General features: G+C 72.0%; 114 protein-coding genes and 1 tRNA gene (2 of these 115 cut by a window edge). 68 read left to right on the top strand and 47 right to left on the bottom strand.

What is annotated here, in order from left to right; all coding sequences use genetic code 11:
• Positions 1-239, top strand: partial view of a class I SAM-dependent DNA methyltransferase gene (locus ABD785_RS26130; protein WP_344833179.1) — the 3' end only. Its footprint begins 409 nt before the window's first position; 239 of the gene's 648 nt are visible here — the last part of the coding sequence; its start codon lies off the left edge, out of view; the stop codon is at positions 237-239.
• 433 nt (positions 240-672) lie between these two features.
• On the opposite strand, the gene ABD785_RS26125 is transcribed toward ABD785_RS26130, so the two are convergent.
• Together ABD785_RS26125 and ABD785_RS26120 are read right to left on the bottom strand one after the other, a co-directional pair.
• On the bottom strand, positions 673-1170 hold the full coding sequence (locus ABD785_RS26125; RefSeq protein ID WP_344833177.1) for an SRPBCC family protein: 498 nt from the start codon (positions 1168-1170) through the stop codon (positions 673-675).
• Positions 1171-1306: 136 nt separating this feature from the next.
• On the bottom strand, positions 1307-2203 hold the full coding sequence (locus tag ABD785_RS26120; protein WP_344833176.1) for a S41 family peptidase: 897 nt from the start codon (positions 2201-2203) through the stop codon (positions 1307-1309).
• Between the two features lie 140 nt (positions 2204-2343).
• On the opposite strand from ABD785_RS26120, the gene ABD785_RS26115 reads away from it, so the two are divergent.
• The 3 genes from ABD785_RS26115 to ABD785_RS26105 all read left to right on the top strand — a co-directional run bounded on the left by ABD785_RS26115 (position 2344) and on the right by ABD785_RS26105 (position 3822).
• Positions 2344-2943 carry a superoxide dismutase gene (locus tag ABD785_RS26115; protein WP_344833174.1) on the top strand — a complete coding sequence of 200 codons (600 nt, stop codon included), beginning with the start codon at positions 2344-2346 and terminating at the stop codon, positions 2941-2943.
• A 95-nt stretch (positions 2944-3038) separates the two neighbouring features.
• Positions 3039-3401, top strand: coding sequence for a nuclear transport factor 2 family protein (locus tag ABD785_RS26110; RefSeq protein ID WP_344833172.1), 363 nt, complete (start codon positions 3039-3041; stop codon positions 3399-3401).
• A 19-nt stretch (positions 3402-3420) separates the two neighbouring features.
• Positions 3421-3822, top strand: a complete 402-nt coding sequence (locus tag ABD785_RS26105) for a VOC family protein (RefSeq protein ID WP_344833169.1) — start codon at positions 3421-3423, stop codon at positions 3820-3822.
• Between the two features lie 10 nt (positions 3823-3832).
• On the opposite strand, the gene ABD785_RS26100 is transcribed toward ABD785_RS26105, so the two are convergent.
• Genes ABD785_RS26100 through ABD785_RS26090 form a run of 3 tightly spaced genes read right to left on the bottom strand, consistent with a single transcriptional unit; the run spans position 3833 to position 5043 of the window.
• Positions 3833-4273 carry a DUF6069 family protein gene (locus tag ABD785_RS26100; RefSeq protein WP_344833167.1) on the bottom strand — a complete coding sequence of 147 codons (441 nt, stop codon included), beginning with the start codon at positions 4271-4273 and terminating at the stop codon, positions 3833-3835.
• Positions 4274-4288: 15 nt separating this feature from the next.
• Positions 4289-4741 carry an SRPBCC domain-containing protein gene (locus ABD785_RS26095; protein ID WP_344833165.1) on the bottom strand — a complete coding sequence of 151 codons (453 nt, stop codon included), beginning with the start codon at positions 4739-4741 and terminating at the stop codon, positions 4289-4291.
• Positions 4738-5043, bottom strand: coding sequence for an ArsR/SmtB family transcription factor (locus ABD785_RS26090; protein ID WP_344833163.1), 306 nt, complete (start codon positions 5041-5043; stop codon positions 4738-4740). Before ABD785_RS26090 ends, ABD785_RS26095 begins: the two co-directional genes overlap by 4 nt.
• Before the next feature lie 237 nt (positions 5044-5280).
• Between ABD785_RS26090 and ABD785_RS26085 the strand changes: the two genes are divergently transcribed.
• The 3 genes from ABD785_RS26085 (at position 5281) to ABD785_RS26075 (ending at position 9086) form a co-directional block, all read left to right on the top strand.
• On the top strand, positions 5281-6735 hold the full coding sequence (locus ABD785_RS26085) for an FAD-dependent monooxygenase (protein WP_344833160.1): 1455 nt from the start codon (positions 5281-5283) through the stop codon (positions 6733-6735).
• 193 nt (positions 6736-6928) lie between these two features.
• On the top strand, positions 6929-7483 hold the full coding sequence (locus tag ABD785_RS26080) for a hypothetical protein (protein WP_344833158.1): 555 nt from the start codon (positions 6929-6931) through the stop codon (positions 7481-7483).
• A 127-nt stretch (positions 7484-7610) separates the two neighbouring features.
• A complete protein-coding gene (locus ABD785_RS26075; protein WP_344833155.1) occupies positions 7611-9086 on the top strand; it encodes an outer membrane protein assembly factor BamB family protein in 1476 nt (491 codons plus the stop codon).
• 167 nt (positions 9087-9253) lie between these two features.
• Here the strand turns inward: ABD785_RS26075 and ABD785_RS26070 are convergent, their stop codons facing one another.
• From ABD785_RS26070 to ABD785_RS26050, 5 genes are read right to left on the bottom strand one after another with little or no spacing between them, the layout of a single operon-like run.
• Positions 9254-11206, bottom strand: a complete 1953-nt coding sequence (locus ABD785_RS26070; protein ID WP_344833152.1) for a GMC family oxidoreductase — start codon at positions 11204-11206, stop codon at positions 9254-9256.
• Positions 11203-11952: an ABC transporter ATP-binding protein gene (locus ABD785_RS26065; RefSeq protein ID WP_344833149.1), complete on the bottom strand. Its 750-nt coding sequence runs from the start codon at positions 11950-11952 to the stop codon at positions 11203-11205. The genes ABD785_RS26070 and ABD785_RS26065 overlap by 4 nt, the downstream gene beginning before the upstream one ends.
• On the bottom strand, positions 11949-12710 hold the full coding sequence (locus ABD785_RS26060; RefSeq protein WP_344833147.1) for an ABC transporter ATP-binding protein: 762 nt from the start codon (positions 12708-12710) through the stop codon (positions 11949-11951). Before ABD785_RS26060 ends, ABD785_RS26065 begins: the two co-directional genes overlap by 4 nt.
• A complete protein-coding gene (locus ABD785_RS26055) occupies positions 12700-14709 on the bottom strand; it encodes a branched-chain amino acid ABC transporter permease (RefSeq protein WP_344833145.1) in 2010 nt (669 codons plus the stop codon). The genes ABD785_RS26060 and ABD785_RS26055 overlap by 11 nt, the downstream gene beginning before the upstream one ends.
• Before the next feature lie 14 nt (positions 14710-14723).
• The gene (locus ABD785_RS26050) at positions 14724-15968 is read right to left on the bottom strand and encodes an ABC transporter substrate-binding protein (protein ID WP_344833143.1); all 1245 of its coding nucleotides are present in this window, start codon (positions 15966-15968) and stop codon (positions 14724-14726) included.
• A 227-nt stretch (positions 15969-16195) separates the two neighbouring features.
• On the opposite strand from ABD785_RS26050, the gene ABD785_RS26045 reads away from it, so the two are divergent.
• Complete coding sequence (locus ABD785_RS26045; RefSeq protein WP_344833141.1) at positions 16196-16855, top strand: TetR/AcrR family transcriptional regulator; 660 nt, start codon at positions 16196-16198, stop codon at positions 16853-16855.
• Between the two features lie 10 nt (positions 16856-16865).
• On the opposite strand, the gene ABD785_RS26040 is transcribed toward ABD785_RS26045, so the two are convergent.
• The 10 genes from ABD785_RS26040 to ABD785_RS25995 form a co-directional block, all read right to left on the bottom strand.
• Entirely contained in the window at positions 16866-18290 is a 1425-nt protein-coding gene (locus tag ABD785_RS26040; protein ID WP_344833140.1) for an amidohydrolase family protein, read from the bottom strand.
• Between the two features lie 27 nt (positions 18291-18317).
• Entirely contained in the window at positions 18318-19466 is a 1149-nt protein-coding gene (locus tag ABD785_RS26035; RefSeq protein WP_344833139.1) for an ABC transporter substrate-binding protein, read from the bottom strand.
• 39 nt (positions 19467-19505) lie between these two features.
• Entirely contained in the window at positions 19506-20318 is an 813-nt protein-coding gene (locus ABD785_RS26030; protein WP_344833137.1) for an ABC transporter permease, read from the bottom strand.
• Positions 20315-21052: an ABC transporter ATP-binding protein gene (locus ABD785_RS26025; protein WP_344833136.1), complete on the bottom strand. Its 738-nt coding sequence runs from the start codon at positions 21050-21052 to the stop codon at positions 20315-20317. Before ABD785_RS26025 ends, ABD785_RS26030 begins: the two co-directional genes overlap by 4 nt.
• A gap of 443 nt (positions 21053-21495) precedes the next feature.
• On the bottom strand, positions 21496-21942 hold the full coding sequence (locus ABD785_RS26020) for a hypothetical protein (protein ID WP_344833133.1): 447 nt from the start codon (positions 21940-21942) through the stop codon (positions 21496-21498).
• A 124-nt stretch (positions 21943-22066) separates the two neighbouring features.
• The gene (locus ABD785_RS26015; RefSeq protein ID WP_344833130.1) at positions 22067-23596 is read right to left on the bottom strand and encodes a hypothetical protein; all 1530 of its coding nucleotides are present in this window, start codon (positions 23594-23596) and stop codon (positions 22067-22069) included.
• Positions 23597-23658: 62 nt separating this feature from the next.
• A complete protein-coding gene (locus ABD785_RS26010) occupies positions 23659-24669 on the bottom strand; it encodes an ArsR/SmtB family transcription factor (RefSeq protein WP_344833127.1) in 1011 nt (336 codons plus the stop codon).
• Between the two features lie 47 nt (positions 24670-24716).
• Positions 24717-25538 (bottom strand): MBL fold metallo-hydrolase, encoded by an 822-nt coding sequence (locus ABD785_RS26005; RefSeq protein WP_344833124.1) that lies wholly within the window; start codon positions 25536-25538, stop codon positions 24717-24719.
• 22 nt (positions 25539-25560) lie between these two features.
• On the bottom strand, positions 25561-26418 hold the full coding sequence (locus ABD785_RS26000) for an SAM-dependent methyltransferase (RefSeq protein WP_344833121.1): 858 nt from the start codon (positions 26416-26418) through the stop codon (positions 25561-25563).
• A 49-nt stretch (positions 26419-26467) separates the two neighbouring features.
• Positions 26468-27781, bottom strand: a complete 1314-nt coding sequence (locus tag ABD785_RS25995) for a cytochrome P450 (protein ID WP_344833119.1) — start codon at positions 27779-27781, stop codon at positions 26468-26470.
• 107 nt (positions 27782-27888) lie between these two features.
• Between ABD785_RS25995 and ABD785_RS25990 the strand changes: the two genes are divergently transcribed.
• Positions 27889-29052: an acyl-CoA dehydrogenase family protein gene (locus tag ABD785_RS25990; protein ID WP_344833116.1), complete on the top strand. Its 1164-nt coding sequence runs from the start codon at positions 27889-27891 to the stop codon at positions 29050-29052.
• Between the two features lie 22 nt (positions 29053-29074).
• Positions 29075-29653: a TetR/AcrR family transcriptional regulator gene (locus ABD785_RS25985; RefSeq protein WP_344833113.1), complete on the top strand. Its 579-nt coding sequence runs from the start codon at positions 29075-29077 to the stop codon at positions 29651-29653.
• A 42-nt stretch (positions 29654-29695) separates the two neighbouring features.
• On the opposite strand, the gene ABD785_RS25980 is transcribed toward ABD785_RS25985, so the two are convergent.
• The gene (locus tag ABD785_RS25980) at positions 29696-30274 is read right to left on the bottom strand and encodes a hypothetical protein (protein WP_344833110.1); all 579 of its coding nucleotides are present in this window, start codon (positions 30272-30274) and stop codon (positions 29696-29698) included.
• 253 nt (positions 30275-30527) lie between these two features.
• Between ABD785_RS25980 and ABD785_RS25975 the strand changes: the two genes are divergently transcribed.
• A complete protein-coding gene (locus ABD785_RS25975) occupies positions 30528-32372 on the top strand; it encodes an ABC transporter ATP-binding protein (protein WP_344833107.1) in 1845 nt (614 codons plus the stop codon).
• Here the strand turns inward: ABD785_RS25975 and ABD785_RS25970 are convergent.
• A complete protein-coding gene (locus tag ABD785_RS25970; protein WP_344833104.1) occupies positions 32338-33087 on the bottom strand; it encodes an MHYT domain-containing protein in 750 nt (249 codons plus the stop codon). The genes ABD785_RS25975 and ABD785_RS25970 overlap by 35 nt on opposite strands.
• 160 nt (positions 33088-33247) lie before the next feature.
• Between ABD785_RS25970 and ABD785_RS25965 the strand changes: the two genes are divergently transcribed.
• The gene (locus ABD785_RS25965) at positions 33248-33748 is read left to right on the top strand and encodes a hypothetical protein (protein ID WP_344833102.1); all 501 of its coding nucleotides are present in this window, start codon (positions 33248-33250) and stop codon (positions 33746-33748) included.
• A gap of 81 nt (positions 33749-33829) precedes the next feature.
• On the opposite strand, the gene katG is transcribed toward ABD785_RS25965, so the two are convergent.
• The 3 genes from katG to ABD785_RS25950 all read right to left on the bottom strand — a co-directional run bounded on the left by katG (position 33830) and on the right by ABD785_RS25950 (position 37423).
• Positions 33830-36058 (bottom strand): catalase/peroxidase HPI, encoded by a 2229-nt coding sequence (katG, locus tag ABD785_RS25960; RefSeq protein WP_344833099.1) that lies wholly within the window; start codon positions 36056-36058, stop codon positions 33830-33832.
• 32 nt (positions 36059-36090) lie between these two features.
• Complete coding sequence (locus ABD785_RS25955) at positions 36091-36525, bottom strand: Fur family transcriptional regulator (RefSeq protein WP_344833096.1); 435 nt, start codon at positions 36523-36525, stop codon at positions 36091-36093.
• Between the two features lie 67 nt (positions 36526-36592).
• On the bottom strand, positions 36593-37423 hold the full coding sequence (locus ABD785_RS25950) for a dienelactone hydrolase family protein (protein WP_344833093.1): 831 nt from the start codon (positions 37421-37423) through the stop codon (positions 36593-36595).
• Positions 37424-37542: 119 nt separating this feature from the next.
• On the opposite strand from ABD785_RS25950, the gene ABD785_RS25945 reads away from it, so the two are divergent.
• From ABD785_RS25945 to ABD785_RS25935, 3 genes are all read left to right on the top strand, one after another.
• Positions 37543-38925 (top strand): TY-Chap domain-containing protein, encoded by a 1383-nt coding sequence (locus ABD785_RS25945; protein ID WP_344833090.1) that lies wholly within the window; start codon positions 37543-37545, stop codon positions 38923-38925.
• A 108-nt stretch (positions 38926-39033) separates the two neighbouring features.
• A complete protein-coding gene (locus ABD785_RS25940; protein ID WP_344833087.1) occupies positions 39034-39666 on the top strand; it encodes an ATP-dependent Clp protease proteolytic subunit in 633 nt (210 codons plus the stop codon).
• 1 nt (position 39667) lies between these two features.
• Positions 39668-40270, top strand: coding sequence for a ClpP family protease (locus ABD785_RS25935; RefSeq protein WP_344833084.1), 603 nt, complete (start codon positions 39668-39670; stop codon positions 40268-40270).
• A 6-nt stretch (positions 40271-40276) separates the two neighbouring features.
• On the opposite strand, the gene ABD785_RS25930 is transcribed toward ABD785_RS25935, so the two are convergent.
• Positions 40277-40636, bottom strand: a complete 360-nt coding sequence (locus ABD785_RS25930) for a helix-turn-helix domain-containing protein (RefSeq protein ID WP_344833082.1) — start codon at positions 40634-40636, stop codon at positions 40277-40279.
• Between the two features lie 200 nt (positions 40637-40836).
• Between ABD785_RS25930 and ABD785_RS25925 the strand changes: the two genes are divergently transcribed.
• Complete coding sequence (locus ABD785_RS25925; RefSeq protein ID WP_344833080.1) at positions 40837-41283, top strand: hypothetical protein; 447 nt, start codon at positions 40837-40839, stop codon at positions 41281-41283.
• A gap of 80 nt (positions 41284-41363) precedes the next feature.
• Here ABD785_RS25925 and ABD785_RS25920 read toward each other — a convergent pair whose 3' ends face one another.
• From ABD785_RS25920 to ABD785_RS25910, 3 genes are all read right to left on the bottom strand, one after another.
• Entirely contained in the window at positions 41364-42122 is a 759-nt protein-coding gene (locus tag ABD785_RS25920) for a hypothetical protein (RefSeq protein ID WP_344833077.1), read from the bottom strand.
• A gap of 72 nt (positions 42123-42194) precedes the next feature.
• Positions 42195-42836 (bottom strand): Crp/Fnr family transcriptional regulator, encoded by a 642-nt coding sequence (locus ABD785_RS25915; RefSeq protein WP_344833074.1) that lies wholly within the window; start codon positions 42834-42836, stop codon positions 42195-42197.
• 45 nt (positions 42837-42881) lie between these two features.
• Entirely contained in the window at positions 42882-43589 is a 708-nt protein-coding gene (locus ABD785_RS25910) for a hypothetical protein (protein ID WP_344833072.1), read from the bottom strand.
• 171 nt (positions 43590-43760) lie between these two features.
• On the opposite strand from ABD785_RS25910, the gene ABD785_RS25905 reads away from it, so the two are divergent.
• The 7 genes from ABD785_RS25905 to ABD785_RS25875 all read left to right on the top strand — a co-directional run bounded on the left by ABD785_RS25905 (position 43761) and on the right by ABD785_RS25875 (position 49681).
• Complete coding sequence (locus ABD785_RS25905; RefSeq protein WP_344833070.1) at positions 43761-44663, top strand: helix-turn-helix domain-containing protein; 903 nt, start codon at positions 43761-43763, stop codon at positions 44661-44663.
• Positions 44664-44770: 107 nt separating this feature from the next.
• Positions 44771-45133 (top strand): DUF397 domain-containing protein, encoded by a 363-nt coding sequence (locus ABD785_RS25900; RefSeq protein WP_344833067.1) that lies wholly within the window; start codon positions 44771-44773, stop codon positions 45131-45133.
• Positions 45045-45872 (top strand): DUF72 domain-containing protein, encoded by an 828-nt coding sequence (locus tag ABD785_RS25895; protein ID WP_344833064.1) that lies wholly within the window; start codon positions 45045-45047, stop codon positions 45870-45872. Before ABD785_RS25900 ends, ABD785_RS25895 begins: the two co-directional genes overlap by 89 nt.
• Before the next feature lie 78 nt (positions 45873-45950).
• Positions 45951-47645: a hypothetical protein gene (locus ABD785_RS25890; RefSeq protein ID WP_344833062.1), complete on the top strand. Its 1695-nt coding sequence runs from the start codon at positions 45951-45953 to the stop codon at positions 47643-47645.
• Between the two features lie 33 nt (positions 47646-47678).
• Complete coding sequence (locus ABD785_RS25885) at positions 47679-48641, top strand: isopenicillin N synthase family dioxygenase (protein ID WP_344833059.1); 963 nt, start codon at positions 47679-47681, stop codon at positions 48639-48641.
• Positions 48642-48650: 9 nt separating this feature from the next.
• Positions 48651-49280 carry a TIGR03085 family metal-binding protein gene (locus ABD785_RS25880; RefSeq protein WP_344833057.1) on the top strand — a complete coding sequence of 210 codons (630 nt, stop codon included), beginning with the start codon at positions 48651-48653 and terminating at the stop codon, positions 49278-49280.
• An 83-nt stretch (positions 49281-49363) separates the two neighbouring features.
• Complete coding sequence (locus ABD785_RS25875; protein ID WP_344833055.1) at positions 49364-49681, top strand: cytochrome P450; 318 nt, start codon at positions 49364-49366, stop codon at positions 49679-49681.
• A 24-nt stretch (positions 49682-49705) separates the two neighbouring features.
• Here the strand turns inward: ABD785_RS25875 and ABD785_RS25870 are convergent, their stop codons facing one another.
• Complete coding sequence (locus tag ABD785_RS25870; RefSeq protein WP_344833054.1) at positions 49706-49873, bottom strand: CstA-like transporter-associated (seleno)protein; 168 nt, start codon at positions 49871-49873, stop codon at positions 49706-49708.
• Positions 49870-51999 (bottom strand): carbon starvation CstA family protein, encoded by a 2130-nt coding sequence (locus tag ABD785_RS25865; protein ID WP_344833053.1) that lies wholly within the window; start codon positions 51997-51999, stop codon positions 49870-49872. The genes ABD785_RS25870 and ABD785_RS25865 overlap by 4 nt, the downstream gene beginning before the upstream one ends.
• A gap of 130 nt (positions 52000-52129) precedes the next feature.
• Here ABD785_RS25865 and ABD785_RS25860 point away from each other — a divergent pair, with 130 nt between their 5' ends.
• Entirely contained in the window at positions 52130-52771 is a 642-nt protein-coding gene (locus ABD785_RS25860; protein WP_344833047.1) for a nucleoside/nucleotide kinase family protein, read from the top strand.
• Between the two features lie 60 nt (positions 52772-52831).
• On the opposite strand, the gene ABD785_RS25855 is transcribed toward ABD785_RS25860, so the two are convergent.
• Both ABD785_RS25855 and ABD785_RS25850 read right to left on the bottom strand, forming a co-directional pair.
• Positions 52832-53656, bottom strand: a complete 825-nt coding sequence (locus ABD785_RS25855; protein ID WP_344833045.1) for a hypothetical protein — start codon at positions 53654-53656, stop codon at positions 52832-52834.
• On the bottom strand, positions 53653-54345 hold the full coding sequence (locus tag ABD785_RS25850) for a spermidine synthase (protein ID WP_344833043.1): 693 nt from the start codon (positions 54343-54345) through the stop codon (positions 53653-53655). The genes ABD785_RS25855 and ABD785_RS25850 overlap by 4 nt, the downstream gene beginning before the upstream one ends.
• Positions 54346-54411: 66 nt before the next feature.
• On the opposite strand from ABD785_RS25850, the gene ABD785_RS25845 reads away from it, so the two are divergent.
• A complete protein-coding gene (locus ABD785_RS25845; protein WP_344833041.1) occupies positions 54412-55194 on the top strand; it encodes an SAM-dependent methyltransferase in 783 nt (260 codons plus the stop codon).
• Positions 55195-55197: 3 nt separating this feature from the next.
• Here ABD785_RS25845 and ABD785_RS25840 read toward each other — a convergent pair whose 3' ends face one another.
• Positions 55198-55419, bottom strand: a complete 222-nt coding sequence (locus ABD785_RS25840; RefSeq protein ID WP_344833039.1) for a hypothetical protein — start codon at positions 55417-55419, stop codon at positions 55198-55200.
• 118 nt (positions 55420-55537) lie between these two features.
• Between ABD785_RS25840 and ABD785_RS25835 the strand changes: the two genes are divergently transcribed.
• The 7 genes from ABD785_RS25835 to ABD785_RS25805 all read left to right on the top strand — a co-directional run bounded on the left by ABD785_RS25835 (position 55538) and on the right by ABD785_RS25805 (position 61465).
• Positions 55538-56431 (top strand): ABC transporter ATP-binding protein, encoded by an 894-nt coding sequence (locus ABD785_RS25835; protein ID WP_344833036.1) that lies wholly within the window; start codon positions 55538-55540, stop codon positions 56429-56431.
• A gap of 1 nt (position 56432) precedes the next feature.
• Positions 56433-57221, top strand: a complete 789-nt coding sequence (locus ABD785_RS25830) for an ABC transporter permease (RefSeq protein ID WP_344833034.1) — start codon at positions 56433-56435, stop codon at positions 57219-57221.
• Positions 57222-57232: 11 nt separating this feature from the next.
• A complete protein-coding gene (locus ABD785_RS25825; protein ID WP_344833033.1) occupies positions 57233-58405 on the top strand; it encodes a sensor histidine kinase in 1173 nt (390 codons plus the stop codon).
• Complete coding sequence (locus ABD785_RS25820) at positions 58402-59007, top strand: response regulator (RefSeq protein WP_344833030.1); 606 nt, start codon at positions 58402-58404, stop codon at positions 59005-59007. Before ABD785_RS25825 ends, ABD785_RS25820 begins: the two co-directional genes overlap by 4 nt.
• A gap of 70 nt (positions 59008-59077) precedes the next feature.
• The gene (gene add / locus ABD785_RS25815; protein ID WP_344833028.1) at positions 59078-60127 is read left to right on the top strand and encodes an adenosine deaminase; all 1050 of its coding nucleotides are present in this window, start codon (positions 59078-59080) and stop codon (positions 60125-60127) included.
• On the top strand, positions 60124-61170 hold the full coding sequence (locus tag ABD785_RS25810) for an isopenicillin N synthase family dioxygenase (RefSeq protein ID WP_344833025.1): 1047 nt from the start codon (positions 60124-60126) through the stop codon (positions 61168-61170). Before add ends, ABD785_RS25810 begins: the two co-directional genes overlap by 4 nt.
• 49 nt (positions 61171-61219) lie before the next feature.
• Positions 61220-61465 carry a type B 50S ribosomal protein L31 gene (locus ABD785_RS25805; RefSeq protein WP_344833022.1) on the top strand — a complete coding sequence of 82 codons (246 nt, stop codon included), beginning with the start codon at positions 61220-61222 and terminating at the stop codon, positions 61463-61465.
• On the opposite strand, the gene ABD785_RS25800 is transcribed toward ABD785_RS25805, so the two are convergent.
• Genes ABD785_RS25800 through ABD785_RS25785 form a run of 4 tightly spaced genes read right to left on the bottom strand, consistent with a single transcriptional unit; the run spans position 61466 to position 63685 of the window.
• Complete coding sequence (locus tag ABD785_RS25800; RefSeq protein WP_344833019.1) at positions 61466-61750, bottom strand: DUF6510 family protein; 285 nt, start codon at positions 61748-61750, stop codon at positions 61466-61468. It lies immediately after the preceding gene.
• Between the two features lies 1 nt (position 61751).
• A complete protein-coding gene (locus tag ABD785_RS25795) occupies positions 61752-62462 on the bottom strand; it encodes a ferredoxin reductase (protein ID WP_344833016.1) in 711 nt (236 codons plus the stop codon).
• Entirely contained in the window at positions 62462-63061 is a 600-nt protein-coding gene (locus tag ABD785_RS25790; RefSeq protein ID WP_344833013.1) for a sulfite oxidase-like oxidoreductase, read from the bottom strand. The genes ABD785_RS25795 and ABD785_RS25790 overlap by 1 nt, the downstream gene beginning before the upstream one ends.
• 33 nt (positions 63062-63094) lie before the next feature.
• The gene (locus tag ABD785_RS25785; protein ID WP_344833010.1) at positions 63095-63685 is read right to left on the bottom strand and encodes a helix-turn-helix domain-containing protein; all 591 of its coding nucleotides are present in this window, start codon (positions 63683-63685) and stop codon (positions 63095-63097) included.
• A gap of 90 nt (positions 63686-63775) precedes the next feature.
• Here ABD785_RS25785 and ABD785_RS25780 point away from each other — a divergent pair, with 90 nt between their 5' ends.
• From ABD785_RS25780 to ABD785_RS25760, 5 genes are all read left to right on the top strand, one after another.
• Positions 63776-65140, top strand: a complete 1365-nt coding sequence (locus tag ABD785_RS25780) for a benzoate/H(+) symporter BenE family transporter (protein ID WP_344833007.1) — start codon at positions 63776-63778, stop codon at positions 65138-65140.
• A gap of 21 nt (positions 65141-65161) precedes the next feature.
• The gene (locus tag ABD785_RS25775; RefSeq protein ID WP_344833004.1) at positions 65162-65965 is read left to right on the top strand and encodes an enoyl-CoA hydratase; all 804 of its coding nucleotides are present in this window, start codon (positions 65162-65164) and stop codon (positions 65963-65965) included.
• 87 nt (positions 65966-66052) lie between these two features.
• Complete coding sequence (locus ABD785_RS25770; protein WP_425547819.1) at positions 66053-66478, top strand: TspO/MBR family protein; 426 nt, start codon at positions 66053-66055, stop codon at positions 66476-66478.
• A gap of 4 nt (positions 66479-66482) precedes the next feature.
• Complete coding sequence (locus ABD785_RS25765; protein WP_344833001.1) at positions 66483-67421, top strand: ATP-binding cassette domain-containing protein; 939 nt, start codon at positions 66483-66485, stop codon at positions 67419-67421.
• Positions 67418-68224, top strand: coding sequence for an ABC transporter permease (locus tag ABD785_RS25760; RefSeq protein WP_344832998.1), 807 nt, complete (start codon positions 67418-67420; stop codon positions 68222-68224). The genes ABD785_RS25765 and ABD785_RS25760 overlap by 4 nt, the downstream gene beginning before the upstream one ends.
• Before the next feature lie 53 nt (positions 68225-68277).
• Here ABD785_RS25760 and ABD785_RS25755 read toward each other — a convergent pair whose 3' ends face one another.
• Positions 68278-71394 carry an ATP-binding protein gene (locus ABD785_RS25755; protein ID WP_344832995.1) on the bottom strand — a complete coding sequence of 1039 codons (3117 nt, stop codon included), beginning with the start codon at positions 71392-71394 and terminating at the stop codon, positions 68278-68280.
• 43 nt (positions 71395-71437) lie between these two features.
• Positions 71438-72217, bottom strand: coding sequence for an EI24 domain-containing protein (locus ABD785_RS25750; protein ID WP_344832993.1), 780 nt, complete (start codon positions 72215-72217; stop codon positions 71438-71440).
• A 182-nt stretch (positions 72218-72399) separates the two neighbouring features.
• Between ABD785_RS25750 and ABD785_RS25745 the strand changes: the two genes are divergently transcribed.
• The 4 genes from ABD785_RS25745 to ABD785_RS25730 are packed head-to-tail and all read left to right on the top strand — an operon-like array spanning position 72400 to position 75806.
• Positions 72400-73464 (top strand): ABC transporter substrate-binding protein, encoded by a 1065-nt coding sequence (locus tag ABD785_RS25745; RefSeq protein ID WP_344832990.1) that lies wholly within the window; start codon positions 72400-72402, stop codon positions 73462-73464.
• The gene (locus ABD785_RS25740) at positions 73454-74239 is read left to right on the top strand and encodes an ABC transporter ATP-binding protein (protein ID WP_344832987.1); all 786 of its coding nucleotides are present in this window, start codon (positions 73454-73456) and stop codon (positions 74237-74239) included. Before ABD785_RS25745 ends, ABD785_RS25740 begins: the two co-directional genes overlap by 11 nt.
• On the top strand, positions 74236-75018 hold the full coding sequence (locus ABD785_RS25735; RefSeq protein WP_344832984.1) for an ABC transporter permease: 783 nt from the start codon (positions 74236-74238) through the stop codon (positions 75016-75018). The genes ABD785_RS25740 and ABD785_RS25735 overlap by 4 nt, the downstream gene beginning before the upstream one ends.
• The gene (locus ABD785_RS25730; RefSeq protein WP_344832981.1) at positions 75015-75806 is read left to right on the top strand and encodes an ABC transporter permease; all 792 of its coding nucleotides are present in this window, start codon (positions 75015-75017) and stop codon (positions 75804-75806) included. Before ABD785_RS25735 ends, ABD785_RS25730 begins: the two co-directional genes overlap by 4 nt.
• Before the next feature lie 24 nt (positions 75807-75830).
• On the opposite strand, the gene ABD785_RS25725 is transcribed toward ABD785_RS25730, so the two are convergent.
• Positions 75831-77237, bottom strand: coding sequence for a PucR family transcriptional regulator (locus tag ABD785_RS25725; RefSeq protein WP_344832978.1), 1407 nt, complete (start codon positions 77235-77237; stop codon positions 75831-75833).
• Positions 77238-77343: 106 nt separating this feature from the next.
• Between ABD785_RS25725 and uraD the strand changes: the two genes are divergently transcribed.
• The 14 genes from uraD to ABD785_RS25655 are packed head-to-tail and all read left to right on the top strand — an operon-like array spanning position 77344 to position 91196.
• Positions 77344-77832, top strand: a complete 489-nt coding sequence (gene uraD / locus ABD785_RS25720) for a 2-oxo-4-hydroxy-4-carboxy-5-ureidoimidazoline decarboxylase (RefSeq protein WP_344832975.1) — start codon at positions 77344-77346, stop codon at positions 77830-77832.
• Entirely contained in the window at positions 77829-78155 is a 327-nt protein-coding gene (gene uraH / locus ABD785_RS25715) for a hydroxyisourate hydrolase (protein WP_344832972.1), read from the top strand. Before uraD ends, uraH begins: the two co-directional genes overlap by 4 nt.
• Entirely contained in the window at positions 78155-78985 is an 831-nt protein-coding gene (pucL, locus tag ABD785_RS25710; protein ID WP_344833257.1) for a factor-independent urate hydroxylase, read from the top strand. The genes uraH and pucL overlap by 1 nt, the downstream gene beginning before the upstream one ends.
• Positions 78985-79833 carry an FAD binding domain-containing protein gene (locus tag ABD785_RS25705; RefSeq protein ID WP_344832969.1) on the top strand — a complete coding sequence of 283 codons (849 nt, stop codon included), beginning with the start codon at positions 78985-78987 and terminating at the stop codon, positions 79831-79833. Before pucL ends, ABD785_RS25705 begins: the two co-directional genes overlap by 1 nt.
• Positions 79824-80291 (top strand): (2Fe-2S)-binding protein, encoded by a 468-nt coding sequence (locus ABD785_RS25700; RefSeq protein WP_344832966.1) that lies wholly within the window; start codon positions 79824-79826, stop codon positions 80289-80291. Before ABD785_RS25705 ends, ABD785_RS25700 begins: the two co-directional genes overlap by 10 nt.
• On the top strand, positions 80288-81649 hold the full coding sequence (locus ABD785_RS25695; protein ID WP_344832964.1) for an 8-oxoguanine deaminase: 1362 nt from the start codon (positions 80288-80290) through the stop codon (positions 81647-81649). Before ABD785_RS25700 ends, ABD785_RS25695 begins: the two co-directional genes overlap by 4 nt.
• Positions 81646-83871 (top strand): molybdopterin cofactor-binding domain-containing protein, encoded by a 2226-nt coding sequence (locus ABD785_RS25690; protein WP_344832962.1) that lies wholly within the window; start codon positions 81646-81648, stop codon positions 83869-83871. The genes ABD785_RS25695 and ABD785_RS25690 overlap by 4 nt, the downstream gene beginning before the upstream one ends.
• A 4-nt stretch (positions 83872-83875) precedes the next feature.
• Positions 83876-85003, top strand: a complete 1128-nt coding sequence (locus tag ABD785_RS25685) for a DUF6986 family protein (RefSeq protein WP_344832960.1) — start codon at positions 83876-83878, stop codon at positions 85001-85003.
• On the top strand, positions 85000-86298 hold the full coding sequence (gene allB, locus ABD785_RS25680) for an allantoinase AllB (protein ID WP_344832958.1): 1299 nt from the start codon (positions 85000-85002) through the stop codon (positions 86296-86298). The genes ABD785_RS25685 and allB overlap by 4 nt, the downstream gene beginning before the upstream one ends.
• The gene (alc, locus tag ABD785_RS25675; RefSeq protein ID WP_344832956.1) at positions 86291-87298 is read left to right on the top strand and encodes an allantoicase; all 1008 of its coding nucleotides are present in this window, start codon (positions 86291-86293) and stop codon (positions 87296-87298) included. Before allB ends, alc begins: the two co-directional genes overlap by 8 nt.
• Positions 87295-87840, top strand: a complete 546-nt coding sequence (locus tag ABD785_RS25670) for a nucleotidyltransferase family protein (protein ID WP_344832953.1) — start codon at positions 87295-87297, stop codon at positions 87838-87840. The genes alc and ABD785_RS25670 overlap by 4 nt, the downstream gene beginning before the upstream one ends.
• Positions 87833-88960, top strand: coding sequence for an XdhC family protein (locus ABD785_RS25665; RefSeq protein ID WP_344832951.1), 1128 nt, complete (start codon positions 87833-87835; stop codon positions 88958-88960). Before ABD785_RS25670 ends, ABD785_RS25665 begins: the two co-directional genes overlap by 8 nt.
• 43 nt (positions 88961-89003) lie before the next feature.
• Positions 89004-90158: a hypothetical protein gene (locus ABD785_RS25660; RefSeq protein WP_344832948.1), complete on the top strand. Its 1155-nt coding sequence runs from the start codon at positions 89004-89006 to the stop codon at positions 90156-90158.
• Positions 90159-90203: 45 nt separating this feature from the next.
• Entirely contained in the window at positions 90204-91196 is a 993-nt protein-coding gene (locus ABD785_RS25655) for an aldo/keto reductase (protein ID WP_344832946.1), read from the top strand.
• An 18-nt stretch (positions 91197-91214) separates the two neighbouring features.
• Here ABD785_RS25655 and ABD785_RS25650 read toward each other — a convergent pair whose 3' ends face one another.
• A complete protein-coding gene (locus tag ABD785_RS25650; RefSeq protein ID WP_344832945.1) occupies positions 91215-93242 on the bottom strand; it encodes a molybdopterin-containing oxidoreductase family protein in 2028 nt (675 codons plus the stop codon).
• A 48-nt stretch (positions 93243-93290) separates the two neighbouring features.
• Here ABD785_RS25650 and ABD785_RS25645 point away from each other — a divergent pair, with 48 nt between their 5' ends.
• Positions 93291-94574 (top strand): TIGR04013 family B12-binding domain/radical SAM domain-containing protein, encoded by a 1284-nt coding sequence (locus ABD785_RS25645; protein ID WP_344832944.1) that lies wholly within the window; start codon positions 93291-93293, stop codon positions 94572-94574.
• A 20-nt stretch (positions 94575-94594) separates the two neighbouring features.
• Complete coding sequence (locus tag ABD785_RS25640) at positions 94595-95110, top strand: hypothetical protein (protein WP_344832941.1); 516 nt, start codon at positions 94595-94597, stop codon at positions 95108-95110.
• 4 nt (positions 95111-95114) lie between these two features.
• Here ABD785_RS25640 and ABD785_RS25635 read toward each other — a convergent pair whose 3' ends face one another.
• Complete coding sequence (locus ABD785_RS25635; protein WP_344832940.1) at positions 95115-96296, bottom strand: NAD(P)-binding domain-containing protein; 1182 nt, start codon at positions 96294-96296, stop codon at positions 95115-95117.
• A gap of 73 nt (positions 96297-96369) precedes the next feature.
• Here ABD785_RS25635 and ABD785_RS25630 point away from each other — a divergent pair, with 73 nt between their 5' ends.
• On the top strand, positions 96370-97245 hold the full coding sequence (locus ABD785_RS25630) for a LysR family transcriptional regulator (RefSeq protein WP_344832938.1): 876 nt from the start codon (positions 96370-96372) through the stop codon (positions 97243-97245).
• Positions 97246-97251: 6 nt separating this feature from the next.
• Here the strand turns inward: ABD785_RS25630 and ABD785_RS25625 are convergent, their stop codons facing one another.
• Entirely contained in the window at positions 97252-97998 is a 747-nt protein-coding gene (locus ABD785_RS25625; RefSeq protein WP_344832936.1) for an SDR family NAD(P)-dependent oxidoreductase, read from the bottom strand.
• 120 nt (positions 97999-98118) lie between these two features.
• On the opposite strand from ABD785_RS25625, the gene ABD785_RS25620 reads away from it, so the two are divergent.
• The 3 genes from ABD785_RS25620 (at position 98119) to ABD785_RS25610 (ending at position 100015) form a co-directional block, all read left to right on the top strand.
• A tRNA-Lys gene (locus tag ABD785_RS25620) sits at positions 98119-98192 on the top strand.
• A 343-nt stretch (positions 98193-98535) separates the two neighbouring features.
• On the top strand, positions 98536-99012 hold the full coding sequence (locus ABD785_RS25615) for an HNH endonuclease signature motif containing protein (protein WP_344832934.1): 477 nt from the start codon (positions 98536-98538) through the stop codon (positions 99010-99012).
• Positions 99013-99103: 91 nt separating this feature from the next.
• Complete coding sequence (locus ABD785_RS25610) at positions 99104-100015, top strand: Scr1 family TA system antitoxin-like transcriptional regulator (protein ID WP_344832932.1); 912 nt, start codon at positions 99104-99106, stop codon at positions 100013-100015.
• A gap of 160 nt (positions 100016-100175) precedes the next feature.
• Here the strand turns inward: ABD785_RS25610 and ABD785_RS25605 are convergent, their stop codons facing one another.
• The gene (locus ABD785_RS25605; protein WP_344832930.1) at positions 100176-100943 is read right to left on the bottom strand and encodes a DUF6879 family protein; all 768 of its coding nucleotides are present in this window, start codon (positions 100941-100943) and stop codon (positions 100176-100178) included.
• A gap of 183 nt (positions 100944-101126) precedes the next feature.
• Between ABD785_RS25605 and ABD785_RS25600 the strand changes: the two genes are divergently transcribed.
• The 4 genes from ABD785_RS25600 (at position 101127) to ABD785_RS25585 (ending at position 105723) form a co-directional block, all read left to right on the top strand.
• Complete coding sequence (locus ABD785_RS25600; RefSeq protein ID WP_344832929.1) at positions 101127-101567, top strand: glycine-rich domain-containing protein; 441 nt, start codon at positions 101127-101129, stop codon at positions 101565-101567.
• A 12-nt stretch (positions 101568-101579) separates the two neighbouring features.
• Complete coding sequence (locus tag ABD785_RS25595; protein ID WP_344832928.1) at positions 101580-102374, top strand: phosphotransferase family protein; 795 nt, start codon at positions 101580-101582, stop codon at positions 102372-102374.
• Between the two features lie 669 nt (positions 102375-103043).
• Entirely contained in the window at positions 103044-105401 is a 2358-nt protein-coding gene (locus ABD785_RS25590) for a poly(ethylene terephthalate) hydrolase family protein (RefSeq protein ID WP_344832925.1), read from the top strand.
• A gap of 91 nt (positions 105402-105492) precedes the next feature.
• Positions 105493-105723 carry a hypothetical protein gene (locus ABD785_RS25585; protein ID WP_344832923.1) on the top strand — a complete coding sequence of 77 codons (231 nt, stop codon included), beginning with the start codon at positions 105493-105495 and terminating at the stop codon, positions 105721-105723.
• 19 nt (positions 105724-105742) lie between these two features.
• Here the strand turns inward: ABD785_RS25585 and ABD785_RS25580 are convergent, their stop codons facing one another.
• Both ABD785_RS25580 and ABD785_RS25575 read right to left on the bottom strand, forming a co-directional pair.
• Positions 105743-106735 (bottom strand): hypothetical protein, encoded by a 993-nt coding sequence (locus ABD785_RS25580; protein ID WP_344832921.1) that lies wholly within the window; start codon positions 106733-106735, stop codon positions 105743-105745.
• Between the two features lie 75 nt (positions 106736-106810).
• Complete coding sequence (locus ABD785_RS25575) at positions 106811-107704, bottom strand: helix-turn-helix domain-containing protein (RefSeq protein ID WP_344832919.1); 894 nt, start codon at positions 107702-107704, stop codon at positions 106811-106813.
• Between the two features lie 87 nt (positions 107705-107791).
• On the opposite strand from ABD785_RS25575, the gene ABD785_RS25570 reads away from it, so the two are divergent.
• The 3 genes in view from ABD785_RS25570 to ABD785_RS25560 are tightly spaced (at most 19 nt apart) and all read left to right on the top strand, a layout consistent with a single transcriptional unit that may run on beyond the window.
• Positions 107792-108967 carry a hypothetical protein gene (locus tag ABD785_RS25570; protein WP_344832917.1) on the top strand — a complete coding sequence of 392 codons (1176 nt, stop codon included), beginning with the start codon at positions 107792-107794 and terminating at the stop codon, positions 108965-108967.
• Positions 108967-109752 (top strand): SDR family oxidoreductase, encoded by a 786-nt coding sequence (locus ABD785_RS25565; protein ID WP_344832915.1) that lies wholly within the window; start codon positions 108967-108969, stop codon positions 109750-109752. Before ABD785_RS25570 ends, ABD785_RS25565 begins: the two co-directional genes overlap by 1 nt.
• Positions 109753-109771: 19 nt before the next feature.
• Positions 109772-110529 carry the 5' portion of a sulfotransferase family protein gene (locus tag ABD785_RS25560; protein WP_344832912.1) on the top strand. It continues 379 nt past the right edge of the window, so 758 of the gene's 1137 nt are visible here — the first part of the coding sequence; the start codon lies at positions 109772-109774; its stop codon lies off the right edge, out of view.

The raw sequence follows: 110529 nt of genomic DNA, 5'->3' as shown, positions 1-110529 counted from the left end.
TCCGGCCCGGCGGGGTACTGGCCGTGGGCTTCCACGTGGGCGACGGGTCACGACCCGAGACACCCCCCGGCGACGACACGTCGACACCCACGTACGTCCACCACCGCCCACCGTCCCGCGTGGCCGGCTGGCTCCGCGAGGCGGGCTTCACCGTGGAAGCCCAGCACCTGCTCAATCCCGACGAGCCGAAGCCGGGCGCCATCCTGTTCGCCCGCCGACCCACGCCACCGTCCCGCTGATCTCCGCCCGCACCCTGGCCGATCGCGCCGTCCTGTGCGCCGTCTGACGCGCGAGCACCCGCATGATGTCCCGACGGTCGCCGGGCGACAGGGCGGCGAGATCCCCGGCCCGGGGCCTCGGAATTCCCCCGTACCCGGCTTCCCTGACCCAGCCGAGCCCCCGTCGCATCCTCAGCCACCCCTCACGAAGACGTCCGGCGGGGTGGGGCGGTCGGCCCTGGTTCCGCCGGTGGAAGCGTCCGCCGCTTCGAGCCGAGAACCGGAATCCGCAGACTCCCGCACCGCACGTGCCGTCACGACACCACAGTCCACCGGGGCCGCACGGGGCACCCATTCGTTCGCGGGCCAGAGTCCGGTCCGCGGCGCAGCACGGAGTCCTCGCCTCCGAGCGACTGGCGCGCCCGACAATTCGTCTCTCGTCCGCGAAGGACGGCTAGGAGGTGGGGCTTTCGAGGGTGGTCTTCAGGTTGGTGAGGGTGGTGGTGATGTTGTGGCGCTGGAAGTCGGCGAAGAGGTGGCCTCGGGTGACGATGCGGTCGAAGGCGTCGGCCAGGGGCTTGGGCCAGCGGCGGTCGTCGTGCCAGGTCTCGGTGACGCGGGTGCCGCCGGCGACGGGTTCGAAGGTGTACTCCCAGGTGGCGATGCGGGCACGGACGAAGCGGGGGCCCAGGCCCATCGCCTCGACCCGGAAGGCGAAGCGCACCGCGGGCTCGGCGGACAGGATGCGGCAGCGGGTCGTCCAGCGCACGGGGCCTCGCTTGTTGTGGCCCTCGAACACCACGCCTGCGGCGACGCCGCCGGCGGGAACGGTGGCGCCGAGGTTCTCCGGGCTCCAACGGCCCATCTGGGCCACATCGCTCACCTGGGCGTAGACCGCCGCCGGATCGAGAGCGACAACGATGCTGTCCGAAAGGGACATGACGCGCGACATGGGATGCTCCCGAAACCAGAGGACCGTCGTATTGGACCCGCTATCCATAACACGGCCACGCCGTGCGACGGCAGGCCCCCCTCCCCTCGGAGGGCTCCTTCGGCGCCGGCCGCCCCGAGACCCGGGCGGGTCCGTGTCAGTCCGCGAGGCGGGTGAGGGCCAGGGCGTGGGCCCGGTCCAGGGATTCCGCGGCCGGGCACGGGACGTCGGGCCGTACGCCGACGCCCTCCCAGTTCGTGCCGGAGACGGGGTTGACGGCGCGGCCGGTGGGGACGGTGGCCTCCAGGTGGGGGTGGACGGTCCAGCCCTTGCAGGGGTGGGCGCCGCCTCGGGTGGGTTCGCCGACGACGACGGCCCGGCCGAGCTGCTGGAGGTCGTAGGCCAGTTCCTCGGCGGCGGAGAAGGTGTTCTCGCCGGCCAGGACGTACAGGGGCTTGGTGCCGCCGAAACGGGCGCCGGGGACGTGCGGGAGGCTCCAGGACTGCTCGCTGCGGTCGCCGGCCCGCCAGTACATGGTGTTGAGGTGGGTGCGCTCGTCCAGAAGGTGGCTGCAGACGAAGGCGACGGTGTCGGGGTCGCCGCCGCGGTTGCCGCGGAGGTCGATGATCAGTGCTCGGGCCCGGGAGGCCAGGGTGAGGGCGGCCGTCAGGGGCTCGGCGGCCCAGTCCAGCGGGAAGAGCATCGGCGCCAGTTCCACGACGGCGACGCCTCCGTCGAGCAGCTCCACGCGGGGGGCGCCGCCCAGTGAGGCGTCGAAGTCGCGGCGGATGGAGGCGAGGGTGGCGTCCATCTCCTTGGGGGGCACCGGGTCGGTGTGGTGCTTGAGTCTCAGGTGCTTGTCGTCGTTGACGGACTGCAGGTCCGCGGTGACCAGGCGGGCCAGTTCCGCGGCGTCGGCGACGTCGTAGGCGCCCTCGGCGAGCCGTCGCCGGAGCAGGGCGGCGAGCCGCTCGGCCACTTCCGGGAAGACGTAGTGCTCGGTCAGCAGCCGAGTCGTCGCGTCGATGACGGGGGCGGACTGGAGATTCGTCATGGCAGGGAGTAGATCACCGTCCCAACAAAGGCGTCAAAGAGGACGATTCACACGTTTCGCGGCCCTCGCCTCACCGGGGCTCGCCGATCCGGATTCTTGCGAACTTGCGGTAGTTGCAAGTTATTCGCAATAGTGGAGCCATGGCTACCTACTCGCTTCCGGATCTGCCCTACGACTACGCGGCGCTGGAGCCCGCCATCACCGGGGAGATCCTGGAGCTCCACCACGCCAAGCACCACGCCGCCTACGTCAAGGGCGCCAACGACACCCTCGAGCAGCTCGAGGAGGCGCGGGACAAAGAGTGGTTCGGCGGGCTCGTGGGGCTGGAGAAGACGCTGGCCTTCAACCTGTCCGGGCACGTGCTGCACTCGATCTTCTGGGACAACCTCTCCCCCGACGGCGGCGACCGTCCCGGCGGAGAGCTGGCCGCCGCGATCGACGAGCACTTCGGCTCCTTCGAGGCGTTCGCCCGGCAGCTCACCACCGCCACCCAGACCGTCCAGGGCTCCGGGTGGGGCGTCCTCGGCTGGGAGCCCCTGGGCGGGAAGCTGATCGTCCAGCAGGTCTACGACCACCACGGCAACGTCGGCATCGGATCGGTGCCGCTGCTGGTCTTCGACGCCTGGGAGCACGCCTACTACCTGCAGTACAAGAACGTCCGCCCGGACTACGTCGCCAAGCTCTGGTCCCTGATCAACTGGAACGACGTGAACGCGCGCTTCACCGCCGCCAAGGGCTGACCCACCGACCGCGGCGCCGGCCGGGCGGACTCGGATCATGCTGAGTGAAGAGCCTCACGGCCGGCGCCGCTTCTCCCCCTGGTATCAAGGACGGCATGGATCTTGATGAAGCGGTGCGGTTCGCCGGGGAGTGGGCGGCGGACTGGAACTCCCACGACCTTGAACGGATCATCCGGCACTACGCCGAAGACGTGGTGTTCAGTTCGCCGGTGGCGGCACGGATCATCGAGGGGTCGGACGGTGTCGTGCGGGGCGTCGAGGCGCTGCGGGCGTACTGGGCCGAGGGGCTGCGGCGCGATCCCGGGCTGAGGTTCGAGGTCGTCGGGGTGTACGCCGGGATCGACACCGTGGTGATCAACTTTCGGCAGCGGACGGGGCAGCTGTCCGCCGAGGTCCTGACCTTCCGGGACGGCGTCGTCGTCTCCGGGAGGGGCACGCACGGCGCCCAGCCCGGCTGACCTGTGACAGGCTCTCGGGATGCTGCGACTCACCGACTTCATCATCGACTGCCCCGACACCATGGAGCTGGCGGCCTTCTACGCCGCGGTGACGGGGCGGCCCGTCAAGGACAGCAGCCACGGGGACTGGGCCGGGATCCGGTTCGGCGAGATCGAGCTGGCCTTCATCCGGGTCGACGGCTACCGCGCGCCGCGCTGGCCCGACGACGAGCACCCCAAGCAGTTCCACCTCGACTTCGAGGTGGACGACATCGAGGCCGAGCAGCGCCGCGTCCTCGACCTCGGCGCGACGCTGCGACAGGACTCCATCGGCCCCGAAGGCTACGGCTGGCGGGTCTACACCGACCCGGTCGGCCACCCCTTCTGCCTGTGCCGTAACAAGGGCGTCACCTGGACGGACGAGGGCCCGGTCTGGCCCTGAGCCGAGCCGGTCATCCGGTGGTCCGGGTGCGGAGGCCCCGGGTCAGGGCGGGGATCATCACCGCCGCGGGGATGAGATGCAGGATCAGCAGGGTGACGGTCGTGGCGGCGGCCGCCCCCGAGATCAGGGGCGGGACCAGCGAGACCGCGGTCAGCGCCAGGGCCGTCCGCAGGAAGTGGTCCGCGGGGCGGGGGCTCCAGCGCAGGAGGGCGGCGGCGATGGCGGTGCCCACGGCGGAGAAGAAGCCCGTCACCACGGCGAATCCGGGCAGCGGGATCGCCTCGCCGCCGTCCGGGAGCTCGAAGTCGATGCCGAGGGCGTGGGCCAGCGCGGCGGTGAGGGTCGTGGCCGCCATCGCGGCGAGGGCGGCGAGGAGGCCCGTCCGGGCCAGCCCGCGGAACCGGCCGGCCGTCGCCGCGGGGACCGCGACGTCCCCGTTCATGCTGCTCATGTCGTTCTCCTCCGGTCAGGTCTCGGTGCCGAGTTCGGTGGCGATGCCCTCGAGGCAGAGCGTCCAGCCGGTGCGGAGGTGTTCGGCGGTCTCGCCGTCCTCGATGCCCTCGACCGTGAGCTCCAGGCGGGTTCCGGTGCCCTCCGGCAGGAGGAGGACCGTGCAGCGGGTGGTCTCGGAGACCCCGTCCGCCGTGGTGAGGACGTCGAGCACGAGGCGCTCCACCGGTTCGAAGACGGCGAAGGTGGCGGCCTCGGTGTAGGCGTCGCCGGCCGGGCGGGGACCGAACAGAAGGCGGTAGCCGCCGCCCTCGCGGGGGTCGACCTCACAGGACGAGACGTACCAGGTGGGGTCGGGGCAGGCCCAGCGCCGCAGCAGATCGGCGTCGGTGAAGGCGGTCCAGACGCGCTCGGGCGGTGCGGGATAGGTGCGTTCGAGGTCGAACGACAGAAGCGGGGTGGCGGTCATGTCTCCTCCAGAAGGGTGCCGAGGGCGTCCAGCCGGGCCGACCAGAGCGCCTGTTGCCGTGCGGTCCACTCGGCCACGGCGACGAGCGCGTCGTCGCACAGCCGGCACTCGCGCACCCGGCCGCGCTTGACGGTCGTCACCAGGCCCGCGTCCTCGAGCACGCGGAGATGCTTGAGCACCGCGGGCAGCGAGAGCGTCGTCGGCGACGCGAGATCACCGGCCGACGCCGGACCCCGGGCGAGCCGCTCGACGATGGCCAGCCGGGTCGGATCGCCCAGGGCCGCGAACTGATGGTGAACCATATGGTTAAGTGTTGCCTCTCGGCGGGCCCCTGTCAATCCGTCCCGGGCGGTCACGGGGACCGGTGGAAAAGCGTTTTACGGGGAGGGACGCGCGCTGGTACCTTTCCCGAGGCCGTGCTGGAGGATGAGGAGGTGGTACCCGTGAACGTATCGACGTGGGTGCTTCCCTCCGGGGTCATGGTCGGGCGATAGGTCGTCCGGGAGCGCCGTCTTGAGCACTCCCGAAAGGCAGTACCGATGTCCTCTTCGCGTTTCACCGCCGAGCCGCCGTCGCACGATGTGATCATTTCCGGGTGCGGGCCCACCGGCGCCATGCTGGCCGCCGAGCTGCGGCTGCATGGGGTGCGGGTCCTCGTTCTGGAGCGGGAGACCGAGGCCGCCTCGTTCGTCCGCATCGTCAGCCTGCACGTGCGCAGCCTGGAGATCATGGCGATGCGCGGCCTGCTGGACCGGCTCCTCCCGCTGGGGAGGCGGCGGCCGGCCGCCGGGCTTTTCGCCGCCATCGCCAAGCCCGCGCCCCAGGGCTTGGACTCCGCGTACGGCTATCTGCTGGGCATTCCGCAGCCGGTCATCGAGCGTGTGCTGGAGGAGCACGCGGTCGCGCTGGGCGCGCAGGTCCTGCGCGGTCGCGCGGTGACCGGATGCGAGCAGGACGACGCGGGCGTCACCGTCGAGCTGGCCGGCGGGGAACGGCTGCGCGCCCGCTACCTCGTCGGCTGCGACGGGGCCCGCAGCACCGTGCGCAAGCTGCTCGGGGTCGGCTTTCCCGGCGAGCCATCGCGCAACGACACGCTGATGGGCGAGATGGAGGCGACGGCCGCGCCGGAGGAGATCGCCGCCAAGGTCGCCGAGGTCCAGCGGATCCACAAACGGTTCTGGCTCAGGCCCTTCGGTGCGGGGATCTACAGCGTCGTGGTCCCGGCCGCGGAGGTCGCCGACCGCGCGGAGCCGCCCGCCATCGAGGACTTCCGGCGGCAGCTGCGCGCCCTCGCGGGGACCGACTTCGGGGTGCGCTCCCCGCGCCGGCTCTCCCGCTTCGGCGACGCCACCCGCCTCGCCGACCGCTACCGGACCGGACGGGTGCTGCTCGCCGGGGACGCCGCGCACATCCATCCGCCCATCGGCGGGCAGGGCCTCAACCTGGGCCTCCAGGACGCGTTCAACCTCGGGTGGAAACTGGCCGCGCACCTGGGCGGCCGGGCTCCGGAGGGGCTTCTGGACACCTACGAGGCCGAACGGCGCCCGGTCGCCGCGGACGTCCTGGAGAACACCCGTGCCCAGACCGAGCTGCTGTCCGTCGCACCGGGAGCGCAGGCCGTCCGCAGGCTGCTCACCGAGCTGATGGACTTCGACGAGGTCAACCGGCACCTGATCGAGAAGATCACCGCGGTCGGCGTCCGCTACGACCTCGGCGACGGCCCCGACCTGCTCGGCCGCCGCCTGCCCGACGTCGGGCTGGAGAAGGGCACCCTGTACGGGCTGCTCCATCGCGGGCGCGGCCTGCTGCTGGACCGCACCGGAGGCCTGGCCACCGGCGGCTGGTCCGACCGGGTCGACCTGCTCGCCGATCCCGCCGCCGCACTGGAGTTTCCGAGCGTCCTGATGCGGCCCGACGGGCATGTCGCATGGATCGGCGACGATCAGGCCGACCTGGACCGGCACCTCGCCCGCTGGTTCGGCGAACCGTCCTGAGCGGGCGCCCGCCCGGTCCCGTCTTCTCGCGAGTGTTTCCTTCGGCTAACAAGCCGTTTCGAATCGGGAAACGGCTATCCCTTGACACGGGGGGCGCGAAACGGTCTTCTGTTCCTACGTTGCGAAACCATGTTTCCCCCAGCGAAACATGGGAGGGCTCACCGTGACCCGCGCGCGACGGAAGGAGCGGTTCATGTCGACCAGCCCGACGAAGACGAGGGGCCGCAGGGCACTCCACAGACTCACCATCGGCGCGACCGCGGTCGTGCTGGCCACCGCGGGGCTCGGCAGCGCCTCCGCCTCGGCCGGCACCGGAACCGTGGCCTACGACTGCCTCATCTTCTCCACCCACTTCACCTACAACGCCAAGGTCTCCATGAAGGGCTCGGCCAAGCGCCACGTGGGCGACACCGTGAAGATCACCGCTGATCTCTCGGCCCTGCCCGGGGTGTCGCCGGTCGCCGTCGACTCATGGAAGACCACCGGGAAGTTCACCGCCTCGGGAGCCCAGAAGACGTCCGTCAACGCGTCGGGGCCGAAGAAGACCGGCCCGGTCAAGCCCAAGGGCAAGATCGCGATCGGGAAGCTGACCGGCAAGCTGAAGCTGAAGAAGGCCGGGAAGGTCTCGGTGACCCTCGGCAAGCTCAAGATCACCGCAGTGGCGTTCGGCTCCGCCGTGACGATGACCTGCACCCCCAAGAAGAAGAAGCCGCTCCCCAAACTCCTGAAGATCACCGTCAAGCGTTAGGCACCCCGGCGGCGCGTTCCCCCTCACCGGGGGGCGCGCCGTCCGACTGTTCCGATTTGATCTCTCTCGCCCGGTAGAGCGGGTGGGGCGTGCGATACTCCGGTCGCTTCTAGAGAGGGGCGGGCGGATGCGTGGGACGGGCAATCTCAAGTGGCTGGTGATCGGGCTCCTGGCCGCGGTCGTCGTCGGGCTGGCCGTCACGCTTCAGGTGCGTGACTGGATGGCGCTGGGCGCCGAGACCGGCGGATCGTGCGGGACGTCGTCGCGGGGGACGAGCAGCGGGCCGTGCCCGCAGAACTGGGCCACGATCTTCGTGCTGTCGCTGTTCTCGCTCATGGTCTTCGTGCCGCTGTCGTTCTACGCGCTGTTCAAGGCCGGGACGGTCGGCAGGGTGGCGGGCCTGCTGGTCACGGCCGTCGGGATCTATCCGGGCGTCGTCCTGTTCGACGCCCTGCACGGCGAGTCCGTGGAGGTCGCCTGGTCGACGCCGTCCGACACCGTCTCCGACGCCGAGACCGAGGGCGTCTGGACCTCCGGTGACCTCGTCGTCAGGGCCAGGTTCGACGGGCTGACGGCCTTCGACTCCGGATCGGGCGCCAGGCGCTGGGAGTCCCCGCTGCCCGGACGCGACGTCCTGTGCGGGATGAGCAGGACCGCCGCCGCGGGGATCGGGATGATCGCCGAGCAGGAGACCAGCACCAAGTGCTCCCGGGTCTCGGCCGTCGACCTGGCCACCGGCAAGAACCTCTGGAGCGCGGCGATCCCGCCCGCGGAGGCGGCGACCGGACGCGACGAGGACCGGCTGGCCGTCGCGGGCGACAGCGCGGTGATCGGCACCGAGCGCACGCTCGAGGCGCGCGGCGCCCGCGACGGGAGGCTCCGCTGGAGGCGCGACCCGAAGAGCGAGCTGTGCCGCTACTCCTGGATCGCCGGAGCCGCGGACCGGGTCGTCGTCTCCGAGCGCTGCAACGCCCAGAACGGCACCTTCACCGAGAAGCTCCTCGCCCTCGACCCGGCGACCGGACGCGCTCGATGGTCGCTGCCGGTCCCGGCCGTCGGCAACGCCAACCTCACCCTGATCTCGGCGGATCCCCTCGTCGTGCACGTCCGGGAGACCGACCAGCGCGGCACGACCTCGCTGCTCGCCGTGGACGCCGAGGGCAGGATCACCGCGACGATCCCCGCCGAGGCCGTCGACGTCTCCGCGGTGCTGCCCAGCAGGTCGATCCCGGTCCACCGGATCGCCGTCACCGAGGACGCCGTCATCGCCGTCACCCGCACCCCGGACTCCCGCTACCAGGTCACGGCCTTCGCCCTGGCCGGCGGCCGCTCCCTGTGGACGACGAAGAAGGGCCGCGACTCCATCTCCGCCCTCGTCGCGGACGGCCCGGACGTCCTCCTCACGACCTCCCGCTTCAGCACGTTGAAGCTCCGCGTCCTCGATCCGGCCACCGGGGCGGAGCGCGGGTCGGCGACCGTCCCGCTGGACCGCGCCGACTCACGGTTCCAGCTCGTCCCGGCCCCGGGGGCCCTGGTCGTCGTCTCGGGCTCGGGCCGGAACCCCTACCACCCGCTCCAGGGCTTCCCCAGGCTCAAGAACTAGCCGCTAGGGGCTGTTTCAAAGTCAACTGCCCTACTGCGCGGCGCCCAGGCACGCACCTCGCGAGGTTGTCGTCGGTCGCCGACCCAACCAGGTCGACTCCCTCCTCCGCCCCCGCGAGGCACGCACCTGGACGCCGCTCGCCACGGGCGCCGACTTTGAAACAGCCCCTAGGCGAGGCGGGACGCCAGGCGGGTGGCGTTCATGTGGGCGATGGCCTCGATGGAGATCATCGGGTTGACGCCGGAGGAGGTCGGGAAGCAGGAGGCGTCCGCGACGACGATGTTGGGGACCTCCCAGGTGGCCCCGTCGGGGTCGGTGGCGCTCGTGGAGCGGGAGCCGCCCATCCGGGCGGTGCCCATGATGTGCAGGGCGGCGATCGCGCAGCGGCCCGGTTCGAGCCCGGCGGCGTCGCAGGAGGCGATGAACTCCTCGAGGGTGCCGCGCCGGTCCGGCTCGTAGGAAGGTCCCGCCTGGTGGGCGGAGGAGATGCGGCGGGCTCCGGCGGCGGCCAGGATCCTGGCCGCTCCCTTGATCCCGGCGCGCAGGTGCCCCGCGTCGTGGTCCGACAGCCGGTAGTGCGGCACGGGCTCGCCGTCGCGGCCGACCTTGACTTCGCCGGAGTCGCGGTCCCTGGTGATGATCCCGACCCCTGCCGTGTGGGCGAGATCCTTCATCGCGGCCAGGTGGGCGGCGCCGCCGCGCCAGTTCATGAACCCCTGCAGCGCGCCGGGGTTGCCGGGGCCCGTCTCGTAGATGACGCCGTAGCCGTCGCCGTCGAGGTCGCTGTCCTGGCGGGAGTAGCGGGTCTGCATTCCGCCCTCCCACGGGCGGATCTCCTCGTCGAAGACCCCCCACACGGCCGTGGCGGGGTGCAGCCGAAGATGGCGGCCGATGGCCGGGTCGGTCAGCCCGGAGCGGCGCAGCAGCGCCGGGGTCTGGATGGCTCCGGCCGCCACGACGACGGCCCGGGCGTGGACGGTCACCGTGTGCCCGCCGGAGGTGACGCCCCGGACCCCGACGGCGCGGCCCTGCTTCACCTCGATGGCGCGGACGTCGGTGTCGATGACCAGCCGTGCCCCGGCGGCCTCGGCGTCGGCGAGCCAGGTCTTGGTGACCGACTGCTTGGCGCCGAGCCGGCAGCCGTAGCCGCACCGGCCGCAGTCGGTGCCCATGTCGCAGCCCACGACGTTGCGGGGCATCGCGTCGACGTGCCAGCCGAGGGCGCGCAGCCCCTTCTCCATGACCGCGTCGCGGGCCGAGGCGACACTGTGGTCCTCGTTGACCGACAGGCGCTTCATGACGGCGTCGATGGAGCGGGTGTACTCCTCCTCCGCGAACTGCGCGGCCCCGATGGCGGCCCACTCGGCGCGGACGTCGCCGGGGGTGGGGAAGGACGTCGTCCAGTTGACGACCGTCCCGCCGCCCAGGCACGAGCCCGCCACGAGGGCGACCTGGCCCTCGGCGGTGGTCGCGGGTCCCGCCGCGTACAGCCGGCTCAGGCCGGAGAGCTCCTGCCCGTCGAAGTCGGCGTCGTCGTAGTAGCCGCCGCGCTCCAGGACGACCACGCTGAGGCCCGCGGCGGCGAGGACCGCGGCCGCGGTGCCGCCTCCGGCCCCGGATCCGACGACCACGACGTCGCAGTCGAGCGTGGTGTCGGCGTCGGGTGACAGCGGGGACAGCGGGGGACGCGGGGCGGAGGGCAGGGTCCCGAGCGGGCCGGGGTAGCCGATGGCCTCCCAGACCGGCGAGATCCCGGTCGGGCCGGGAGCCAGCAGGTAGGAGGACGTGGCCAGCCCGCGGAGCGCCTGGAACAGCACCCGCTTGGCCTCCGAGGAGGAGTCGCCCAGCTTCAGCAGCAGCCGTTCGCGGTCGGCGGCGGGCAGCCTGGAGAACCGGCGCCCGCCGGTGCCGAGGAACAGCCCCATCGCGCGCGTGTCCCACAGCGACAGCAGCCGCTCCAGCTGCTTGCGGTCCTGCGCCCTGGGCTGGCCTCCGGCGAGTTCCACGGCGAGGTCGACGGCGCCGAGCGCGCTCGCGGACGGGAGGGCCGCGCCATCGCCGGGGGCGAAGGTGTCGCAGATGGCGGTGAGCGCCGCCCGCTGGCGGGTGTCGAAGGTCATGTCTGCCCCTTGTCTCCGGAATCCGCACGGTCTCCGGAATCTGCACGGTCGCCGAAATAGGCGCGCTGGATCTGGTCCCGGTCCGCCCGGAGATCGGCGGCCGCACCGGTGAGCACCACCCGGCCATGGTGGAGCACGACGGCCTCGTCGGCCACCCCGAGCGCCTGGTCGACGTGCTGCTCGACGAGGACGATCGCGGTGCCGTCCTCGTCGGCGAGCCGCCGCAGCTCGGGCAGGATCCGCTGGACGGCGATCGGGGACAGCCCCATGCTCATCTCGTCGATGAGCAGGATCCGCGGGCGGAGCAGCAGGGTCTTGGCGATCGCGAGGAGCTGCTGCTCCCCGCCGGAGAGCAGGCCGCAACGCCGGTTCAGCAACGGCTTGAGCTGCGGGAACCTCTCCAGTGCGGGAGCGAGGCCGCCGCGCGCCTTGGCCAGGCGGAGGTTCTCGGCGACGGTCAGCCGGTGGAAGACGCCCCGGTTGTCGGGGATCAGGCAGAGCCCCGCCCGGGTGGCGCGCTCCACGCTCCCGGTCACCGGCGAGCCGACGGCGGTGACCGTCCCGGTGAGGGCCGGGAGCAGGCCGGCGGCCGCGCGCAGGGTGGTGCTCTTGCCCGCGCCGTTGGGTCCGAGGAGCGCCAGGATCGTCCCGGACGCGACCCGCAGGTCGATGTCCCGGATGGCCGGGACCCCCCGGTATCCGGCGCTGAGGCCGCGGATCTCCAGCGCGCCGTTCGTCTCTGTCACGGGATCACCGGGCTTCCCAGGTAGGCGGCGACGACCTCGGGGTCGGCGCTGACGTCGGCGGGGGTGCCGGAGGCGATGATCTTTCCGAAGTCCATGACGTAGACCCGGTGGCAGACCTCGAGCACCAGTGTCATGTCGTGGTCGATCAGCAGGACGCCGGGGCCCGACGCCGCGATCCGGCGCAGCTCGCGCCCGAACTCGGCGCTCTCCTCGGTGTCGAGCCCGGCGGCGGGCTCGTCGAGCAGGAGCACGCGGGTGGAGCCGACCAGGGCCCGCGCCACTCCGGCGAGCTTCTGCCGGCCCAGGGAGAGCTCGTCGGGCCTGCGCCCGGCCATCTCCTCCAGGCCCACCAGGCTCAGGGCCCGCTCGATCTCCTGGCCGGCCTCGCGCCGGCGTCTTCCGAGGTCGGAGAGCACACCGCGCAGCCCGGTCCGGTCGACCGAGACGGCGAGGTTCTCCGCCAGGGTGAGGTCGGCGAACAGCTCGCCGGACTGCCAGGTCCTGGCCAGCCCCAGGCGCCGCCGCCGGTGCGCGGGGACGGCGTCGAGCCGCACGCCGTCGAGCTCGATCGTCCCGGTGTGGGGCGCGAAGCCGGTGACGGCGTCGACGAAGGTCGTCTTCCCCGCGCCGTTGGGCCCGATCAGCCCGACGATCTCCGCGGGGCCGACCTCGACGCAGACCGCGTCGTTGGCCCTGACGCCCCCGTACTGCACGGACACGTCGCGGGTGAGCAGCAGCGGGCTCAGGTCATCGGGCATCGGTGGTCTCCGTTGCTTGGGCCGCGACGGGCGACGGGAGCGCGGGGGCCCGCCGGGCCCGCCGGACGATCAGCCATTCGGGGACATGGTCGCGGTGCGGTGCGAAGACGACCACGCGCAGCAGCATCGCGGCGGCCACGATCAGCGTGTAGTAGCGGCCCAGGTCGATCGTCTGGGTGAAGACCAGGTACAGCAGGCCCAGCGGCCCCGCGACGCCCGCGAAGATCGCCCCCGAGATGCGGGTGATGTCGCCGACGTAGGTCGTCGCCAGGACGGCCAGGCCGACCAGGACGGTGAACGAGGCCGCCGAGAGCTGGCCGCGGCTGTAGCCGATCAGGCAGCCGCCGACCCCGGCCAGGAACGAGGCCAGCGCGAAGCCGAGCAGCTTCACCGCGGGGACGTTCACGCCCGCCGCCGTCGCGGCGCGCTCGTTGGACCGCACCGCCAGGAACGCCCGCCCGGTCGCCCCGGACAGCAGGCGCGTCATGGCGATCAGCAGTACCGCGACGACGGCGAGGACCAGGTAGGAGAACCGGAGCGTGATGAGGTCGGTGCCCTGGCGGACGGCCAGGGAGAACCCGAACAGGGACGGGTCGGAGATGAGGTTGCCGGTGTAGGGCGTCATCGCCGGGTTGTTGAAGACGAAGCTCTCGATCGCGAGCGCGGCCGCGATGGTGGCGACCGCGAGCTGGGCCCCCCGGATGCGCAGCGCGGGCACCCCGACGACGATGCCCAGGGCCGTCGCGGTCAGGGCCGACAGCAGCAGCGCCAGGGGGAAGGGCAGGTGCGCGCTGGTCGTCAGTTTCGACAGCGCGAACCCGGCGGCCCCGGCGAAGGCCATGGTCGTCAGCGAGATCTGGCCGAGGTAGCCGGTGAGCAGGACGACCGACGCGGCGATCAGCGTCAGGATGACCGACATCACGAGGCTGAAGCGCCACTGGCCGCCGGTGAGGGCGATGGCGATCGCCGTCCCCCCGACCAGCGCGGCGGTCACCAGAGGCCGCAGCTTCGGCACCCGGACCGGCGGCAGCGAACGGGCCTCGCGGGCGCCGCGTTCGGGGATGCCGCGGCCGAGCAGGAACAGCGCCACCACGACGATCACGAACGGGATCGCGTCGCCGACACCGGCCTGCGCCCACGACGGCCACCAGCTCTTGGCGGTCAGGAACAGCAGGATCTGCTGGACCGAGCCGAGCGCCAGGCCGGCGCCGCAGGCGACCCCGATCGAGGCCAGACGGCCCACGAGCGCGACGGCCAGGGCCGGGACGACGTAGAGCATGTAACTGGTCGGGTCGAGCCCGCCGATCGCCGGGGCGGCCAGGATGACGACCAGCCCCGAGACGAAGCCCGTCGCGGCCCACATGAGCGCCGCGAGCCTGTCCGGCGAGTAGCCCATGAGGCGCAGCGCCTGCTCGTCCTCGGCGCCCGCCCGGGTCGCGATGCCCGTCCTGGTGAACCGGAAGTAGCCGGCCAGGGCGAGCGCGACCGTGATCGCGGCCGCGGCCAGGACCAGGTTGCTGACCGCGATCGTGGCCCCGCCGACGGAGAAGACCTCGGCGGTGAGCGCCGGGAGCGGGATGAGGCTGCCCGGATCGGTGCCGAGGGTCTCGGCGCTGAACCGGAGCGGCACCAGGGCCTGGATGAACAGCATCACCCCGACCGAGGCGACCACCTGGCCGAGCTCGGGGGCCCGGCGCAGCGGACGGAACACCAGGAGATGGGCCAGCAGGCTCCACACCAGGCCGCTCACCGCGCCGATGAGCACCGCCGGCCACACGTCCATCGGCCCCGAGCCGAGCTGGACGCTGCCGACCGGCAGGACCAGGGTGCCGTTCGTGCGGAGCCCCGCGGTCTGCCACACCGCCCACAGCGCCACCGACCCCTGAGCGAAGTTGATGACGCCGGTGGCGACGTAGATGCTGACCAGCGAGGCCCCGAGCACCGCGTAGACGGCTCCGGTGGAGAAGCCGATGACGGCGAACTGCAGAAGATCGTTCATGAAGGGTCGCGTGCTCAGCTGGCGCCGGGGATGTTCGCCATGATCGCCGGAACCGGGGTGATCCAGCTGCCGGTGACGGGCTTGAGCGTGAGGTCCTTCTGCACCGTGAACAGGAGCATCTGCGTGGTGCAGTTGGGCGTCGTCGCCTTGCCGCAGGTGATCTGGGGTCCGAGGAAGGTGGTGAAGTCCTTCAGGCCCTGGAGGGTCGACAGCACGGTCGCCCCGGTGAGCTCACCGGACGCGGGCGCCGCGGCGAGGGCCTTGGCGAAGTCCACGACGGTGGCGAACTGGGCGTAGCCGTAGAAGTCGGCGGGACCGGGGGTCTTCGCCAGGTAGCCGGTCGCGACCTTGAGGTTGTCGACCACGGGCTTGGGTGCGTACTGCTCGGTGCCGGGCAGCCAGACCGAGGAGTACAGCGTCGCGCCCGGAGCCGACGCCGGGTCGGACTTGATGAAGGAGGTGCACGCGGCGACGAAGATCGAGCCCGAGTAACCGGTCGACCTCAGGTTCTTGATCAGCTGGGTGCAGATCGAGGCGTTCGGCGAGGCGATCAGGCCGGCGACATCGGGCTTGGTCGAGGCGATCGTGGCCGCCAGGGCGCTGAAGTTCGGGTTCGTGGGCGAGAAGTACAGGCCGGTGGCCTTGATCCCGATCGCGCCCGCCAGCGGCTTGAGCTGGGTCTCGACGGTCTTGTGCGAGGCGGGGGTGTCCACGAGGGTGAGCGTCGCGGACGTCTTGCCCTCGGCCTTGAAGCCCTGGAGCGCTCCGACGAGGAACGAGGCCTGGGGGGCGCCGAAGTAGACGCGTCCGGAGGCGGCGCTCCCGGTGGTCTGGTCGAACGGGATCTGGCCGACCAGGGGGATCTTGGCGGCCTCGAGGATGCTGATCCCGGCGCTCGAGCTGAGGTTGAAGCCGTCGAAGGCCGCGACGACGCCGTTCTGGACGAACCTGTTGGCACAGCCGATGGTGGACTCGGGGGTGCCGTCGACCGAGCAGGCGTCGACCTCGATCGGCCGTCCGCCGACGCCCTTCAGCTCCTTGGCGATGTAGCTCACACCGGCGTCCATCCCGGACTTCACCGCCGGGACCATCACCGGCCCCTTGTCCGGGTTGAACAGGCCGACCTTGATCGGCTTGCCCGTGAGGCCCGGCTCGGAGGCGGTCTCGCCGGACCCGCCGGAGCAGGCGGTGGCGGCCGTCAGCAGCAGGCCGAGCCCACCGCCCAGCAGGACCCGTGTCCGCGTCGAACGCGTGTGCATACCCAGCTTCATCGATGCCCTCGCTTCACTGATTCGAATGCCCGGCGCGTGAGACCGCAGGCCCGCCTGCCAGGGGCGGTGTGAGGTGAGGCACGTCACGCGGGGCATGAAAGTACCCAGAAAGTGAGACTGACGTCAACCTCTACTTTGTGCCCCGCGCAGGCCCAGGTCCGGGGCACGGCTGCTAAGGTCGTCAGCTTCAGCGAACGTCGAGACGAGGTGGGACCGTGCCCGAAGCCGCTGCCGAGACCGGCGAGGCGAGCAGGGGGCGCACCCGGGTCGACCGTCGCCGCGAGACCACGCCGCAGCGTCTGCGCGACGCGGCGCGGATCGTCTTCGAGCGGGACGGCTTCCACAACGCCCGGCTCTCCGACATCAGCGCCGAGGCGAAGGTCGGGTCGGGGACGCTCTACAACTACTACCGGTCCAAGCACGACCTGCTGCACGCCCTGATGCGCGACGCCTCCGCCGACCTGCGGGCCATCGCGCCCACCCATGTGAGCTCCCAGCAGGACCCGGTGCACCGCATCGAGGAGGTCAACCGGGTCTACGTCGAGGCGTTCCGTCGCAACGCCCATGTCCTGCAGGCCGTCTACCAGGCACGCGACGAGGACGAGCGGCTCAAGGCCCAGTGGGCCGAGGTCGCCGACCACTTCCAGAGCAGGGCCACCCGCGCCATCGCCGGCTGGCAGGAGACCGGCGCCGCCTACGGCGACCTCGACCCGCGCCACACCGCGCACGCCCTCACCCTCATGGTCGAACGCGTGGTCATGGCCTGGTCCTACGAGGGCGTCGAGTACGACGCCGAGACCCTGATCGACACCATCAACAAGATCTGGATCCGTTCCCTCGGCCTCAACGCGGGCGCCGGTCCCCGCCGCGAGTGAGCGGGGACCGTCAGCCGGGGCCCAGGCGGGAGAAGCCCGCGGCGCGCAGGCCGGTCGCCACCGCCAGGCGGGCTGCCAGCGTCCGGCTCCGGCCGGTCTGCTCGGCCTCGTCGACGGTGGTGCAGGCGTGGTCGTCGACGAGGCGGCGGCCGTCCACCCAGACCGAGCGGACGGCGCGGGGCGAAGCTCCGTAGACGAGCTGGCCGCAGGGATCGTGCAGGACCGCGACGCACACGGAGTCCTGGAGGAGCACCAGGTCGGCGCGCTTGCCGGGTTCCAGCGAGCCGATGAGGTGGTCGAGGCCGAGGGCGCGGGCGCCGTCCAGGGTGGCCATCCGCAGGACCGCCGGGGCGTCGATGACCGAGGGGTCGAGGGCGTGGACCTTCTGGAGCAGGGCCGCGGTCTTCACGGCCTGGAGCATGTCCTGGCCGTCGTTGGAGGCGGCGCCGTCGGTGCCGATGCCGACCGCGATCCCGGCGGAGCGCAGCCGCGGCACCGGGCAGACGCCGGAACCGAGGATCATGTTGGCGACGGGGTTGTGCGCGATCGCGACGCCGTGGGCGGCGAGGATCTCGATGTCGGGCTCGGTCACCCACACGCCGTGCCCGGCGATGAGCGGCCGCTCGAACAGGCCGAGGGCGAGGGCGTGCGGGACGGTCCTGCGGCCCCAGCGCCCGGTCGCCGCCACGAGTTCCTCGCGGACCTCGGCGAGGTGGGTGTGCACGGCCCAGCCGCGGTCCCGGCAGGCGTCGGCGCCCGCCTCCAGCAGGGCGTCGCTCTGGCCGAGCAGGGTGCCGATCCCGTACCGGAAGGAGACGAGGTCGGCCGCCTCGCAGGCCTCGGCGAGCGCCTCATGTTCTGCCATGATCCGGCCGATACCGGCCCAGGGCGGGGCTCCGGGCCGCGCACCCGACATGTCGGCGTCCTCGGCGCCGAACGACACGACGCCGCGCAGGCCCGCCTCCTCCAGCCCCGCGACGACGCCGACGCTGGCGGCGTCGCCGGGGTTGCTGTGGACGAACATGTCGTTGACGGTCGTCACGCCGGACAGCAGCATCTCGATCGCGCGCAGCCGGGTGCCCTCGCGGGCGTCCTCGGTGGTCAGCGCGGTGCCGAGCGGCCCGACGATCCGCTCGCCCCACTCGAACAGGGTCAGCTCCGAGCCCATGCCGGTCGCCAGCGCCTCCGACAGGTGCGTGTGCGTGTTGACCAGGCCGGGGATGAGCAGGCCCGTGCCGTCGCCCTCGACGGCCGCGCCGGGCAGCCGTCCGCGCAGCTCACGGTAGGGGCCCACCTCGGCGATGCGGCCGTCGCGGACATGGACGGCGCCGTCCTCGATCTCGCCCGCGGGCCCCGACGTGAGGACCCAGGCGGCCCTGACCAGGACCTCCTCCTGCGGCGGACGGGAACCGGCGGGGATGCGGGCGTCGGGCACGGGCTGCTCCTCCGGGGGGGGGCGGGGTCAGGGCTTGAGGCCGATGGAGGGGTCGATGAACTCGTTGGTGACGAGGTCGGCGGGGGTGATGCCGGAGATGTCGGCGTCGGGCGCGTACTTGCCGATCAGGTCGATGAGGGTCTGCACGCGCTTGAGGTCGTAGTTCCCGAGGACGGCGTCGTCGCCGTTGCCGACGAGGCCCAGGTCGACCTGGGCCTTGGCCGCGGCATCGGCCTGGGCGGTGGTGTAGACCCAGCTCGTCTGGTACCTGTCGGCGAGGTCGGCGAGCAGCTTCCCGGTGGGCGCCGGATCGGCGATGTAGTCGGCCTCGGCCCGCTGGAGGATCGGGACCAGCTTGGTCAGGCAGTCCTTCTCCTTCGTCAGGTCCTCCCTGCGCACGACCACCGACTGGAAGTACTCGGGGAAGCCGGTGTCGTGGATGAGCTGGCCCTTCACGGGCTTGCCCCAGGCCTTGGTCTCGACCTCGTACATGTAGGGCTCGGCGGTGATGAAGCCCGCCTCGGCGACCTTGCCTCCGGCCGCGACGAACGTCGCCGGCTTGGGCGAGTCGCTCTGGTCGACCTGGGACTTGTCGACGATGCCGGAGCCGACGAGGTACTCCTGCCAGACGGTCGTCTCGGAGCCGAAGAGGATCTTGACCTTGTCCTTCTTGAGGTCGGCGATCGTCCGGGCGGCGGGGTAGGTGGCGGGGTCCCAGTAGATGGCGTAGGGGCTCTTCTCCATCTGGGCGAAGACGGAGACGACGGGCGTCTTCTTGTAGGTCGCGAGGTGCTCCGACACGCGTCCGTAGGCGAGCAGGATGTCCTTGTCCTGGTAGAGGACGGGCTCGGCGGTCTGGTAGCCGATGGAGGAGCCGCCGATGCGGATCTCGACGTCCACTCCGGTGTCCGTCCCGGCCGCCATGAGCGGGCCCTTGGCGGACTTGGCCTTGCCGTCGACGGTGTAGCCGTCGCCGAGGAGCCGGTAGAACGCCGAGTGCTCGGCCTCCGGATCCCAGTCGGTCTGGAGGACGACGGTCGCGGGGCACACGCCGGAGAGGACTCCGGAGCGGGCCTTGGTCTCGGCGGTCTTCTCTCCGCCGCACGCTGCGGACAGCGCCAGGCAGGCGGCGAGGGCCGTCGCGCCCAGGACGCCGCGGGTGAGGGGACTCGTCATGGCTCGTCCTTCGATCGGTCGGGATGGGGGTGGTGACGGTCAGGACCCATGGGCCGCCCGGTCGCCCGCGCCCCAGTCCTCCGACCAGCCGCCGGCGACCCTGCGTCCCAGGGCGCCGAAGATCCAGAAGACGACGACCCCGAGGAAGGCCGCGGCGAAGACGGTCGCCAGCATCTCGGCCGACTGGAGCCGTCCGCTGTAGCGCGACAGCAGGAGGCCGAGCCCGATGTCGCCCCGCCCGAAGAAGAAGTCGCCGACGACCGCTCCCACGATCGACAGGCCGGCGGCCGTCTGGAGCCCGACGAACACCTGCGGGAGCGCCGCCGGGATCTGGAGCTTCAGCAGGCGGGTCAGCCGGGACGCCCTGGCGAGGGTGAGCAGGTCGTGCAGGCCGCGGTCGGTGCCGAGCAGGCCCTGGAGCGGGTTGATGACCAGCGGGAAGATCGAGATGATCACGCAGACGACGACCCGGGCCGTCAGCTCGTGGCCGAACCAGAAGCCGATGACCGGGACGATCGCGAGGATCGGGACCGTCTGGAGGAACACCACCCACGGGTAGAGGGACCGCTCGATCCAGCGCGCCTGCGCCATGAGCACCGCGAGCAGGGAGCCGAGGACGAACGCGATGGCCAGGCCGATCAGCGCCGCCTTCAGGGTCACCCAGCTCGCCAGCAGGATGTCCGTCCGGACCCGGCCGTCGAGGAGTCCCTCGGTGACGACCTCGTCGGGGGGCGGCAGCAGGAACCTGCGGTCCTCGGCCAGAAGCAGGTAGGTGACGCCGTACCAGCCGGCGACGATCAGGGCGAAGACGCCGAGCGGCGGGCCCAGGACGGCGACGAGGCGCCTGCTCACGAGGCCTCCTCCAGCGCGGCGGCCACCTTCCCGGCCAGTTCGGCGAACTCCGCCGTGTAGCGCAGCGCCGCCGGGCGCGGGTAGGGGAACGGGACGGCGAACTCGGCGGTGATCCGGCCCGGCCGCGCCGACATCACGACGACCCGTCCGGACAGGAACACCGACTCCTCGACGGAATGGGTGACGAACAGGGCGCCGAAGCCGCGTTCCACGAACAGGTCGAGGAGCTGGAGGTTCAGCCGGGTCCGCGTGATCTCGTCCAGGGCGCCGAACGGCTCGTCGAACAGGAACAGCGCGGGCTTCATGACCAGGGCCCTGGCGAGACTGGCCCGCATCCGCATACCGCCGGAGAGCTGCCGCGGCAGATGCCCGGCGAACTCGGCGAGCCCCACCGACTCCAGGGCCGCCCGGGCGCGTTCCCGCACGTCCCCGCGGCCGGCGCCGGACAGCTCGGCGAGGAGTTCCACGTTGCGCCGGACGGTCCGCCACGGCATCAGGGTGGCGTCCTGGAAGACGTAGGCCACCTCGTCCGTCGCGGTCTCCACCGCGCCGGAGGACGCCACGTCCAGCCCGGACGCGAGCCGCAGCAGCGTGGACTTCCCGCATCCCGACGGCCCGACGACGGAGACGAACTCTCCCCGGCCGACCGTCAGCGTCACCGCCTCGAGCGCCGGAACACCCCCGAACCGCCGGGTCACGTCCGTGAAGGAGAGCAGCGTCCCCGCCCCCTTCACCCCGGCCCGCCCCGCGCAAGATCCGATCCCATGACGACGACGATGCCGCCGCCCCACCCCGCCCACAAGGCCCCAAAGTTGTCCCACCACGGCACCTTGCCGACAGTGATCCACTTACGCTAGGCGCCTTCGGGAAACGCCTCTTCCGGGACGCGGCAGAAACCGAATACGATTCCAATATGCGCCCGCCCGCCATTTCGGGACGCGTCCGCAATACCGCATTCACCGGCGGAACGTCGCGGGCGTGAAAGGCGTTTCCCCGGCACGGACATGGGCATGTCGCCGGGATGTTCGGCGGGTACCCGGATTTCCGGGATGTTCTTTATGGCGTTAAATCGAAAGGATGTACTTGTTTGGGGAGCGGCGAGGACCCGGCGCGGGGGCGTCGCCGCTCCCCCATTTTCGTGGTCGGCCCGGCCCCCGCCGGGCCGGGGGGCTTCGGGTCAGCCGCAGCGGTTGACGGTCGGGGAAGAAAGCACCTTGGCCGTGTACCAGGTGTAGTTGGTCTTGTTGGTGAAGTTGTGGCAGCCGGCGGCGATGCCGAGCTTGGGGCCGAGGCAGAACTTGGTGCTGCTTCCGCCGATGACGGCGGGGTCGCAGACGATGCCGAGGCCGCCGACGACCGGGTTGGTCTCCGGGAGGAGGCGGTCCGAGCCGTTGCCGTTCATGACGACGGTGTAGCCCTGGACGGAGGTGCCGCCGTACATGATGCAGGAGATGATCACGTGCTGGCTGTCCGACAGCTGCGCGGCCGAGGAGCAGGTGGCGGTGCCCCACGTCGGGTAGCTCGAGCTCCAGGCGTTGGCGCTGGCCGAGCCCTGGACGACGGTCGCCATGGCCAGCGCGGTGCCGAGCGTGCCGACGGTCTTGAAGATCTGCGAGCGGTTCATCAGGCCTCATCTCCGGGACGGGGAACGGAACATCGCCGATCATGAACAGCCGCCCCGGCACCGGCAAGGTATTCGGCGCCACCCCGAATAGCCCTTTGCGGTGGACCGTTCCGCACCCCGGAGGTCACACGATGCGGCGCGTGGACCCTGCCGTGAGATCGGTGACGTACAGGCCGTAGGCGAAGTAGCGGGCGTTCTCGGCGAAGATCGGTTCGGTCCACGCCGGGACGCCGTGCTCGAAGACGTACTCGACGGCGTATCCGAAGGGATTGCCGAAGATCGCCGCCCAGTAGTCGTCGTTCTGGACGATGAACGTGCGCCTGTGATCCGCGGGTGGTTCGCCGGTCGGGTTGTAGGCCTTGTACTCGCGGAACCGGAACTCGCCGGGCGCCACCCACTCCAGCGTGTCGACATAGCGGTCGGGGCGCGGCCACGGCTGGTCGCTCCCGGGCAACCGCACCTCCACCGCGCACAGGCGGTACTGCGACCACGCCTCCAGGGTCTCGCGGACCTGGAAGTAGTAGCCCTGCGCCTGGGCGCTCTGCCCCGCCTTCTCCAACCTGGAGATCGTCTCGGGCAGGCCGCGCAGGTCGAAGCCGTCCGCGGCCAGGGCGGCGGCCCAGTTCCTGGAGGCCGCGCCCGCGTCGTGGCTCTGGGCCATGCTCTGCCGCAGTCTCCCGAGCCGCTCGCCGTTGGCCTGCGACAGGCCCAGGAGCTCCGGCGGAAGCTCCCCTTTGAGCACCGTGATCAGGCTCTCTCGTTCGTGCCGTCTGAGCGTGGCCATCGGCTTGGCGGCGGCCGCCTCCAGCGCGGCCAGCAGGCCGGCGTGCCGTTCGTCGTCCTGCGCTGTCCGCACGGGCGGCTGGCTGAGCTCCGGATCGGGCTGCTCGTCGATCCCCCTCGCGGGCGACGGCTGGACGGGCGAGGGCTGGACGGGCGAGGGCTGGACGGGCGAGGGCTGGACCGGGACGGGCAGGCCGGCGGTCGCGACGGGCGCCGCGGCCAGCGGCAGCAGGTTCAGCCTGTTCCCCCAGCTCCGCCAGAGTTCGTCGTGCCAGGTCTCCAGGGTCTCCGGCTCGATCCAGGACCGTCCGTGGGGGAAGAGCCGGTCCAGGGCGCGGGCGATCGGGACGCGCAGGCCGTCCCTGGTCCAGGGGACGCCGGTCGCGGGGCCCGGCGGGACGGAGAGGATCGCGTCGACGACGTCCCTGGGCTCACGCAGCCGGATCTCGGGAGTGATCTCGTCGTTGCGGACGAGGAGCGGGCTCATCTCCGGCCGCGAGGTCAGCAGCGCCCGCACATACGACACGGCGTACCTCTGGGCCGCGTTCCGCAGGTCGTTGCGCGCGGACGTGGCCGGGTCGTCGTCGTCCATGGCGAGCTCGTACAGGTCGGCGTACTGGATCTCGACGAACCGCCCGATCATCCCGTTGATCTCCGCGACGGCCGCGTGCCGCCGCTGAGCCGCCCGGCTCGCCCCCAGCCGGAACGTCGAGAGCCACCGCTGCGCCTCCGACAGCCGCTCCAGGTTCGCGCCGCAGACCGTCCCGACGTTCTTCGCCAGGTAGTTGGCCGCCCCCTGCGGCCGGTGGTTCTTGTCCGTCGTCTCGATCAGCTCGGTCCGGCCCGACGTCTTGATCCACTTGAACTGCACGTGCCCTCCCCCATCGCCCTTCGTCCATCGAACAACGCCCCCGGCGATGACGCCACCCGTTCTCAGAGGTCGCGGGACGGGCCGTGGGAGTTGGTGGACAGCAGGTCGCGGCCGAGGAGGCTGAGGATGTGGCGGACGGCGCGGCCGTCGCGGTGGGTGGTGACCAGGCCGGCCTCGCGGAGGGTGCGGATGTGCTCGGAGGCGGTGGAGGGGCTGCTGTGCAGGCGCCGGGCGAGTTCGGTGGTGGAGCAGCCGGACTCGATCGCGCGCAGGGTGCGGGCGCGGGCGGTGCCGACGAGCGCGGCCAGGGAGTCGACGCCGCCCTGCGGGCCCGGTCGCGGGAGTGCGGCGGGGACGGGGTAGCACAGGAGCGGACGGCGCTCGTCCGGGCTGTGGACGAGGCTGAGGAAGCCGGAGTCGGCCGAGGCGATCGGGGAGAGCAGCAGGCCGCGGCCGTCGAACGGCAGGTCCCGGGCGGCGAGGCCGTCGAGTTCCAGGCCGCCGCCGGTCCAGGAGAGCCGGGGGCTGAGCGAGGCCAGGACGGTGCCCATCCCCTTGCGCGATCCGAGGTCGGCGCGACGGCCGATGTCGGCGTCCAGCGCGCGCTGGATGAGGGCCCATTCGGGTGCGAGGAAGCGGTGGAACAGGACGTGCAGGCCGTCGGCGAGGACCCGCAGGAGCTGGGGGCGGTCGAGCAGCAGATCACGGGCGGCGCAGGGGCGCATCAGCCGCCACAGGCTCCCGGTGAAGCGGCGCACCGGATCCTCGAGCCCCTGGCCGAGCGCGGTGAGGGCGTCGAGCTCGTCCCCCATCGACGGCCGCCCGGTGTGCACCCGCGGCACCTCGAAGCGGAACAGCTCGCCCGCCACCGCCGCCCGGACGCCCGAGCTGGTGAGCAGGTCGATCATCGGCAGCGAAGCGCTCGGCACCGACCGGTGGACGTCCCGCCAGAGGGTCCCCGCCGGTGCCAGCCTCGGCTGGTGGACGCAGAGCGCCGCGTAGACCGCATGATGCAGCGCCGAGACGCCGAACCGGGTCGCCGCGAGATCTCCAGCCGTGAACACGAGCCGCACCACTGATCTTTAGCCGATCCGGGCGCAACTAGCAAGCGCTTGGTCAGCTATTCCAGGGAGATGACGAAGTCGTCGTAGGGATGGTCGCCCGGACCGTCGCCGATCTCCGACAGCGCCGCGCGGATCGCGTGCAGCCGGGACGGCGGAAGCTGGAGCGGCGGCTCGTCCGGCTGGTAGGTGGTGCGGACGGGGTAGTCGACGCCGGGCGTCGTGGTCATCTCGATGTGGCAGCCGAGGAGCTGGGTGACGTCGCGGGTGTCGGTGAAGGCGATCAGGCGGTCGATCGAGGCGGTGAAGGCCTCGCGGTCCTCGACGTAGAGGCGTCCGGGATAGACGGTGTCACCGGTCAGCAGGAAGCCCGTGGACGGGTCGAAGAAGGTGACGGCGGCGTCGTGGTGGCCCGGGGTGTGCAGGCATTCCAGGGGGCGGCCGCCCAGCTCCAGACGGGCCGTCCCGAGCTCGGGAAGGCCGAGGAACCGCTGGACCGAGGCCAGGGAGGCGTCCACGAGGGTGGTGGCGGGACGGCCGGCGAACTGCGGGTCGCCCGCCACGTGGTCGCCGTGCCCGTGGGTGTGCAGGACCAGGAGTTCGCAGGACGGCCGGGAGTTCCGCTCCCGCCAGTCCTCGATCAGGGCGTCGACGGTCCGCCGCAGCGGGAAGAGCTCGGGGGAGGCGGTGGCCCCGGTGTCGAGGAGGACGGCCCGGTCGGCGCCGAAGAGCAGGTAGAGGAACGGGGCCTCGTAATTGATCGCCTTGTTCTGGCGGAGGATGAAGGTGTCCGGGTCGTAGGCGTGGACCTGGATGTCGGGATCGGTGTTGTGCTTGGCCGACTCCGACCCATGGATCCAGCGGACGTCCAACGAGCGCATGAGCCCTCCCCCCGGGTGCCGCTCATTCTGGCACGGCGGACGGCTTGCGGCCGACGCCGCACAGGTAGTAGCGGTCGAGGTCCCACTTCCCCGCGGCGGCCTTCTCGCGAGCCCGCCGCTCCGCTCCCCCGCGCGGGACCGGCACGAGGTCGGGACGCCAGGCCGCCAGCGGGACGACCCCGGGGTCCAGCAGCTCCGTGCCGGTGAAGAACTTCTCGATCTTCTCGGGTGAGCGGTAGGTCATGCCGGTCGTGGCGTTGTCGTAGATCGCGCCGACCGCCGAGGTGAGGCCGTCGTTCCCGGTGGTGTGGGAGATCGCCAGGTAGCTGCCGGGCACGAGGGCCTCGAGGAGCGTCGCGACGATGCCGTACGGATCCTCGTCGTCGGTGAGGCAGTGCAGGACCGAGTTCATGAGCAGGCCGACGGGCCGCTCGAAGTCGATGACGCGCCGGACGACGGCGTCGCCGAGGATCCGTTCGGGGTCGCGCATGTCCACGTCGGTCATCTCGACCAGGCCGTCGCCGCTGGTCAGCAGGGCGCGTCCGTGGGCGACGACGACGGGGTCGCAGTCGAGATAGACGACCCGCGCCCCCGGGTCGGCGTCGCGGGCGACCTCGTGCACGTTGCCGCGCGTCGGCAGGCCCGCGCCCAGGTCCAGGAACTGCCGGACGCCCCGCGACGACAGCAGCCGCACCGACCGGCGCAGGAACCCGCGGTTCTGCGCGGCCAGCAGCGGTGTGAAGGGCGCGAGCTCCAGGACGCGCCGGGCGGCCTCCCTGTCGGCGGCGAAGTGGTCCTTCCCGCCCAGGTAGAAGTCGTACATTCGCGCGACGTTGGGGGTCGTCGAACCGATCGGATCCCCTGCGTCTCCGGACCTCACCAGGACCGCTCCCGTCTCCCCGGCACGGTGTCCCGGACCGCCGCAGAGTTTACCCGGGCGGGGTGAAGGTGAAGGGCATTCGCTTGATGCCGTTGATGAAGAACGAGGCGAGACGGTCGTGGTCGCCGGTGGCCCGGACGTCGGGGAGCCGGGTCAGGAGCTCGCGGAGCATCACGGTGATCTCGCGGCGGGCGAGATGGACGCCCAGGCAGTAGTGGGGGCCGGGGCCGCCGAAGCCGACGTGCGGGTTGGGGCTGCGCGTGATGTCGAAGGTCTCGGCGTCGGGGAAGACCGTCTCGTCGCGGTTGGCCGAGGTGTAGAGGAGCGCGACGATGTCGCCCTTCTTCAGCTTCGTCCCGTTGAGGTCGTGGTCGCGGGTGACGTTGCGGCGGAAGTGGATGACCGGCGTCGCGTAGCGGATGATCTCCTCGACGGCCGGGGCGATGCGGGCGTCGAAGTCGGCGAGGAGCAGTTCGCGCTGCTCGGGGAAGTCGGTGAGCAGGCGCAGCGCGTGCGCGATGGCGTTGCGGGTGGTCTCGTTCCCGGCCACGACCAGCAGGATGAAGAACGAGCCGACCTCCTGCATGGTCAGGGACTCGCCGTCGGCGTTGGGGTTGACCAGCCGGGTGATGAGGTCGTCGCCGGTGCCGCCGCGCCGGTCCCTGCCGAGCCTGCGGACCAGGCGGAACAGGTCGTGGCCCGCCCGGACGAGCTGCACCGAGGTGACCGTCACGTCCTTGAGGCGGGGCGGCTCGGTGAGGCCGCGCGGGTCGCCCTTCATGCCGTTGTACTCGGGGTCGGTGTAGCCGAGGATCACGTTGGTCCGGTCGAGGATCATCGCGTGGTGCTCCTCGGGGATGCCCATCAGATGACAGATCACCTCGACGGGCAGCCGGGCGGCGACCTGGGCGACGAAGTCCGAGGGGCCCTCGGCGATCAGCTCGTCGACGATGCGGGCCGCCCGGACGCCCAGGTCCTGGTCGATGCGCTCCAGCATCCGCGGGCTGAACCCGCGCGAGACGACGCGCCGGATCCGCGCGTGCCGGGGATCGTCCATGTTGATCATCGAGCCGAAGAAGCGGGCGGCCCAGGGCGGCATCTCCATCAGCGAGTTGGAGGTGGGCTCGCTGCTGAACACCTCCGCGTTGCGGCTGGCCTCCAGGACGTCGGCGTGCTTGGCGAGCACGTAGAAGCCGGGCTTCGACCTGACCATCGGGATCTTCTGCAGCGGGACGAACGGGGCGGAGTCCAGCGCGCGCATCGCGGCGAACGCCTTCATCCGGAACGCGTCGGGACGGGTCCAGAACGTCATCTCCGTCAGCGAGAAGTCCTGCAGCTCGGGAGGGAGGGCCGGAGCCGTCATGATCAGCCGATCCGATCGTTGAGAGACATGAAGAGAAATATGTCTCACCGGACCGGTGGCGGGCAAGGGGTTCCGTAAGAACATACTTACAAGTATGGTTCCATACCATGGAGTATGGTGAAGAGATCGTCGAGCGGGTCAGGGAGCTGGCGCCGGTGCTCGCCGGGCGGGCCGCGCAGGCCGAGCGGGAGCGGCGGCTGCCTGACGGGAACGTCGCCGACCTGGCCGGGACCGGGCTGTTCGGGATGCTCGTGCCCGCCCGGTTCGGCGGGCCCGAACTGGGGCTGGAGGCCATGGCCGACGCCTGCCGGGAGATCGGCGCGGCGTGCGCGTCGACCGGATGGCTGTCGGTGATCTACACGCTGCACAACTGGATGATCGCGCTGTTCCCCGAGGAGGCGCAGGCGGAGGTCTGGGCGGGCCGTCCCCATGTGCTGGTGCCCTGCGTGCTGTCGCCGGGCGGGACCGCCGAGCCCGCCGTCGGAGGAGGCCACCGGGTCACCGGGCGGTGGTCGTGGGCCAGCGGCATCGAGCACGCCGACCACGTGATGGTGACGGCCCTGGTCACCCGGGACGGCACGATCGAGCCGAGGCTCTTCCTGCTGCCCCGATCGGAGGTGACCGTCCATGACGTCTGGCGGACCAGCGGGATGCGCGGGACGGGGAGCAACGACGTCGAGGTGGCGGACGTCCTCGTCCCCGCGCACCGTTCGGTGGCCCTGACCGAGCTGACCGGCGGCCGCTCACCGGGGGCGCGGGTGCACGGCGGCGCCCTCTACCGGGCCCCGCTCGTCCCGGTGTTCGCGCTGACGGGGGCCGCGCCGGTGCTCGGGGCGGCCGAGGGCGTGCTCGCCGCGTTCGCCGAGCGGATGCGCAAGCGGTTCCTCGCCTACAGCGGGCAGCGGCAGAGCGAGCTGATGAGCGGCCAGATCCGGCTGGCGGCCGCGACCGCCGAGCTGGCGGAGGCGCGGCTGCTCCTGGACGACGCGCTGCGGGCGGTGACGCGCGACTCCCCGGAACGGCACGAGCTGCCGGAACGGGCACGCTCCCGGATGGTGGCCGCCCACGTGGTCGCCACCGCGCGCAGGGTCGTGAACGAGCTGTGCGGAGCCGCCGGGGCGAGCGCGCAGTTCACCGACTCGCCGTTCCAGCGGGCTCAGCGCGACGTCAACACCATCTCCGGGCACGTCGTCTTCGATCCGGACACGGCATACTCCCTCTACGGCAGGATCGCGCTGGGCATGGATCCCGGGCCGATGGCGCTCGTGTGAGCGGGACGGAGCGGGGAGCACGATGACGGCCCGGACGAAGGCGACCCGGACGAAGGTCGCCAGGCGGGACTGGATCGAGATCGCCTACCAGGAGCTCGCCGCGGCCGGGGAGCACGGTCTGACGATCACCGCGCTCGCCGCCCGGCTCGGCGTCACCAAGGGCAGCTTCTACTGGCACTTCAAGGACCGTCCCGAGTTCCTGCGCGCGCTGCTCGACCGCTGGGCGCACGAGCGGACCGACGAGGTCCTGGCCCTCGCCCTCGGCAGCACCACCGACCCCCGCGAACGGCTGCGCCGCATCCAGGCCCTCGGCCACGAGATCGCCCCCGTCGACCGCGCTATGCGCCTGTGGGCCCAGCACGACCCGGACGCCGCCGCCGCGGTCCGCCTCGCCGACCGGGCCCTCCTCGGCCATGTCGCCGCCTGCCTCCGGGAGCTCGGCTTCGCCCCCGACGAGGCCGCCGACCGGGCGCTCCTGCTCCTGCGCACCTGGGTCGGCGCCTACCTCGTCCCCGACCCCTCCGGCACCTCCCCCGAGCGTGCCGACCGCGTCATGAACCTGCTCCTCACCCCGCAGGGGGAGCGCCCCGGACGGTCCTGAGGCCGTCCGGGAACGCCGGCGACGCGGCCCGAAGGCCCCGCGCTAGGAGCGGCGGAGTTTCCAGGTGCTCTTCGTGGTGGTGGCGCCCTTGGTGTACTTCTGCTGGATCGTGCCGGTCCTGCCGGAGCAGGTGTAGGTCGCCTTGATGGGGAGGAGGCCGAGCTCGGCGCCCTTCTTGGCGGCCTTGGCGATGTTGAGGGTGGTCGTGAAGGGGCTGGTCAGCTTCAGGAGGGCGTTGCCCTTGACGCTGCTCACCTTGGCGGTGATCTTGCCCTTCGTGCTACCCGTGATCTTGCTGCTGGCGGTCAGCTTCCTGGTGAGGGTCACCGACGCGCTGGTCGGGACGCCGCTCACCGTTCCGGTGCCCTTGAGGGGCTTGGATCCGGTGAAGTCGTAGGACATCTTGCCCGTCTTGGCGAGCTTGACCTTGATCCCCGCGCCGCCCTTGACGGTGAACTCCGCGGCCTTCTTGGTGTCCTTCACATAGACCGTCGCGGTCGTCACCTTCCACGACCCGACCCAGCACTTCGCCTTGGGCGCGGCCGAAGCCGCGCTCCCCATCGCCGCGGTCCCCGCCATCGCGACGACGATCGCTCCGGCCACCGACATAATGCGCACCATGCGCCCACCTCCGAGCGCAGAGTCTCTTCCCCCGGGGCCCCTTCCGGATAGCGCGTTTCCCACTAAATCTCCGGCCCCCAACGCGCCCAACCTGACAATGTCCGGAGTCCGGCGCGCGCCCCGCGGCGCTCCGGGCACCCGGCGCCCTGTCCTGCTCCGGACAGGGCCGGCGACCCGCAGTGGCCAAAACCATTCGACCCCGGGCCGTGCCCGGGGAGAGCATGGAGGCGGCGGTCGGCGGCGGGGAGGGCGCATGACGGGGGCATCGAAAGGCGGCGCGGGGGACGAACGGAGGCGGGCGCTGCTGATGGCGGTGCGCCGGTACTGCGGGGAGGTCCGGCGTCAGTGGCGGACGGCGGTGCCGGCGCTGACCATTCCCGCGCTGGGGAACGTCTGCATCTTCTACCTGGCGCCGCTGTTCGTGGCGGCGCTGGTCGGGAGGCTGGCCGGTGGCGGTGGCGAGGTCTCCGTCGGTGAGCTGATGCCCTGTGTGCTCGGCTTCGGCGGGATGCTGCTCGCCGGGGAGGTGCTGTGGCGGCTCGGCCTGCACTTCCACAACCGGCTCGACGCCAGGGGCATCGAGCGGCTCGGCTCGCAGGGCATGGACGAGCTGCTCCGCAAGGACGCGGCGTTCTTCCAGAACTCCTTCGCCGGATCGCTGACCAAGCGGATCCTCGGATACGCCAACGGCTTCGAGCAGTTCGCCGACACCCTCACCTTCTCGATCATGGGCAACGCGATCCCGCTGGTGTTCGCCTCGGTCGTGCTGTGGCGCTACGACCCGCTGCTCGTCCTGGTGCTGGTGGGGCTCATCGTGGTCACCGGCCTGATCGTGACGCCGTTCATCCGGCGGCGGCAGGTCCTGGTCGACGAGCGCGAGGCCGCGAAGGTGCGGGTCTCGGGACATGTCGCCGACGTCCTGACCAACATGGAGACCGTGCTGGCGTTCGCCGCCGAGGACCGGGAGGCCGAGGAGTACCGGGACAGGCTGGCCGAGCAGCACCGCACGTCCCTGCGCTCCTGGGACTACGGGAACCTGCGCGTCGACACCGTCGTCGCGCCGATGTCGGTGCTGACCAGCGCGATCGGGCTGCTGATCGCGGTGGCGCTGCGCGGCGGGCTCGGAGCCGAGGCGATCGTGGTGACGTTCGCCTACTACTCCAACGCGACCCGGATCATGTTCGAGTTCAACCAGGTCTACCGGCGGATGGAGAGCACGCTGACCGAGGCCGCCCAGTTCACCGAGCTGCTGCTGGAGCCGCCGGCCGTCCTCGACCCCGACGAGCCGCAGCCGCTGGAGCCCGCCGACGCGGCGATCCACTTCGAGCGGGTCAGCTTCGCCCACGACGGGACTCCCACCCTGTTCGACGGGCTCGACCTGCACTTCCCCAGCGGATCGAAGATCGGGCTCGTGGGCCGGTCGGGCGGCGGCAAGAGCACCCTGACCCGGCTGCTGCTGCGCCTCATGGACGTCGACGGAGGCAGGATCCTCATCGGCGGCCAGGACATCGCCGGGCTCCGGCAGAGCGACCTGCGCGGGCTGATCTCCTATGTGCCGCAGGAGCCGGCGATGTTCCACCGGACGGTCCGGGAGAACATCGCCTTCGCCCGTCCCGGGGCCTCGGACGCCGAGGTGCTGCGGGCCGCGCGGGCGGCGCACGTCACCGAGTTCACCGACGCCATGCCCGCCGGCCTGGAGACCCTGGTCGGCGAGCGGGGCGTCAAGCTGTCGGGCGGGCAGCGCCAGCGGGTCGCGCTCGCCAGGGCCATCCTGCGCGACGCCCCCGTCCTGCTGCTCGACGAGGCGACCAGCGCGCTCGACTCCGAGAGCGAGGTCCTGGTCCAGGAGGCCCTGTGGCGGCTGATGCACAACCGGACCGCGCTGGTCGTCGCGCACCGGCTGAGCACCGTGGTCCGGATGGACCGGCTGGTCGTCCTCGACCGCGGGACGGTCCTCGAACAGGGCTCCCACCAGGAGCTCCTCGAGGCCGAGGGCGCCTACTCCCGGCTCTGGCACCACCAGTCCGGCGGCTTCCTCACCGAGGAGGAGGACGCCCCGGACGCTAGTGGGCGGGGGCCTCTTCGCGTAGCTCCTTGAGGTCAGGGGACAGGACGAGGGCGCCCGAGATGACGGTCGCGACGACGATGATGCCCATCATCAGCGGGATGATCACGTTGATCTGGGCGGCGCCCTCCATCGGGTTCACGGCGTCGGACACGTGGTGCAGGTTCATCGCGGCCATGCCGGTGTAGTGCATGCTGCTGATCGCCGCGCCCATCACCCCGGCCGCCCCCACGGTGAACCAGGCGTTCTCCGCCGAGAGCGCCGCCCACAGCGCCGCCGTGGCCGCCACGACCGCTATCACGACCGACAGCACGACGAGCGTCCGGTCGTAGGAGACGTGCTCGCCGACGTGCATCGCGGCCATGCCCAGGTAGTGCATGGCCGCGACGCCGCAGCCCGTGATGAGTCCCGCGCTGCCGAGCTGGAGGACGCCGACGCCGTGGTAGCCGACGATGAACAGCCCGCACGCGACGACGACGATGGCGATCAGCAGGCTGGCGACCGTCAGGGGGACGTCGTACCGGATGTTCCGGTCGGTGATCGAGAAGCCGAGCATGGCGATGAAGTGCATCGCCCAGATCCCGGCTCCGCCGATCGCCACCGCGGCCGCCGTCAGCCAGGCCGCGCGCCGACGGTCCCGGTAGTAGCGGCTGCGGAGCGCCGCGCGCAGGCCGAGGAAGGATCCGAAGACGGACATGGCATAGGCCAGCACGGGCGTGACCGGTCCGTAGGTGAAGTGGTGGATCAAAGCTGCCGTCCTCTGTGACCGCCCATATTGCGAGGCGGACGGGAAATAATGCCAGACGGCGGCAAACATATGGTTTCCGGCCCTTTACGTGATGATGTGACCCAGACCACCTTGCCGCACCGGCCTTGACGTCGGCGGAGCCAGCGCGCAGCATCGGGGAATGTTGCAGGCATTCTGTTTCGGCGCCCTGGCGGTGACCCTCGAGGACCTGTACTTCGTCGATCCCGACCCGGAGCCGGGCCAGGAGGATCCCGAGCGCGGGGTGCGGGTGGAGCTGCGGCTGGTGGAGCCGTCGCCGTGGCGCGGTTCGATCTACGCCGCCCAGCGGACGGTCGTCGACACGGGCCTGTGGCGGGCCGACTTCTTCGAGTCGATCGCCGGCGGCCCCGGCAGCAGGGACCGGATGCACCACCACCCGTCGATGACGGAGAACGAACCCGGCGCCCGGGTCTTCGACGAGGCCCTGACCGCCGATCCCTTCGGCTGGCTCGCCACCCGCCTCGCCGACCTCCCCGCTCCCTGCCTCTCCCCCGCCTCCAAGGCCGACGCCGCCGAACTCCTGGCCGGCATCCCCCATATCGTCGACGCCGCCCGGACCATGCTCTCCCGCGTCCACGCCGGTGAACTGGCCCTCTCCCCCACCCGCCCGATCCGTCTTTAGGGCGGAGAACGATCCGGCTCCAGGGCGGAAAAGAGGTCAGGCCGACCCCCTCGCGGGGATCGGCCTGGCTGGGTGCGTGGATCAGGCGAGGTCGAAGCGGTCGAGGTTGGAGACCTTGGTCCAGGCGGCGACGAAGTCGGTGACGAACTTCTCCTTGGCGTCGTCGCTGGCGTAGACCTCGGCGAGGGCGCGCAGCTCGGAGTTGGAGCCGAAGACGAGGTCGACACGGCTGCCGGTCCACTTGACCGCGCCGGTGGCGGAGTCGCGGGCCTCGAAGGTGGTGGAGTCCTCGGAGGTGGCCTTCCACGTCGTGCCCAGGTCGAGCAGGTTGACGAAGAAGTCGTTGGTGAGGACGCCCGGGGTCGCGGTGAGGACGCCCAGCGAGGACTGCTGGTGGTTGGCGCCCAGGACGCGCAGGCCGCCGATGAGGACGGTCAGCTCGGGAGCGCTCAGGGTCAGCAGGTTCGCCCGGTCGATCAGCGAGTACTCGGCGGGAAGGCGGGTGCCCTTGCCGAGGTAGTTGCGGAAGCCGTCGACGGCGGGCTCGAGCGCGGCGAACGACTCCACGTCGGTCTGCTCCTGCGAGGCGTCGACACGGCCCGGGGTGAACGGGACCTCGACGTCGACGCCGCCGTCCTTGGCGGCCTTCTCCACCGCGGCGGCACCGGCCAGGACGATCAGGTCGGCGAGGGAGATCTGCTTGCCACCGGACTGCGCGGCGTTGAACGAGGACTGGATGCCCTCGAGGGTGCGCAGGACCGTCGCGAGCTGGCCGGGGTCGTTGGCCTCCCAGCTCCGCTGCGGCTCGAGGCGGACCCGGGCGCCGTTGGCGCCGCCGCGCTTGTCGCTTCCGCGGAAGGACGAGGCCGAGGCCCAGGCGGCGGAGACGAGCTGCGAGACCGACAGGCCGGAGGCGAGGATCTGCTCCTTGAGCGAGGCGACGTCGGAGGCGTCGACGAGCTCGTGGGCCAGCGCGGGGAGCGGGTCCTGCCAGAGCAGCACCTCGGACGGGACCTCCGGGCCGAGGTAGCGCACGATCGGGCCCATGTCGCGGTGGGTCAGCTTGTACCAGGCGCGGGCGAAGGCGTCCGCGAACTCGGCGGGGTTCGCGAGCCAGCGGCGCGTGATCTGCTCGTAGACCGGGTCGACGCGGAGCGCCAGGTCGGTGGTGAGCATGACCGGGGCGTGGGTCTTCGAGGCGTCGTGGGCGTCGGGGACGGTGCCCGCGCCCGCGCCGTCCTTGGGCTTCCACTGGTTGGCGCCGGCGGGGCTCTGGAAGAGCTCCCACTCGTAGCCGTAGAGGATCTCCAGGAAGCTGTTGTCCCAGGCGGTCGGGGTGTTGGTCCAGATCCCCTCGAGACCGCTGGTGATCGTGTCGCCGCCCTTGCCGGTGCCGAAGCTGTTCTTCCAGCCGAAGCCCTGGTCCTCGATCGGGGCGGCCTCGGGGTCGTCGCCGACGTGGTCGGCCGGGCCGGCGCCGTGGGTCTTGCCGAAGGTGTGGCCGCCGGCGATCAGGGCGGCGGTCTCCTCGTCGTTCATCGCCATGCGGCGGAAGGTCTCACGGATGTCGCGGGCCGCGGCCAGCGGGTCCGGGTTGCCGTTCGGGCCCTCGGGGTTGACGTAGATGAGGCCCATCTGGACGGCGCCGAGGGGCTCCTCGAGCTCGCGGTCGCCGGTGTAGCGCTCGTCGGCGAGCCAGGTGGTCTCCGGGCCCCAGTAGACGTCCTCGTCGGCCTCCCACACGTCGGCGCGGCCGCCGGCGAAGCCGAAGGTCTCGAAGCCCATCGTCTCGAGGGCGACGTTACCGGTGAGGATCATCAGGTCGGCCCAGGAGATCTTCTGGCCGTACTTCTTCTTCACCGGCCAGAGCAGGCGGCGGGCCTTGTCGAGGTTGCCGTTGTCCGGCCAGCTGTTGAGGGGCGCGAAGCGCTGCTGGCCCGCTCCCGCGCCGCCGCGGCCGTCGGTGATCCGGTAGGTGCCGGCGCTGTGCCACGCCATGCGGACCATGAAGGGGCCGTAGTTGCCGAAGTCGGCCGGCCACCAGTCCTGCGACGTCGTCAGGACCTCGGCGATGTCGGCCTTCACCGCGGCGAGGTCGAGGGACTTGAAGGCCTCGGCGTAGTCGAAGCCCGCGCCCAGCGGGTTGCCCACGACCGGGTTGGTGGCGAGGATCTTCAGGTTGAGGCGCTCGGGCCACCACTGACGGTTCCCGCCGCCCTGGGTCGGGTGCGCGGCGCGCTCGTGCGCTACCGGACAGCCGCTCTCTTCGGGCTTGGCATCCGTGACGATCGCATCATGGTTCTCAGACATGGGAATCCTTCCGGAGGAAGCTGATCAGGCGCTCAGGTGCTGGTGGTGGAACAACCGGGACACAGGCCCCAGTAGATGACCTCGGCCTCGTCGATCGCGAAGCCGTGCGCTTCGGACGCGGTCAGGCAGGGAACCTCGCCGACCGCGCAATCGACGTCCACGACGATCCCGCAGGACCGGCACACCAGATGGTGGTGGTTGTCGCCGATGCGCCCCTCGTACAGGGCCGGGCTGCCCGCCGGTTCGATCCGGCGCACGAGCCCCGCCGCGGTGAGGGCGTGGAGTGCCTCGTAAACGGCCTGCACGGAGATGTGGCCCACGCGGTCACGGACACCGGAGGCGATGGCCTCGGCGCCGAGATGGCCACCACTGCGGACGATCTCGAGCAGGGCCACACGGGCCGCCGTGACCCGCAGGCCCGCACCACGCAGCTCTTCGGCGATGGTCGGTGTCTGGGACGCGGTCATGACTTCAACCTACCGCCATAAACACGAATCATACAAGATAATGACATAACCAAGTTTTGGGAGATCATCAGTCCTGAGCGGGGGCGAGCAGACGGCGGCGGAAGAGGTCGAGGACCTGGTCGAGGGCGTCACGAGTGGGCTGACCCGGCTCGTCGATGAGGTGGTCGGTGACCGGCGAGTGGGGGCGGATGAGGCCGTCGGGGTTGGCCGTGGAGTCGTCCAGCTCGATCGCGGTGAAGGCGTCGCCGAGGGCCTCGCGCAGGAAGGCGAAGCGCTCGGCGGGGACGAGCCTGTCGCCGGTGAACCGCAGCCCCAGGACGTCCAGGTCGCCCGCGGCGCAGCGCCTCTTGACCGTTTCCAGGTCCGCCGGGGAGATGTCGATCCCGCGACGCTGCCGCCGGGTCACCGGCAGCGGGAGGGACGGCTGGGCCACCACGGGGGCGAGCAGCCGGTCGTCGACGGCCATGGCCAGGGCGAATCCGCCGGTCAGGCACATGCCGATGGCTCCGACGCCGGGACCGCCGCAGCGCTCGTGCTCCCGGGCCGCCAGGGCCCGCAGCCAGGTCACGACCGGCGAGCTGCGGCCGGTGGCCAGGAGGGTGAACTCGCGGCTGACACAGACCTTGGTGAACGCGCGGGCCACGGTGGCGATGGTCCCGGTCCAGCCGTGGGCGGCCGGGTAGGGGTCGCGGCCGGCCACGCCGAACAGGTCGGGCAGGACGGCCGTGCAGCCGAGGTCGCGGATCCTGCGCGCGAAGCCCGCGACCAGCGGCGTGATCCCCGGAATCTCACTGATCACGATCACGGCCGGGCCGGTTCCCGCGCGGAGGACCGGATGGGTGCGGCCTCCGGAGGTGAAGGCTTCGCGGGCGAAGTCGGTCAGGGGGTCGTCGGCCATGCCGATCCTCCCGGGAGGCGGGGAGCGCAGTGGACAGTCGGTCCAACATAGCGCGACGGGAACGCCCGATTTCAGAAGATCAATTCACGGGACCGGGAACACGGCCAGAATGTCCGATCATGACCGACTGGAATGCGTACATCCCGGTGCTCGAGGAGTACCTGCGGAGGCTCCAGGTGGGCGCGACGCTCGCGCTCTTCCTGCCCGGCGACCGGGAGATCCTCATCGGACGGTTCGACGGCCGGATGGTGGCCACGCTCACGGACAAGCACTGCCGGGACGAGCGGCTGAAGCTCTCCGAGGCCGACCAGAGGGTGCTGGAGGAGCTGAACTGGTTCGGGCCGCCGCCGTCGTGGGGACTTTCGATCGCGAACCCGGGCGACGCGCACATCGTCGATCTCGCCAAGCGCTGCGTCATCACGATGATCGACGCCTTCCACGTGGACTCGCCCGCCCAGGTGACCCCGCGCTGCCGGATCGGCGGCGGCGGGCCCGAGGGCCGCGATCTGGACGTCTCCTCGCTGCGTTTCGCGCCGCCGGTCGCCGAGCCGATCTTCGGGCGGCGGCCGTCCTCGGGAGGCCGGTCCGTCTTCGACCAGCATCCGCCGTCGGTCTACCCTCCGCCGCCCGCCCAGAACCAGCCCCCCGCCCAGCCCCAGCCCGTCCGCTCCCCGCAGGCCCAGCCTCAGCCCGTCCCTGCCCAGCCGCAGCAGGCCTACGCCCCGCCCGGCTACGCGCAGCCCGCCTACCAGCCGCCCGCTTATCCGCCACCCGCATACCCCCAGGGGGGCTACCCCTCGCCCGTGCACCACGCTCCGCCGCCCTACCAGCAGCCGTCCCCCTACCCGGCGCCCCCGGTCCAGCGGCAGCCCGCGTTCCAGCCGCAGGCGGCGCCGGTTCCGCCCGGGCGGGCGGCGGTGTTCGACACCTCGGGCTGGCGGGCGGGGAAGACCGAGGACGCCTGGGTGGACGGCGCCGGCGCCAACATCGCGCTGAAGATCCAGGACTTCCCGCTGACCGAGACGCACTGGCTCGACGACCTCGAGACGGCGCGGCGCAATCTCGCGGCCTCCTACTCCCAGCACGGCTGCCTGATCCAGGCCGACCCGGTGTGGATCGGGGGCGTGCCCGGCATGGCGCAGGTGTTCAAGATCCCGCATCCCTCGCGGCGGTCGGGGCTGCTGTTCGGCGCCTCGGTGTTCCTGGCGAAGTCGACCCGGACGGTCGTCCTGCAGTTCATGGACGAGGAGGGGCCGGTGAGCGGCGTCCGCGAGGCGACGGCGATGGCTCGGTTCGGATCGTTCGCCCCGGCCCAGCACCCCTACGTCCGGGATCTCACCGGCAGGCTGCCGTTCAACCGGGCGGACGACGCCTCCCTCGATCCGCAGTTCCCCGACCATCCCCTCAGCCGGGCCCGCGCGTGGGTGCGCGATCTCGATCGCCGGGTGCGCCTCGACGCGGCCTTCGCGGCACTTCCCGATTTCCGCGGAACGTCTCGCTGAACGGGTTATCTGCTGCCAGCAGATAAAGCTGCCGTCCCCTGTTCCGCCCTTTTATCGTCGGTCGTGACGACGGAATTCGCCGACGTCACGACGGAAAGGCGAAAGGCTGTGAAGAGGACGGGAGAAGGGGTCGCGGTGCCGGGCGGCCTCGATGACCAGCTGGCGATCCGCCTGCTCCAGCAGCGGATCATCGTGCTGGGCGCGGAGGTCGAGGACCGGATCGCCAACCGGTTGTGCGCTCAGCTGCTGCTGTTGTCGGCCGAGGATCCGCGCAGCGACATCAGTCTCTACATCAATTCCCCCGGTGGTTCCGTCAGCGCGGGACTCGCCATTTACGACACGATGAACCTGATTCCCAACGACGTCAGCACGCTCGCTCTCGGACTGGCCGGCAGCATGGGGCAGTTCCTCCTGAGCGCCGGTACGCCGGGAAAGCGGTTCAGCCTGCCGCACGCCCAGGTGCTGATGCACCAGGGGTCGGCGGGTTTCGGCGGGACGGCGGCCGACGTCGAGATCTACGCGGGGCAGCTGGAGCGGATCGGGACCCTGCTCACCCGGCTCACCGCCGAGCAGACCGGACGGCCGGAGGACGAGGTCGAACGCGACAGCCGCCGCGACCGGTGGTTCAGCGCCGACGAGGCGCGCGAGTACGGGCTCATCGACCACATCGTCGAGCGCATGGACGACGTGCGTCCCGTGCTGGCCCGCCAGCAGTCCGTCGGCTACAAGATGGGGGCCTGACATGAGCCAGTACACGATTCCGACCGTCGTCGAGCGGACCCCGAACGGGGAGCGGGCGTTCGACATCTACTCGCGGCTGCTGTCGGACCGGATCGTCTTCCTCGGCACCGAGATCGACGACGGCGTCGCCAACGTGGTGATGGCGCAGCTGATCCATCTGGAGTCCTCCAGCCCGGACTCCGAGATCGGGCTGTACATCAACTCCCCCGGCGGCTCGTTCAGCGCCCTGACCGCGATCTACGACACGATGCAGTTCATCAAGCCCGACATCGCGACGTACTGCATGGGCCAGGCGTCGTCGGCGGCCGCGGTGCTGCTGGCCGCCGGGACCCCGGGCAAGCGGTCGGTGCTGCGGCACGCCAAGGTGATGCTGCACCAGCCGTCGAGCCAGGCCCGCGGCACCCTGCCCGACCTCGCGGTCCAGGCCAAGGAGGTGGCGCGGGTGCGGGCCGAGATGGACGCGATCCTCAGCCGGCACACCGGTCATCCGGCGTCCAAGATCAGGGTGGACACCGACCGCAACCGCACGTTCGACGCCGCCGAGGCCGTCGAGTACGGCCTCGCCGACGTGATCATCTCCAGCCGGAAGGACATGCCCGGCTGAGGCGCCTCAGGCGGCCAGGCAGAAGATGTCCCCGGCACCCGGACGGGCGGCCGGACGGCGCATCGCGACGGTCCCCACCGTGATCCTGCGCGCCCGGTCGTCGGCGAGCATCCGCCCGGCCTCGACCAGGACGTCCGCCAGCTCCACCCGCAGGGCGTCGCAGACGGCGGCCAGCACCTCGGAGGAGGCCTCTTTCCGGCCTCTCTCCAGCTCGGACAGGTAGGGCATCGAGATCCGGGCGGCGCGCGCCACGTCGGCGAGCGTCCGCCCCTGTGCCCGCCTGACCCGGCGCAGCACGTCCCCGAGCAGGATGCGCAGCAGCGGCTGCCGCCGGGCCCCGCCCGTCTCGACCGTCGGTTCCGCCATGACCCGCCCTCCCGTGCGCCGCACCGCCCGGCGTCCGGGGCGGCCTCCCCCCTTCCTACCCCGCCCGACCGCCGGTCGCAGCCGTGTTCTCGGTGGGCTGACCCATCGGCCGGGGTGGACGCGGCCGATCATGAATAGGCAGAATGCCGAACAAGATCGACAGAACACCCGGTTCTGCCGCGGAACGAGAGGGATCCCCCATGGCGATGCGAGGCAGGGCGGCCGTCGTGACGGTGGCCATGGCGGCGACCGTCCTGGCCGGGACGGCGGCCCCGGCCCAGGCGGCGAACGCCTGCTCGGTCCCGAAGAGGTTCAGCAAGGTCATCTCCCTGTGGGACAAGGGCAGCGTGCGCTCCAGGACCGCGAAGCATCCCGGCGGAGCGGTCCGCGGCAGGTACATGAAGCTGGTCGACGACCACTACACCGAGCCCCATCACGTCGCCTACGGCGGAAGGCACACCCACTACCTCACCAAGAAGGCCGTCATCTGCCTGACGCTCACCGGCCCGCGCAAGACGGGACTCAAGCGCAGCACCCTGAAGGGCCTCAAGCACCAGGCGGCCTCCCGCAACAGCACCAGCACCGACTACGGCCTCATCATCCGCAAGAAGCGCGTCGTGAAGATCGTCCAACTCTGGCACCCGTAGCGGCGATCACGGACCCGGGGCACCGGCAGGATGTTCCGGCGATACTCGTTTCGCCCGGCCGTGACGCGTGTCGATGTCGATCATGATCGGATCTGGTGGACGCTGCCGGCGACGTGGCTGCCGATGACGTTCTGGGAGTTGTCGCCGCGGACCTTGACGTCGTTGAGGGAGATGTGGCCGGGGGCGGGGGCCGGGTGGGAGGCCGGGGCGGGGGGCGTCTCCTCCGGGGCGGGGGGCGGGTCGAGGCGGCGGGAGGGGACGGGGACGCGCAGGTAGGCGGGGCGGGAGACGCCCTTGACGGTGATCTCCACCGGGTCGAACTGGCTCTCCCGCAGATCGGTCCTGCCGCCCTGGATGTAGGGGCCGAAGATCTCCCGGGAGACGGCGAAGGCGGTGTAGGTGACGTGCGGGTCGCTGGTGGTCAGGGCGTCGCGGAGCGGGACGCCGTCCACGATGCGGCAGACCTCGGTGGTCGCGGCCGAGATCCCGGGGGCGCCGGGACGGTCGTCGTCGACCAGGCCCTCGTGGAGCGCGACCCGCAGGCGCAGGCTGAGGCCGTCACCGCGCAGCCGGCGGCCCATGGACGCGAGGATGTCCTGGAGGCGGGCGGGGAAGCGGTCCACCAGATCGGGGATCGTCTCCCGGGGCAGGACGGCGAGCAGCCCGTCGCCGGTGCTCTCCTTGAACGGGATCTCCGCCCACTGGGCGTCGAGGCCGCTGGAGGCGCAGGCCGCGTCGACGGCGCGCCGCATCTCGATGTGCAGGCGGGGCTGGTCGACGTCGCGGTGGGTGCTGAACCCCTCCGCGTCGACGGTGAGCAGTGCGCTGGTCTTCTCCACGATCGGGCCTCCCTGCCGGACGGGTGCGTCCCGACCACAGTGCACAATCGCGACGGCGGACCGTGTTCGAAATCAGACACCGATCTGACCCGTACCGGCCAGCGCCCGCAGCCCCTCCTGATCGTCGATGACGACCCTTCCGGTGTCCGTCGTGACGAGCCGCGCCTCACGCAGGCGGGCCAGTTCCGCAGCGACGACCCCGCGCGACAGGCCGACCGCCTGCCCGATCTCCGCCTGCCCCAGCGGCACCTCCAGCGGAGCTCCCGGCACCGGGACGGCCAGCCTGAGCAGCGCCCGGACGACCCGCAGCCGCGCCGGAAGCGACGCCGTCTCGGCCCGCCAGGCCTCCCCTTCACGGATCCGCAGCATCGCGTTCCGCAACAGCACGGCCTCCTCCCCCGCCTCCCGCACGAGCGCGAGGAACCTCTCGGCGGGCAGCGTCCGGGTGACACAGACCTCCAGCGCGACGACCGTCGCCGACCGGTCCGTGGCCCCCGCGACCCCCATCACCCCGAGCGCCTCCCCCGGCCCCCGCACCGCGAGCAGCAGCGCACTCCCCTCCCCCGGATACAGCACCACCTTCACCCGCCCCGACAGCAGCAGCGCCACATGCGTCGGCTCGTCCCCTTGGTGCAGCAGCACCTCACCCCGCCGGAACCTCCGCTCGGCCCCCGCCCCGGCGAGCCGCCCCCACATCCGCTCCGAGACGTCCACCACCCCTTTCTAGCCGCCTCCCCCGAATCCGTACAGAGCGGCCGTTCAGGCTGCGGCGGGCCGCGGCAGGTATCCCCAGGCCTGGCACTGGGTCTCTTTGAGATCCACCCACAGCGGCTGGAACAGCGCCGGATCGATGAGCCCGTGCCCCGGCCGGACGACGGAGTCATAGAAGTAGTCGGACGCGACCAGCCCGAACTCCAGGGCCTCGTCCTTGAACATCTGCTTGAACGCCGGCGCGTCGAGGATGCGGAACAGATGGACGACGGCCTTGCCGCCGATCCCCTGCGAATCGGGATAGATCGGACCCGCATGAGCCGCGACGCGCAGCCGGATCCGCGCGAGATCACTGGACATCCGGTTGTGGCGGCGCAGCGCGGCCTGAAGATTGAAGGCCAGCCCGTCGATGAACCCGCCCGCCGGATGCTGGGGCGGAACCGTGATCAGCGCGCCGTCACCGCGGTCGTCCACCCGGCGCGCGTGCGCGGGAATGCCGACGTTGCCGAAGGACCGGTCGAGAATGTCGTAGAGCGCACCGCGCACGAACATCTGGGCGTCGTCGTCGAGGCGCCCGCTCGCCACCATGTCCACCGCGATCAACGTGCAGTGCAGGCCCTGCTGCGGCCGGAACGCGGGCACACCGCCCCGCCCGTCACCACGCTGGAGGGCCGCCATGACGGCCCCCAGCAACGGTACGGAACGGGCGGCACCGCCCATGAGCCGAAGAGCCGACGGAGCGGCGGAGTTGCCCATTTCCGTTCTGCTTTCCGCTGGTGCCAGGATGTAAGGTGACACCACGCAAGGTTTATTAACGTCAGCATACATACCGGCGGGTTGCATAGGTAGAGGTAACGATGCTGTGTCGCTACTCAGCTCTCATTCCGCAATGCGGCAATATGCGACCCGACACAATGTCGGGTAGTCATGGCGCGCGTGCGTCAGGATGAAAGTGAAGTGGTGGAAGTGCCGAACGATCAGGGACCCGCGGTTCAGAGCAAACTGCTCAGGGATGAGCTGGTACGGCTGAGACGCGAACGCGAGCTGACCCAGGACGAGGTGGCCAGGGAGCTCGACTGGTCGGCGGCCAAGATGATCCGCCTCGAAGGCGGCAAGAACCCCATCCAGAAGAGCGATCTCCAGGTGCTGCTCGGCGTCTACGGGGTCGACTCGCGCGAGACGATCGACCGGCTGCAGGAACTCGCGGCCGGAGCCCGGCAGCCCGCCTGGTGGAGCACGTTCAAAAGCGACTTCCCCGACGCCTACCTCTCCTACATCGGCTATGAGGCCGGCGCCGCCAGCATCAAGCAGTCACAGCACTCGACCGTCCCCGGCCTCCTGCAGACGGAGGAGTACGCCGATGCCATCGGCGGCGGCACCAACCAGGCGATCAGGACCCGGTTCCGCCTGCGCCGCCAGGAGGAACTGGAGCTCCGCTCCACGCCGCCGGCCCGCCACTTCCTTCTCGACGAAGCCGTCATCAGGCGGCATGTCGGAGTCCAGGAGGACGCGGGGCTGATGCCTCGCCAGCTCCGGCATGTGACGGAGGTCGTCCGCGCCAACGAACTCGTGACGGTCCAGGTCGTGCCGTTCTCCGCCGGCCAGCACGAAGGCATGCGCGGCGCGTTCACCATCCTCGAGTTCGAGGGCGACCTCGGCGACGTGCTGTTCCTCGAGAGCAGGCAGGAGACGGTGACGGTCATCGGAGACGACGAGCGCATCTCCGATCACAAGGAGGCCTTCGAGTCCATTCGTGACATCGCCCTGTCTCCGGCCGCATCGCTTCAGTTGATCGAATCAATGATCGCTCAGATGACTGAAGCCTCTTAACAAGACAAACCATGCCATAGGCAGCATAAAACGGGCGGTCTAGAATAGATCAAACCAGGTCACAGGGTCGTGACCCTCGGCTCCGATCGACCGATGGAAGGCTGCGGATGACCGACGGAACGGCTGATCACGCCCACCTTGACTGGCGAATGAGCAGTCATACCACCTCAAGTGAATGCGTCGAAGTGGCGGTTGCACCCGCGGTGATCCATATCCGGGATTCCAAGCACAGAGATCGGCCGTCGCTTCGGCTCACTCCCGCTCAGTGGGGCTCGCTGCACCAGGGGCTGAAGAACGGTCCGGGCCCAGCCGGTGATCGGGGGCCGGGACGTCCGGAGCGTTCGGTATTTTCGGGGGATGCGGGTTCGGGTGGGGTGTGCGATGTGGACGCATGGGCCGTGGCGGGGGCGGTTGCTGCCGCATCCGCTGGGGGCCGGGGAGAGGCTGCGGGCGTACGCGACCTGGTGTGACGCGGTGGAGGGGAACACGACGTTCTACGCGGTGCCCGAGCGGGGGACGGTGGAGTCGTGGGCGGCGCAGACCGATCCGGGGTTCAGGTTTCTGGCGAAGCTGCCGAAGACCGTCACGCATGAGCGGCGGCTGACCGGGGTCGAGGTCGAGGTGCGGGGGTTCCTCGACGCGATCGCGCCGCTCGGGGAGCGGGCGCGGACCCTGTGGATCCAGCTTCCCGGGTCGTTCGGGCCCGGGGACGTCGGCACGCTGGCCTCGTTCCTGCGGCGGATGCCGCGTGAGCACGGCTACGCGGTCGAGGTGCGGCACAAGGGGTTCTTCGAGGATCCGCGGGGCGAAGCCGCCCTGACCCGGACGCTCGAGGCCGCCGGCGCCGAGTGGGTGCCGTTCGACACCGTCACCCTGTTCCAGACGCCGCCGACCAGCGACTCCGAGCGCGACGCCTGGTCGAAGAAGCCGCGGATGCCCCGCCGCTCACGGGCGCTGTCGGCCGAGCCGATCGTCCGCTACCTCGGGCGCGACTCGGTCGAGGAGACCGTCGAGGGCTGGGGGTTCTGGGTCGAGACCGTCGTCGCGTGGGTGCACGAGGGCCGCTCGCCCACCGTCTTCCTGCACACCCCGGACAACGCCGACTCCCTGACGCTCGCCCGGCGCTTCCACGACGAGGTCCGGGCGCGCGTCCCCGCGCTGGAGCCGCTTCCCGAACCGATGCCGAACGAGCCGCTGACGCTCTTCTGACGACCGGGACCGTCAAGGACGGGTTAACCTGAGGACCGCTTTCCGTGTTGGTGCGGCTACCACAGGTAAGGGGACGTCGTGCGGTCGATCAAGAGCAGCAGGGTTCCGGTGCGGCCGTACCGCGAGCTGGTCTGGCTCGCCTACCTCACCCTTCCCGCCGGCGGCGACGCGGAGCGGCGGCTGGTCCTGGCGCACCGGCTGGCCGCGGCGGAGTTCGCGCGGCACGAGCGCTCCGCCGGGGAGCCGCCGCGGCGGAGGTACGTCCGGCGGCTGCTGCGGCAGCGGATGCGGCCCTGGTCGGGACGGCTGGCCTCCGTCGGGGCCATGCCCGCGCTGACCCACAGCGTCGACGTCGCCTTCACCGAGGAGCTCGACGCTCTGCCCGCCCCCGCGCGGGCCGCCTACGCGCTGCTCCGGCTGGAGGAGCGGCCGCCCGAGGAGGTCGTCGCGATCCTGGCGGGCGCGGGCGTCGCCGATCCGGGCGAGGCGATCGACGCGGTGACCCGGCTGGAGGAGCGGGCCGGGGACGGCGCCGCCCACCGGCCCGCGCTCGACCCGACCCTCGCCCGGATGTACGGCAGGCCGGGGCTCCCGCGACCCAGGACGGTGGCCGTGGCCGCGCTGTGCGGGCTGTCGGTGCTGGCGGCCGTGACCTGGAGCCGGCTGGAGCCGCACGGGCACGCCGACGCCCTGCCCGAGCTTCCGCGGGCCGCCCGCGCCCTCCCCGACGCCTGGCGCGGCAGCACCGAGCTCGACCTCTCCACCTGGCCCGCCCGGGGCGCCCTCGCCGACGACGGGGAGCTCGTCGGACGGGCGATGCGCGCCTGGGGCTCCGGCCCCGCCCAGCTCCTCTACGCCGGCCGGGTCGACGGCGTCCCGGTGGTCCTGCTGCACCGGCCGGGGCAGGTCGCCCGCTACACCGAGGACGGCGGGGGCCCGCCCCTCGAAGTGCTGCCCCAGCCGCGCACCAAGCCCGACGGCGCGAGCCCGCTCAAGCTCCGCACCACCGCCGAGGGCGGCCGCTACCTGCTGCCGCCCTGGGTCAGGGAGGTCTCGGCCTCCGACCTGTCCGGCGCCGACTTCCGCTGGCGGAAGATCGCGGTCAGGGAGGGGGTGACCGGCCCGATCGCGAGGGCGGACGGCAGGGGCTGCTGGCGCGGCCCCGTGCTGCGGCTCCGGGCGCCGGAGATCGCGCACGGCATGCCGTACACGATGCTCGACTTCGGCCGGCTCTCGCTGTCCAACGCCTACTACCAGCCTCCGCCGCCCGCCGACGTCAACCGCTTCGGCCCGGGCGAGCTCGACACGGTGCCCGGCGGGTTCAGCGCGTGGAAGGCGCTGGGCTGCGCCGTCGACCGTCCGGGCGGCGAGATCCAGGGGGCGACGGCCTGGGAGTTCTGGTCGGGCGCCCTGCCCGAGCGGGGCCGCGGCCGGTGGCTCTGCCTCCGGCTCACCGACGCCACCGGCGGCAGCTCGGTCCGCGCCGTCCTGCTCGCCACCGCCGCGGGCCGCACCACCACGGCCCTGACCCGCACCGCCACGAACACCTGGGACTGCAGCAGGCTCCGCCGCGACCTCGTGGCGGGCGCCTGGTGGAAGGCGCCCTCGGGCAAGAGGTACTACGTCGCCGGCGCCAGCCGCCGGGTCATCGGCATCCGCCTGTCAGGCCGGGACGCCCACGCCCGAGAGGTCATCTCCGACCGGCGGCTCGGCGCCCACCCCGGGCTGTCGGCCGTCAACGAGCTCGGCGACACCGTTCCCGCCCTGCAGTGAGCGAGGACGGCCGGTTTCGGCGACCATGAACCCATGGATCTTCCCGTCATCGACGTGACCTCCCTGGTGGCGGGCGGCGACACCGCTCCCGCCGCGGCGGCCATCGGCCGGGCCTGCCGCGCCCACGGCTTCTTCTACGTCACCGGGCACGGCGTGGACCCCGCACTCCAGCGGCGCCTGGACACCGCCGCCCGCGCCTTCTTCGCCCTGCCGGAGGCCGAGAAGGAACGGATCTCCATGATCGAGGGCGGGACGGCCTGGCGCGGGTTCTTCCCCGTCGGCGGGGAGCTGACCTCGGGACGTCCCGATCTGAAGGAGGGGCTGTACTTCGGAAGCGAGCTGCCCGCCGACGATCCCCGGGTGCTGGCCGGGGTTCCGCTGCACGGGCCCAACCTGTTCCCCGCGGCCGTCCCGGAGCTGCGGGGGACCGTCCTGGAGTGGATCGAGGCGCTCACCTCGCTCGGCCGGGCGGTGCTGCGGGGCGTCGCGCTCTCGCTCGGACTGCCCGCGTCGCACTTCGAGGACGGCATCACCCGCGACCCCACCGTGCTGTTCCGGATCTTCCACTACCCGCCCTCCTCCGGCCCGGAGTGGGGCGTCGGCGAGCACACCGACTACGGCCTGCTCACCCTCCTCGCCCAGGACCGGCACGGCGGCCTCCAGGTGCGGACGCCCGGCGGCTGGCTCGACGCGCCACCGCTGCCCGGCACGTTCGTCTGCAACATCGGCGACATGCTCGACCGGCTCACCGGGGGCCGCTACCGCTCCGCCCCGCACCGCGTCCGCAACACCAGCGGCCACGGCCGCCTGTCCTTCCCGTTCTTCTTCGACCCCGGCTTCACCGCCACCATCCCCGCCCTCCCCCGCCCGCCCGGCGACCCCGGCCGCTGGGACGGCGGCGATCTGTCGGTCTTCGGCGGCACCTACGGCGACTACCTCACCGCGAAGGTCGCCCGGGTCTTCCCCGCCCTGTGGTCCGCGAAGGGCACCGCCTAGGCTCCGGATATGACGTCGGCATCGCGGGTTGAGCGGGAAGAGCTTTGTGCGCTGTTCGAGTCGGTCGGGGAGGAGGCGCCCACCCTGTGCGAGGGATGGGACGCCGGAGACCTCGCGGCTCACCTGGTCGTGCGGGAGAGGCGGCCCGACGCGGCGGCCGGGCTGGTCGTGCCGTGGCTGGCCGGGCACACCGGCTCCGTGCAGGACGCCCTGCGCCGCAGGAAGACCTTCGGCGAGCTGGTCGGGCTCGTGCGCGGCGGCCCCGTTCTGGTCGGGCTGGTGCCCGCGGTCGAGCGGGCCATGAACACCGTCGAGTACTTCGTCCACCACGAGGACGTGCGGCGGGCCCAGGAGGGATGGAAGCCCCGCGATCTCGACGACGCCCTCGAAGAGGAGCTGTGGCGGACCATCACCAAGCGCGGGCGGCTGCTCTTCCGGAAGTCGCCGGTCGCGATCCTCGTGCGGCGGCCGTCCGGGGAGTCCCGGCGGCTGGTCGACGGCGCCGGGCGGGTCGAGCTGACGGGGAAGCCCTCGGAGCTGCTGCTGTACGCGTTCGGGCGCAAGGACCACGCGCTCGTGGAGGTCACGGGTGACGCCGACGCCGTACAGCGCTTCCAGGGGACCGATCTCTCGCTGTGAGGACGGGCCGCGGCCGGATGCGGGCGTTGACCGTCCGCGAGCGCCGGGTCACGTTCCGATGCGGCCGGAACGTGGAGGCGCGCATGAGCGAGCGGCCGTGGCCTGATCTTCCCCCCGGTGAGCTGGGGTGCCCTTCCCCGGAACTGGCGCGGCGGTACGGGCTGTCGGAACCCGAGCTCGTCAACATGGTGTTCACGCTGATCCTCGCGGGCCACGAGACCACCGCGGCGATGATCTCGCGCGGGATCTTCCGCCTGCTCCTGCACCCGGGACAGCTCGCCGAGCTGCGCGAGGACCCGGAGCTGCTGGCCCCCGCGGTCGAGGAGGTCATGCGCTCCGGCCTCGACTGGACCCGGGACGCCCTGATGTACCGTCCCGTCCGGCTGCCCGCCGCCCGCTGAGCGGCCGGACGCCGGCGCCCGCCGTCAGCAGCAGGTACGCGGACGGTGGGCGTCGGTGCGGCGGCGCCAGAACTCCTTCTCGGCCAGGACGGGCTCGCCCGGATGGCGGCGGGCCCGGTGGTCGAGATAGCGCTCGTAGGCCCGCTCCCCGGTGAGGTCGCGCAGGAACCCCCAGAGCCCGCCCCACGTCACGGCCCGGCCCCCCGCCCCGACGCCTCCTTCATCATCACGCGCTCCTCCGCGGTGGGGATCAGCCCGGCGGGCGCCCACAGCTTGGACTCGACATAGGGGTCCTCGGTCGTCGGCGCGGGACGCCTCAAGGCCCCGATCCAGACGCGCACCGCGTCGGCCAGCACGACGATGACGCACAGCGCGAAGAACGCCGCGAGGACGCCGTCGACGGTCGCGTTCGTGACGACCTGCTCCATCTGGCCGGTCGTCTTGGCGTTGCCGAGCGAGGTCTTCCCCGCGTCGAGGGCGTCCTGGTAGAGGGCGCGCTGGGCGAAGAAGCCGACCTTGACGTCGTCGGAGAAGACCTTCTGCCAGGACGCCGTCAGGGTGACGACGGCGTCCCAGGCCAGCGGGATCGCGGTGATCCAGGCGTACTTCGCCCGTCCTGTCTTGATCAGCAGAGTCGTGCAGACGGCGAGAGCGATCGCCGCGAGGAGCTGGTTGGCGATCCCGAACAGCGGGAAGAGCTGGTTGATTCCGCCGAGCGGGTCGTTGACGCCGGTCCACAGGAAGTAGCCCCACGCCCCGACGATGATCGCGCTGGATCCGTAGAGGCCCGGCTTCCAGCTCACGTCGCCGGCCTTCTTCCACACGTTGCCGACCGTGTCCTGGAGCATGAACCGCCCGACCCTGGTGCCCGCGTCGACGGTCGTCAGGATGAACAGCGCCTCGAACATCACCGCGAAGTGGTACCAGAAGGCCTTGCTCCCGAGGGTCGAGGAGAGCAGGTCGGCGATGCCGACGGCCAGGGTCGGGGCGCCGCCGCTGCGGGCCACGAGGGTGGACTCCCCGACGTCGCGGGCGGCGGCGGAGAGCTGGTCGGGGGTGATGGTGAACCCCAGCGAGGTGACCGCGCCCGCCGCCGACTCCAGGGTCGGGCCGAGCGCCGGGCCCGGCATGTTCATCGCGTAGTAGAGGCCGGGGTCGATCACGCAGGCCGCGATCAACGCCATGATCGCGACGAAGGACTCGGTCAGCATCCCGCCGTACCCGATGACCCTGATCTGCGATTCCTTCTCGATGAGCTTGGGCGTGGTGCCACTGGAGATCAGCGCGTGGAAGCCCGACAGCGCCCCGCACGCGATCGTGATGAACACGAACGGGAACAGCGATCCGGCGACGACGGGCCCGTCGCCGTTCCTGGCGAAGGACGTGACGGCCTCCGTCCGGAGCGTCGGGAGCGCGGCGAGGATGCCGATCCCGAGCATCACCACGACCCCGACCTTCATGAACGCGCTGAGGTAGTCGCGCGGTGCCAGGAGCATCCACACCGGGAGCACCGACGCGACGAAGCCGTAGCCGATGAGGACGAGCGTCAGGGTCTGGCCCGACCAGGTGAAGGCGTCCGCCCAGCCCGACTCCGACACCCAGCGCCCGCCGAACACCGACAGGACCAGCAGCGCCGCCCCGATCCCGGAGATCTCCATGATCCGGCCGGGCCGCAGGTACCGGAGGTACAGGCCCATGAACAGGGCGATCGGCACGGTCATCGCGATCGAGAACGTCCCCCACGGGGACGCCTTGAGCGCGTTCACCACGACCAGCGCCAGCACCGCCAGCAGGATGACCATGATGGACAGGACCGCCACCAGCGCCGCGATGCCGCCGACCGGGCCGATCTCGTCGCGGGCGAGCTGGCCGAGGCTCCGGCCGCCGCGCCGCATCGAGAAGAACAGCACCACCAGGTCCTGGACGGCCCCGGCGAAGATGACGCCGATGATGATCCAGAGCGTCCCGGGAAGGTAGCCCATCTGGGCGGCGAGCACCGGCCCGACCAGGGGGCCCGCGCCCGCGATGGCCGCGAAGTGGTGGCCGAACAGGACCCGCCGGTCGGTCGGCTGGAAGTCGTGGCCGTCGTCGTTCACCTCGGCGGGGGTGGCGCGGCCGTCGTCGGCCCGCAGGACCGTCTTCACGATGAACCGCGAGTAGAACCGGTAGGCGATGGCGTAGGAGGCGAGCGCGGCGAACAGGATCCACACCGCCGACACGTTCTCGCCCCTGGCCAGGGCCAGGATCGTCCAGGCGACCGCGCCGAGCGCCGCGACCGGCACCCAGATCGCCAGCTGTCGCGTCTTCCGAGAAAGCACCTTCGCTCCTCCCGTCGATCTGGTCTCCAGCTGAACACCGAATGCGGTCGTCCGCAAGACGCGACCGTCCGTGACCACGGGAATAGCCTGAGGCGCGAGGAGGCTGGGATGTGAGGAGGCTGGTGCGGTCATGGAGCGGAACATCGGGCGGGTGCGGCCGATCACCTTCGACCGGCTGGTCGCCGAGCTCGCCGGGCGGATCGGGGACCTGCCGCGGGAGACGCGCGTCCGGGTGGCGGTCGATGGAGCACCGGGCTCGGGCACGGCCGAGCTCGCGGACGCGCTGGTCGATCCGCTGCGCGCCCTCGGCCGGGACACGGTGCGGGTGTCGGCGCGGAACTACCTGCGGCCCGCGTCGCTGCGCTACGAGTTCGGCCGCGAGGACCCCGACCTCTTCTACGACGAGTGGCTCGACACCGCCGCGCTGCTCCGCGAGGTGCTCGCGCCGCTCGACCCCGGCGGCAGCGGCCGGGTCCTGCCGAGCCTGTGGGATCCCGACCTCGACCGGGCCACCCGCGCCTCCTATGTCCGGCTCTCGCCCGGCGGGATCGTGCTCCTGGACGGCCCGCTGCTGCTGGGCCGGTGGCTGCCGTTCGAGCTGACCGTTCATCTGGCGCTGTCGCCCGCGGCGCTGGCCCGCCGCACGTCACCGGCGTGGACCCTGCCCGCCTACGCGCGGCACGACCGCGAGGCCGACCCGCGGGGCTCGGCCGACGTCGTCGTCAAGATGGACGACCCGCGCCACCCCGCCCTGCTGTCCGGGACCGGGTGACGGACGGGCTCAGGTGACGGACGGGCTCAGGTGGCGGACGCGCTCAGGTGGCGGACGCGCTCAGGTGGACGGCTCGCCGAAGCGCGCCAGGGTGAGGGTGCCGAGGACCGCGAGGACGAATCCGGCGATCGCGAGCGGAGCGAGGCCGGGTCGGGTCGTGTCGTGCAGGAGCAGGATCCCGACGGCGGCGGGCATGACCGTCTCGGCGACGACCACGGCGGCGGTCGTCGCGGTGACCGAGCCCTTCTGCAGCGCCGTCGAGTAGAGCAGCAGCGCGGTGAGCCCCGCGAGCGCGACCGACCACGCCGCGGGATCGGTGAGCACGCTCAGCGGGGCGAGGTCGGTGACGACCCGCGCGCCGATCGCGACCACGCCGAAGGCCAGCCCGGCGAGCGTGCCGAGGGTCACGGCGCGGGCCGTCCCGGTCAGGCGCCCGGCGGCCAGCCCGAGCAGCAGCAGCGACGCCGCCGAGGCGAGCAGGGTCCACCGGAACGCCGCGCCGACCTCCTCCGGCGACTCCTTGTCGGCGGACGAGCCGAGCAGCGCGAGCCCGAGGCAGACGACCGCGACCGCGCCCCACTCCACCCGCGACAGCCGCAGCCCCATCACCTTCGACGCCACCACCGCCGTGACGGCCAGGTTCGCCGCGATCACCGCCTGGACCACGAACAGCGGCAGCGTCCGCAGCGCCGCCAGCTCCAGCACGAATCCGGACAGGTCGAGGGCGAGCCCGGCCAGGAAGGGAAGCTGCGAGGCGAGCCGCACCAGCAGCCGCGGATCGACGCCCTCGGCCGACGGGGCGCGCCGTGCGGCGATGGCCTGGAGCACGGTGGCCACGCCGAAGCAGACGCTGGCGGCCAGCGCCCCGAGAAGGCTGAGGATCACCTCTTCGCCACGTACACCGTGTTGGTGGACTCGCGGCCCTGCAGATGGTTGGGGAAGGAGACGACATGCGCCTCGGGGCCGGGGAAGACGTCGCCGAGCGTCGCCATGAAGGGCTCGTCCGGCGGGTCGTTGGACCACAGCGCGAACACCCCGCCCGGGTTCAGGCAGGCGGCGAGCCCGGCCAGCCCGGCGGGGGTGTAGAGCGCGGCGTGGCCGGGGTGCAGGACGTGCCGGGGCGAGTGGTCGACGTCCAGCAGGATCGCGTCGACCGGGGCGTCGAAGCCGTCGGCGACCGCGGCGAAGAAGTCGGCGTGGACCAGCTCGCAGCGCGGGTCGCCGGTCAGCGCGGGGCCGAGCGGCAGCAGCCCGCGACGGTGCCAGTCGATCACCTCGGGGAGGGTGTCGAGGACGCGCAGCGTCCGGACGCTCTGGTGGTCGAGCGCGGCCTTCGCGGTGTAGCCGAGGCCGAGGCCGCCGACCACCACGTCGAACCCGTCACCGGTCAGCGCCCCGAGACCGAGGTCCGCCAGCGCGATCTCGGCCACGGTGAACAGGCTCGACATCAGGTACTCGTCATCGAGCTTGATCTCGTACACGTCGACGTCCAGCACGGGCTCGCGGCGTCTGCGCAGGCTGATCTCGCCGATCGGGGTGGGACGCCAGTCGAGTTCCTCGAAACGCAGAGCCATGGTCACGCATCGTACGGCCGGACGGGGGCGAACGCGCCGAACCCGCCGGGGGTTAGGGTGCACGGCATGGCGAGTATCGACGTGACGAGGCCGAGCATCGCCCGGGTCTACGACGCCGCGCTCGGCGGCAAGGACAACTTCGAGGTCGACCGCCAGGTCCTCCGGGGGCTGGTCGAGGGCATGCCCGAGGTCATGACGATCGCCCGCATCAACAGGGACGCCCTGGGCCGCGGCGTGCAGCTCATGGCCCGGCGCGGCATCCGCCGGTTCCTCGATCTGGGCGCCGGGCTGCCGACCGCCGACAACACCCACCAGGTCGCCCAGCGGACCGATCCGTCGTGCCGGGTCGTCTATGTCGACAAGGACCCGATCGTCCTCGCCCATGGCCAGGCGATCCTCGCCGGCAACGCGAACACCGCCGTGGTGACCGCCGACCTGCGCGACCCGGCGAGCATCCTGGGCCATCCGGACGTCAAGCGGCTCATCGACCTCGGCGAGCCCGTCGGGGTGATGCTCGTGGCGATCCTGCACCATCTGCACGACGACGAGGACCCCAAGGGCCTGCTCGACGCCTACATGGCCGCGGTCCCGCCCGGCAGCCACGTGTTCGTCACGCACTTCTGCGCGTTCGACCCCGAGGTCACCGCCCCGCTGGAGGAGAAGTTCCTGCGGCTGCTCGGCTCGGGGCGCTTCCGGACCCCGGCCGAGATCACGGCCCTCTTCGACGGCTACGAGCTGCTGGAACCGGGCGTCGTCCCCAATCCCCACTGGCACCCCGAAGCCCCGGTCTCGGCCGACCTGACGGTGGGCCAGCGGCTGCACTACACCGGGCTGGCCCGGAAGAACTGAGTCTCAGGGCCGGTGGAGACCGCAGTGGGTGCCGGCCGCGAAGGACGGGATCAGGACGCCCGCGGGCGGGCAGCGGTGGAGGGGGGTGCGGGGCGGGGGGCAGGCCCAGCCGTCGAAGGTCCTGATCCACAGGTGCCGGGCGCAGGGGGGCGGCGGGGCCGCCGGGAGGGGGACGGCGGCCGGGGAAAGAGCGGCCGAGGCCGCCAGCAGAAGCGCGGAGAACATTCACCCATGGTGACAGAGGCGCTACCTTCGGTGCCGGGTCTGTGGCATGACAGGTGTCATGCGATCGAGGTGTCAGGTGCTTCTACCTCGACGGCGTCGCCGCGGCCACGCTGGAGGCATGGAGAGCGTGATCGAGGTCGAGGACCTCAGGCAGGGCTACGGGAGCTTCGAGGCCGTCTCCGGGGTCTCCTTCGCGGTGGCGCGCGGGGAGCTGTTCGCGCTGCTCGGGACGAACGGGGCGGGGAAGACGACCACACTGGAGACCGTCGAGGGGCTGCGTCCCGGACGGGCGGGGAGCGTCCGGGTGCTGGGGTCCGATCCGCACCGGGAGCGGCGGCGGATCAGGGCACGGCTCGGCGTGATGATGCAGGACGGCGGGCTGTTCCCCGACCTCAGCGTCGGGGAGACCGTCCGGGCGTGGCGCGGGCTGGTCCGCGGCGCCCGCACGCAGCGTGAGGTGCTGGAGCTGTCGGGGCTCGCCGACCGGTCCGGGGTGCGGGTCCGGCAGCTCTCGGGCGGGCAGCGACGGCGGCTCGACCTGGCGCTCGCCCTGACCGGACGGCCGGAGATCGTCTTCCTGGACGAGCCGACGACGGGGATGGACCCGCAGGCCAGGCAGGAGATCTGGCGGATCGTCCGCGGGCTGCGCGACCAGGGGACGACCGTCGTCCTCACCACGCACTACCTGGAGGAGGCCGAGCAGCTCGCCGACCGGGTCGCCATCATGCACTCCGGGCGGATCAGGGTGGCGGGGACCGTCGCGGAGGTGCTGGCGCGGCGGGGCGCGCGCGTCACGTTCCGGCCGCTGCCCGCCGCCGAGCCGCCGGTGATCGGCGGGGTGGCGCCCGAGACCGGCGGCGGGCGGGTGGGCTATGAGCTCGTGGAAAGCGTCCAGGACGGGCTCGGCGAGCTGCTGCGGTGGGCGTCGGGGAACGGGATCGAGCTCGCCGGGCTCGAAGTGCGGGGCGGATCGCTCGAGGACGTGTTCCTCGAGATCGCCGAGGGGGTCTGAGGTGCTGAACGTCATCCGGCTCGACTACCTGCTGCTGTGGCGCAACAGGATGGCGGTGTTCTCGGTGGTCGGGGTGCCGCTGTTCTTCGCGGTCTCGCTGACCGTCGGCGACCAGGGCGGCGTGACCACCGCGGGCCTGCCCGTGCCGCTCTACGCCGCGACCGGCGACATCGGGTTCTTCCTGCTGGCGGCCGTGCTGTTCAACCTCGCCTCGGCGCTGACCGCGCGGCGCGAGGAGCGGACGCTCCGGCGGCTGCGCACGAGCGCCCTGTCCGACCGGGAGATACTGGGCGCGAGCATGCTCGGGGCCGGGCTGCTGTACACGGTGCAGGCGGGGGCGATCATGGTGGTGATCGTCGCCGGGCTGGACGGTGGAGCACCCCGTGATGTTCCGCTGCTGCTCACGGGGATGGCGCTGGGGGTGGTGGTGTTCTCGCTGCTGGCGCTGGCGCTGTCCGGGCTGACCCCGAACGCCGAGGCGATCCAGTGGACGGCCGCGCCGATCCTGCTGGTGTCGATCGCCGCCTCGGGCTTCCTGTTCCCGCTGGACGGGCTGCCGGAGGCCGTCCGGCAGACGGCCGGGGCGATGCCGCTGACCCCCGTCGTGGAGATCACCAGGACGGCGTGGCTGGGCCGTGACTACACGACCGGCGGCGGCCGGGACGCGCTGGGCTCCGCCGGGGCCTGGGCGGCGTGCGCGATCCCGCTGCTGACCCTGCTGGCCTGGACCGGGCTGGGAGCGCTGATGGCACGCCGCTGGTTCCGGTGGGAACCCCGGCGCGACGGCTGAGAGGAGATCCGGTGGACGACGGTGCCGAGCGGTTCGCCAGGGCCCGGAAGATCCTGCTGCGGACCTACGACCTGACCGCGGTGGCGATCGGGCTCGCCTTCGGGTTCGGCGCGCTCGACCTCTCCGCGAAGGCCGGGCCCGCCGTCGCGGCCGGGCTGACCGGGCTCGCCCTCTGGTTCCTCTGGCGGATCCAGCGGATGACCCGCGACGGGCTCCAGGGGACGGCGGCCGTCCGGGACGTGGTGGTGAACGGGGTCGTCGCCGCCGGTCTGACGCTCGTCATGTTCCTCAGCCCCGGCTGGTTCATGGTCGCCCCGTTCTGGGCGGCCGCGGCGTCGCTGGCGCTCCGCTCGACCCGTCAGGTGGCGGCGCTCTGCGCGGCGACCGCGGCCTTCACCGCGCTGCCGGTCACCCTGACCGGCGACGACGTCGGCTGGTACTCCTGGCCGGTCACGACGCTCCTGCTGGCGATCGTCACGGGGCTGTCGGCCTTCACCTACCTCAGCGGCAAGTGGCTGATGGAGATCCTCCGCGAGGCCGAGATCGCCCAGGAGTCGCAGGCCCGTCTCGCCGTCACCGAGGAGCGGCTGCGGATCGCCCGCGACCTGCACGACCTGCTCGGCCACCAGCTCTCGCTGATCGCGGTCAAGACCGAGCTGGCGATCCGGGTCGTGCCCGTCGACGCCGGGCGGGCCCAGGAGGAGCTGCGGGACGTCCAGCGGTCCGCGCGGTCCGCCCTCCGCGAGGTCCGCGCCACCATCCGCGGCTACCGCGATCCCTCGCTCGACGGGGAACTCGTGAGCGTCGGGGGCGTGCTCGCCGCGGCGGGGACGGCCTGCGACTTCCCGGCCGTCCCGCCGGAACTGCCCGCCGAGCAGGGCACGGTGCTCGCCTGGGTCGTGCGGGAGGCCGCGACCAACGTGCTGAAGCACAGCCGCGCCCGGAACTGCTCGATCACCCTCGTGACGACGGCCTCGGCCGTCACGCTGACCGTGCGCAACGACGGCGTCCCGCGGCGGGCCCCCGGTGATATCCCCGGTGATGACGGCCCCGGTGACGGCCTCGCGGGGCTGTCCAGCCGGGTCGAGGCCGTGGGCGGGCGGCTCAGCGCGGGTCCCGAGGAGCCCGGCTGTTTCGCCGTCGTCGCCGAGCTCCCGCTCGTGCCCGTACAGTCGTTGGCGTGATCCGGATCCTCCTCGCCGACGACGAGCACCTGATCCGGGGCGCGGTGGCGGCGCTGCTGGGATTCGAGCCGGATCTCGAGGTCGTCGCGCAGGCCGGGCGGGGCGGCGAGGTGCTGGAGGCCGTCCGTACCCACGATCCCGACATCGCGGTGCTGGACATCGACATGCCCGACCTCGACGGCCTGACGCTCGCCGAGCGGCTGCACCGGGCGGGCCCGCGTCCGGCGGTGTGCATCCTCACCAGCTTCGGGCGTCCCGGATACCTGCGGCGCGCGATGGCGGCCGGGGTCCGCGGCTTCGTCGCCAAGGACTCCCCCGCCGACGTCCTCGCCGGGGCCCTCCGCAAGATCCACGCCGGCGGCCGCTACCTCGACGCCGACCTGGCCGCCACCGCCATGGCCGCGGGCGACAACCCGCTGACCCCCCGCGAGCGCGAGATCCTGCGGCTGGTGGCGGCGGGCAGGGAGACCCAGCACATCGCCGCGGCCCTGCATCTCACCGAGGGGACGGTCCGCAACTACCTGTCCACCTCGATCACCAAGCTGGGCGAGTCCACCCGGGTCGCGGCGGCCAACACCGCCCGCGACATGGGCTGGCTCTGACCCTCGACCATTTACCGGGCCGTAACGCGCCCCATATGCCCGGGACACGGCCCCGGCCCACCGTGAACCCGTGACCACTGATCCGGCCGCCCCGAAGAACGGTCCCGCGGTGACCGAAAAGACCGCGCGGAGTCTGCCGAAGGTGAGCCTGCACTGCCATCTCACCGGCTCCGTCCGGGCCGCGACCGCGGTGGAGCTCGCCCGGAAACACGGTGTGCCGCTGCCGAGGGACGCCGGCTCCCTGTACGACATCCCCAGTTACGAGAGCCTCGGCGAGTTCCTGCGCGTGTACGACGTCATCGGCTCGGCGATGCGCGACGCCGACGACTTCCGGCGCGTCACCTACGAGTCCCTGACGCTCGGCGGCGCCGACCACACCGTCCTCTACCGGGAGATCTTCGTCAGCCCGGCGTCGCATCCGGGCGTCCCCTACGCGACCATCATGGAGGGCGTCCGGGCGGGCATGCGCGAGGCGCTGACCGACCGGGGCATCGACAGCCGCGTGATCGTCGCCCTGCACCGCGAGCGTTCGGCCCGCGAAGCCGAGGCCCTGGTCGAGACGGTCATCGAGCACCGGACCGAGGAGGTGGTCGGCATCGGCCTCGACTACGAGGAGGTCAACGGGCCGCCCGGCCTGTTCGCCACCGCGTTCCGCAGGGCCGAGCGGGCCGGGCTGAACCGCACGGCCCACTCCGAGTCGGGCCCGCCCCGCCACATCGAGATCCTCCTCGACGATCTGCACTGCACGCGCGTCGACCACGGCTACCACGTCGTCACCTCGCCGCCGGTCCTGCGCCGCTGCGTCGACGAGGGCATCGCCTTCACCTGCACCCCGGTCAGCTCCGACATCGGCCGCTACTCCGGCGGCGGCGACGGCTCGCACGAGCTCATCGACCGGATGCGCCGCGCCGGACTGCGCATCACGATCGACTCCGACGATCCGCCGATGTTCGGCACCGATCCGACCAACGACTTCGTCGTGCTGGCCGGCGCCCTCGGCTACACCGCCCGCGACCTGGCGGACTTCACCTTCACCGCGATCGACGCCTGCTGGCTCGACGACTCCGGCAAGGACGGCCTGCGCCGCCGCGCCCGCTCGCTCCTCGAGGAGATCTCATGACCTTCGCCGTTCCCGTCGTCGACATCTCCTCCTACGTGCGCGGCGAACCGTCCGCCGCGACGGCCGCCGCCTTCGACGCCGCCTGCTCGGAGATCGGGTTCGTCCAGATCACCGGGCACGGGATCCCGCTGCCGGTGCTGGAGGCCCTCGGCGGCGCCCTCGACTCCTTCTTCGGGCTGCCCCTCGACGTCAAGAAGGGGTACACGGCCCCGCCGCGGATCAACCGCGGGTACACGGCGCCGAAGAGCGAGTCGCTCTCGCTCTCCCTCGGCGTGGAACCGGCCGGCCGGATGAACGACTTCTTCGAGGCGTTCAACGTGGGCGTCCCCGCGTCGGCGCACCCGGACCTCGATCTGCCCGCCGACGACTACGCCGACAACATCTGGCCGCCGCTGCCCGGCTACCGGCGTGCCGTCGAGGCCTACTTCGCCGAGGCCTCCCGGGTCGCCGGGACCCTCACGACGATCTTCGCCGACGCGCTGGGGCTGGAGCCCGGCTTCTTCGACGCCTTCACCGGCCACTCCCTCGACGTGCTGCGCATGAACAACTACGCCCTCCCGCCCGGCCGGGTCGACCTGGACGGCGACCTGGACGGCGACCTCACCGGCATGGGGCCGCACACCGACTACGGGATCTGCACCGTCCTGTGGGCGGACCGGGTCCCCGGGCTCCAGGTGCTCGGGCCCGACCGGATCTGGCACGACGTCCTGCCCGAACCGGGGGCGCTGCTCGTCAACCTGGGGGATCTGATGGCGCGGTGGACCAACGAGCGGTGGCTCTCGACGCTGCACCGGGTCAAGCCGCCCATCGTCGGCGGGACGATCGAACGGCGGCGCTCGGCCGCCTACTTCCACGACGGGGACCTCGACGCCGTGATCTCCACGCTGCCCTCGTGCGCCGGGGACGGGGCGAAGTATCCGCCGATCACCGTCGCGGAGCACATCGCCGCGAAGCTCGCCGGATCGCGGGCCGGGGTGCGGAACGAGGCCGCGGGAAGAGAGGCCGCGCGGGTCCTGGAAGCGGGCTCCCAGCAGGGGAATTAACGGGCGCCGCCGGTTGCTGTACGGGCCGAAGGAAACGAAAGGAGCCGCTGTGAAGAACACCATTCACCCCGAGTACCGTCCGGTCGTGTTCAGGGACCGTAGCGCGGACTTCGCCTTCCTCACCCGCTCGACGGCCACCAGCGCGAACACCGTGGAGTGGGAGGACGGCAACACCTATCCGGTGATCGACACCGAGATCTCCTCCGAGAGCCACCCGTTCTACACGGGCAAGGGCCGCGTCGTGGACACCGCGGGCCGCGTCGAGCGCTTCAACCAGCGTTACGGCAGGAAGTAGTCACCCCTCGGGGAGGGGGACGCGCAGGACGGACGCGCCCGACAGGTCGAGGAAGGCCTCGGCCGGGCCGCGGACGAGCCTGATCACCACACCGTCGCAGCCCGGACAGCGGCCCACCAGGCCCGCGGTCCGGGCATAGACGCGCAGGGCCGCGATCGCGCCGGTCAGCCCGCAGTGCGCGCACCGGCCGACCGCCGCCGTGACATCGACGGCGAAGACCTCGCCGAGCGGGCCCGCCAGCGCGTTGCCGTCGGTGTATTCGGGTTCCGCGTGCTCTTCTGGCATGTCAGTCTCCGCTCGGGCCGAAGCGCTCGGTCCTGATCCGGGACGGATCGTGGCCGAGGGCGATCAGCATTCCGGTGACGGCCTCGACGAAGCCCGTCGGGCCGCAGACGAAGCAGTCGGGTTCGAAGTCGGCGGGCCAGCCGTGGGCGGCCAGGTCGGCCGGGGTCAGCCTGCCGGGAGCCCGCGGTGAGCCCTCGGGGGCGCGCCGGGTGTAGATGGTCGTGACGTCGACGCCGCCGGGCGGGCGGCGCAGCTCGGAGGCGTAGAGGAGCTCCTCGGGGCTCCGCACGGAGTAGACCAGGCGGAACGGGACGCCGGTGGTCCTCGCCCTGATCATCGCCGCCAGGGGGACGACCCCGGAGCCGCCGCCCACGAGCAGGACGGGACGGGTCTCGGACGGCCGCCAGACGAAGTAGCCGCCGACGGGGCCGCGGAGCTCGATCGTGTCGCCGATCCTCAGCACGTCGGCGAGATAGGGCGAGACCTCGCCGCCGGTGACGCGCTGCACGGTCAGGGCGACCCTGCCCGGCTCGGCCAGGGAGTAGCTGCGCTGGGTGCTGTAGCCGTCCTCTGCGGTCAGCCTGATGTCGACGTGCTGGCCCGCGAGGTGCCCCGGCCAGCCGGGGACGTCGAAGTCCAGGGTGACGGCCGAGGCCGTCTCGGTCCTCCGCCCGACGAGCTCGGCGGGCAGCCAGGCGAGCCTGCGGACCATCAGTCGCCCCAGTAGCGCTGCTCGCGCCACGGGTCGCCGTAGGTGTGGTAGCCCGCGGTCTCCCAGAAGCCCGGCTCGTCCTGGTCCATCATGCGCAGGCCGCGCAGCCATTTGGCCGACTTCCAGAAGTACAGGTGCGGGACGAGCAGCCGGGCCGGGCCTCCGTGGCGGGCGGGGAGGTCCTCGCCGCCGAACTTGTGGACGATCCAGGCCTTGCCGTCGAGCAGATCGTCGAGCGGCAGGTTGGTGGTGTAGCCGCCGTAGCACTCGGCCATGACGTAGTCGGCCGCGGTCTCGACGTCTTCGAGGAGGACGTCGAGGGAGACGCCCGTCCAGGTGGTGTCGAGCTTGGTCCACTTGGTGACGCAGTGGATGTCGACCGTCGGGGTCTCCGCGGGCAGGGCCATGAGGTCGGCCCACGACCAGCGGTGCTCGGTGCCCGTCTCGGTGACGACGCTGAGCTCCCAGCGGTCGGTGCCGACGAACTCGGTGGGGCCCGCGGTGAGGACGGGGAAGTCCTCGGTCAGGTACTGGCCGGGCGGGAGCCTGCCGTCGTCGGCACGCCGCCTGCCACCGAATCCCGGCGAGATGATGCCCACTTCCGTCCCCCTTTGTACTGTTGCTCTCGATCGTTACACATCGGACGGCCCCGCCGGACCGGTGGGTGGGTCGGGACGCGGATACCTGATGACCAGGGAGGCCTGGACCTCCTCCTCGGTCTCCGCCGCGTAGATGTGGCGGACGTCGGCGGCCCAGACCGCGTGGCCGCCCGGCGGGACGGTGACCGGGGCGCCCTCGGGGCCCACGCGTGCGGTGCCGGAGAAGACCGTGAGGTGCTCGGTGACGCCCGTGGGGTGGGCCGGGGAGAACTGGACGCGCCCCGGGCGGATGCGCAGGCGGTAGAGCTCGGTGATCCAGCCGGGGTCCTCGAAGGTCTCCAGGAGGGTGCCGGAGACCGCGTCGCCCGCCACGATGTCCACCGGCTCCGCGGGACCTCCCGGCTCGGCCACGATGGCCGCCAGATGGACCTCGAGCTGGGCGGCGATGGCGTAGAGCGTCTCCAGGGTCGCGTTCCTGGTCCCCGCCTCGACCCCCGAGAGCGTCGCCTTCCCCACCCCCGCCCGGTGCGCCAGCTCCGACAGCGACAGGCCACGCTCGTTCCGCAGCCGCCGGACCCGCTGCCCGATCCGCTCCGCGAAACCCTCTTCGACGACCGACTCCATGCCCCCTAGTCTGCCCCCTCCCGTTCCGTTTGCGGAACACCCGCCGCCGGGTTATCGTTCCATTTACGGAACACCATGAGAGGAGGGCCGGTGCGGAAGAAGACCAAGGCCGTCGAGCCCGGCCCCCGGCCGTCCGGCTTTGCCGGATCCGGCGGGGCCGGATCCGGCGATCCGTCCGGGTCGCCGCGTGGCGGGGTGGTGCAGCCGGTGATGGCGGGGGTCGTGCTGGCCGTCGTGGGGTTCGCCAGTTCGTTCGCGGTGGTGCTCGCGGGGCTGCGGGCGGTCGGGGCGAGCGACCGGGAGGCGGCATCGGGGCTGCTGGTGCTGTCGGTGACGATGGGGGTCGCGGCGATCGCGCTGGGGCTCCGGTACCGGATGCCGATCTCGACCGCGTGGTCGACGCCGGGGGCGGCGCTGCTGGTCACGGTGCACGGGGTGGCCTATCGCGACGCGCTCGGCGCCTTCGCGGTGACCGGGGTGCTGATCGTCCTGGCGGGCCTGTCGCGGCATCTGGGCCGGGCACTGGCGGCGATCCCCGTGCCGATCGCGTCGGCGATGCTGGCCGGGGTGCTGCTCCCGCTGTGCGTGGCGCCGGTCAAGGCGGTCGCCGAGATTCCGGAGGCGGCGCTTCCGATCGTCCTCACCTGGGCGGTGCTCGCCCGGTTCGAGCGGACCCGGCGCTGGTCGATCCCCGCGGCCCTGGGCGTCTCGGCCGTCGCGATCGTGCTGACGGGCTCCCCCGGGCCGCTGTCCTGGCCGTCGCTGACGGCGACGGTTCCGCATTTCTCGATGGGCGCCCTGGCCGGGGTGGCGATCCCGCTGTTCGTGGTGACGATGGCGTCCCAGAACGTGCCGGGGATGGGAGTGCTGGCCGCCAACGGCTACCGTCCGCCGCTGCGTCCCATCCTGACCACGACCGGAGCCGGGACCGTCATCGGCGCGCCCTTCGGCGGCCACGCGATCAACCTGGCGGCGATCACGGCCGCGCTGGCCGCCTCCCCCGACGCCCATCCCGACCGCGACCGCCGCTGGATCGCCTCGGTGACCGGCGGCGTCATGTACCTGTTCCTGGGCCTGACCTCCGGCCTGGCCGTCACCCTCCTCACCTCGCCCCTCCTCATCGAGACCGTCGCGGGGCTGGCGCTCCTGGCCGCCTTCGCGTCGTCGCTCCACGCCGCCGTCCAGGCCCCCGCCACCCGCGACGAGGCCGTCATCACCTTCGTCGTGGCCGCCTCCGGCATCACCCTCCTCGGCATCGGCGCCCCCTTCTGGGGCCTCGTCGCGGGCCTCGCCTACCGCCACACCCGCCCGAGGCCCCGCCCGGCCCCCGGGAAGGACGACGCGGCTTCCGGGGACGGTGTCACGGCCTCCGAGCTGAGCACCGAGCTGAGCACCGAGCAGGGCACCGGGAGCGACGGCGAGAAGGGCGGGGAGGTGGCCTTGCGGAGAAACTAGAACGGGTTCTAGTCTCGCGGGATGGACTTTGTGGTGGTCGACAAGCCGCGGCCTCGGGTCACGCGCATCACGCTGAACCGGCCCGAGCGGATGAACGCGATGGCGTTCGAGGTGATGATCCCGCTCCGCGAGGCCGTGGAGCGCGCCGGCCACGACAACGACACCCGGGTGATCGTGCTGACGGGCGCGGGGCGCGGCTTCTGCTCGGGCGCCGACCTGGAGAGCCCGGGCCCGATCCCCGGGATCGAGGGCCTGACGATCCCGTCGATCGCCCGCAGGTCGATGGAGCTCCTCGACGACGTCATCCTCTCCCTCCGCAAGGCGCACCAGCCGATCATCGGCGCGATCAACGGCCCCGCGATCGGCGGCGGCCTCTGCCTCGCCATGGCCACCGACATCAGGCTCGCCGCCGACGCGGCCTACTTCCGCGCGGCGGGCATCAACAACGGCCTCACCGCCAGCGAACTGGGCCTGTCCTACCTCCTGCCCCGCGCCATCGGCGCGAGCCGCGCCTTCGAGATCATGCTCTCCGGCCGCGACGTCGACGCCGCCGAAGCCGAGCGCATCGGCCTCGTCTCCCGCACCCTCCCCGAACCCGACCTCATGGACGCCTGCCTCGACCTGGCCGACCGCATCGCCGCCTACAGCCGCGTCGGCACCGAGCTCACCAAGCGCATGCTCTGGTCCAGCCTCGACGCCGGCAGCCTCCAGTCCCACATGGAAGCCGAAGGCCAGGCCCAGCTCTTCGTCCGCCTCACCACCCGCAACTTCGAAGAGGCCATCAAAGCCCGCAAGGAATCCCGCCCCCCGACCTTCAAGGACTGACCCGCGCCCGCACCCGCCGCACCGACGGGCGATCCCTTCCTCGCGGGAGCGGTCGTCACCGATCCGGGGTCGGGGTGGTACCGGGGGCTGCGGAAACCGGGGTGGCAGCCGCCGGGGTGGGCGTTTCCCGTGGTGTGGACGCCTCTGTACGGACTGATCGCCTGGGGGTCGGCCCGGGCCATCGACAACGCGCGGGGGAAGGAGCGGGCGGCCCTGGGGCGGGCGGTCGGGGTGAATCTCGTGCTCAACGCCGGATGGCCGGGGGTGTTCTTCGGCGCGCGGCGGCCCCGTGGGGCGCTGGCCGAGATCGTCGCGCTGAACCTGTCGAACGCCGATCTGGTACGGCGGGCCTGGCGGGTCGACCAGGGGGCGGCGCTCGCGCTCGTGCCCTACGCGGCCTGGACGGGGTTCGCCACCGCGCTCAACGCCTCCATCGTGCTGCGCAATCCTCAGCTCGCGGGACACGGTGTCAGGACGGGATCAGGGAGGTGTCAGGCCGGGAGTCCATCGTGAGGGCATGGAGAACATCATTGAGGCCGAAGGGCTGGTCAAGAGGTACGGGGGGACCCGGGCGCTCGACGGGGTGGATCTCGTCGTGCCCCGGGGGAGCGTGGTGGGGGTGCTCGGGCCCAACGGGGCCGGGAAGACCACCGCGGTGCGGGTGCTGGCGACGCTGCTGAGGGCCGACGCCGGGACGGCCCGGGTCGCCGGTTTCGACGTCGTCAAGGACGCGGGGCGGGTCAGGGAGCGGATCGGGCTCACCGGCCAGTACGCCTCCGTCGACGAGGAGCTGACCGGGCGCGAGAACCTGATCATGATCGGTCGGCTGCTGGATCTCGGGCGGAGGGAGAGCCGCGAGCGCGCCGACACGCTGCTCGAACGGTTCGCGCTGGCCTCCGCAGCGGGACGGGCCGCCCGCACCTACTCGGGCGGGATGCGGCGGCGGCTGGACCTGGCCGCCAGCCTCCTCGGACGCCCCGAGGTCGTCTTCCTCGACGAGCCCACGACCGGGCTCGACCCGAGGGCGCGCGGGCAGGTGTGGGAGACCGTACGGGGCCTGGTCTCCGACGGCGCCAGCGTCCTGCTGACCACCCAGTACCTGGACGAGGCCGACGCGCTGGCCGACTCCATCGTCGTCTTCGACCACGGCAAGGTCATCGCCACCGGCACCGCCGAGGAGCTCAAGGTCAAGACCGGCGGGCAGACGCTGGCCGTCCGGGCGACCGTCACCGGGTTCGAGGAGGAGCTGGCGCGGATCGTCGGCGAGGTGACCGGGCACCGGGCCGACGTCGACCGCGACAGCGGCGCCGTCACCGCGCCCGTCGACGATCCGGCGCTCCTGTCGGCCGTCGTGCGGAGGCTCGACGAGGCGGGGATCGTCGCCGCCGAGCTCACGCTCCGCCTGCCCAGCCTCGACGAGGTCTTCCTCACCCTGACCGGAAGGAGCGCGGCATGAGCGCCGTCGCCACCGCGGGCCCCCGCCCGTTCGCCGCCACCGGAAAGCTCACCCGCAACGGCCTGACGCTCGCCTGGCGCAGCGTCACCCAGCTCCGGCACTCCCCCGAGAAGCTGATCGACACGCTCCTCATCCCGATCATCTTCATGACCCTGTTCCTGTACGTGTTCGGCGGCGCCGTCGCCGGGGACACCCATTCCTACCTCCAACAGCTCCTGCCCGGTCTGATGGCCCAGATGGCGATGTTCGGGACCATGGGCCTCGGCACCCGCCTCGCCGAGGACATCAACAAGGGCGTCTTCGACCGCTTCCGCAGCCTCCCGATCGGCCGCTCCGCGCCCCTGATCGGCGCGGTGCTCGGCGAGACCGTCCGGTTCGTCCTGTCGGTCATCGTGACGCTCGGCTTCGGCCTCCTGCTGGGCTTCCGCTTCACCGGAACCACCCCGCTGAACATCGCGGCCGGAGTCCTGGTCACCTACGTGTTCTTCCTGGCCGTCAGCTGGATCTCGGTGCTGTTCGGGATGACGGCCCCGAGCCCCGACACCGTCCAGGGCATCTCCTTCCTCTGGGTCATGCCCCTGACGTTCGGCAGCAGCGTCTTCCTCGCCGACACCTCGACGATGCCCGGCTGGCTCCAGTCCTGGGTCGAGGTCAACCCGGTGACCCATCTCTCCGACACCCTCCGCTGGGCGTTCACCGGCGCCCCCCTCGGCGACCACCTCTGGTGGACCCTCGTGTGGTCCGCCGCCCTCACCGTCACCGCCTTCCCCCTGGCCCTGCGCGCCTACACGCGCCGTTCCTGACCACCGTCGCCCTCCGGCCGCGCCTCCGCCCCCTCCCGGCGGGGGCCCTCCGCTCAGAAGGGGTAGAGGGCCGTGAAGGCGGGGCCGAGGGCGGTGCGGCAGGCTTCGAGGGTCGCGGGGTGGTCGGGCGCGGTGGGGTCGGGGCCGCCGCGGAGCGTCCGGGCCCTGGCCAGGAGGCGGGTGGCGGTGACGGGGTCGCCCTGGGCCAGGGTGAAGACCGCCCGGACGTCCGCGAGGAGGGCGGTGATGGTGGAGGTCCGGCGCAGCCCCGGGTCGATGGACTCGGCGCGGAGCAGCCACGACTCCGCGGTGGGCAGGTCGCCGTCCGCGACGGCGAGGGCGGCTCGGCGGCCGAGGGTGAGCGCGGTGGCCTGCTGGAGGTCCAGGCGGCGTTCGACCGGCTCGATGGCGGCCAGGGCAGCGGCCAGGTGGCGGTGGGCGGCCGGCAGGTCGCCCTCGACGCGGCTCAGGTCGGAGAGCCAGACGTTGCCGTAGGCGACGTCACCGTGCTCCCCGATCCGCTCCGCCATCCGGATGCCCCGCTCCAGGTCGGCGCGGGCGCCCTCCGGATCACCCGACAGGGCGCGGGCGTGGCCGCGGCGGATCAGCCCGGGAGCGCCCAGGTCGGGGCTGACGCCCTCGCTCGCATAGCCGATCGCCTCGTCGCAGAGCCGGATCGCCGCGGCCGGGTCGCCGCGGAGCATCGCCAGATCGGTCAGGCCGTTCAACGCCAGGGACATGCCCCAGCGGTCGCCCACCGACCGGAAGAGCCGGTAGCCCTCCCGGCCCTCGCGCTCGGCGCGCTCCGGGTCGCCCTGGGCGTGGGCCAGATAGCCGCGGAAGGTGTGGGCGCCGCCCCGCACCCACGGGTCCGGCTCCGCGACGGCACGGTCGAGATGGCGCGCCGCCTCCTCGAAGTCGTCCGACAGCGCCGCGGCCAGCGGGGCGATCAGGTGCAGCGCGGGATGCCCGCCGCTGAGGTCGAGCCCGCGCAGGCCCTCGGTCAGCTTCCCCGGGTCCGGCCCCTCCGCGCTGAGCATCGCCGTCACCATGGACGCGCTGAAGACGCAGATCGAGTACGCCTCGGAGAGCCCCTCCGGCGGCGTGTCCCCGACCATCCCGTACACCTCGACGGCCCACTGCCCGGCCTCGGCCTCGTAGTCCCGCATGATCCAGAACCAGGTGAGGGCGCCGACGAACCGCAGCCCCAGCTCCACCCGTTCCGCCCGGATCGCCCACTGGAGCGCCGCTATGCAGTTGACGTGCTCGGCCGCCAGCCGGTCGGCCTCGACGAGCTGGTCGTGCCCGCGCAGCAGCGGTTCGGTCCGCTCGGCCAGCGCCAGGAAGTGGGCGCCGTGCGCGTCGAGCACGGCCTCCTCCTCCCCCGCCTCCACCAGCTTCTCCCGCGCGTAGGCCCGGACGGTCTCCAGCAGCCGGTACCGCACCTCGCTGCGCCCCTCGGCGATCACCAGCGACTTGTCGATCAGCGACGCGATCACGTCCACGGTGTCGTCCCCGTCGTTCCCATCGCCCCCGCCCGGTGAGCAGATCGCCGCGGCCGAGGCGGGGCTCGCGCCCCCGGCGAAGGCCGACAGCCGCCGCAGCACGGCCCGCTCCCGGGCGGTCAGCAGCTCCCACGACCAGTCGACGACCGCGCGCAGCGTCTGGTGGCGCTGCAGGGCGGTGCGGCTGCCGGTGGTGAGCAGCCGGAAGCGGTCGTCCAGCCGGGACGCGATCTGCGCCGGGGTCAGCGACCGCAGCCGGGCCGCGGCGAGCTCGATGGCCAGCGGGATGCCATCGAGGGCGCGGCAGATCCGGACGACGGGCGCCGTGGTCTCCTCGTCGAGGACGAAGCCGGGACTCACCGCCGCGGCCCGGTCCAGGAACAGCCGGACGGCCTCGTGCCCCGCCGCGTCCCGCGCGGAGGCCTCCTCGGCGGGCAGCGCGAGGGAGGGCACGGCGCAGAGCGTCTCACCGGTGATGCCGAGCGGCTCCCTGCTGGTCGCGACGATCCGGACCCCGGCGGCGGCCGCCAGCACCCGTCCGGCCAGGTCCGCGACCGGGTCGAGGAGGTGCTCGCAGTTGTCGAGGATGAGGGTGAGCCGCCGGTTCTCCAGCACGTCGACCAGCCGGTCGAGCGGCGCCGAACGCTCGCGCGGCTCGACCCGCAGCGTCTCGGCGAGCCCGAGCGCCGTCAGGACGGCCTGCGGCACGTCGAGGGCGGCCGTCACCGGGGCGAGCGGGACGAACCAGATCCCGTCGGCGTCGTCGAGCCCGGCGGCGGCCTCGCAGGCCAGCCGCGTCTTCCCCGCCCCGCCGGGTCCGGTGAGGGTCACCAGCCGGGCACCGTCGCGCACCAGGAGGTCGTGCAGCCGGCCGAGCTCGGGCGCCCGCCCGACGAAGCTCGTGATCTGCGCGGGCAGGTTGGTGCGGCGGGCCGACGGCCGCTCCCGCCGCAGCACCGCGAGGTGGACGGCCGCCAGCTCCGGCGACGGATCCACGCCCAGCTCCTCGGCGAGGCCCTCGCGGGTGCGCTCGAAGACGGCGAGGGCGTCGGCCTGGCGCCCCGCCGCGTACAGGGCCCGCATCAGCCGCGCCTGGACGCTCTCGCGCAGCGGATGCGCGGCCGCCGCGGGCTCCAGCTCAGGGACGAGCTCCGCCGCGCGGCCGAGCGCGATCTCGGCGTCGGCCCTGTCCTCGACGGCCTCCAGCCGGGCCGCCTCCCACCGGGCGGCGAACGGTTCGGCGAACCCCGCGCCGCCGGCGTCGGCCAGGGCCGGGCCCCGCCAGAGCGCCAGCGCCCGGCCGAGCAGGTCCGTGGCGGCCTCGGCGTCCCCCGCGGTGAGCGCCGAACGCCCCCTGGCCACGAGCCGCTCGAACTCCGCGGCGTCGGTCTCGGCTCCGGCCAGCCGGTATCCGCCGGGCCCGGACTCGACGGCGCCGGCCCCGATCACCGCGCGCAGCCGTGACATCAGGGCCTGGAGGGCGTTGGCGGAGTTCGCGGGCGGCGTCCCCTCCCACACGGCGTCGATGAGCCGTTCCGCGGAGACGGGCCGGCCCGCCTCGGCGGCCAGCCGGATCAGCAGGGTCCGCAGCCGCCGCCCGGCGATCTCGACCCGGGCGCCGGCCGCGTCCCGCACGTCGAGCACTCCGAGAACGCCGATCAGCACACGTCCATCCTTCCAGGCGATCAGGCCTTTCCGGCGCGACCGTTCAGGAGGGGGCGGGCGCGTCCGGCGGCAGAAGCCTCTTGGCCGGGTAGGGCGACAGGTGCCGGGAGTAGAGGGTGGCCCCGGCGACGGCGACCGGCATGAACAGCACGGCGCCGAGCGGGATCAGGAAGATCACGACCGTCAGGGCGCCGAACCCGACCGTGCTGGCCCGATGGGCTCTGAGCAGCGCGAACCGCTCCTTGCGCACCAGCCCGCGACGGTCGAGGGCGATCGAGGTCAGCTCCCCGCAGAGGAAGAAACCGGACACGCAGGCGGCGACGACCGGCACCACGGTCTGCCCCACGACCGGGATGAACCCGAGCGCGAAGAAGACGACCGCGAACACCAGCGCGATCGCGGCGAGGACGATCCCGTCCCGGATCGCCCGGACGATCTGCAGCCACAGTGACGTCCCGGGGTCCGGCGGAGCCCCGCCCTCCGACTCCTCCACCCGGACGGCCAGCGCCTCGTAGAACGGCTGCCCGATCAGCAGCGTCACGGCCGTGAACAGCAGGACGCTGAGGAACGCCCCCACCCCGAACAGCAGCACCCCGGTCAGCAGCCGCAGCGACTCCCTGGCCCCCTTCGACCAGTCGTCGGCGAACGGTGTCAGCCAGCCGGCGACATCGTCGGCCCGGTAGGCGAGCAGCACCAGCAGCCCGGTGAACAGGATCATGGAGACCAGCGCCGGGATCAGCCCGAACAGCCACTGCTTGGGCCGGGCCGCGCACCACGCCAGCCCGCGCCCGAGAAACCTCGCCCCGAGGAGAACATCCTTCATCACGGGGGATCCTACTTGAACGATCCGACGAATTCCGAGGCCCGAGAACGGTCGAATCGGGCTTAGGCCTACAAAAGTGAGAATTCGGTAACTCCTCGGCAATCCCGAGGGGTCAGTGGCCGCAACAGGCCCTCCCTACCGTCGGCGGTGAGCGTGGATTTCACCCCGAACGGAGACCCCCTGTGCCATACGACCTCGACCGCCGCGCGCTCCTGCGCGGTGGAATGCTCGCCTCCGGCCTCTTCGTGGCCGCCCCTCTGCTCGCCGCCTGCGGCGACGACGAGAAGAAGGGAGCCGCACCGGCGAAGGCCGGTGAGATCGGCGCGGGCAGCATCCGTTTCTCCTGGGTGAAGAACGTGGAGTTCGCCGGCTCCTACATCGCCGACACCAACGGCTACTACAAGGCCGAGGGATTCACCAGCTTCGAGCTGATCTCCGGCGGCCCGACCGCGACGCCCGCCGAGACCGACGTCATGAGCGGCAAGGCGATGGTCGGCATCTCCGCCCCCGACACGCTCGCCGCGGCCGTCCTCAAGGGCGCCACCCTGAAGATCATCGGTGCCCAGTACCAGAAGAACCCGTTCGCGATCCTGTCGATGGCCGACAAGCCGATCAAGTCCGCCCAGGACATGATCGGCAAGAAGATCGGCGTCCAGGCCACCAACGAGGCCATCTGGGCGGCGTTCCTCAAGGCCAACAAGATCGACCCGAAGAGCATCACCAAGGTCCCCGTCCAGTTCGACCCGACCCCCCTCACCACCGGCACCGTCGACGGCTGGATGTCGTTCGTCACCAACGAGCCGAACACGCTGCGCCTCAAGGGCCACAAGGTGGAGACGTTCCTGTTCGCCGACCAGAACTACCCGCTGGTCAGCGAGGTCTACATCGTCACCGACAAGACCATCAAGGAGCGGCGTCCCGCCCTCAAGGCCTTCCTGCGCGCCGAGATCAGGGGCTGGAAGGAGAACATCAAGACCCCCGAGCTCGGCGCCCGCCTCGCCGCCGAGGTCTACGGCAAGGACCTCGGCCTCACCACCGAGGAGCAGACGCTGGAGTCCAAGGACGAGAACCTCCTCATCTCCACCGAGGAGACGAAGAAGAACGGCCTGTTCACCATGACGCCCGAGCTGCTCGCCAAGAACATCGAGACGCTCAAGATCGCCGGCTCCGCGGTGACCGCCGAGCAGATCTTCGACCTGTCGATCCTCGCCGAGGTCTACAAGGAGGACCCGTCTCTTGTCGGCTGAGGCTGAGAAGACCGGCGGGATCGATCTCGCCGGTCTCACCAAGGAGTTCAGGCTCGGCCGCACGACGATGACCGCGCTGGAGGGCGTCGACCTGCGCACCGCGCAGGGCTCCTTCCTCACCCTTCTCGGCCCGTCCGGCTGCGGCAAGTCGACGGTCCTGCGCATCCTCGCCGGGCTCGAGACGCCCACGTCCGGCGGGGCGCTGCTGCACGGTGAGCCGCCGTCGGCCGCGCGGGACCGGCACCACCTCGGCATCGCCTTCCAGGACTCGGCGCTGCTGCCCTGGCGGACGGTCACGGCCAACATCCGGCTCCCGCTGGAGGTCGCGGGGATCAGGCCGTCGAAGAACCAGATCGGCGACCTCGTGAAGCTCGTCGGGCTGGAGGGGTTCGAGAAGGCCCGTCCCGCCCAGCTGTCGGGCGGCATGCGCCAGCGCGTCGCGATCGCCCGCGCCCTGGTCGTCGAGCCGAAGGTCCTGCTGCTGGACGAGCCGTTCGGCGCCCTGGACGACATGACCCGCCAGCGCCTCAACCTGGAGCTCCAAAGGATCTGGACCGAGCGTGCCGTCACGACGCTGCTGGTCACCCACAGCATCTCCGAGGCGGTCTTCCTGTCCGACACGGTCGCGGTCATGAGCCCGCGGCCCGGCCGGATCATCGCCGAGGTCCCGATCGAGCTGCCCCGCCCGCGCACCCCCGACGTCCTGCGCACCCAGGAGTTCCACGCCTACCAGGACAAGCTCTCCGAGCTCCTGTTCGGGCCGGAGCTCGGATGAGCGCGGGCCTCACCGCACCGGCCGCGGGCCCCCTGGCGAACCGGCGGCTGCTGGCCGGGCTCGGCGGGCTCGCCGGGATCGTCCTCGCCTGGGAGGTCGCGGCGGCGTTCGTCACGGCGAACGCCGTCCCGACGCCGCAGGGCACGATCGCCAAGATGTTCTCCGACGGCTGGACCTTCTACGGACCGCACGTCAGGGGCACCGGCTGGGAGGCGCTGCGCGGCTTCTTCTGGGGCAACCTGATCGCGATCCTGCTCGCGGCGGTCGTCGTCCTGGTGCCGCCGCTGGAGCGGGTGATCACCCAGATCGGCGTGGCGTCGTACTGCCTGCCCGTGATCGCGGTCGGCCCGATCCTCACGATCGTCCTCGACGGCGACACCCCGATGGTGGCGATGGCCGCCCTCCAGGTGCTGTTCACGACGCTGATCGGGGTGCTGGCCGGGCTGCGGGCCGCGGACCGGACGAGCCTGGAGCTCGTCCGGGCCTACGGCGGCGGGCGGTGGCAGCAGCTCATCCGGATCCGGCTCGTCGCCGCGCTCCCGGCCTCCTTCGCCGCGCTGAAGATCGCCGCCCCGTCGGCGGTGCTCGGCGCGATCATCGGCGAGTTCCTCGGCCGGATCGACCAGGGACTCGGCCTCGCCATGGTCGTCGCCCAGCAGCAGGTGGAGACCGAACGCACCTGGGGCGTCGCGCTCGTCGCGGGCGCCCTGGCCGGCGCGGGCTACGGCGTGGTCGCCCTGGTCGCCCGGCTGACGACCCCGTGGGAGCGGACATCATGATCGTCAAACGGGTCTCCGGGACGCTCCTGTCCATCGGGGTGTCGCTGGCTCTGGTGCTCGGCGCGTGGATCGCCTTCATCGAGTACTTCTCGATCAATCCGATGGTCATCCGCAGCCCGCGGGACGTGTGGACCTACCTGTTCACCGCCGAGGAGGCCGGGGCCCACCGCTCGGTCGTCTGGGACGGCCTGCGCGTCACGCTCGCCGACGCCGGGGCCGGGATGGTCGCCGGGCTCGTGGCCGCGGCCGTCGTCGCGATGCTGTTCGTGCTGTCGCGGACCGTCGAGCAGGCGTTCCTGCCCGTCGCGATGATCGTCCGTTCGGTGCCGCTGATCGCGATGACCCCGGTCCTCACCCTGGTCTTCGGGCGCGAACTGCTCGGCACCACCGTGATCGTCGGCATCGTCGTGTTCTTCCCGGCCCTGGTGACCTTGGTCTTCGGCCTGCGCTCGGCCAGCCCGCAGGCGGCCGACCTGGTGCGCGCCTACGGCGGCTCCACCTGGACGACCCTGCGCAAGGTGATGATCCCCTCGGCGCTGCCGTCGTTCTTCACGGCGGCCCGCATCTCCGCCCCCGGGGCGATCATCGGGGCGCTGCTGGCGGAGTGGCTCGCCACCGGCAAGGGCATCGGCTACCGGATGCTCCAGGACGTCAGCACGTTCGAATCCGACGATCTGTGGTCCTCGGTCGTGGCGATCACCCTGGCGTCGCTGGTCATCTACTCGGCGATCGGGGTCGTCGAGGCGTTCGTCCTCGCCCGCTACGGCCCGGCTCCGGCCCGCCGCTGAGGCGCCTCCCGTCTCCGCGCCCGGTCAGGCGCGGAGACGGAGGGCCAGGTGGAAGTCGACGCGGTCGGTGAAGGCGTCGAGGTCGCGGCCGGTCAGGTCGGAGATGCGCTTGACCCGGTAGCGCAGGGTGTTGACGTGGACGTGGAGGAGGGCGGCGCAACGCGTCCAGGAGCCGTCGCAGGCCAGGAACGCCTCGAGGGTGCGGAGCAGGTCGGCCCTGTGGGTGGCGTCGTAGGCGGCCAGCGGGGCCAGCAGCCGCTCGGCGAACGCGCGGCGGGTGCTCGCGGGCAGGGCCGCCAGGAGCAGGTCGTGGGAGGCGAGCTCGGCGCAGCTCACGACGCGGGCTCGGCCGGGCCGCTCCAAAGCGTAGGCGTGGGCGTGCCCGGCCTCGGTCAGCGCTCCCGCCAGCCCTCCCGGGGCCGAGGACGGCTCGCTGACCCCGATCGCGAGCGGGGCCGCGATGGCCAGGTGCCCGGCCCGGTCCCTGAGCGCGGCCAGGAAGGCGACCGGGTCGTCCACCGGGACGACCGCCACGGAGCCCCCGGCGGTGGCGGCGACGGCGGCCTCGGCGGGATGCACCAGTTCGTCCAGCATCGCGGCCTCGACCGAGGCGACGAGCACCAGATGGGTCCCGGCGGCGGCCAGACCGCACGCAGCGAGCGCGGCCGACGGCGGCTCCTCGGCGACCAGGGTCTCCACGAGCCGGGCGGCGAGCCGCCGTTCGACCTGCCGGGCGCGTTCCTCGCGGGCCAGGTCGAGGGCGGCGAGCGGGACCAGCTCGTCCAGGTCGGCGGGGTCGGCGCAGACGACGAAGCGGGCGCCGCCGGGCAGCCGGTCCAGGTGGTGGTCGACGCCGGCGATCCGGCACCGGGCGGGGAGGACCGCCGCGGCCAGGAACGCGGCGGCGACCCTGGGGGCGTCCCGGAGCGGGGTCCCCGCGACCAGGCGCCCCGTGGCCGTGACGACCCAGGACCCGTCCGGCCACACCTCGGCCAGGTCGGCGCCGTCGGCCAGCGCGGACATCAGGCCCCGCTGCCGGCTGCGCGCGCCGACCTCCCGTTCCGACCAGAGCACGGTCGTGATCCGGTCGGTGATCGCCCGGAAGGAGACGTCGGCGGGCACCGCGAACAGCGGTACACGATGGCGGCGACAGGCGTCGATCAGATCGTCGGGAACCGGTCCGGCCAGACCTTCACCCGCGCCGAGCGCCGCTATGCCCGCCTTCGCCAGGCTTGAAACGAAAAGCTCGGAATCAGCGGGCTCTCTGCGCCACATCAGCCCCGTCAGCACCATCTCGCCGCCGGTCAGGTAGCGGCCGGGATCGAGGAGATCGGTGGTGAAGGCGGCCTTGAGCGGCCGGTCGAGGTCGGCCTCGCCGGTGAGGACCGGCAGCCTCGCCCCCGGCTGCTCCAGCACGTCACGTAGCCGCATCCGGACCCTCCTTTGTAGCTGTCTACAGGGAAGGTAGCCCGGCAATGTTTCGGTTTAGGGTCATCGCACGGTACTTCCGTGACGCTGTGTTCGCTTGACTGGGGACATGAGGCTGGAGGAGTTCGACGCACTGACCGCGGCCGCGGCCCGGGACGCCCTGCTGGCCTGCTGCGCCTCCCCGCAGTGGGCGGAGCGGGTGGCGGCCGGACGCCCGTACAGCGACTACTCCGCGTTGGAGGAGGCCGCCGCCGACGCCGTCGGCGCCCTTCCCTGGCCGCAGATCGAGACCGCGCTGAGCGCCCACCCCCGGATCGGGGAGCGGGCCGGGGGCACCTCGCGGGAGGCGGTCTGGTCGCGCGGGGAGCAGTCGGGGGCGGCGGACGGCGACCGGGCGGCGTTCGTAGAAGCCAACAAGGCCTATGAAGATCGCTTCGGTCATGTGTTCCTCATCCGTGCCACGGGAAGGACCGCCGAGGAGATGCTCTCGGCGGCCCGGGAGCGGCTCGGGAACCCAGAGGAGGCCGAGCGCGAGATCGTCAGGGCCGAGCTGGCCGCGATCACCCGGCTCCGGATCGGAAAGCTGGTGACGGCATGAGCCTGTCGACGCACGTGCTGGACACCTGCCGCGGCGAGCCCGCCGCCGATCTGCCCGTCGCCCTGCGGCGGCGGACCGAGGACGGCTGGGTGACCGTGGCGACCGGCCGGACCAACGACGACGGCCGGCTGTCCGGCTGGGTCCCCAACGACGCCTGGGGCCCCGGCAGGTACGGCCTCCACTTCGACGTGGCCGCCTACCAGGGCATCGGCTCCTTCTTCCCGGAGGTGACGGTCGTGTTCGAGGTGACCGACGCCCACCGCCACCTGCACGTCCCGCTACTGCTGAACAAGTTCGGCTACACCACCTACCGAGGGACATGATGACGTTCAGCCTGGGCGACAACTCCTACGGCAAGGCCGAGTGCCGTCTCGTCCGCGTGGTCCGCGACGGCCCCCGCCACGAGATGATCGACCTCAACGTCAGCACGTCGCTGACGGGCGATCTCGCCGACACCCATCTGACCGGTGACAACGCCAAGGTCCTGACCACCGACGCGCAGAAGAACACCGTCTACGCCTTCGCCCGCGAGCACGGGATCTCCACGATCGAGGAGTTCGGGCTGCTGCTGGCCCGGCACTTCGTCGCCACCCAGGAGCCGGTCCACGGCGCCCGCGTCGGCATCGAGCGGTACTCCTGGAACCGGCTCGGCGACCACTCCTTCGCCCGTTCGGGCGGCGCCGTCCGCACCGCCGCCGTGACGCTCGGCCCCGCCGGCGCCGAGGTGGTCGGCGGCGTCCGCGGCCTCACCCTGATGAACACCACCGGCTCGGAGTTCCACGGCTTCCCCCGCGACCGCTACACGACCCTCGCCGAGACCACCGACCGGATCCTGGCCACCGACGTCAACGCCGAATGGCTGTTCACCGGCCTCGACGCCGACTGGGACGCCGCCTACACGGCCGTCACCGGCGCCCTCACCGGCGCCTTCACCGGGACCCACAGCCTCTCCCTCCAGCAGACCCTGTACGCGATGGGCGGCCGGGTGATCGAGACCGTCCCCGAGGTCGCCGAGGTCCGGCTGTCGCTGCCGAACAAGCACCACTTCCTGTTCGACCTGTCGCCGTTCGGGCTCGACAACCCCGACGAGGTCTACTACGCGGCGGACCGGCCCTACGGGCTCATCGAGGGAACGGTGAAGAGGGAGAAGTGATGGACTTCCTGAGGGCGGCCACCTGGGACGAGGCGCTGGCGCTCAAGGCGGAGCGTCCCGACGCCACGCCGATCAGCGGCGGCACCGACGTCATGGTCGAGATGAACTTCCGCAAGCGCAGGCCGTCGGCGCTGCTGGACCTCACCCCGGTCCGCGAGCTCGCGGCCTGGTCGGAGAGCGAGGGAACGGTCCGGATCGGCGCGGGCCTCACCTACACCCGGATCATCGGCGAGCTGTCCGGGCGGGCGCCCGCGCTCGCGCAGGCCGCCCGGACGGTCGGCTCCCCGCAGATCCGCAACCGGGGCACCCTGGGCGGCAACCTCGGCTCCGCCTCGCCCGCCGGCGACGGCCATCCGCCGCTGCTGGCGACCGGCGCGACGGTCGAGCTGGCGTCCGTGCGCGGGGTCAGGACCGTCCCGATCGACGCGTTCTTCACCGGGCCCAAGCGCAGCGTCCTGGCCGAGGACGAGCTGATCGCGGCCGTCCTCGTCCCCTCGGCGCGGGGCCCGCAGCAGTTCAGCAAGATCGGCACCAGGAACGCGATGGTCATCGCCGTCGCCTCCTTCGCCCTCGCCGTGGACCGCGAGGCCCGCACCGTCGGCACCGGCATCGGCTCGGCAGGGCCGACCCCGCTGCGGGCGCTGCCCGCCGAGGACCTCGCCGCCGACCTGCCCTGGGACGATCCCGTCCCGCTCGGCCCCGCGCTGCTCGCCGAGTTCGGGGAGCGGGTCGCCGCCGCGGCCTCCCCCATCGACGACGTGCGCGGCACCGCCGCCTACCGCCGCCACACCCTCGCCGTCCTGGCACGGCGCACCCTGACCTGGGCCTGGAGCGACCTATGCGCGTGAACTGCAAGGTGAACGGCGTCGAACGCGTCGCCGACGACGTCTGGGAGGGCGAGTCCCTCCTCTACGTGCTGCGGGAGCGGCTCGGGCTGCCGGGCAGCAAGAACGCCTGCGAGCAGGGCGAGTGCGGCTCCTGCACGGTCTACCTCGACGGGACGGCCGTCACCTCCTGCCTGGTCGCCGCGGGCCAGGCCATCGACCGGGAGGTCGTGACGGTCGAGGGCCTGTCCGGCGAGGGCGGCCTCGACCCCGTCCAGGACGCCTTCGTCCGGGCGGGCGCCGTCCAGTGCGGATTCTGCACGCCCGGCCTGATCGTCTCGGTCCACGATCTGCTGGCGCGCACGCCCGATCCGACCGATCCGCAGATCCGCGAGGCGCTCGCGGGCAACCTGTGCCGCTGCACCGGCTATGAGAAGATCATGGACGCCGTCCGGACGGCCGCCAGGGAGTCCCGCGCATGAGCGTCCCTCCCGGAACCACGCTGATCGAGAACGCGACGATCGCGACCGTCGACGCCGAGGGCTCGGAGTACGCCTCCGGGCACATCCTGATCGAGGGCGGCCGGATCACCGCGGTCGGCCCCGGCCGCCACGAAGGCCCCGCCGGCACCGTCATCGACGGGACCGGCTGCCTGGCCACCCCGGGCCTGGTCAACACCCACCACCACCTGTACCAGTGGGCGACGCGGGGCCTGGCCCAGCAGCGGAACCTGTTCGGCTGGCTGGTCGAGCTCTACCCGACCTGGGGACGGATCGACGCCGAGCTCGTCCACGCCACGACCGGCGCGGGGCTGGCGGCGCTGGCCCTGTCGGGCTGCACGCTCAGCACCGACCACCACTACGTCTTCCCGCACGACGGCGGCGACCTGTTCGCCGCCCAGGTCGAGGCGGCCCGGGGCATCGGCCTGCGGTTCCATCCGACCCGCGGCTCGATGGACCTCGGGGTCTCCCAGGGCGGGCTGCCGCCCGACCACGTCGTCGAGCCGACCGAGGCCGCGCTGGTCGCGACCGCCGACGCCGTCGACCGCTACCACGACCCCTCCCCCGACGCGATGCTCCAGGTGGGCGTCGCCCCCTGCTCGCCGTTCTCGGTGACCGAGGAGCTGATGCGCGAGGCCGCGGCCCTGGCCCGTGACCGCGGCGTCCGGATGCACACCCACCTCGCCGAGACCGTCGAGGAGGAGGAGTTCTGCCGCAAGCGGTTCGGCTGCACCCCCGTCGAGTACGCCGACCGGCTCGGCTGGCTCGGGCCCGACGTGTGGCTGGCGCACGGCGTCCATCTCGACGAGGCCTCGATCGGCCGGCTGGCCGCGACGGGCACCGGCGTCGCCCACTGCCCCAGCTCCAACGCCCGGCTCGGCGCGGGCATCGCGCCCGTCCGCGAGCTGCTCGACGCGGGCGCCCCCGTCGGCCTCGGCGTCGACGGCCCCGCCTCCCAGGAGGCCGGGTACCTCGGCCCCGAGCTGCGGCAGGCACTGCTCGCGGCCCGGCTGCGCGGCGGACCCGAGGCCCTGACCGCCCGCGAGGCCCTGCGCATCGGGACGATCGGCGGCGCCCGCTGCCTCGGCCGCGAGAACGACCTGGGCTCCCTGGAGCCCGGCAAGCTCGCCGACATCGCCCTGTGGCGCCTGGACGGCCTCGGCCACGCCGGGATCGCCGACCTCGTCGCCGCCCTCGTGTTCGGCCCGCCCGCCCCGCTGGCGTCCCTGCTGGTCGGGGGGCGCGAGATCGTCCGGGACGCCTCCCTCTTCACCGCGGGCGAGGCCGCACTCGCCACCGAGCTGACCCGGGTCAGCCGCCGTCTCTGGAGGGACTCATGACCGCGCATCCCGGCCTGGCCGCGACCGTCGCCGAGGGCATCGGCAGCTCGCCCGTCCGCCCCGACGGACGGCTCAAGGCGACCGGCGAGTTCGCGTTCTCCTCCGACCTGTGGGCCGACCGGATGCTCTGGGGCGCGACCCTGCGCAGCCCCCATCCGCGCGCCCGGATCCTGAGCCTCGACACCTCTGCCGCGCTGGCCATGAGCGGCGTCCACGCGGTGCTGACCCACGAGGACGTGCCCGGCGCGAAGCTGTACGGGCTGGAGCACTCCGACCAGCCGGTCCTCGCCATCGACCAGGTCCGCTACCAGGGCGAGCCGATCGCGATCGTCGCGGCCGACCATCCGGAGATCGCTGCCTCCGCCGCGGCGGCGATCGCCGTGGAGTACGAGGTCCTGGCGCCGATCGTCGATCCGGAGGCCGCCGTGCTGCCGGACTCCGAGCAGGTCCACGCCGGCCGTCCCAACCTGCTGCGGGCCGTGCCGATCCGCAAGGGCGACCCGGACGCCGCCGCCGACGTGGTGGTCAGCGGTGTGTACGAGGTCGGGATGCAGGACCAGGCGTTCCTGGGACCGGAGTCGGGGCTCGCGGTGCCCGCCGAGGACGGCGGCGTCGAGCTGTACATCGCCACCCAGTGGCTGCACGCCGACCTCGGCCAGACCGCCGCCTGCCTCGGGCTTCCGCCCGAGAAGGTGCGGATGACCCTGTCGGGCGTCGGCGGGGCGTTCGGCGGGCGCGAGGACGTGTCCATGCAGGTCCACGCCTGCCTGCTGGCGCTGCGGACCGGACGGCCGGTGAAGATGGTCTACGGCCGCGAGGAGTCGTTCTTCGGGCACGTCCACCGGCATCCGGCCAAGCTCTGGTACGAGCACGGCGCCGGCCGGGACGGGCGCATCGTCTACGTGAAGGCCCGGATCCTGCTCGACGGCGGCGCCTACGCCTCCTCCTCCGGTGCCGTGGTCGCCAACGCCGCCTCCCTCGGGATCGGGCCCTACGACGTCCCGAACGTGGTCATGGACGGCGAGGTCATCTACTCCAACAACCCGCCGTGCGGGGCGATGCGCGGCTTCGGCGCCGTCCAGGCGTGCTTCGCCTACGAGGCGCAGATGGACCTGCTGGCCGAGGCCTGCGGGCTCGACCCGGTCGAGATCCGGGTGCGCAACGCGCTGGCGACCGGGCACACGATGCCGACGGGGCAGCTCGTCGAGGGACCGGCGCCGGTCGAGCGGCTGATGCGGATCGTCGGGGACGCGCCGCCCGCCCCGGAGGGGGCGGACTTCCTGCCCGGCGGCACCGCCAACACCTCCCGCGGCGAGGGCGTCGTGCGGGGCGTCGGCTACGCGATCGGGATCAAGAACATCTGCTTCTCCGACGGGTTCGACGACTACTCGACCGCCCGGCTGCGGCTGGAGATGGTCGGGGGGCGTCCGGCCGTCCTGGTGCACACCGCCGCCGCGGAGGTCGGGCAGGGCCTGGTCACGGTGCTGGCGCAGATCGTCAGGACCGAGCTCGGGATCGAGCAGGTGACGATCGCGCCGTCCGACACCCGGGTCGGGAGCGCCGGATCGACCTCGGCGTCCCGCCAGACCTACATGACCGGCGGAGCGGTCAGGGCGGCCTGCGAGGCCGTCCGGGCCCGGCTGGCCGAGCGGGGCGCGCCCGGACGCGATCCGCTCACCGAGGACGTCATGGCCGCGCTGCTCGGGGACGAGGCGATCGAGGAGACGGTCGAGTGGCGGCACCGGCCGACGCAGGCCCTCGATCCCGAGACCGGGCAGGGCGACGCGCACGTCCAGTACGCCTTCGCCGCCCACCGGGCGACCGTGGACGTGGACGTGGATCTCGGCCTGGTGCGGGTGGTCGAGATCGTCACGGCGCAGGACGTCGGCAAGGCGATCAATCCCTCGGCCGTGGTCGGGCAGATCCACGGCGGCACCGCCCAGGGGCTGGGGCTCGCGCTGATGGAGGAGATCCAGGTCTCCGGCGGCAAGGTCCGCAATCCGAGCTTCACGGACTATCTGCTCCCTACAATCATGGATATGCCGCCTATGTCCGTTGAAGTGCTAGAACTGGCCGATCCGCACGCTCCGTACGGTCTGCGGGGGGTGGGCGAGCCGCCCACGATCTCCTCCACGCCGGCGATCGTCGCGGCGATCCGCGCGGCCAGCGGGGCGGCCCTGACCAGGGTGCCGGTCAGGCCCGAGCACATCGCGGGGGTCTGAGCGCATGCTCGGCCCCGCCGTCTACGACGAGCTCGACGGCCTGCTCGCCGCCGAGGACGCCGCCCTCGCCGACCGCTACCCGGGCGACCGTCCGGGCCGGCAGCCGCTGCACACCGTCTACGTGCCCGCCGACAAGGTCACCGAGGACCTGCCGTCGCGGTGGGGCGCGGCGGCCCTGGCCGCCCTGGACGAGCACGGCCTCCCCTACGACGCCGACCTGCACGACCGGATCGCCGCCAAGCTGCGGACCGAGCCGGTCGAGGACCTCAGGATCGACTTCGAGGACGGCTACGGCCACCGCGACGACGCCGTCGAGGACGCCGAGGCCCGCCGCGCCGCCGGGATCCTCGCCACCCGGCCGGCACCGTTCTCCGGCATCCGGATGAAGTGCTTCGAGGCCCCCACCAGGCATCGCGCGATCCGCACCCTCGACCTCCTGCTCGACGCCCTGGGCGGCGTCCCCGACGGCTTCGTCGTGACGCTCCCCAAGGTCACCTCGGTCGCGCAGGTCGAGGCGATGGCCGCGCTGTGCCGCAGGCTCGACCCCGCGCTCCGCTTCGAGATCCAGATCGAGACGTCCCAGTCGATCCTCGGCCCCGACGGCACCGCCCTGGTCGCCCGGATGGTCCACGCCGCCGGAGGCCTGGCCACCGGCCTGCACTACGGCACCTACGACTACTCGGCCGCCTGCGGCATCGCCGCCCACCACCAGAGCATGGACCACCCGGCCGCCGACCACGCCAAGGCCGTCATGCAGGTGGCCGCGGCCGGGACCGGGGTCCGGCTGAGCGACGGCTCCACGAACATCCTGCCCGTCGGCGACCGCGACGCCGTCCACGCCGCGTGGGCGCTGCACCTGCGCCTGGTCGGCCGCTCCCTCGAACGCGGCTACTACCAGGGCTGGGACCTCCACCCCGCCCAGCTCCCGACGCGCTTCGCCGCCAACTACGCCTTCTTCCGCGCGGGCGCCCCGCTGGCCGCCCGGCGGCTGTCGGCCTGGCTCGATCGCGCCGACTCCGGCTTCCTCGACGAACCCGCCACCGCCCGCGCCCTCGCCGGATTCCTGCGCAGGGGCCTGGAGTGCGGCGCCCTGGAACGGGAGCCCTACGCTGAACTGGTGGACAGGGCATGAGCGGGCACGATCTGGTCCTGAGGTCGCGGCGGGTGTTCCTGCCCGAGGGCGAACGGGCCGCCGCGGTGGCCGTCTCCGGCGGGCGGATCGCCGCGGTGCTGCCGTACGAGAGCGAGGGCACCGACCTGGGCGACCTGGCGCTGCTGCCGGGCCTGGTCGACACGCACGTGCACGTCAACGAGCCCGGCAGGACCGAGTGGGAGGGGTTCGCCTCGGCCACCCGGGCGGCCGCCGCCGGAGGCGTCACGACGATCGTCGACATGCCGCTGAACTCGCTGCCGCCGACCGTCACGGTGGCGGCGCTGGAGGCCAAGCGGAAGGCCGCCTCCGGGCAGTGCCACGTGGACGTCGGATTCTGGGGCGGCGCGATCCCCGGCAACCTCGGCGACCTCGCGGGCCTGCACGCCGAGGGCGTGTTCGGGTTCAAGAGCTTCCTGATCGACTCGGGCGTCCCGGAGTTCCCGCCGCTGGACGCCGCCGGGCTCGAGGCCGCCTTCCGCGCGGTCGACGCCCTGTTCATCGTGCACGCCGAGGATCCCGTCCACGTGTCGTCGCCGGAGCGGGCGCCGACCTTCGCCGAGTTCGTCTCCTCCCGGCCGCCGGTCGCCGAGGCCAGCGCCGTCGCGACCGTCATCGAGATCGCCCGCAGGACCGGGGCGCGGGCGCACGTCCTGCACCTGGCCGCCGCAGACGCCCTGCCGCTGCTGGCCGCCGCGCGGGCCGAGGGGGTGCGGATCACCGCGGAGACCTGCCCGCACTACCTGACCCTCCTGGCCGAGGACGTGCCCGACGCGGCCACCGAGTACAAGTGCTGCCCGCCCATCCGCGAGAAGGCCCACCAGGACGCCCTCTGGCAGGCGCTGCGCGACGGCGTGATCACCTGCGTCGTCTCCGACCACTCGCCCTGCACCCCCGACCTCAAGGCCGGGGACTTCGCGACGGCCTGGGGCGGCATCGCCTCGGTCCAGCTCGGCCTGCCGCTGGTGTGGACCGAGGCCAGGGCCCGCGGCTTCACCCTCGAGGACGTCGTGCGCTGGATGGCCTCCGGCACCGCGGGCCTGGCCCGGATCCCCGGAAAGGGAAGGATCGAGGCGGGCGCCGACGCCGACCTCGTGGCCTTCGCCCCCGACGAGGAGTTCACCGTCGACGGGGCGTCCCTGCACCACAGGCATCCCGTCACCCCGCACCACGGCCGCCGCCTCACCGGTGTCGTCCACACGACCTGGCTGCGCGGCGTCCCGGCCGGCGACGTCCCGCGCGGCCGCTTCCTGACCCGAGGAGAACAGCTTGCCTGACGAGACCTGGCCCGATGATCTCCGGCCCGACGAGCTCACGTTCGACGAGCTGACCGATCTGGCCTCACGCGCCCTCGGCGGCGGGGTCGTCGCGGCCAACGACGAGTTCTTCGCCGAACGCGAGAACCTGCTCACCCCGGATCCGGCCGTCTACAGCCCGCACACGTTCGGGCTGAAGGGCCAGGTCTACGACGGCTGGGAGACGCGGCGGCGCCGCAAGGGCAGCCACGACACCGCCTACATCCGGCTGGGCGCGCCCGGCGTGGTCCGGGGTGTGGTCGTCGACACCGCCTTCTTCACCGGGAACTACCCGCCGTCGGCGTCCGTGGAGGGCTGCCGGATCGGCGGGTACCCCTCGGTCAAGCGGCTCAAGAACGCCGACTGGTTCCCGCTGGTCGAGCGGGCGGCGCTGAAGGGCGACACCGCGAACTCCTTCGCCGTCGCGGGGGACGGCGTCGTCACCCACGTCCGGCTGCGGATCTTCCCCGACGGTGGCGTGGCCCGGCTGCGCGTGCACGGGGTCGCCGTGCCCGATCCCGCGCTGCTGCCCGGGGTGTTCGACCTGGCGGGCGCCGAGGTCGGCGGGCGGGTCACCGACTGGAGCGACCGGTTCTACGGCTCGCCCCGCCAGCTCCTGCTGCCCGGGCTCGCCGCGAACATGGGCGGCGGATGGGAGACCCGGCGGCGGCGCGACGACGGCAACGACTGGGTCGAGATCGCGCTCGGCCAGCCGGGCGTCCCGGAGATCGTCGAGCTCGACACCTCGCACTTCAAGGGGAACGCGCCGGGCTGGGCGAGCGTCACGGCGTCCGACGGGACCGTGCTGCTGCCCCGGGTGAGGCTCCAGCCCGACACCCGGCACCGCTTCCGGGTGGCCGCGGACAGGGCCGTCGAGGCGGTCAGGCTCGACATCTACCCCGACGGCGGGATGGCCAGGTTCCGGCTGCACGGGGCGCCGACCGCGAAGGCGCTGAAGAAGCTGAAGGCGTCCTGGTCATGAGCGTCGCAGGCCTGCTGCTGGCGGCCGGGGCCGGGCGCCGCTACGGCATGCCCAAGGCCCTCGCCTCGGACGCCTCCGGCGAGCCCTTCATCCGGCGGGCGGTCGCGACCCTGCGCGACGGCGGCTGCTCGGAGATCGTGGCCGTGCTCGGAGCGGGCGCGGACGAGGTCATCGAGCTGCCGGGGGTCAGGAGGATCGTCAACCCGGAGTGGGCGTCGGGGATGGGGTCGTCGCTGCGGGCCGGGCTCGGCGGGCTCGGCGGGCAGGACGCGGTCGTGGTCCTGCTGGTCGACACGCCGGGGATCACGCCCGCGGCCGTCCGGCGGCTCGCCTCGGGCGCGACCGCGGCGACCCTGCGGGTGGCGACCTACGGCGGGGAACAGGGCCATCCGGTGGTGATCGGGCGCGATCACTGGGCCGGGGTGGCGGAACTGGCGGAGGGCGACGTGGGCGCTCGGCCCTACCTGCGGCGGCATCCGCCGGAGCGGGTGGCCTGCGACGACGTCGCCGACGGAACCGATGTGGACGTGCCCCGTGCGTGACGTGCTGGAGGACCTTTTCGCCTGGTGGGAGGCCGGGGAGACCGTCGGCGTCGCCACCGTCGTCGGCACCTGGAAGTCGGCGCCCCGCACGGCGGGCGCGGCGATGGTCGTCGGCCCGCACGGCGAGGCGGTCGGGAGCGTGTCCGGGGGCTGCGTCGAGGGCGCGGTGTACGACCTCGCCACCGAGATCGCGGCCGATCCGCTGCTGCCGCCAGCGCTGGAGCGCTACGGCGTCACCGACGACGACGCCCTCGCCGTGGGCCTGACCTGCGGCGGGATGATCGACATCTTCGTCGAGCGGGTCAGCAGGAGCGCCTTTCCCGAGCTGGGCGACATCGTGGCCTCCGTCGGCGCCGGCGAGCCGGTGGCCGTGGTCACCTGCGTGGGACCCGCCGGGAGCGACCGCTTCGGCCGGCGGCTCGTGCTGTGGCCGGGCCGGACGTCCGGGTCGCTGGGGCTCGCCCGGCTCGACGAGGCCGTCACCGATGACGCCCGCGGCATGCTCGCCGCGGGCCGGACCGGCACCCTTCACTACGGCATGGACGGCGAGCGCCGCGGCGACGAGCTCACCCTGTCGGTCGTCTCCTACGCCCCGCCGCCCCGCATGATCGTGTTCGGGGCCATCGACTTCGCCGCCGCCCTGGCCGGGACCGGGTCCTTCCTCGGCTTCGACGTGACGGTCTGCGACGCCCGGCCGGTCTTCGCCACCGCCCGCCGCTTCCCCGCCGCCGACCGGGTGGTGGTCGACTGGCCGCACCGCTACCTCGCCGCCGAGGCCGAGGCCGGGCGGATCGACCCCAGGACCGTCCTGTGCGTCCTCACCCACGATCCGAAGTTCGACGTCCCGCTGCTGGAACTCGCCCTGCGCCTGGACGTCGCCTATGTCGGGGCGATGGGGTCGCGCCGCACCCACGACGACCGGACGGCCCGCCTCCGCGAGCAGGGCGTCCCGGCGGAGGATCTGGCGAAGCTCCGCTCCCCCATCGGCCTCGACCTCGGCGCCCGCACGCCCGAGGAGACGGCCATCAGCATCGCCGCCGAGATCGTCGCTGCCCGCTGGTCCGGCGACGGCACCCCGCTCACCCGCACCACGGGCCCCATCCATCACGAGGCCGCCTGACTCCCTGTGCAACGGCGCGGCGGCTCGGTAGCGTCCTTGGACCATGCGCAGAATCCCGCCGCTGCTCGCGCTGCTCGTCCTGCCGGCCGGCTGTTCCTCCCTGGACGGCGGGGCGCCGCCGCCGTCGTCTCCACCGCCGTCCGCCGCGGACCACGCCCCCGGGACCTCCTGGACGATCGCCCGCTCCCCCGTGCCCTCACGCGTCGGCCACATCGCCGCGTGGACCGGCACCGAGATGGTCGTCTGGGGCGGCATCGGCGAGGGGGCGCGCACCGGCCCCACCCGCTTCGGGGTCCCCCTCACCGACGGCGCCGCCTACACCCCGGACACCGACACCTGGCGGAAGATCGCCCCCTCGCCGCTGACGGCCCGCTCCCTGCCCGCCGCCGTCTGGACCGGGCGCACGGTCTTCGTCTGGGGCGGTTCCGGGGTGCCGGGCGAGACCCGTCCCCCGGTCGCCGACGGCGCCGAGTACGACCCGGCCGCCGACGCCTGGACCCCGCTCCCGAAGGCCCCGTCCGGCCCGCGCGGCACCCCGGTCGCGGTGTGGACCGGCACCGAGGTCCTCCTGTGGTCGGGCACCCTCGACGGCGACCGCAGATCCGCCGACGGCCTCGCCTACACGCCCGCCACCCGTACCTGGCGCAAGATCCCGCCCGCCCCGCTGGCCGCCTTCTGGGACGCCGACGCCCTCTGGACCGGCCGCGACCTGATCGTCCTCGCCCGTTCCGAGAGCTGGACGGGCTCCAGGGCGGTCTCCTACTCCCCGGAGACGAACACCTGGCGGCGCCTCCCCGCTCCCCCCTCGACCGGGCACGGCTTCGCGCTACCGGTCTGGACCGGGACGAGGCTGCTCCTGCCCGGCCTCAACGCCGAGAGCCCCCGGGGTCTGTCCTACGACCCGTCCGCCCGGCGCTGGACCTGGATCCCGGCGTCGAAGCCCGTCCACGCCGAGGGGACCCCCGTCCTCACCCCCAAGGGCGTCCTCACCTGGAGCGGCTCCCGCCACGCCGCCCTCTACGACCCCGCCGCCAACCGCTGGCGGAGACTCGCTCTGCCCGCCGCCCCCTACCGCGAGTTCCCCACCACGGTCTGGACCGGCCGGGACCTGCTCCTGTGGGGCGGCTCCACCTGCCCGCCGGGCGCCGCCTGCGCCAGCCTCACCGTCGCGCCCGCCGGCACGGCCCTCCGCCCCTGACGGGCGACGGCCGTCCGCCGCTCCGGCCCGTGATAGTAAGGAATCATGACTTATGAGGCGGCTGAGCAGCGGTATTCGGGGATGACGTACCGGCGGGCGGGGGCCAGCGGGGTGCGGCTGCCGGTGGTGTCGCTGGGGCTGTGGCACAACTTCGGGGACGGTCAGCCGTTCGAGGTGCAGCGGGCCGTGCTGCGGCGGGCGTTCGACCGGGGCGTCACCCACTTCGATCTCGCGAACAACTATGGCCCCCCTTACGGAAGCGCCGAGGCGAACTTCGGGGTGCTGTTCGCGCAGGACTTCCGGCCCTACCGGGACGAGCTGTTCATCGCCTCCAAGGCGGGCTACGACATGTGGCCCGGGCCCTACGGTGACGGCGGGTCGCGCAAGTACCTGCTGGCCAGCCTCGACCAGTCGCTGAAGCGGATGGGCCTCGACTACGTCGACGTCTTCTACTCCCACCGCTACGACCCCGACACGCCGCTGGAGGAGACGATCGGGGCGCTCGCCACCGCCGTCCGGCAGGGCAAGGCGCTGTACGCGGCGATCTCCAACTACCCCGACGCCCAGCACCGCAGGGCCGTCGAGATCGGCCGTGAGCTGGGGGTGCCGATCCTCATGAACCAGTCGCCGTACTCCATCCTCGACCGGCGGGTCGAGACGACCGTCATGGACGCCGTCGGCGAGACCGGCACCAGCCTGATCGCGTTCTCCCCGCTGGCCCAGGGACTGCTCACCGACCGCTACCTGTCGGGCGAGATTCCGTCGGGGTCGCGGATGTCGGTCGGCCACTTCCTCAAGGAGTCGGCGCTGACCGAGGACCGGCTGAACATCCTGCGCGGCCTCAACGCCGTCGCGGCGGGGCGCGGCCAGACCCTCGCCCAGCTCGCGCTCTCCTGGGTGCTGCGCGACCCGCGCGTCGTCTCGGTGATCATCGGCGCGAGCAGCGTGAAGCAGCTCGACCAGAACCTGGTCGCGCTCGAGGCCGGGCCGATCTCCGACGACGACCTCAAGCGCATCGACGAGCTCAGCCGCTCCTGACCGGCGGCCGCCCGGCCGTCAGCAGGGGGTGATCGACACGCGGGTGTCGTGGTAGACCGCGCCGCCCGCGATGTCGGCGTCCCGCTCGGCCACCAGGGCGTTGGCGTTGGCCCCGCCGGACAGCTTCGCCCAGTGGCCCTTCGTGCAGGCCGCGACGCCCGGACGGACCTCGTCGGAGACCACCGCGACGGCCTCGAAGGAGCCCCGGTCGTTGCTCATCCGCACCCGGGCTCCGCCGGTGATCCCGTGCCGTGCGGCGTCCTCCGGGTGGATCGTCACCCGGGGGCCGCCGGAGCGCCGCCGCAGCTCGGGATTGCTGCCGAACACGGTGTTGAGGAACTGGTGGGACGCCGCCGAGATCAGCGCGAACGGGAACCGGGCCGCCAGCTCCTCGTCGGCGACCTCGGCCGGGGGCACGTACCCGGCCAGCGGGTCCTGCCGGTTGGCCTTGGCGAACGACGACCGGAACTCCAGCTTCCCCGAGGGCGTCGGGAACTTCTCCGCGTACGGCAGGAACGGCTTCGGCAGGTCCGGACGGGCGAATCCCCGCTCGCGCAGCAGCTCCAGGGTCACCCCCGGAGTCTTGGCCAGGGCCTGCTCGACGAGCTGCTCGTCGGTCTCGAACAGGGCGGGCTCGGTCAGCCCGAGGGCCGCCGCCAGCCGCCGGAACGTCTCGGTCGTCGGCAGGCACTCCCCCGGCGGGGCGACGGCCGGCTGGTTGAGCGCGATGTACAGGTGCCCGTACCCGTCGTTCAGGTCCATGTGCTCGTGCTGCATCGTCGCGGGCAGCACGATGTCGGCGTAGTCGACCGTGTCGGTGGGGAACTGCTCCAGGACGACCGTGAACAGGTCCTCACGCGCCAGCCCGCGCCGCACCCGGTTCTGGTCGGGGACGCTCGCCGCCGGATTGGCCGCGATCACGAACAGCGCCTCGACCTTGGGATCGGCCTCCAGCAGCGCCTCGCCGACCCGGGTCATCGACAGCGCCCGCGTCCGCTTCCCCGCCCGCAGGTCGGGCCGCATCAGCGCCCGGACGTCCACCGGCACATGCCCGGTCGTCGAGTAGGACAGGCCGCCGCCGGGCAGCGCCCAGTCGCCGGTCACGCCGGGGATGCAGGCCAGGGTCCGCAGCGCGTTCCCGCCGCCCGCGTGCCGCTGCATGCCCTGGGTGGCCCGGATCGCCGTGGGACGGGTGCGGGCGATCCGCCGCCCCAGCCCGATGATCTCCTGCTCGTCGAGCCCGCAGATCTCCGCCGCCCGCGACGGCGGGAACTCCATGATCCGCTCCCGGAACTCCGCCCAGCCCACGGTGCGCTCCCGCAGGAACTCCTCGTCCTGGCCGCCCTCGGCGAGGACCACGTGGAGCAGGCCGAGGGCGAGGGCGGCGTCGGTGCCCGGCAGCGGCGCGAGATGCTCGTCGGCCTGGGCCGCGGTCCGGCTGCGGACGGGGTCGATGGCGACGACGTGCGCCCCGTTCAGCCGGGCGTCCTGGACGAACTTCCAGAAGTGGTGGCCGCTGGTCAGCGGGTTCGTCCCCCAAAGGATCACCAGCTTGGCCAGGGCGAAGTCCTCCGGGTCGATCCCGGCCGAGGACCCGATCGCGTACCTGATGCCCTCGCTGCCGGCGATCGAGCAGATCGTGAACCGGTGCCGGGAGGCTCCCAGCACGTTGAACAGCCGCTGGCCCGCGTACCCCTCGGCGCCCTGGACGTAGCCGAGCGTCCCGGTGCCCCAGTAGGGCCAGATGGCCTCGCCCGGCATGTCCTTCAGGCGTCCGGCGATCTCCGTCAGGGCCTCGTCCCAGGTGATCCGCTCGAAGCGTCCCTCGCCCTTGGCCCCCACCCGGCGCATCGGGTGGAGGATCCGCTCCGGCAGCGCCGCCTGCTCCAGCCAGCGGTTGACCTTCACGCAGAGCGCGCCGCGCGTGTAGGGGTGCTCGGGGTTGCCGCGCAGGCTCGTGGCGACCCCGTCCTTGACGGTCACCACCCACGAGCAGCCGTCCGGGCAGTCCAGCGGGCAGGCTCCCAGCACCTTGAGCTCGGTCATCTCCCCAATCTAGGTCAGGCGGGGGACGGGCCGGTTACGCTGCCCTGCGTGAACGTCCGCGTCGTCGCCCGCTACCGCAAGGCCGTCAGTTACGGCATCCATGCCCTGCTCGCGGCCCTGGAACAGGCCGGGACGCCCGTGGAGATCGGTCTCGGGACCACTCCGGAGGAGACCGCCGCCCTCATCGCCGAGCCGGGCGCGGACCGGGTCCTGGTGCTCTGGTCGTTCTACTCCCCCGACGCCGAGGCGATGGCCGCCGAGCTCGCGGCCGTCCGCGCCCTCGCCGACGGCGATCATGTCCTGCACATCGCGGGCGGGGTGCACGCGACGGCCGAGCCGCAGCACGTCCTGGACTCGGGCTGGGACCTCGCCGGGATCGGGGAGGGCGAGTCGACGATCGTCGCGCTGGCGGAGGCGCTCCGGGCGGGGACGGAGCTGAAGGCCGTCCCCGGGCTGGCCCTGAAGGACTCCGACGGGGTCGCCCTGCGCACCAGGCCCGCCCCGCAGCTCCCCCTGGACGCCTGCCGCTCCTTCCCCACCCCCCGCCGCCATGTCGGCCCGATCGAGCTCACCCGGGGCTGCCGCTACACGTGCCGCTTCTGCCAGACGCCCTTCATGTTCGGCGGGCAGTTCCGGCACCGGTCCGTGGGGAGCGTCCGGGAGCATCTCCGGGGGTTCAGGGAGCACGGGCTCAGGGACGTCCGGTTCATCACCCCGACCTGCCTGTCCTACGGCTCGCCGGGCCCGGACGCCGATCTCGGACCGGTCGAGGAGCTCCTGGCCGGGGTGCGGGAGGAGCTGCCGCACGCCCGGATCTTCTTCGGCAGCTTCCCCTCCGAGGTCAGGCCCGAGCACGTGACGCCCGAGGCGATGCGGCTGCTCAAGAAGTACGTGGCCAACGACAACATCATCATCGGCGCCCAGTCGGGCTCCGACCGGATCCTGGAGGCGTCCGGGCGCGGCCATTCCACGGCGCCCGTCAGGGACGCCGTCCGCATCGCCGTCGAGCACGGCTTCCGGCCGAACGTCGACTTCATCTTCGGCATGCCGGGTGAGGAGGCGGAGGACCAGGCGGCGTCGCTGCGTCTCGCCGAGGACCTCGTGGAGCTCGGCGCCCGCATCCACACCCACACGTTCATGCCGCTGCCCGGCACCCCCTGGCGCGACGCCGACCCGGCCTTCATCCCGCTCGAGACCATGCGGCGCCTCGACACCCTCGCCCAGCGCGGCGAGGCCTACGGCCACTGGCGCCGCCAGGCCGACCACTCCGTCCGCCTCGCCGAGACCGCCAAGGCCTACCCCCGCCGCACGAAACGCCGCCGCGCCGAGTGATCGAGAACTAGGGTGCGGGGATGCGCAAACTCCTCGTGGCGGGCATGATCGTTCTGCTGCCCGCCGGTCTCGTGTCCACCCCCGCCGACGCCCTGGCCGGACGGCCCGCGGCGGCCGTCGCCAAGGCAAAGCCCAAGCTCGGGCCGTTCGGGTTCGGCAAGGTCAGGCTCGGCATGACGGCCAAGCAGGCCAGGAAGACCCGCCAGGTCGTCCTCAAGTCGGCGCCCGGCGGGTCCTGCTCGGGCTGGGACCTGAAGTCCCACCGGACGCCGAAGGACTCGTTCGGCCTCTACCTGTCGAAGAAGAAGGGCGTCGCCGTCATCTTCGCCCAGAAGGGGATGAAGACCCCGCGCGGGATCGGCCTCGGTTCGACCGCCGCGCAGGTCCGCAAGGCCTACCCGAAGTTCCACAAGGTCGAGTACGGCTACTTCATCGCCGTCCCGCGCAACAAGAAGGCGATCTACATGGTCGGCTTCGCCAAGGGCAGGGTCGCCGAGATGTCGCTGGCCCTGCGGACCCAGGACTGCGTCCAGTAGCGGTTCAGGACGCCGCCGCGACGACCTCGACCTCGATCACCAGGCCGTCCCGGAAGAGGCGGCTCACCTCGACGGTCGTGCTCGCCGGCGGCACCGGGAAGTAGGGGGCGCGGACCTCGCCGTAGGCCCGGAGCTGGGACATGTCCGTCACGAAGGTGCGGATGTGGGTGACCTGGCCGAAGGTCAGGCCCTGGTCGGCGAGGATCGCGCCCACGTTCCGCAGGACGACCTCCGCCTGGGCGCGCATGTCGCCCGGGGCGATGACCCGGTCGTCCTCGTCGAGGGCGACCTGGCCGGAGACGAACAGCAGCCCGCCCGCCCTGGTGGCGTGGGAGTAGTGGCCGTTGGTCGCCGGCACGGACGCCGGGTTGATCTTCTGGACGGCGGGCGGTCCTCCGGGCAGGCCGAGGATCGCTGTGAGGTCGGCTTCGGCCTCACCGGCGGCCACGGCGCTCTCCAGCCGGGCCAGGGCGGCCCCCGCCAGCGACAGGACGGGGCTCGGGGCGAGGGCGAGGTCCTTGGCGGCCAGCCCGAGGGCGTAGCGGGTGGCGGGACGCTCGGCGAGAGCGGGCCGCAGCCGGGCGACGACGGGGGCGACCGGGGTCTCCGCCAGGACGTCGAGCAGCAGGCCGCGGTCGACGCCCAGGGAGTCGGCGTAGGCGAGGGTCTCGGCGACCAGGACCTGGGCGGGGACGATCGTGTTCATCACCGCGATCTTGAGTGCGGCCCCCGCTCCCGGGCCGCCCGCGATCCGGACCGTCCCGAAGACCTTGAGGAGCTCTTCGCAGCGGGCCAGGTCGTCGGGGGTCCCGCCGGCGAGGACGGTCAGGGTGCCGTCCTGCGCGGGGGCGGTGCTGCCGAGCACGGGGGCGTCCACGAGGCCGACGCCGCCGGGCAGCAGGCGCCGGAGCCGCGCCACGGCCGCGGGGCCGATGGTCGACATCTCGATCACGAGCGTCCCGGGGGCGGGTTTCGCCTCTTCGAGGACCGAGAGGACGGCCTCGGGGTCGCGGAGCATGGTCACGACGATCCGGGCCCCCGCCACGGCCTCGGCCGGATCGGCGGCCGCCAGAGCCCCCTCGACGTGCTTCGGGGTCCTGTTCCACACGGTCAGCTGGTGCCCGGCGGCGACGAGCCGGCGGGCCATGGGGGCGCCCATGCGCCCCAGTCCGAGAAATGCGATCACCTTTCCGACGGTAGGCGCGGCGCAGACATTCCACCAGCGAGTAGATTGCATGGAAGCCATGCGAGGAGGGAATGTGTTCGACCTCGAGGAACTGCGGCTGTTCGTCTCGGTGGCGGGCACCGGCTCGTTCACCGGCGCCGCGGCCGAGCTGAACTACACGCAGTCGGCGGTGTCACGCCGGATCGCCGCGCTGGAGCAGGAGGCGGGCGGACCCCTGTTCGACCGGCTGGCGCGGGGCGTCCGGCTGACCCCGGCCGGGCGGGTGCTGCACCGGCACGCCCTGGAGCTGCTGGAGCGGGAGGCGGCGGCCGGACGCGAACTGGCGGCCCTGCACTCCGGGCGGGCCGGGATCCTCCGGGTGGGGGCCTTCGCGACCGCGAACGTCGCCCTGGTGCCGTCGGCGCTGGCCCGCTTCCGGACGTCGCACCCCGAGGTCGAGACGGTGCCGTGGGAGGGGCGCAGCTCCGAGCTGGTCGAACGGCTGGCCTCGGGGGCCCTGGACCTGGCGGTGATCAGCGACTACCCGTCGGGGCTGCCGCCGGTGGACGGGGTGACCGTCACGCCGCTGCTGACCGACGAGCTGTCCGTGGCACTGCCCGCCGGCCATCCGCTGGCCGGGTCCGGGCCGCTTCCGCTGGCCGAGCTCAGCGGGGAGACCTGGATCCAGCACGGGCCCGCCGACCGTCCGACCCGGCTCAGCGAGGCCTGCGCCCAGGCGGGCTTCACCCCCCGCCGGATCCTGCGGATCGCCGAGTGGACCGGCAAGTTCGGCTACGTGGCCGCCGGGCTGGGCGTGACCCTCGTGCCCTCCCTGGCGGCCGCGGCCGTCCCGCCGTCCGTCGTGCTGCGGCCCCTGCGCGACCCGACCCCGGCCAGGGCCGTCCATCTGGCGCTCCCGGCCACCCCGCTCCCCGCGGCGTACGCCCTCGCCGCCCTGCTCCGCCCCTGAGACGGGTCAGGGACGGACGATCGCCCCGCCGTCGACGCTGAGGACCTGGCCGAGCAGCCACGAGGCGTCATCGGACAGCAGGAAGGCCACGGCCGAGGCGATGTCGGACGGATCACCCAGGCGAGGGCTCCGCTGCGCCCGCAGGACCGCGGTGCGGAACTCCTCGGGCAGCGAGTCACGGGCCTGCTCGGTGAGGACCAGGCCGGGGGCGATCGCGTTGGCGCGGATCCCCTTGCGGCCCCACTTCGACGCCACATGGCGCATCAGGGCGTTGACGCCCGACTTGGCGATCCCGTAGCTGACCCGCTCCCGCTCCCCCGCGTAGGCGGCGCCCGACGAGGTGTAGACGATCGCCCCACCCCGCTCCAGCAGATGCGGAACGGCGTACCTGGTCAGCAGCAGATACCCCTTGAGATCGACGTCGATCGTCCGGTCGAAGATCTCCATCTCGACGTCCAGGGCATGGGTGTCCCTGCCCAGCGCCCCCATGTCGGCGGCGTTGGCCAGCAGCCCGTCCAGCCGCCCGTAGACCCCGGCCGCCTCCGCGATCAACGCGGCGATCGACTCCTCCGACGCCTGGTCATACGCGACCGCATGACCACCGATCCGCTCGGCGACGGCCTTGGCGTTGTCGAGGTTGAGATCCCCGACCACCACCGAGGCCCCCTCCGAGGCCAGCCGAACGGCACTCGCCTCCCCGATCCCGCTGCCGCCGCCCGCCACCACCACGACCCGTCCACCGAAGCGTTCCATCCGCGCAGAATAGAACAGGTTCTACTTCCAGGACAGCCCCACCCCACAATCGATTCGCACACCCCTCCCCCTCCTGGTAATGTTCTCCACGTCAGCCGAACGCGAGTTCAGCAGACACCCGCGCCGCTAGCTCAGTTGGTTAGAGCAGCTGACTCTTAATCAGCGGGTCCGGGGTTCGAGTCCCTGGCGGCGCACCCCACGAATCAGGGCATCCACGGTTTTCCGTGGATGCCCTGATTGCTTTCCATCACCCATGTGTGCCCAGCTGTCACGATCGTGTCGCAGCATGTGTGCTCGACCCCCGTGACAGCGACCCAGGGACGATCCGACACCACGTCCGCCCGACGACGCCGCCGATCACCCGGGTCGGCCAGACACCCACGATCTTGATAACGCGCAACTCGCGGCATGAACAACACATCGCCACAGGCACCACCGAGAAGCGGGCAGTTTCCAGCCGCGATCTTTCGTGCTGGATAGCCTGAAGGTGTGCCGGAGAACAGACCGTCAATCCCAGCAGACCTAGAGCGCCGTCTCATGGTCGAAGCTGGACACCGCTGTGCGATTCCTACTTGCCGTACCGTGGCACCGTTGGAGATCGAGCACATCGAGGACTGGGCCAAAGTCAAGGAGCACACGTTCGAGAACATGATCGTCCTGTGTGCCAACTGCCACGGACGCAAAGCGAGCGGCTCGCGCAGCCTCGACCGAGCGGCTCTGAAGCAGTATAAGGCCAACCTGGGACTGATCAACCAGCGCTACTCCAGCGCCGAACAGCGACTTTTGGAGTACTTGGCCGCACACCTCGATGTCGAGACCATGAGCCTCCCGGCGGGGATGTCCTGGCTGTTCGACTATCTCGTACGGGATGGCGTCATCGAGATCGAGCAGTTCCGAGGTCCCATCACCTGGGGGATGTTCCAGTCCGAGAACTTCGGGATGGACCAAGCGAGACTTACCGAAGCAGGCAAAGCAGTCGTTCGTGGGCTGGCTGAAGCGCAACCCCTAAACTAAGTCAGACCGGCAGCGCCGGACGCGTGCCCCCACTTTCCTCATCCGGTGAATCCGTCACCGGGGGCGAAGGCCGGGGCGGCATGATTCGGTCATGCCGTCTTCGCCGTCGTCGTCAGCGCAGTCTGCTCGCCGACGTCTCGGCGCGCGGCTCCGTGCGCTGCGGGAAGCGGCGCGAACCCCTGAGGGCTCGAGGGTCACGGGGCGGCGGTTCGCGGAGCTGGCGGGCTGGTCGTCGCCGTCCCTCGTGTCGATGATCGAGAACGGCAACCGGACGATCAGCTCCGATCACGTGCGGTTGTGGTGCGAGATCTGCGGGGCCACCGAGCGCCGCACCGCCGAGTTGCTGGCCGAGCAGGCCAACGTCGCGGGAATGTGGTTGACGTGGAAGCAGGTCAACCGAGCCGGGCTGTCAGCCACCCAGCGGGCGGCTCACGGCCAGTACGAGAACGTGAGGCTGTTCCGCTCCTACATGGCCAACGCCCTGAACAGCCTGATCCAGACCGAGGACTACATGACGGTCGCACTCACCGCAGTCCGCCTCGATCAGGGCCTCGACGTAGACGATGTGTCCGAGGCTGTTGCCGAGCGGCTCGGCCGAAAAGACACGCTGCGGCGACCGGACGCGCGTTGGCTGTTCCTGCTAGAGGGCCAGGTCCTGTGGCATCGGGTCATGCCCGTGGACGTGCACCGGGGCCAGCTTCACCACCTGCTGGACCTCGTCACCCATCCCAGCCGCCGGCCGACGGTCAGCCTCGGGATCATTCCGGCTGCGGGCGACCGCACCCGGGACGGGGTTCATGGAGTGTGGCCGGAGGAGTCCTTCACGATGTTCGACTCCGAACGCGTCACCATCGAACTGATCTCCGGCTACCTGTCGATCACCCAGCCCGACGAGATCGCCGCCTACGTGACCGCGTGGGATCGGCTGTTCGGTCGTGCGGTTCACGGGGAACGCGCGGCGGCGCAGATCCGGGCCGCCCTCACCGACCTCGACGGCGCCTAGGGGCTGTTTCAAAGTCGGCGCCCGTGGCGAGCGGCGTCCAGGTGCGTGCCTCGCGGGGGCGGAGGAGGGAGTCGACCTGGTTGGGTCGGCGACCGACGACAACCTCGCGAGGTGCGTGCCTGGGCGCCGCGCAGTAGGGCAGTTGACTTTGAAACAGCCCCTAGGCGATTTTGAAGTCGATGTGCGGCGTCGCGCGCTCCCAGATCCGTTCGAAAGCGAGCAGGGATCGGGCGATGACGTCGGGATCGTTGCTGTAGTGGTCGCGCAGGAACGTCCCGTCCCCGGTCGTGGTGGAGAACACGATCAGCCGGTGGTCGATCAGCCAGAAGTCGGCGACGGGCACGAGCAGGTCGGGCGCGGTGTCGCGGACCAGCCAGCGGACGTCCTCTCCGGCCTCGACATTCGCGTCAGTGTGCATGTGCATCCACCGGGTGGTGTCGGTCGGAGGGGAGCTGATGACGCGGGACCGCCGCATCCGCACCCCGCGCTCGGCGATGGAGGAGACGACGCCGAGCCAGCCCGACCGGTCATACAGGCCGTCACCGCCCGCTTTCCAGTCCACATAGGCCGGATGGTCGGGGTCGTAGGTGTCGCGGGTCTCCAGATGAATCAGTGACGTCCGCGCGGTCTTCAGCAGGTCATCGAGGTCGATGTCCCCGTGGCCGATGCGTCCTGGTTCGTAGGTGCCGGTGACGGCCTCGGCGATGATCGGCCGCATCCGGGCGGGCAGCCGGAACACGCCTTCATCGGCGCTGGCCGGGGCGTCCCGCTCGAACCTGGCCAGGATCCGGGGATCGGTGACGATCTTCCCCCGGAAGTAGGGATCGCCGGTTTCGGGATCGACCCACACGCCGCAGCACCGGTTGTCGACGCTGTCGGGGTCGATGCCGACCAGGTCGAATACGGGCTCGTGCTCGTGCTGCTCCATGCCGATGCCTCCGGGACGGCGATCGCGGGCTACGTCCGTTCGACCTTCACCCGCCCCCTTCCCGTGGTCAAGGCTGACCGGCAGATCGAAGGTGTGAATGTCTGTGAACTTCCTGGTCGTGGCACGCTGCCGGGAGTCACGGTGGGTTCAGCAGACAGAACCGACCAGGGAGAGGCACCGAACATGTCCGAACCTGTCATCGCCGAAAGCAAGCACCCCCGCGACCTGCTGGACGGGTGGGTGATCGACCACCTCGCCGAGCGTGCCGGACGACGCGGCCACGACCGGAACATGGCCCTGCGCCTGATCGACATGGCGCTCGTGTTCCTCGTCGCCTGCGGGGAGAACACCGGCGCGAAGCTGTCGCCTCCGTCCGACGCCATCGACGAGGTGTGGCACGACCTCATCACCTGCACCAACGAGTACGCCCTGTTCTGCGACGCCATGGCCGGAAGGTTCATCCACCACCGGCCCATCGTCAACGACGACATCACCTCAGGACGGGCTCACACCCGTACCATCGCGGCCATGCGCTCCACCGGCCTGCCCATCGATGAGGAACTCCTCATCGGATCGCCCCGGTGCATGAACACCTGCAACCACCCCTGCTCCGAAGACGACTAGGGAGATCTGACGATGCTCCGAACCGCGTGGACCGATCTTCCCGCCAACGTGCGAACCGCCGTGCGAGAGCAGACCGGCCACGTGCTGGAGGAAGCGCCCACGCGGTTCGGGGCCCGCGCCGCCCTGACCTCGACGCTCACCACGAAATCCGGGCCCGTGTTCGTCAAGGCCGCCCAAGCCGGAAGCCCGTTTCTGGCCGGCCTGCGCACCGAGCAAGCCGTCAACCCCCACGTGAAGCACCTGGCAGCCCCGCTACTGTGGACGGTCGAGACCGACGGCTGGCTCGTCCTGGGCTTCGAACACGCCGCGGGAACACACCAGTTCTACGAGCCGGGGAGCGCAGCCCTGGCCGCACTCACTCGCTTGCTCCACGACCTGGCCGACCTCCTCTGCCCCGGCGTGGTCACCAAACCCGTCGGAGCCAAGTGGGCAGGCGGCGACGGCCTCCTCACCGAGGCCATGGACGGTGACGCGCTCCTGCACACCGACCTCAACCCCGCCAACTTGCTCCTCGCCGGGGACGGCCGAGCCGTAGCCGTCGACTGGGCCTGGGCCTCACGCGGCGCGCCCTGGGTCGAGATCGCCCTCCTCATCCCCCGACTGATCAGCTACGGACACACAGCCGAACAAGCCGAACAATGGGCCACCCAATTCCCCGCCTGGCGACAGGCACCCGGCACCGCACTCGACGCCTTCGCCACCGAGAACCTGCGCCGCTGGCAGGAAGCCAAGACCGGCGACCCCGCCTGGCTGGCCGAAATGGCCGACTCAGCCCAGCAGTGGATCCTCCATCGCCGCCAGCGGTAACGTCTGCCATGAGCCGGGCGGCCGGCCCCCTTCCAAGGAATCTGCTACCACCTGCCTGGCGAAACCCACCTGCCCGGCCGCTGATACCGCTCCAACGAGCCCGGCCCTGCTCCCGGAACGTCCGCCGCGAGCAGGCCCACACCCGCGTAGGCCAGCCGCAGGCCCTCAGCTGGAGAACGCCGGGTTCCCGGGTAGCAGCGACCGCGACCGGCTCACCCCGACCGGGCCGCTCAGCCGGCGCCACCCGCCCCTGAACCCCGGATCCGACCTACCGGAACCCCGAAAACTCCACTCCACGGCCACCCCGCCCTTCCGCCCCGAACGCCGAGGTAAGCGATATGCGGTGATCATCTGGCGGGTGTGCAGCGAAGTCGAGGCGGCCCGGCGGGCAGATGTGTCACGGCGAGGCGGGACCGGTGAGGGCCGGGTTCCGCGGCCTCTGTGGTCACGTCCGTGACGTCCTCAGGGGGACGGGCCGAGGTGCCCGCGGGGTGGGCGCGGTCGGCGACGAGGGGATCACGTAGCGATCTTTAACCAAGGCGTAATCCGCCTTAACGGAGGCGAATCGATAGAACGTTCCAATCGGGCGGAGAACTCGCTTCGCATCGGTGGTCGCGGCGGAATCGTCGGTGGGGCCGGTGTCTTGCGTCCGAAAGGAAACACATGCGCATGGCCCTGGTGCGTACGGTCACGGGTGGTCTGACCGTCGTCCTGCTTCTCTTTTCTCTTCTGGCCGTGCCCGCGCACGCCGCAGACGAGTGGTCGGTGACGCCCATCGACGGGGGGCATCTGATCACTCTGCGGCTGGACGCTCCGCTGCCTGTTCGAGATGCCGTTCCGGAGATCGCCGTCGACGGGCAGCCACTCGGGGCGGCGGTCGAGTCCGAGGACGGGATGACGCTCACCCTGCTCACGTCCGATCCGCGGGCCGCTTCGGCCTCGCGGGTTCAGGTGGCGTGGAACGGCGTGGTCGAGGAGGTGCGGCCGCTTCCTCGGGGGATCTACGTGCCTCCGGCGGAGTCGTCGCCCGGGACCATCGATCTTGATCCTGCCACGCCCGGGGCCTACGGCGTCGAGCACACCGGGTACGACCTCGGGGACACCGCGATCTCGTTGCAGGGGATCGGGGGGCGGCTCGGGGAGCTGCGGGCCTCGGTCTCTCTGCCCGTGGGGGCCGTGGGGCGGCGGCCCGTCGTGCTGTTCCTGCACGGGCGGCATTCGGCCTGTTACAACCCCGTCAGCAGGCAGACCAGCAACAACGCCTGGCCTTGCCCGGCAGGGCAGCAGCCGATCGAGAGCTTCAAGGGGTACGGGGGACCTGCCGACGCGCTCGCCAGCCACGGGTATGTCGTGGTGTCCGTCAGTGCGAACGCCGTCAACGCCTATGACGCGAACTTCTCCGAGGACCGGGGGGCTCTGGCGCGGGGGGAGGTCGTCATGAAGCATCTCGATCTGCTCGCCGCCGCCGCCAAGGGGGAGGGGGAGCCCGCGCTCGTGGCGCTGTTCCAGAACCGGATCGACCTCGGTGACGTCGGGCTGATGGGGCACTCGCGCGGAGGTGAGGGGGTCGTCAAGGCGGCGCTCATGAACGCCGGGCGGGAGAAGCCCTATGGGATCAAGGCGGTGCTGCCGCTGGCGCCGACCGACTTCGCGCGGGCGACGCTGCCGGGGATCCCGACCGCGACGATCCTGCCCTACTGCGACGGAGACGTGTCCAACCAGCAGGGGCAGCACTTCTACGACGACTCGCTGTACGCCGACGCCGGCGACAGCGCCTTCCGGGCGTCGCTGATGGTGATGGGCACCGACCACAACTTCTTCAACACCGAGTGGACGCCCGGGGTGGCCACCGCGCCCGCCTCGGACGACTGGTCGAACAACAACGACCCCGTCTGCGGCAACCGGGCGGCGTCCCGGCTGAGCGCTTCCGAGCAGTACGCCGTCGGGACCGCCTTCATCGCCGGGTTCTTCCGGCTCGTCCAGGGGCGGGAGACCGCGCTGCTCCCGCTGTTCGACGGCAGCGGCAAGACCGTCGCCTCCACCGGGCGGGCCGTCGTCCACACCGTCGCCCAGGCACCGGCCGCGAGCCGGGTCGACGTCGCGACGTTCACCTCGAACGCCTCCTCCGCGGCCGTGTCGGGATCGGCCACCGGGACGATCTGCGCGAGCATGCTCGACCGGTCCCCGCAGAGCGGGCTGCCGTCGTGCGCCACCCGGCTGACCACGTCCCAGGCGCCGTCCTGGACGCCGGCCACCTACGCGCCGAACGTCACCGCGACGCCCGTCATGCGCTTCTCCTGGCAGGACCCCACCGGACGGCTCACCGCGACCCTGCCGGAGGCCGCCCGGAACATCTCGCGCACCGAGTACCTGACGTTCCGGGTCGCCCGTGACGAGACCGTCGCCGCGAGCGCGCCGCTCGACCTCACCCTGACCCTCACCGACGGACGCGGCCGGAGCGCGAGCGTCCCGGTCTCGGCCCTCGGCGGCGCCCTCACCCCGCTGCCCGGTCTCAGCTCACCGCTGCCCAAGACCTGGCTGCGCGCGGTCCGGGCCCCGCTGAGCGGGCTGAGCGGGGTCGACAAGAAGGACATCCGGGAGGTCTCGCTCACCGGGGCGAGCGCCACCGGGGCCGTCTACCTGGCCGACCTCGGCTTCACCCGGTACCGGGTCGGCGAGACGACGCTGCCGTCGCTGCCGCAGGTCTCGGTCGCGTCCCTGACCGTCCCCGAGGGCAACGGGCCCGGCACCGCCGCCGTGGTCGTCACCCTGTCCGAGCCGAGCGCCTCTCCCGTCACCGTCAACCTTCAGTCGCTGGCCACCGGGACGGCACCGGTCATCACCCAGCTCACCGCGCCGGTCACGATCCCGCCCGGCGAGACCACCGGGGTCTTCACCGTCCCGGTGCTCGGCAACACCACGGTCGCGACCGTCGCCCAGTCCTACCAGGTCGTCGCCACCGTGCCCGTGAACGCCACCGTCGGCAGCGGCTTCGCCCGCCTCGTCGTCACCGACGACGACGCCTGACCGCACCATCGAGGGGCCTGGAACCACCGCCGTTTCCGGGCCCCGCCGGTTAGGCTCGAACCGCCGCTGACCTCTTCCCCCGGGAGCCCCGATGCCGTGGATCTCAGGCTATACACGCGCCGACGGAACCAAGGTGCGAGGCCACTACCGCAGCAACCCCACCGAGATCGGAGCCGGAGCGACGGCCCTGATCGCCGTGATCGCCGCCGTCTTCTTCTTCACGACCCGGGGCGACGACAAGCCCGAGGTCAGGCTCGAACCCTCCCCCTCGGCATCCCCCTCCGCCACCATCACCGAACTCCCGAAGATCCGCATCCCCTGACCCTCAGTGACCCTGACCCTCAGTGACCCGGCACCTTCGTCGCCAGGGGCGCGGAGTAGCCGGTGACGACGCCCTTCGCTGACAGCAGGACGGCACGGATCTGGCCGGTGCAGTGAGCGGAGAAGGTGCCCTTGAAGCGGCCCTTGGCGTCGGCGCGGCCTTCGAGCAGCCGGACGCCCTTCCAGCCGCCCCAGCCGTCCTCACCGCAGCGCTGCTCGATGATCACCCGGATCCGCTTGGCGGCCTTGAACGCGCTGCCCGTGGCCGAAGGGACGTACCAGGCCGTCCCGCTGATGGTGACCTTGCTCTGGTAGGCGGCCTGGACGCGGCTCAGCCGGAAGGGTGAGACCTTCGTCCGGTAGGCGCGCAGGGCCGGGCTCCGGACCGCCAGGAGATCCCTGCCCCCGGCGAACCCGATCCGCCAGTAGCCGAGCTTCGCGGCCTTCACGCTCACGGAGAACGGGAACTCGCGGTTCTGGTCGCGCCTGCTCGTCACCTTCCTGACGGTCTTCCAGGGGCCCTTCGCCGTCCGTCCCTGCTGGAAGGTCAGCCGCACCGACGTCTGCGAGGTGGTGGAGCCCGCCCCGAGTACGTAGTGCCCCCGGATCCGGACCTTCCCGCCGACCGGGACGATCTCCGTGAGACTCATCCGCGGCCGTGCCCGCACGCCCACGGCCACCTCGCCGCTGGTCCCCTTCCACCACTCGGCCGTGAACCGCCCGGTCACCTTGGCGATCAGCCGCACCGAGTACCGGCCTTGCGCGTCGGTGACGGCCCTGCCGGTCCCCGCGCTTCCCCCGCGCACCGTGATCCGCTCACCGGCGACCGGCGCGGGCCCGGCCTCGCCCTCCACCGTCAGCACCCCGCTGATCGTGAACGGCTTCCCCTCGTCCACCCACACCGCCGACGCCCGAGCCGTCAGCTCGTCGTCACCGGGAGCCCGAGCCGACGCCCCCACCGCCCCGCCCACGACGACCCAGCACCCCACGAGAACGGCCAGAACACGCTTCATCCCACACTCCTGATCGGAAACCCCGTGACCTTACAGCCTGAAGATCGCTTAGGCCCGTTTTCTCCCGCGTGATCGTCAGCGGGCGGGGAGGCGGCCGCCGAGTTCGGCGGTGATGGTGGCGGCGGCGGTGACGAGGGCGGCGCCGCGGTGGGTGATCTCGGTGCCGGTGATGGAGGTGCCGACATGAAGGGTCAGGACCAGGTCCTGGGCGCCCTCGGCGTCGTAGGTCGGGGCGGCGATCAGGTGGACGGGGTGGAGGTCGGCGGGAGCAAGGTCGGCGCCGAGATAGACGCGTTCGCCCAGGCTGGAGACCATCTCGCCCATGAGGGCGCGCACCTCGTCGGGCAGGTCGTAGGCCGCGACGCCCGCCATCAGGGCGTGCAGGCGGGTCCCGAACGGGGTGAGCGTCTCGACCAGGTAGCCGGTGGCACGGCAGCGGGACACCACCGTGCGGAGATGCTCGCGGTCCATGCGCATCGGGAGGGTCGGCTCCTTGGCGAGCCAGCGGTCGAACTCGGCGTCCGGCGCCCACAGCACGTACATCAGGCCGCTCGGCGGGGCGAACGGGTAGCGCTCCCCCACCTTGACGGGCGGTGCCCCCGGCGGCACCACCGTCTCCAGCACCATGATCTCCTCGCCGAGGACCGTGGACGCCGCGCAGGTCGCCCGGTACCGCTCCATCAGCGGTGTCAGATGACGGCGGGCGACGTCGGCGGCGGCGAAACTCTCCTGGGCGACCCTGCCCGCGGCGATCAGGGCGGGGCCGAGGCCGTAGGTGAGCGTTCTGGCGTCCCTGACCAGGTAACCGGCGGCCGTCAGCTCGACGAGGATCCCCAGGCAGGTCGGCTTGCTCATGCCGAGGGCACGGGCCAGCGCCGACAGGCCGGCGCGCTCCCCGCGGGCCGCGACGAAATGATCGAGGACGGCCACGACCCGGGCCGTCGGCGGGGATCGGCGCTCCGCCGGCATTGACCACTCCCTAGAACCGGTTCTAGTCTCGCGGTTGAGAAACTACCGCAACGGTACATATTTGTACCGCACGATCGGGAGGTCCGGATGGCCACGCAGTCCTTCGCCGCCGCGATAGCGGAGGCCGAGCGGATCATCCGCGAGGCGAAGCACGTCCGGACGGAACAGGATCTCGCCGAGGGCCTGGAGTACCTCGCGGGGAGCACCAAGGCCTGCCTGCACATGGCCTGGTCCTACGAGCGCGAGTACCCCTACTTCGCCAGCTCGACCGGGCCGTACTCCAAGCTCGGGCTGGACAACCCCGACACCCTCTACTTCAACGCCTACATCCGCGACGACGCCGAGTACGTGGTGACCGGCCGGCGCGGCAGCACGTCCGACCTGAGCTTCCAGGTCCTCAACGGCGACTACACCCCGGCCCAGTCGCCCGACAGCCTCGCCGCCTTCGACGACCGCGACATCGAGATCGCCCCCGACGGCTCCTACGAGGTGCGCTTCGGGCCCGCGCGTGCGGACGCGGGCCCGAACTACTTCACCCTCGGCAAGGGTTCGACGATGCTGCTGGTCAGGGAGGTCTTCTCCGACTGGGCCACCGAGCGTCCCGGGGAGATCCGCATCCACCGGCCGGACACCCTCGGCACCGCTCCCCCCGCGGTGTCGGCCGAGAAGATGGCCCAGCGGTTCGACGTCGCGGGGAAGATGCTGGTCTCCCGGATCCGCACGTTCCTCGCCTTCCCCGAGTGGCACTACCTCCAGCTCCCGGTGAACACGATGACCGAGCCGCGGCACACCCCCGGCGGGCTCGCCACCCAGTTCTCCTCGGTCGGCCACTACGACCTCGCCGACGACCAGGCGATGGTGATCACGGTCCCGGCCTCACCGAAGGACGTCGCCCCCTACCAGGGGTTCCAGCTCGGCAGCCTCTGGTACGTCTCGCTCGACTACATCAACCACCAGACGAGCCTCACCGGCGACCAGGCCGCCGTCGACCCCGACGGGATGATCCGGTACGTCGTCAGCGAGCGCGACCCCGGCCTCGCCAACTGGATCGAGCGCACCGGCCACGACCGCGGCTTCCTGCAGATCCGCTGGCAGCGCCTCACCCGGGCGCTCGAGGCCGCCGACGGTCCCACGGTCGAGGTCGTCCCCTTCGACGATCTGCACAAGATCCCCTTCCACGAGGAGCAGCGCGTCACCCCGGCGCAGTGGGCGGAGCGGATCGCCGCCCGCCAGACGGCCGTCGCGCGCAGGATGCTCGGCTGATGCCGCTCGAAGGACTCGACGGGAAGGCCGTCGTCGTCTCGGGCATCGGCCCCGGGCTCGGCCGCGGCATCGCCCTCCAGTGCGCGAAGGCCGGGGCCGACCTGGTGCTGGCCGCCCGCACCCAGGCACGGCTCGACGAGATCGCCGAGGAGGTCGAGAAGCTCGGCCGCCGGGCCGTGACCGTGCGGACCGACATCACCGACGAGGCGTCCTGCGAGCATCTCGCCGAGGCCTCGCTGGAGGCGTTCGGGCGGGTCGACGGCCTGGTCAACAACGCCTTCTCCATCCCCCCGATGATCGACCTCGCGGACACGAGCCTCGCGGCGATCCGGACGGCCTTCGAGGTCAACGTGCTGGCGGCGCTCCGGCTGACCCGGCTGTTCGCCCCGGCGCTCGCCGAGCACCGCGGCTCCGTCGTGATGATCAACTCGTCGGTGCTGCGGCACTCCCGGCTCACCTTCGGCGCCTACAAGATGTCGAAGGCCGCGCTGCTCGCGCTCGCCCAGTCGCTGTCGACCGAGCTCGGCCCGGCCGGCATCCGGGTCAACACGGTCGCCCCCGGCTACATCTGGGCCGACTCCCTGAAGTGGTACTTCGACTTCCTCGCGGGCGAGCGCGGCGTCCCCGCCCAGCAGGTCTACGACGAGACCGCCGCGACCACCGACCTGCGCAAGCTCCCCGAACCCGACGAGATCGCCGACGCCGTGGTGTTCCTGCTGTCCCCGCTCGCCCGAGCGATCACCGGACAGTGCCTGGACGTCAACTGCGGCGAGTGGCACCACTGAACGGAAGAGGTTGAGAGATTTGACCCGCGACAACGTCGGGACGGTCGAGGATCTGCACGCCTCGGCCACGAGGATCACCGGCCTCTCGGACTTCGGCTCCGACCCCTACGTCGACGGCCTCGAGGTGCTGCTGGAGTCCTATGCGAAGGACGCCGCGTTCACCCCGGCCGGAAGCAAGGTCACGCGCTCGTTCCTCCGGGGCGCGCTGGTCGCGAGGCTGCTGTCCGAGGCGGCCTGGAAGCGTCATCCCGAGCACGCGCAGGTGGCGGTCGAGCGTCCCGTCTTCGTGACGGGCCTGCCGCGCACCGGGACGACCGCGCTGCACCGCCTGCTCACCGCCGACCCCGCCCACCAGGGCCTCGAGGTGTGGCTGACCGAGATCCCGCAGCCCCGGCCGCCGCGCGAGACCTGGTCGGACGACCCCATGTTCCAGGCCATCCAGTCGGGCTACGAACGGCACCACATCGAGTTCCCCGAGTTCATGGGCGTCCACTACATGTCGGCGGACATGGTCGAGGAGTGCTGGCAGATCCTGCGGCAGTCGCTGCGGTCGATCTCCTTCGAGTGCCTCGCGCACGTCCCGACCTACTCGGCGTGGCTGGCCGGGCAGGACTGGACGCCCGCCTACGCCCGGCACCGGCGCAACCTCCAGCTCATCGGCCTCAACGATCCGGGGAAGCGCTGGGTGCTGAAGAACCCCAGCCACCTGTTCGCCCTCGACGCGATCATGAACGTCTATCCGGACGCCCTGATCATTCAGACGCACCGCTCCCCCAG

The sequence above is a fragment of the Actinocorallia longicatena genome (assembly GCF_039534125.1).
Classification (GTDB): domain Bacteria; phylum Actinomycetota; class Actinomycetes; order Streptosporangiales; family Streptosporangiaceae; genus Actinocorallia; species Actinocorallia longicatena.
This window is presented reverse-complemented; position numbering and strand designations above follow the sequence as displayed.

Excerpts from the sequence above, each read along its gene's own strand:
- ABD785_RS26125 (WP_344833177.1), bottom strand. The coding sequence starts at position 1,170 with ATGTCGCGCGTCATGTCCCTTTCGGACAGCATCGTTGTCGCTCTCGAT.
- ABD785_RS26120 (WP_344833176.1), bottom strand. The coding sequence starts at position 2,203 with ATGACGAATCTCCAGTCCGCCCCCGTCATCGACGCGACGACTCGGCTG.
- ABD785_RS26115 (WP_344833174.1), top strand. The coding sequence starts at position 2,344 with ATGGCTACCTACTCGCTTCCGGATCTGCCCTACGACTACGCGGCGCTG.
- ABD785_RS26110 (WP_344833172.1), top strand. The coding sequence starts at position 3,039 with ATGGATCTTGATGAAGCGGTGCGGTTCGCCGGGGAGTGGGCGGCGGAC.
- ABD785_RS26105 (WP_344833169.1), top strand. The coding sequence starts at position 3,421 with ATGCTGCGACTCACCGACTTCATCATCGACTGCCCCGACACCATGGAG.
- ABD785_RS26100 (WP_344833167.1), bottom strand. The coding sequence starts at position 4,273 with ATGAGCAGCATGAACGGGGACGTCGCGGTCCCCGCGGCGACGGCCGGC.
- ABD785_RS26095 (WP_344833165.1), bottom strand. The coding sequence starts at position 4,741 with ATGACCGCCACCCCGCTTCTGTCGTTCGACCTCGAACGCACCTATCCC.
- ABD785_RS26090 (WP_344833163.1), bottom strand. The coding sequence starts at position 5,043 with ATGGTTCACCATCAGTTCGCGGCCCTGGGCGATCCGACCCGGCTGGCC.
- ABD785_RS26085 (WP_344833160.1), top strand. The coding sequence starts at position 5,281 with ATGTCCTCTTCGCGTTTCACCGCCGAGCCGCCGTCGCACGATGTGATC.
- ABD785_RS26080 (WP_344833158.1), top strand. The coding sequence starts at position 6,929 with ATGTCGACCAGCCCGACGAAGACGAGGGGCCGCAGGGCACTCCACAGA.
- ABD785_RS26075 (WP_344833155.1), top strand. The coding sequence starts at position 7,611 with ATGCGTGGGACGGGCAATCTCAAGTGGCTGGTGATCGGGCTCCTGGCC.
- ABD785_RS26070 (WP_344833152.1), bottom strand. The coding sequence starts at position 11,206 with ATGACCTTCGACACCCGCCAGCGGGCGGCGCTCACCGCCATCTGCGAC.
- ABD785_RS26060 (WP_344833147.1), bottom strand. The coding sequence starts at position 12,710 with ATGCCCGATGACCTGAGCCCGCTGCTGCTCACCCGCGACGTGTCCGTG.
- ABD785_RS26055 (WP_344833145.1), bottom strand. The coding sequence starts at position 14,709 with ATGAACGATCTTCTGCAGTTCGCCGTCATCGGCTTCTCCACCGGAGCC.
- ABD785_RS26050 (WP_344833143.1), bottom strand. The coding sequence starts at position 15,968 with ATGCACACGCGTTCGACGCGGACACGGGTCCTGCTGGGCGGTGGGCTC.
- ABD785_RS26035 (WP_344833139.1), bottom strand. The coding sequence starts at position 19,466 with ATGACGAGTCCCCTCACCCGCGGCGTCCTGGGCGCGACGGCCCTCGCC.
- ABD785_RS26020 (WP_344833133.1), bottom strand. The coding sequence starts at position 21,942 with ATGAACCGCTCGCAGATCTTCAAGACCGTCGGCACGCTCGGCACCGCG.
- ABD785_RS26005 (WP_344833124.1), bottom strand. The coding sequence starts at position 25,538 with ATGCGCTCGTTGGACGTCCGCTGGATCCATGGGTCGGAGTCGGCCAAG.
- ABD785_RS25995 (WP_344833119.1), bottom strand. The coding sequence starts at position 27,781 with ATGACGGCTCCGGCCCTCCCTCCCGAGCTGCAGGACTTCTCGCTGACG.
- ABD785_RS25990 (WP_344833116.1), top strand. The coding sequence starts at position 27,889 with ATGGAGTATGGTGAAGAGATCGTCGAGCGGGTCAGGGAGCTGGCGCCG.
- ABD785_RS25985 (WP_344833113.1), top strand. The coding sequence starts at position 29,075 with ATGACGGCCCGGACGAAGGCGACCCGGACGAAGGTCGCCAGGCGGGAC.
- ABD785_RS25980 (WP_344833110.1), bottom strand. The coding sequence starts at position 30,274 with ATGGTGCGCATTATGTCGGTGGCCGGAGCGATCGTCGTCGCGATGGCG.
- ABD785_RS25975 (WP_344833107.1), top strand. The coding sequence starts at position 30,528 with ATGACGGGGGCATCGAAAGGCGGCGCGGGGGACGAACGGAGGCGGGCG.
- ABD785_RS25965 (WP_344833102.1), top strand. The coding sequence starts at position 33,248 with ATGTTGCAGGCATTCTGTTTCGGCGCCCTGGCGGTGACCCTCGAGGAC.
- katG (WP_344833099.1), bottom strand. The coding sequence starts at position 36,058 with ATGTCTGAGAACCATGATGCGATCGTCACGGATGCCAAGCCCGAAGAG.
- ABD785_RS25955 (WP_344833096.1), bottom strand. The coding sequence starts at position 36,525 with ATGACCGCGTCCCAGACACCGACCATCGCCGAAGAGCTGCGTGGTGCG.
- ABD785_RS25950 (WP_344833093.1), bottom strand. The coding sequence starts at position 37,423 with ATGGCCGACGACCCCCTGACCGACTTCGCCCGCGAAGCCTTCACCTCC.
- ABD785_RS25945 (WP_344833090.1), top strand. The coding sequence starts at position 37,543 with ATGACCGACTGGAATGCGTACATCCCGGTGCTCGAGGAGTACCTGCGG.
- ABD785_RS25935 (WP_344833084.1), top strand. The coding sequence starts at position 39,668 with ATGAGCCAGTACACGATTCCGACCGTCGTCGAGCGGACCCCGAACGGG.
- ABD785_RS25930 (WP_344833082.1), bottom strand. The coding sequence starts at position 40,636 with ATGGCGGAACCGACGGTCGAGACGGGCGGGGCCCGGCGGCAGCCGCTG.
- ABD785_RS25925 (WP_344833080.1), top strand. The coding sequence starts at position 40,837 with ATGGCGATGCGAGGCAGGGCGGCCGTCGTGACGGTGGCCATGGCGGCG.
- ABD785_RS25910 (WP_344833072.1), bottom strand. The coding sequence starts at position 43,589 with ATGGGCAACTCCGCCGCTCCGTCGGCTCTTCGGCTCATGGGCGGTGCC.
- ABD785_RS25905 (WP_344833070.1), top strand. The coding sequence starts at position 43,761 with ATGGCGCGCGTGCGTCAGGATGAAAGTGAAGTGGTGGAAGTGCCGAAC.
- ABD785_RS25900 (WP_344833067.1), top strand. The coding sequence starts at position 44,771 with ATGACCGACGGAACGGCTGATCACGCCCACCTTGACTGGCGAATGAGC.
- ABD785_RS25895 (WP_344833064.1), top strand. The coding sequence starts at position 45,045 with ATGTGGACGCATGGGCCGTGGCGGGGGCGGTTGCTGCCGCATCCGCTG.
- ABD785_RS25885 (WP_344833059.1), top strand. The coding sequence starts at position 47,679 with ATGGATCTTCCCGTCATCGACGTGACCTCCCTGGTGGCGGGCGGCGAC.
- ABD785_RS25880 (WP_344833057.1), top strand. The coding sequence starts at position 48,651 with ATGACGTCGGCATCGCGGGTTGAGCGGGAAGAGCTTTGTGCGCTGTTC.
- ABD785_RS25875 (WP_344833055.1), top strand. The coding sequence starts at position 49,364 with ATGAGCGAGCGGCCGTGGCCTGATCTTCCCCCCGGTGAGCTGGGGTGC.
- ABD785_RS25860 (WP_344833047.1), top strand. The coding sequence starts at position 52,130 with ATGGAGCGGAACATCGGGCGGGTGCGGCCGATCACCTTCGACCGGCTG.
- ABD785_RS25850 (WP_344833043.1), bottom strand. The coding sequence starts at position 54,345 with ATGGCTCTGCGTTTCGAGGAACTCGACTGGCGTCCCACCCCGATCGGC.
- ABD785_RS25845 (WP_344833041.1), top strand. The coding sequence starts at position 54,412 with ATGGCGAGTATCGACGTGACGAGGCCGAGCATCGCCCGGGTCTACGAC.
- ABD785_RS25840 (WP_344833039.1), bottom strand. The coding sequence starts at position 55,419 with ATGTTCTCCGCGCTTCTGCTGGCGGCCTCGGCCGCTCTTTCCCCGGCC.
- ABD785_RS25835 (WP_344833036.1), top strand. The coding sequence starts at position 55,538 with ATGGAGAGCGTGATCGAGGTCGAGGACCTCAGGCAGGGCTACGGGAGC.
- ABD785_RS25810 (WP_344833025.1), top strand. The coding sequence starts at position 60,124 with ATGACCTTCGCCGTTCCCGTCGTCGACATCTCCTCCTACGTGCGCGGC.
- ABD785_RS25800 (WP_344833019.1), bottom strand. The coding sequence starts at position 61,750 with ATGCCAGAAGAGCACGCGGAACCCGAATACACCGACGGCAACGCGCTG.
- ABD785_RS25795 (WP_344833016.1), bottom strand. The coding sequence starts at position 62,462 with ATGGTCCGCAGGCTCGCCTGGCTGCCCGCCGAGCTCGTCGGGCGGAGG.
- ABD785_RS25785 (WP_344833010.1), bottom strand. The coding sequence starts at position 63,685 with ATGGAGTCGGTCGTCGAAGAGGGTTTCGCGGAGCGGATCGGGCAGCGG.
- ABD785_RS25775 (WP_344833004.1), top strand. The coding sequence starts at position 65,162 with ATGGACTTTGTGGTGGTCGACAAGCCGCGGCCTCGGGTCACGCGCATC.
- ABD785_RS25765 (WP_344833001.1), top strand. The coding sequence starts at position 66,483 with ATGGAGAACATCATTGAGGCCGAAGGGCTGGTCAAGAGGTACGGGGGG.
- ABD785_RS25760 (WP_344832998.1), top strand. The coding sequence starts at position 67,418 with ATGAGCGCCGTCGCCACCGCGGGCCCCCGCCCGTTCGCCGCCACCGGA.
- ABD785_RS25750 (WP_344832993.1), bottom strand. The coding sequence starts at position 72,217 with ATGAAGGATGTTCTCCTCGGGGCGAGGTTTCTCGGGCGCGGGCTGGCG.
- ABD785_RS25735 (WP_344832984.1), top strand. The coding sequence starts at position 74,236 with ATGAGCGCGGGCCTCACCGCACCGGCCGCGGGCCCCCTGGCGAACCGG.
- ABD785_RS25730 (WP_344832981.1), top strand. The coding sequence starts at position 75,015 with ATGATCGTCAAACGGGTCTCCGGGACGCTCCTGTCCATCGGGGTGTCG.
- ABD785_RS25725 (WP_344832978.1), bottom strand. The coding sequence starts at position 77,237 with ATGCGGCTACGTGACGTGCTGGAGCAGCCGGGGGCGAGGCTGCCGGTC.
- uraD (WP_344832975.1), top strand. The coding sequence starts at position 77,344 with ATGAGGCTGGAGGAGTTCGACGCACTGACCGCGGCCGCGGCCCGGGAC.
- uraH (WP_344832972.1), top strand. The coding sequence starts at position 77,829 with ATGAGCCTGTCGACGCACGTGCTGGACACCTGCCGCGGCGAGCCCGCC.
- pucL (WP_344833257.1), top strand. The coding sequence starts at position 78,155 with ATGACGTTCAGCCTGGGCGACAACTCCTACGGCAAGGCCGAGTGCCGT.
- ABD785_RS25705 (WP_344832969.1), top strand. The coding sequence starts at position 78,985 with ATGGACTTCCTGAGGGCGGCCACCTGGGACGAGGCGCTGGCGCTCAAG.
- ABD785_RS25700 (WP_344832966.1), top strand. The coding sequence starts at position 79,824 with ATGCGCGTGAACTGCAAGGTGAACGGCGTCGAACGCGTCGCCGACGAC.
- ABD785_RS25695 (WP_344832964.1), top strand. The coding sequence starts at position 80,288 with ATGAGCGTCCCTCCCGGAACCACGCTGATCGAGAACGCGACGATCGCG.
- ABD785_RS25690 (WP_344832962.1), top strand. The coding sequence starts at position 81,646 with ATGACCGCGCATCCCGGCCTGGCCGCGACCGTCGCCGAGGGCATCGGC.
- ABD785_RS25685 (WP_344832960.1), top strand. The coding sequence starts at position 83,876 with ATGCTCGGCCCCGCCGTCTACGACGAGCTCGACGGCCTGCTCGCCGCC.
- allB (WP_344832958.1), top strand. The coding sequence starts at position 85,000 with ATGAGCGGGCACGATCTGGTCCTGAGGTCGCGGCGGGTGTTCCTGCCC.
- ABD785_RS25670 (WP_344832953.1), top strand. The coding sequence starts at position 87,295 with ATGAGCGTCGCAGGCCTGCTGCTGGCGGCCGGGGCCGGGCGCCGCTAC.
- ABD785_RS25660 (WP_344832948.1), top strand. The coding sequence starts at position 89,004 with ATGCGCAGAATCCCGCCGCTGCTCGCGCTGCTCGTCCTGCCGGCCGGC.
- ABD785_RS25655 (WP_344832946.1), top strand. The coding sequence starts at position 90,204 with ATGACTTATGAGGCGGCTGAGCAGCGGTATTCGGGGATGACGTACCGG.
- ABD785_RS25650 (WP_344832945.1), bottom strand. The coding sequence starts at position 93,242 with ATGACCGAGCTCAAGGTGCTGGGAGCCTGCCCGCTGGACTGCCCGGAC.
- ABD785_RS25640 (WP_344832941.1), top strand. The coding sequence starts at position 94,595 with ATGCGCAAACTCCTCGTGGCGGGCATGATCGTTCTGCTGCCCGCCGGT.
- ABD785_RS25625 (WP_344832936.1), bottom strand. The coding sequence starts at position 97,998 with ATGGAACGCTTCGGTGGACGGGTCGTGGTGGTGGCGGGCGGCGGCAGC.
- ABD785_RS25615 (WP_344832934.1), top strand. The coding sequence starts at position 98,536 with ATGGTCGAAGCTGGACACCGCTGTGCGATTCCTACTTGCCGTACCGTG.
- ABD785_RS25610 (WP_344832932.1), top strand. The coding sequence starts at position 99,104 with ATGCCGTCTTCGCCGTCGTCGTCAGCGCAGTCTGCTCGCCGACGTCTC.
- ABD785_RS25605 (WP_344832930.1), bottom strand. The coding sequence starts at position 100,943 with ATGGAGCAGCACGAGCACGAGCCCGTATTCGACCTGGTCGGCATCGAC.
- ABD785_RS25600 (WP_344832929.1), top strand. The coding sequence starts at position 101,127 with ATGTCCGAACCTGTCATCGCCGAAAGCAAGCACCCCCGCGACCTGCTG.
- ABD785_RS25595 (WP_344832928.1), top strand. The coding sequence starts at position 101,580 with ATGCTCCGAACCGCGTGGACCGATCTTCCCGCCAACGTGCGAACCGCC.
- ABD785_RS25590 (WP_344832925.1), top strand. The coding sequence starts at position 103,044 with ATGGCCCTGGTGCGTACGGTCACGGGTGGTCTGACCGTCGTCCTGCTT.
- ABD785_RS25585 (WP_344832923.1), top strand. The coding sequence starts at position 105,493 with ATGCCGTGGATCTCAGGCTATACACGCGCCGACGGAACCAAGGTGCGA.
- ABD785_RS25580 (WP_344832921.1), bottom strand. The coding sequence starts at position 106,735 with ATGAAGCGTGTTCTGGCCGTTCTCGTGGGGTGCTGGGTCGTCGTGGGC.
- ABD785_RS25575 (WP_344832919.1), bottom strand. The coding sequence starts at position 107,704 with ATGCCGGCGGAGCGCCGATCCCCGCCGACGGCCCGGGTCGTGGCCGTC.
- ABD785_RS25570 (WP_344832917.1), top strand. The coding sequence starts at position 107,792 with ATGGCCACGCAGTCCTTCGCCGCCGCGATAGCGGAGGCCGAGCGGATC.
- ABD785_RS25565 (WP_344832915.1), top strand. The coding sequence starts at position 108,967 with ATGCCGCTCGAAGGACTCGACGGGAAGGCCGTCGTCGTCTCGGGCATC.